Below are 113,659 nucleotides of genomic sequence, written 5' to 3' on the forward strand. Positions count from 1 at the left end.
GCAACGTCCAGCATGATCTCGTGCACCTCGCCCAGATCCTCGCCCGCCGCATTCCGCACTTCGCTCTTCAGCACCTCGGACGCGGGGAATACGCGCGGGGCCATGAACCGCCGCCGTGTTCCGGCTGCCGCTCCAGTCTCCGTTACATCTACCATCTTGGTTCAACTCCTCTGCCGAAAGACGCAATCGTCCCCAGGCAGACGGCTGAATGCCGGGTGAGACTATTTATAGTTTTGGCCCTCCCGAAAAAGTTCGGGGATAGTTCCGCCGTTGACAGGGCTGCATGGGATGCGTTCCCAGAGATGCTATCTCGCCGGATATCCCGAGCCGCAGAACCTGAAACCCTGGACGACTGCATGGAAGTGCACTGCGAAGGATCGAGAGGGACGTTCCCCTTGAGAAGCGGGCTGTCCGGGAGGCTGGAACGAACGGGGGTGGCGATCCGGACCACTGTCCCGCCAGAGCACCTGCACCCGCCGGGAAGGTCCGTCGAATGCACCCGCTTCCCAGGCATCGCCCCATCGCCGCAGGGGGCTTTCGTTGGGAAATGCTGAGAGGATGCTCGCCTTTGCCTTTATACCTGGGAAAATATCGCCGTCCGGGGAAACGGGAGTGAGAGAGGCGAGTCCGATAATAACATTTAACGACCCTTGTTGCCGCATGGTACGGCATGCCACCGAATGAACGCGGGCAGAGCGCCATTTCGCCGATGCGGATGCTCGGCATCGCGCTGGGGGTGTACCTCCTGTGGACCCTGGCCACCTACCTTCTGGAAGGGCGAGTGGACCTCCTGATCAGCGGAGACCCGATCGGCCGCCTGATCTACGCTGTCGTCGCCAACCTCCTGATCGGGACCGTTCTTGTCCTCTTCGTCACCAGCACGTTCAGGATCGGGAGTGAGATCCCACGGAAGTACTTCGGGTTCCAGCCGCCCAACAGGACTCTTGTTTCTATTCTGGCTGCATTCATCCTCGGTCTGATCGTCTTCGTCATATCGGCCCCCCGGACGATGGACCCGATCGTCGTCCTCAACGTCTTTGCGCAGGTCTTCAATACGTCAACGGCGGAGATTCTCGTCGTCTACGTGCTGGTGGGGATCACGGGGGCCTATCTGACCCGATCCCTGGGCAGGACGCCGTCGATGATCGTGGGGATCGTGCTCGCAGCCATCCTCTTCGGGGCCTACCACATCGCCCACAGCCCGCCCTTCAACACGGTCTCCCTGATCCTGCTGCTCACCGTCATCGGTGCCATCACCGCTGTCTATTTCTTTCTGGTGCGGGAGGTCTATTCCACGATCGTCTTTCACAACTTCTTGGCCCTCATCGGGGTGATACAAAACGTCAATATCGCAAACTTTCAGGCGCCCAACCCCGGTCTGCTGGGGATGATGCTCGTCACCCTGGCGGTTCTCGTTGCCCTGGACGCCTACCTCATCCGAAGTCGGCCGTGACCGCATCGCCGGCAGCGGATTGCAGGAAGAGCCCGCTGCCGTGGCAGCCTCTTTTTCGGCGTTCCGTATCCGCAGGAGCGGCCTGCCAACCCCGCAGCTCCCGCATCGCGCCGGATCGGGTGGACGATGTGGTTCTGGTTCTAGCGTAAACCGGAAAAAGGCCGGACAGTCCCGCGAGGCATCCGTGCGGGAGCGCATCCCGCGAACAGAAACGTATTTGAGATCCGCTGCCAGGCAGAGGCCTGCCGGAGGAGGACGGAATGGAACAGCCGGAGGAACCTGGCAGGTTGAAGGATCGGTTCGTGGGGGAGCGGGAGATCGACATGACCCTGCAGCTGCCGGACGGCAGCGCCGTGACGGGGCGGGGCACGGCCAGCGTGCAGGAGGTCTCCCGCGCGGCTGCGGCGTCCAGAGCGATCTGCGCTACACCATCGGGGATGCGCCCTACGAAGAGACGGACCTCTGGAGCTACGATCGGTATGGCAGGGCGATGCACATGTTCGGGGTGGGATCCGACGGGAGCGTGCACGACCTCACCCCGGAGCTGCACTGGAAAGGGGCGCAGGAGGGCGGGGAGACCGAAGAGAAGGTCACGGCGACCTGGGAGTCCCCCGAGACCGTCCGCATCCGCTCCGAGGTGACCGTGGAGGGACGGCCCGGGCCCACCATGGACGCCGTGGGGCGGAAGCGAACGTAGAGGAGCTTTCAAAGGCCATCCGACGAAAAGATTCAGGAGAGGGAAAGAGGAAAGGTGAGACTGTTGACCTCCCCCCTCCTCCCGGTATCCTGACCCGTCGCACCCTGAGGAAGATGCTGGAGAGCCTCCCCGCCGAGGACATTCCGAACACTTCTCCTCTGGTCGCCCGATGAAGCCCTATCGCTACTTTTGGGGAGGGGAGTATCGAAGGGGGAGATCCCTCCTCCGTAGCCGATCCTCGCCTGCGATAGCCCCGGCATGGAATACCCGCACCCGGGAGCAATCCCACGGGACGGTTATGCTTCGGGAGACCACGGGTTCGGCCGTTCGCGATGCCGATCCCGCTCTCACATTCCAGAACGACTGCACTCACGCACCCACCTCCAGGGTGATCGTGCCGACGCCCGACTGGACCGTGATATTCAGCGTCGCCGGGGTCTGGCCATAGGCATCGTTGGTGTAGGTGCTGCCGTTCACGTTCAGCCCGGGCGCGCTGACGGTGCCGAGGATGCCTTCAGCAGTCACCCGCGTGCCCGTGTCGCGGGGAATCCGCACCGTCAGGGTGCCCACGCCCCCGCGGAGGCTGGCATTGAGGTCCCGCTTTCGGTCGCCCGTCAGGTCTACGAGCGCGGTCCCCGCCCCCATCCGGGCGCGAAGGTCCGTCAGGTTCAGGTCTCCCAGGTAGAGCTCCGCGGTGCCGCCCCCCAGCTCCGCGTCCAGCGCCATCGGAACGTCGGGATTCAGCTCCAGGATCCAGGCGTTCTCGCGTCCGCCGTTGAGATTCGGAACCGCTCTCGGTTGCCGGATCGTCAGCTCCCCCGCGCTGTCGTTGCGCCGGTAGTCCACGAGCGGCCGCCAGGCGGGATCGCCGAAGGTGAACGTGGCGTTCAGGAGTGCGGCGGCACCGCTCCGCACGGTCAGTTCGCCCGCCCCTATCTGGATGCGGGTGCGGACCGAATCCGCCCCGACTGGGGGGCGCCGCCCCGGAGGCATCCGCAGATCGCGACCAGGAGGACTGTCGAGAGGGCAAGCGGGATACGCAGACTCTTCCTCATACAGGCGCCCCTGTTTGCCTGTCGTGCTGATAAGGCTTCCCCGTCCGCCCGCGGCAGGAGGAGCGGATTGGCGTGCATGCCGCGACAGGGGCATACCGCTGATCGATGGAGTGAATCGGGGAGTCTGCCGATCGCGCTCTGCTGGCGGCATCCCGCACCGGGGGCTGGTTTCCGGGGCACGGACGTTCCAGGATTCAGGTCATTGCGGGCGCAGGACCGGTAACCTGCCCCCTCTCACCCCTTCCCCTCATCCTTTATCCGAAGGGCGCCCACAAGCCGCGCGATGAGCACCGCGATATAGATCACGCCCGTTACCGCCTCGGAGTATGCAAACGATTGTGTTACGGGAGTAATGGGGGCGATGTCCCCATATCCCAGGGTGGCGAGCGTGACGAAGCTGAAGTAGAGGTAGTCCATCCGGGTGAGGACGCCCTCATGCGGTATATCGGGGTTGAAATAGAACGAGCCCGGGTGCAGCTGGTCGAGGAGCTGGTACGTCAGGGCCCAGACGATCCCGAAGAGCAGGTAGATGCTCAGGGCGCCCGCGATGGTATCCCGCGTGATCCGGTCCGTGAGGACAACGGCCCTCAGCAGGAATACGATGAAAAATGCCAGGAAGAGGATCGGGAAGAGTGCTCCGGCGGCAGGAGCGAGCAGATCCGGGGCGAGGGTCACGTTCCAGCGCGTGATGATCGCCGAAACCCCGAGCAGGACAGCCAGGAGGAGGAGCATTCGCTCGCACTTCATGGCAAAGAGACCGGAGAGGATCACGAAGGAGAAGCAGAGAGCCATCGCCGCATCGTAGGCTGGGACGATCGTCGCCAGGGGCCATGCACCGAGCAGCAGCAGCAGGGAGATGAGGAGAATCAGGAACCGATGCTCGCGCATCCGGTCGAGCCATGCCTGTACTATCTGGAGGCCCCGCTGCATTCGTGTCGGGGAATGGCGTTATGCCGTTATCAGGTTTTGGGCATGGAGCCCCTCCCTGCATGCATGGAGGGCATAAGGGTGTAGACCGGGTGCGCTCCATCTTCCCCCGCTTGGCGAACACCCAGAGCGGCAAACGGACGGACAGGGACCGTTTTTGCAGGCTTTCGCTGCACGGCGGGAGTCGTAATAAGCGATTCAGGATGCTTTTCGAGGCATTTTCAGCAGCGCCGCACGGACGCATCTGCGACAGGTATTAATGGCAGGAGGTTTACGGGAAGGAAGGCAGGCATGACAGAATCCAGTAGCGAGGACCTGCCGATGGCATCCCAGCCGGGCGAGGCTCCGCGCAGCGGAACGCTCACGATGCTGTGGCAGGTCGTATTCGCCGCACTCATCGCCATCGCCTTCACGGCTGCTTTCCTGATCCTGTACTCGATCCTGAACACCCTCGTCTGGGGCGACAGCGACTTCACGGGTGCCGACCGCTGGATGATCCCGGCGGGAGTCCTGGTCTTCTCGCTGCTCGTTGGCCTCAGCCAGAGATACCTGCAGGCCCCCAGCGTCATCCATGGCGGATTCGTGGAATCGATGAAGGGGAAAGGGGAAAAGATCGATTACAGGACGTTCCCGGGCGCACTGCTCTCGGCCCTGTTCTCCCTCCTCTCCGGGGCGAGTGTCGGGCCGGAGGGGGCGATCGCCGTCCTCGTCGGGGATATCTCGTGCTATCTGCGGGAGAAACTGAAAGTTGGAGTCGACTCGGCAGAAGCCGCGCTCGAGTTCGACGTAGCCGCCCTGGCCTCGGCGTTCAACGGGATCGTCGGCAACGTGCTGTTCACCGGGGTGTTTGCCACCGAGTTCCAGGTGGGGGGCAGGAACGCCCTGCGGTTCCTCACCTGGAACCTGCTCGCGGGCGCCGTCGGGTTCCTGTTCTATATACGCCTGGGGCTTCCCTCCTTCGCGCAGAGCATCCCGTTCCCGCCAATCGCCGAACTGCGGCCCGAGTACATCCTGTATGCGATCGCTCTCGGGATTCTCGGGGGGCTGCTGGCGATCTTCACGGGGATCTCCATGCTGGGGGCGGAGCGGCTCATGGAGCGTGCATTCCGGGACAGGGTCGTCCTGCGCATCCTGGTGGCAGGCGGGATCACGGCAGCCGTCGGCTACTTCATCCCGAACCTGCTGTTCTCGGGAGAGGGGCAGATCCACGATATCATCGCCGATCCGGCCCGGATCGGGGCTGCCATGCTGGTGCTGATGGCGGTTCTCAAGATCCTGCTCCTCGCGCTGGCGTTCAAGAGCGGATACCTCGGCGGCCCCCTGTTTCCCATCCTGTTCTCTTCCACCATGCTCGGGCTCGCTCTGAGCCTTGTCTTCCCCGGGGTGCCGATCGCCATCTTCGTGCTGTGCATCGAGGTGGCCGCCGTCGCCCTGGCACTGGGAGCGCCCTTGACCGCCATTCTCCTGGTAGCGGTCGTCGGGACGGCCAACCAGAACATGAGTGTCCTCCTGGTGGTATCGGCCGTCACCGCAATGCTCCTGGCAGCGGAGTTCAAGAGGATGACGAAGGGCTCCGCCGCTGCAGGGCAGGAGAGGTGAACGCGGGTCTCCTTAGGAGGGAGGAGCCCTGCCCTCCGGGGGGACGAGCCGGTAGACCCGCCCGCCGCCTCCGCTCGGACTCCCGCCCTCCGAGGAGAGCAGGTATAGCTCTCGGTCGGCATCCTGCCCGAAGGCAAGGACGTACTCGCCCAGAGCAGCCCTCCCGCCGACCTCCAGCGCATCCATCGTCCATCGGCCCCCCTCCCGCGCCGGCGGAATGCCGACGAAGATCCTGCCGGCCCCGCCCGCACGGGACGCCGTGTAGTCCCCGAAGACGTACAGCCCCCGCAGGAACGGGATCGCGGATCCGCGGTAGACGTATCCGCCGATGACGGCGCTCCCGATCCCGCCTATGCCGTTGGAGAGGTTGGGGTACTCCAGGATCGGGTCGATGAGGCCCTCCCCGGCATCTCCCAGGTAGCAGCGGGCGCCGTCGCGCGGGTTGAAGCAGTGCATCCCCTCCCGGAGGTTCCAGCCGTAGTTGCCGCCCCGCACGATGATATCCACCTCCTCCCAGCGGTTCTGGCCGACGTCGCCGGCGAAGAGCGCGTGGTCCCCGCCGGCGTCGAAGGCGATGTGGTAGGGGTTCCGCAGCCCGTAGGCGAAGATCTCGGGCAGCCCCCCTCCCTGCACGAACGGATTGTCGGGCGGAATGCCGTAGGCTCTCCCGCCCTCCTCGCGGTCGACATCGATGCGGAGGATCTTGCCGAGCGGCGTTCGGGTGTCCTGCCCGTTCCCGATCTCCGGGTTGTGGCCCGCGCCGCGGTCGTTGGCGCCGCCGCCGTCCCCCAGGGGGATGTAGAGATAGCCGTCCGGACCGAAGCAGATGTGCCCGCCGTTGTGGTTCGCCTGGGGCTTGTCGATCGCCATCAGGATCCGTTCGGACGCGGGGTCCGCCCGGTCGGGATCGTCCGAGATCCGGTACTCCGCCAGGCGGCTGGTGCAGTTCCAGCCGGGCGGCGCCCCCGCCCGGAGGGGCGCGGTGTAGAAGACGAAGAAGCGGCCGTTCCGGTCGAACCGCGGGTGGAAGGCGAGCCCCAGCAGACCCCGTTCGTCGTAGCGCGGGTTGAGGCGGACCACGCGATCCGTTATATCCAGGAACAGTTCCCGGTTCTGCGGGCGGTCGGGATCGATCACGAAGACTTTGCCGGTCTGGTCAACGATAAATAGCCGCCCGTCCCCCGGATCTGCCAGGGCTACCGGGCTCACGAACCCCTCCGCCAGCGGCTCGAGAGCGATCGCCCCCCGGGCCAGGGCCCTCGGATTCTGCATGCTCCGAACCTCCCGCGGGTATACCGCCTGCGGAGAAAAAAAGCCATCGGTCAGATGGCCGACGGAGCGCCTTCCACTCGTTCCGCGTGGGTGTAGACGTTCAGCCGCCCGCCCTCCACGAACCCGACGGCGCAGAGCCCCGTCCGCTCCGCCAGGTCGACGGCGAGGCTCGTCGGGGTCCCGCGGGACGCGATGAGGGGAATGTTCGCCACCAGGCACTTCCGCACCATCTCCGAGGAGATGCGGTCGGAGGAGAGGGCGAACGTGCGGGAGAGATCCCGTTTCGCCTGCAGGGCCAGGCCGATCGCCCGGTCGAGGGCGTTGTGGAGCCCGATGTCGGATGCCGCCAGCAGCGGCCCCTCCCTCCCCGCCAGGGCGGCTGTGTGGATGCCGCCGGGCACCGGTTCCGCACGCGAGGCCAGGAGCTGATCCATCGCCTCCACGATCCGCGGGAGCGGCACCGTGAGCGGGGAGGTGAGTTTCGGCAGCCGTTTCGTGTCCAGGTGGGACGTGGTGCCCCCGCAGCCCGAGAGGACGATCTTCTTCCCTCCACCGCCCCGGAACGGGTTCTTCGTGAGCACGCTGACCACGTTCCCGTCCCGCTTGATCGACTCGATCTCGTCCAGCCCCCGCACGATCTCCTCGGTGAAGAGGAACCCGACGACGAACGCCTCGGGGTCGTGCGGGCTCACCGCGGCCGCCAGGATGGTCCGCCCGTTCAGGATGAGGGAGAGGGTCGCCTCCTCGACGAGCGCATGGGAACCCCGCCGCCATGCGCCGCCGTCCGCCTGGAGGCAGGAGTACCGGGCCATGTCAGAGCCCCCGCACGACCGCATCCAGGGTCGCCAGCAGCAGGTCCACGTCCGCCTCGGTGTTGTAGAGGGCGAGGCTCGCCCGCACCGTCCCGCTGGCGAGCCCGAGATGCTGCATCAGCGGCATGTTGCAGTGGTGGCCGGAGCGGACCATGATGTCCGCCTCCTCGTCCAGGATGTGGGCCACCTCGTGCGGCTCGAGCCCCTCGACCGTGAAGGAGACCAGCGGGGTGCGGAGGCGGGGGTCTGTCGGGACGTACACCCGCACGCGGGGCAGGCGGGAGAGACCGGCGATCAGCCGCTCCGTCAGGCGGTCGTCGTGGACGCGGATCCGCTCCATCCCGATCCCCTGCAGGTAGTCGACGGCGGCGCCCAGCGCGATCCCGCCCCCGATGTTCGGCGTTCCCCCTTCGTAGCGCTGGTAGCCCTCCGCCAGTGTGTAGCTCTCCAGGGTGACCGACTCCACGCTCCCCCCGCCGACCATCAGGGGCGCCAGGACCGCCTCCCGCATCCAGAGCACCCCGGTCCCGGTCGGGCCGCACATCTTGTGGCCGGAGAAGCAGAAGAAGTCGCAGCCGATCTCCTGCACGTCGATCGGGCGGTGAGGCACGGTCTGGGCACCGTCCACCAGCAGGAGGGCTCCCCGCTCGCGGCAGATGCGGGCGATCTCCGCGACGGGAGTGAGGGTCCCGAGCACGTTCGAGGCGTGGGAGACCGCGACCAGCCGGGTGCCCTCGGTGATCGCGGCATCGAGGGCGGCGAGATCCAGGGCGTAGTCGGGGGTGATCCCGACGACCTCCAGGTCGACGCCCTGCCGCCGGAGGTCCATCCAGGGGAGGAGGTTGGAGTGGTGCTCCAGGATGGTCGCCACCACGCGGTCCCCGCGCTGCCAGGGGAGGCCCCGGGCCACCGTCTGGATCGCCTCGGTGGTGTTCTTGACAAACACCGTCGTCCCCTTCTCGCCCCGGATGAAGCGGGCCACCTTCTCGTGGGCGTGCCAGTAGCGCTGGGTCGCGATCCGGGCGAGGCGGTGGACGCCCCGCCCCACGTTGGCGCGGTAGCGGTGCTCGTACTCGATCAGCGCCGCCAGCACGGGCTCCGGGGAGAGGCTCGTCGCCGCGCTGTCCAGGTAGACCAGGTCCGCCAGGAGGGGGAAGTCGGATCGGATCGCATCCAGATTCCCCTTCGGTGCCGTCGGCGGCGGTTCCGCGACCGCCGCTGCCTTCTCCCGCGGCCGCTCCGCCAGGTCGATCCCGCGGGCCCGGCAGACCTTCTGCATCTTGGGCGGGAGCTCCTTCCAGCGCCACAGCCCCCAGGTGCGGTACTCCTCCGGGAGCCCCCGCTCCGCCGTCCAGCGCCCCAGGAACTCTTCCCAGCGCGCCGCCACCTCCGGATGCAGGCGTTTCAGCTCCTCGTACTCGCTCTCCAGCATCGCGGGGCAGACGTAGCAGCCGATCCGTTCGAGCCCCCGCTCGTAGAGGGGGTTGATCTCGGCGCCCACCCACCAGAGGTAGAGGTAGACCTCGAGCGCCCGCCAGTTGCGGATGGGGGAGATGTTCACCTGCAGGGGGTTGTTCGGGTTCTGGCTGACGACCTCGAGCGCCGCCCGGTTCCAGGACTCGTACCATCGGTTGCCCTGGATCGTCACGCAGGGGCCCGCGGTCGCCAGGTAGCGCTTCAGGGGGTGCAGCTTGAGGAGCTTGCAGCACCAGCGGTGGTCCTTCCCCGGAGGCCCCGCCTTCTCGACGGCGGTCCAGAAGTCCCCGCCCTTCTCGATGATCGGGACCCCCTGCCGTTTCACGTACTCGACCGTCTCGGGGAACTCGATCCCCGTGTCGATGAAGAACGCCTGCTCGACACCAGCCTTGCGGGCCAGGAGCAGCACCGCGGTGCTGTCCTTGCCGCCCGAGAAGGAGACGTTCGCGCAGGGGCGGTCGTGCATGTGCTGGCGGATGGTGCGGATCGCGCTCCGCTCCAGGTTCTTCAGGTGGTAGGCGTTCGCCCGCACGGCATCCTGCCAGGAGGGGCTCGGGCCCGTCTTCGGCTGGACGGGGCGGACCTCTTTCACGCGGATATGCCCGTCTTTTAACACACCGGTCCCGAACCGCCCGCGGTAGCGCACCACCACCGTCCCCTCCCCCTCGTCCGTCTGCACGGGGATCCGCTTCCCCCCGATCCGCGCCTTCCCCGCAGAGCCCGCCATCGCCCGGTCGAGGTCGACGATGCCACGCGTCGCGCATCCGACCAGGTAGGGGAGGGCGCCGGGCGCGACTGCGAACTCGAAGCGGCGCGTGATCGGGTCGAAGGAGAGCCAGCCGAACCTCTCCCCGTGGACGATCACCAGGTCGTTGCGATCGATGCCGCCGCCCTTGTTCAGGAGCACGATCGCGGGGAGCGGGCTGCACCCGAACCGCTCCTCGAGCAGCTCCCGCAGCAGGGCCATGTCCGCCGCGAGCGCCGGGCGTACGTCGTAGGGCTGCACGAGCGGGATCTCCTTCACGGCCCCGCCGCAGGCGCAGGTCCTCCCGATGAGCGGCAGGTCGCAGCGCTCGCACCAGTAGAGGATCTTCTTGAGAGGCGGCTCTCGCATTCTCGCATGAGTGTGGGACTTTTCGGCTCTTAATAAGTTGGACGGAGGTCGAGGGGCGTACGGGGTTGCGGTGCCGCTGGGCGGTGCTGCCCGGATCCCATCCTTCTCCCCGCCGGGATCTGCGGCGGACGGTTCGGTGCTCTGCCGCCGGGGCGGGGAGGGGGTGAGAGCCCTTCTCCCCCTGCCCCCCCCCCGCAATCGCGGTGGGCCCGGTGATCGGGGAACGGCGGGAGGATAACCGCATGCTGGAGAGCAGGACAGTCCGGGCCCGTTCAGAGCCGCACCTTCTCCTGCGATCGATCGGAACGGTCCGATCTCTCCGCATAGAGCGTGTCTCCCCCGCCCCTGCCGTACGCTGTTGGGAGGGTCTCTGCGGCTCCTTCCCCGTACGCATCCCCGCGATCGCGGGAAGATGCCGGCCCGATCCGAACCAGAATGCCGAACCGATCCCGTGGTTCCGTTCGAGGCCTGTCGCACCGGCGGGGGAGCGTCCCTCCGCCTTCCCGTACGACAGGCTCGTTCATGGGAGACAGCGAGAGGCAGAAGCAGCAGGCTGCGATCGGGACGATCCGCCGGCATTCTCCGGAAGCGGGGGAGAGTCTCCCCCCTTCCATCCCGCATCCGCGGCGGCACGCGGCACGGGGAAGATGCCCGTGCCCGCTACCCCCCGGACAGCCTGGCGGATCTCCCCCATCGAATGCCCCGCCGGGAGCCCCGTGGAGGGCATTCGCCCCCGGAGAGATCATGGGGACTTTGATAAAACGGGATACGGCACCGGTGCCGGATGCCGCGGAAGCACGAGGATCATCCCGTCTCGGCCGGGGCCTGCTCCTCCCGCCGCCGCGTCTCGAACATGCCCGACAGCTGTATCGCCCGCTCCGCGAGCTCGTCGGCGCGTTCCCGTGACTCGGCATTCACGCCCATCAGGTGGAGCATGTTGGCCGTCTTGAGCATGTCGGCGGAGATGCCCCAGGTGTGGCTGCGGATCTCCTCCGGCAGCAGATCGTAGAGCTCGTTCGCCACATCGCTCAGCAGGTGCGAGTAGTAGTCGATGAGGCGGTCCGCCTGGAGCAGCCAGTCCTCGTCTTCCCTCTTTCCTTTCAGCGCCTCCCACTCCCGGCTGAACTGAACCAGGATGGTCTGGAGCAGGCTCACCGCGAGCTGGCGCTGTTCGTCTGCCGATCTCCCGGAGCGGAGCTCCTGGATCTTCTCGTGGACATCCGCACGCATGATCTCGTGTTCCATGCCTCAGGCACCTCGTCGCAGGACGAAAATCCCCGCTGTAGTGGCTTCATGGAGCGGCTCACATATATATATTATGCCGGATCCGGGCGTTTCCCGGGGGGGATACCCTTATAATGCCCCCAATACTATACTATTCAGCACGGAACCGTGCTGGCCGATGTAAGTCCGACGTGCCGTGAGGCGCGGCCCGGAATCCGGGCTTGGGATTACGGGGAGCTGGAAGGCTCTTTTCGCGACTTACGTTTGTCAAGGAGGAACAACAATGGCGAGAATACATGCTCGGCGCAGGGGAGAATCGGGTTCGGTCCGTCCCTACCGTCTGGAGGCTCCGGAGTGGTCCAACCGGGACCAGAAGGAGATCGAGAGGATCATCCTGGACCTGCGGAAGGAGGGCGCATCGAGCGCCCAGATCGGCCTGATACTGCGAGACAAGTACGGGGTGCCGGACGTCAAACTGGTGATGGGAAAGAAGATAGGCCAGATCCTGAAGGAGCACCAGGTGGAGTCTAGGGTGCCGGAGGACCTGCGAAACCTCATCATCAAGGCGCTCGGGATGCGGAAGCACCTGGAAGAGCACGGCAAAGATCTGCACAACAAGCGGCAGCTCCAGCTCACGGAGTCCAAGGTGCGCCGGCTGGTCAGGTACTACGTGCGGTGCGGTGTCCTGCCCGCCGATTGGACCTACAAGCCAGAGACGGCCGAGATCCTGATATCCAGATGATCCATGTCCCTTGAGGATGCCGCGGGCAGCATTGCAGAGCGCCTTCTCGCCGAGGAGTACGTCGAGGTGTTTGCGCACCACGACGCAGACGGCATCGCCGCCGCGTCCATACTCTGCGAGGCGATGCTGCGGGCGGGCAGGCGGTTCCGCCTGCGGATCCGGGCGGAGATCGCGCCGCCGGATATACCGCAGGGCGTTCCGGCGCTGCTCTGCGATCTCGGATCGGCACGGGGCGATCTGCCGGACGGGGTCATGGTCGTGGATCACCACGTGCCCCACTTCGAGGGGAGACTGCACCTCAACCCGCGACTGGAGGGCATCGACGGCGATCGGGAGCTCTCGAGCGCCGGGGCGGCATACCTCGTGGCGGACCGCATGGGAGACAACCGGGATCTGATCGGACTGGTGCTGCTGGGCATCTTGGGGGACGGGCAGGAACTGGCGGGCATGAACCGCGAGCTCGTGAACGAGGGGATCGCGACCGGCTCCATCGCCCCCTCCCGGGGGCTGACGCTGCCGGGGCGGGATCCCGTGGAGCAGCTCGCCTATGCGACCAGCCCGTACCTGGACGGGATCAGCGGGGATGCCGATCGCGCCGCCGCCCTGATCGCCCGCTGCAGCGGGGACGGAGGGGTCGATTGCCTGCTGTCCCTGCTGCTCCTGGCGATCAGCCCCGGGGCATCCCTCCGTGCGATGCAGTCGGTCTACGGCACCGTCTACGAACTCGGGAGAGAGGTCGTGCCCGATGCGCACGCCCTCTGCGCCCTGGTGGACGCCTGCGGAAAGTGCGGCAAGAGCGGGCTGGCGGCATCCCTCTGCCTCCGATCGAATCTGGGGATAAAAGAGGCCTGGGAGGAGACCCTCCACTACCGCTCCCGCGTGATCGGAGGGGTGAAGTCGGCCCGGAAGCTGGAGGTTCCCGGTGCCGTCTACGCCGTGGACGACCCCCTGGCGGCGAGCGGTGTGGCGGACGTGCTCGCCCGGGATCTCGATCAGGAATCGGTCGTGGTCGTGCTGGCAGAGACGGCGGAGGAGATCCGTCTCTCGGCGCGCACCCCGCCCGGCGTCTCCCTGGATCTCGAGGAGCGGGTGCGGGAACTCGCACGGGAGCTCGGCGGCACCGGCGGCGGTCACCGCAGGCGGGCCGGCGCGACCGTCCCGGCGCGGCAGAGAGAGGCGTGCCTGCAGAGGCTCGGGGAGGCGTTCTCCGCATGATGCGCATCCGCGGCGCCATCACGACGAGGCACCGGGCGGCGGACTGCGTGGCGCGCGCCCTGGCGCCGGACAACCTCTCCGCCATGCGGACGGAGGCCCGCGGGGACACCGTGGTGACGGTGGTGCGGAGCGAATCCCTGCGCTCCGTGATCGCCTCGGTGGACGACTACCTGATGAACCTGGATATTGCGGAGGACGTATGTTCGTGCGTTTTGCCCTGAATGCGAAGGTGCAGCTCAGCCGGGAGATCCCGGAGGAAGCGGTGGAGACGATCAAAAAGACGGTGGACGCGGCGAACGCGACCGTGTTCCGCCGCGGCGTCCCGCGGGAGGCCTCGCCGGAAGAGGTGGGCGCGATCACCGCCTGGCAGGCGGACGGGAAGAGTCTCTCCCTGCGGATCGAGAGCGGCCCCTACACCCGCGCCCACGACGCCCTCTTCCGGTTCCGCAAGCAGCTCGGGCCCGCCCTGGGGAAGCACCGTCTGGGGATCCGCGGCATCGCTGTCGAGGAGTTCACCGTCCTGCTGGGCGGGGTGCCGGAGTCGGTGGCGGTTCCGCGCATTCCCTTCATCGCGGGGAGCGAGAGGACCGATGCGGGGCTCTGCCTGCACCTGCAGGTGGATGCCGCGGATCTGGAGAACAGGGTGCCGGACCGCATCGTGCGGCTGATCGAGGAGAAGATCCAGGCGAGCACGTACGGCGGGAAGGGCGAGCACTGGGAGCTGATCTTCGAGAGCGGCCCAAGAGAGAGGATCTACCGCGGCAACCCCACGGAGGAGATGCTGGATCGGGGCTGGATCAAGCACGGTGCGTCCCGGGGCCAGTGGATCTTCGGGCCGCGTGCGGTCCAGCTCTTCCGGGCGTTCGAGAAGATCGTGGAGACCGAGATCCTGCAGCCTCTCGGGTTCTCGGAGATGATCTTCCCGAAGCTCGACACCTGGGAGGTGCTGAAGCGGTCCGGCCACGCCAAGGGCGTGTACCCGGAGATCTACTACGTCTCCGCCCCGAAGACCCGGGACCCGGCCTACTGGGAGGACGTGGCGGACTACTTCAAGGTCACGGGCGAGGTCTGGGTGGAGAAGATCCGTGAACGGGTCGAGGGGCCGATCGGAGCGCTCTGCTACGCCCAGTGCCCCTCCTTCTGGCCCTTCGTCCAGGGGGAGACGCTGGCGACCGAGACGCTGCCGGTCCGCATCTTCGACCGCAGCGGCACCTCCCACCGCTACGAGAGCGGGGGGATCCACGGCATCGAGCGGGTGGACGAATTCCACAGAATCGAGATCGTCTGGCTGGGCACCATCGAGCAGACGATCGGCGTGGCGGAGGAGCTGCACGACGCCTACCGGCACGTCTTCGAGGACCTGCTGGAGCTGGAGTGGCGGTCGGCGCGGGTGACGCCCTGGTTCATGGCCCAGGAGGGGCTGCTCGAAGGCGGCTCCGCCTGCTGCGGCGCGATCGGAACCACGGACTACGAGGCGCACCTGCCGTACAACGACACCTGGCTCGAGTTCCAGAACGTGAGCGTGAATGGGAACAAGTACCCCGAGGGGTTCAACGTCAAGATCCAGAGCGGGGAGGAGTGCTGGTCGGGATGCTCCGGCATCGGCCTGGAACGCTGGACGGCAGCGTTCCTGTCGCAGAAAGGATTCGACGTCTCGAGATGGCCGGAGGCTGTCGCAGCGCTCGTGGGAGAAGAGAAGACCGTATTCAAATTCCTGTGAGGTGAAACCATGGCAAAGAAGAAGCAGATTGGAAGAAAGGTAGAGGGCTGGAAGGCCAAGAGCTGGTACAAAGTCTATGTCCCGGAGATCTTCGGGCGGACCTATATCGGCGACACGATCTCGAGCGACCCGTCCACCGTGATGGGGCGGGTCATGAACACGACGCTCGGGGAGATCATCCAGGATTACGCGAAGCAGCACGTGAAGCTGAAGATCAAGGTCACCAACGTCGCCGGCGACGCCGCGTACACCGACTTCGTCGGCCACGAGATCGCACGGGACTACCTGCGGTCCATGGTGAAGCGGCGGGCGAGTCGGATCGACCTGATCATGCCGGTCACGACGAAAGACGGCAAGACGGTGCAGCTCACCGCCACCTGCTTCACGCTCTCCCGGGCGAACTCGAGCCAGGTCCACTCCATCCGCCAGACGATGTCGCAGCACCTTGCGGCACATGCGGCGGAGCGGGAGCTGAACGTGTTCGTAAAGGAGATCGTCTCCGGCGACCTGGCCAAAGACCTGAACAAGCTGGTCAAGGGGATCTACCCCGTCCGCCGCGTCGAGATCGTGAAGTCCGAAGTGCAGGAACCGAAGGTTGCGGTAGCGGCCTGATGGCGCAGAACGGGACCGCTCAACGGATTTGAGCGTCTCTTCCCACCGCCGTCCCTGCGAAACAACCTCTTTTCGTCTCCGGTACGGACGGAGCAGGGGCGGGGTGCCTGCCGCGAACGGTGCGGGAGGGAGCGCAGGGAGAGGGCGCTGCACACCGAGAAGAGTAATAGGGAGACGGCACCACATTATCATCGATGACCGCTCGCAGGATTGTGCTGCTGGTGCTGGACGGGGTGTCGGACCGCCCATGCGCCGCCCTCGGGGGCCGGACCCCCCTCCAGGCGGCAGACACCCCGGTCCTCGACCGTATTGCCGCCGAGGGGATCTGCGGAATCATGGACACCATCGCGCCGGGAATCCGCCCGGGATCCGACACATCGCACCTCGCCCTCCTGGGCTATCCTCCCGAGAAGTACTACACCGGGCGGGGCCCCCTCGAGGCCGAAGGGACCGGTATCCGCATGGAGAGGGGGATGATCGGATTCCGGGCCAACTACGCGACCCTGAAAGGTGGGATCGTCACGGACCGCCGTGCCGGGCGGATCCACGACACCGCACCGCTCTCCCGCGCCATCCAGGAGGGGGTGGACCTCTCCGACTACGGCGTCGAGATCCAGTTCCGGTCCGGCGCCGGCCACAGGGCGGCGCTGGCGTTCAGAGGCGAGGATCTGGGCCCCTGCATCTCATCGAACGATCCCAAGAAGGAGGGTCTGCCCCCGGCGGAGATCCGCCCCCTGACCGAACGGCTGCAGGATGCCAGAACGGCGCAGGTCGCCGAAGAGTTCATTCGCCAGTCCAGCCGGATCCTGAAAGAGCACCCCCTCAACCGCGAGCGGGAGAGGGGCGGCCTTCCCCGGGCGGACATCGTGCTGATCCGGGGCGGGGGGGAGATGGGGCACTTCGAACCCTTCGCCGAACGCTACCACCTGACGGGAAGCGTCATCTCCGCCGCCACGCTCATCACCGGTATCGGGAAGGTGGTGGGGCTGGAGCATATCCCGGTTCCGGGCGCCACGGGCTCGGCGAACACCAACCTCGCCGCAAAAGTATCGGCGTGCCTCCGCGAACTGGAGAGGAAGGAGTTCGTGCTGCTGAACATCAAGGGGGCGGACGAGGCGGGGCACGACGGCGATGCAGAGGGGAAGCGGGACTTCATCGCGAGGATGGACGCCGCCCTCGAACCCCTGCTCGACCGGCAGGACTGCCTGCTCGTCGTCTGCGCCGACCACAGCACCCCCTGCTCGATCGGGAACCACAGCGCCGATCCGGTCCCGATCGCCATCCGCGGCGAGGGTGTGCGGGTGGATGCCGTTCGGCAGTTCGACGAGATCGCCTGCGCCCAGGGAGGGCTGCACCGCATCACGGGCGGAGCGGTCCTCCCGATCGCCCTTGACCTGATCGACAGGGCGAGGAAGTACGGAGCCTGACGCGCACGCACTTTAATATCTCCGCCGCGCACACCTAACAGGATGATGCAGATCGTCCGCAGGCTCCTGTCCTTGCTGGGAAAGGGCGAACCGGGGGGAGTGCAGGAGTACAGGGAGGGGGATGCCGCCGCCCTGCAGCAGGTGGCGGAGGGAGACGGCGGCGCCGTGGCGTACGACGGCATCCCCGTCATCGACGTCTCCGCCCTGGACGACCTCCCCGAGTTCGAGCTCATCGACCCGCCGGTGCTCCCGCCGGAAGAGGAACGAAGACGGGCCTATCGGGAGGAGGAACTCGCCTCCAAACGGGCCACGATCGCAGCGCGGAGGCGGATCCGGGAAGAGCGGATGGGCGGCAGCGTCAGCCGCACCGTTCAGGCCCACTCCGACGGTCGGGCGGAGTACCGCCGCTGAAAGCCCGTTCGGCAGGCGGGCGCGGCTGGCGGGGCGGGCAGGACCGGAACGCCCGGGGACGCCCGGGTGCAAAGCGCGATTCCCGCGGTTCGGGCGGGCGTACACGCCCGTAGGAACAATATAGGAGCCTATTTATTCATTCGCACAAAGTACTAGGTACTGGCCGTCCCCCCCGCCCACGGTCTCACAACAGCCACGGTTGCACGCACGATGGATCTCGACGTCTCCACCTGGATTTCGCACTGCTATCTTCCGGATCGGACCGAACTGCAGGAGCACACGCTCAAGACCGACCGCGACCTGGTGATCGGGGATCGCTGCAGGATCGACTACGGGCTCCAGGGGGACGACATCGTCATCTGCGAGTTCTGCACGATCAACGGCACCATCCTCGCCGGCGGCGACGTGCGGATCGACAACTGGTGCGAGGTGTTCGGGGACGTGATCGTGGAGGAGGACGCCTACATCGGTGAAGGGGTGAAGATCCACGGAAAACTCGTCGTCCGCGGGGACCTCGACATCGGAGACAACGTCAGCATCGAGAAGGGGTTCGAGGCCAAAGGCTGGATCGTGATCCGGAACCCGATCCCGGTGATCATGTACCTCCTGCTCTACCTGATCACCGTGCTGAACCTGGACCGCGACGACAAGGTGGACGCCGTCCTCCAGGAGCTCTTCGGGGACGAGGAAGCCGAGAAGGAGCCCCCGCTCCGCATCCCCCCCGGATCCGTCCTGAACATGCAGATCTTCTCCGTCCCGCAGGGCATGGCGATCGGCTCGAACTGCCGCCTGCACGGCAACATCCGCGGCGAGTCGATCCAGATCGAGCGGGACACCACGATCTTCGGGAGTCTGCGGGCGATCAAAAGCGTCGCCGTCGGCGCCGGGACGACCGTGCACGGGGACGTATCGGCGGAGGGCAGTATCCAGATCGAGAAAGACGCGCACATCCTGGGGAGCGCGTCCGCCGGCAGTCTCACCCTGCACGAAGATGCGCGGATCGACGGTATTATCAAGGCTCCGAACGGTCTGAAGATACAGAGAACCCCATGAGAGCGGCAGAGATCCTCGACCTGGATACGCTCGTCTTCCTCGAGCCGTCGTTCGCCGACCTGACCGAGCCCATCTTCACCGCGGAAGCCGTCGCGATCCCGGCGACCGAAGCGAGGCTGCTCCTCTCGGAGAACGACCTCCCGCTCGCCGTTGCATTCTCCGACGGCGAAGGCTGGTGGGCGACCTCGTTCCTCTTCCGCGACCCGACGCGGGAGCTGCTGGAGAAGTTCGAGGATCTGGACGGGGACCTCTACCAGGAGAGCCGCGATACCTGGCTCCGGGCCGTGCGGGAGTACTTCGCGCTCCAGATCCGGCAGGAGGTGACGCCGGCTCTCGAGGACCTCCCCCCGTACCGCTCCGATCTGATCCGCGATCTGGTAGCGGACGTCTTCGCGGGTGGCGCCGGGCTGCCCTGCCTGGACTGCTGCTGCGGATCCGGGGTGGGATCGGCGGTCCTGCGGTCGCTCGCCATGCAGCCGCTCTCCTACGACAACGATCCCTCTCTCCTTTCGCTGGGGCTCGCCACGGGGCGTCTCCTCCCCGGGGAGACGATGTGTCTGGACGGGACCCGGGCGAGCCGGTACCTGGACCCGCTCCCGCGGGGCGCCGCATTCATGCTCGGAGCGATCGATGCCTACAGCCGGGAGACCTGGGAGCAGATCGTGGAGGAGCTGCTCGGGCTCACCGACGAGACCCTGATGACCGTCGGCACCGAGGAGGAGGCCGGGATCGTCGAGGAGTGGTGCCGCCGCCAATCCCGCGCGGTGGAGGTCTCCGAGAACGATCGGGACCCCATCTACGATCGCTGGGTCATCCTGGCAAGGAAAGGGTGACTTCCGCAGAACGGGAAAAAAGGTATTGCGCCGATACCGGATCAGCTCTCTTCGGCGATCGCTCCTGCGAGCCGGAGGCGGTTCACGACGAACGCGGGATCGGGGCAGGTGGACTCGAAGTGGCGGATGAAGTTGCGGATGAACCTGTCGCGGTCGATCTCGTGCTCGATGACCTTCTGCCTGTCGATGCTGGATCGGGTCAGCCGGTCGAGGATGTCCTTCAGGCGGGTGTCGGCGACGGCATCGGCATAGAGGATGCAAATCGGTATCATTTTGTATCGAAGTCTTGTCTGTGCTGTTAATTTAAATATTTTCTGAATTTTTACTGGATTTATCGAAATCCATCGGCATAAACCCATTTTTTTAGAATAACAACGCAGGACAATCCTGATTCAGGAAAGAAACATTCAAAAAAGATATATACAATAATAAAACTTTAAAAATACCGCGGATGCCTACCGCCGTTCGCGGCGCTCCCCTGCATCCAGCTCCGCCACGATCCGGATCGGGTCGTCGTGCTCCCGCACCAGCTGCTGCAGCTCCAGCAGCCTCTCCGCACCGAGGAAGTGCCTCGCCATCACCCGGGCCATCTCCGAGAGTTCGATCCGCCCGCTGGACCTCCGCACGAGCCGGTAGTCCAGGAGCGTGCCGAGCACCGGTTCCAGGCTTCCCACCATCGTCTCGCCCATCCCGGCGAGATCCTGCTCCCGCCCCCGGCAGACGACCGCGTTCGCCACAAACTCTTCGGTACTCTGTTCGAGATCGTACGTCGGGGCCACCTCCTCCATCTCGCCCTTCAGCAGTTTGATCGCCACCTCCTCCTCGGTGTACGGGGTGGTGCGGGAGTAGGAGCCGCCGGGTTCGGCCAGGATGACCACCTTGCCCAGGTCATGGAAGAGCGGACGCCCCGACCGCCCGCTCATCTGGTGGAACTCCTGCACCGAGAGCCACTCGATCCCCATCGCGAGCGAGTCGAAGATCACCTGCGAGGCGGGGAAGTCCACGCCGGCGGCGAGGGCGGCGGTCGTCACCACGGCGGCGAGCTTGCCGTTCTCGAACTTCTCCTCCACCTCTTTGCGCTCCTTCGAGGTGAGGCCCGCGTGGTAAGCGGCCGCCCGCTTCCCGAGCGCATCCGCCAGGGTATGGCAGCGGGCGCGGGCGTTGGTGAAGACGATCGTCTGGCCGCGGTATCCCTTGGAGGAGACCTGTGCGTACTCCGCCTCCACCATCTGGCGGATGTACTTGACCTTCTGGGCCCTCTCCACGAAGAGGAGGTGTCGCTCCAGCGGCACCGGACGGTCGGCATAGGTTACCAGGTCGCAGCGGAGCTTGCGGGCGAGGAGGTGCGGGGCTCCGATGGTCGCGGAGAGGTAGAGGAACTGCGCCTGGGGGGCGAGGTACTTCAGCCGTGCGATCAGCCCGTCCAGACGATGGCCCCGCTCCGGGTCCTCGAGCATCTGCACCTCGTCGATCACCACCGTGCCGATATGCCGGATCTCCCGCCCGCACCGCAGCAGGTGGTCGATGCCCTCGTAGGTGGCGACGACGATGGGGGCGCCGATGTCCCGCTCCCCCACCGAGCGGGTCTCGGGGAGGTTGAGCCGGCTCACGCCCGTGTGCAGGGCGACGTTCGCGATCTTCCCGTAGCGCTCGCGGAACCGCTGGTACTTCTGGTTGGCGAGCGCCACCAGGGGCACCAGGAAGAGCATGCGCCCCCTCCCCTCCATGTAGTTCTTCAGCCCGGCCATCTCGCCGATGAACGTCTTCCCGCTCGCCGTCGCCGAGACCACCAGGAGGTGGCGCCCCCGCAGCAGACCCGCGTCGACGGCGAGCTGCTGGACCGGCATCAGCGACTCCACGCCGGATGCCCGGGCAAACGCGGGGGGGAGGGCCAGATCCTGGATCCGGGCCGTCTCCCGCACGACGTGGGCTTCCAGGCGATCGAAGAGTGTGTGGGAGAGATCCAGCTCCTCCGGCTGGATGGCGGCCAGGACGCGGTCGAGATCGCGGTAGGTCTTCAGGAGCTGCTCGATATAGGCGAGGGACTTGGTGCCGAACCGCCCCAGGTAGCCGACCTCGCGGCGGATCTCCCGCCGGGCGCAGTCCAGGCAGATCGGCTCGCGGCAGTAGATGTACCGGGTATCCTCGTCGAGCGGGGTGAACCGCTCCTCAAAGAGGCACATGCGGCAGGCGGTGACGAAACTGCAGGGTATCTGCAGGTCTTTCAAGAAGCGTTCGAATGCGGGATCCGGGGCGGTGAGCTGCACCACACCCTGCCGGAGGGTGTTGATCAGGTCTTTCGTGGGCGTCTGCCTGAACTGCCGTTTTCCGGGCTTCTTCAGCTGGTAGTTCTTCGGGCGGAGCCCCTTCTGGGTTCCGGCGATCTCCACCTGCCCCACCGCCTCCAGCCGCCTCCCGTTCAAAAGAAGGAGCCTGTATTTACCCCTGTGGGGCTGGACGACGATTCTCATGCTGCGGTCAGATCGTAGATGGTGTAGCCGAGGCCGGTCGCCTCAAGACGCTTCAGGAAATCCGTGAACTCCTCGTCCACGATGACGATGGCGCACTCGATCCCGTGAAACGCCGCCTCGATGATGCCTTCCCGCGCCCCGAAGAACATATCCGGCTCCCGCCCGAGAGCGCGGATGGCGACCTGCGCCTCCAGACCGACCGCGCCGACCATGGCGACGCGATCGAGCACCGTGCGGAGCATCCTCCTGTCGACCTTCCTCGAACCTCCGCGCTCCACCCGGGGCACCTTGCAGACCTGGACCGCCCCCTCGCGGTGGTCGATGATCCCCGATAGCTGCGCGATCCCCAGATCCTGGCCTTTTTCGGCGTCCATGGTGGCGATCCCCATGGCAGCGCGGGGCTGCGTGCCGGCGTAGAGCAGCCCGTCCTGCATGTAGACGCCCACCGTATCCCCCTCCCGCAGCGGTTCGGCGGCGATCGCCGTCCAGACGGCGATCTGGTGGATGATGTCCCGCCGGATGTGGCGGGCATAGGTCTCGAGCACCTCGGCGTTGCCGAGAACCCACTCGATCCCCTTCCGGGTGACCTCGTAGCGCCCCCGCCCGTGCGCGCTGACCATCCCCTCCTCCACCAGCTCGCGGATGTACTCGGACACGGCCTGCGGGGTCACCCCGAGCTTCTGGGCGATCTCCTGCTGGCGGACGGCCGGCTGGTTCTCGGCGATCTCCACCAGTATCTGGAAACGGGTCGCTTCGCTTTTGCTGCGCAGAATCACGTACAGAGGATCGTTAACGGGTTCGCTCAAGGAGCACCATTCCCTGCCCTTTCACGTCGAAGTGAGGGATGCGCTTGGCCAGACCCTTCACGAAGATCGGACTCACGCCGAATTTCCGGGAGAGGTCGTTGATTGACGTGTTTCCGTTCCGTATCTCCTGCTCGACCTGCTCGACGACCGTACGCAGGCATTCGTCCGTGGAGATGGCGATGTGGAGCAGGTCGGCGAGATCGTGCATGTTGCACTGGAAGTTCGCCCGGAACCGGCTGTAGATGGTCCTGTACTCCCGGGCCGGCTTCTGGCCGGGCGATGGCATCCTCCACTGCTCTTCGATCAGGTTTCCCTTCTTGAGGATTGCAAGACAGTCCGAGACGGTCGCCGCATCCCACTGCGCGGTCAGCTCCTCCTCGGTCAGCCAGTTCCGGTTCAGGCGCTCGAAAATCTCCTTGTACTTCGTGTTGTTGAAACAGACAAGCAGAGGGATCATCTCCACCGGATCGTTCACTATCCTGATATGGCCCGTCAAGCAAAACCCCAATTATTATAAGGTGTTGAGCCTCAATAAATTTTTTCAGAATTTTCTGATGCGTTCCAGTGGAAAGATCCTCGTCCGTGGCATTGTACAGGGAGTCGGGTTCCGTCCTTTCGTATATGCACAGGCGCTGCAGCTCGGTATCCGCGGCACCGTGAAGAACACGGGGAGCGAAGTCGAGATCGTCGCCTACGGCGATCGGTTCGAGGAGTTCCTCGGCGCCGTCAGCCGGGGCCCGCCCCTCTCCCGTATCGACAGTGTCGAGGTTCACGCGGTGAACGGCGAGGCGCCTCCCGCGTTCGAGATCCTGCCGAGCGGGACGGGAGCGCTCTCGGGATTCATCCCGCCCGATGTCGCCGTCTGCAGGGAGTGCCTGGAGGACATCCTGCAGGAGGGCGGACGGTACGAGAACTACTGGGCGACATCCTGCGTAAACTGCGGACCGCGCTACAGCATCATACGCGGGATACCCTACGACCGCGAACGGACCTCGATGGCGGAGTTCCCCCTGTGCCCCGCGTGCCGGCGCGAGTACTCGGATCCGGCATGCCGCCGGCACCACGCCCAGACCATCGCCTGCGCTGCCTGCGGCCCTCAGCTGGCGCTCCTCGATGCCGGAGGCGGCCCCGTAGAGACCCCGGATCCCATCCGGGAGACCGCCCGACTCCTGGACAGCGGACGGATCGTCGCCGTGCGCGGGATGGGGGGATTCCACATCGCCTGCATCGAGGAGTCCGCGGGCGAGCTGAAGCGAAGGCTGGGGCGAACGGAGCAGCCGTTCGCGATCATGGTGAAGCCGGAGGCGCTCGATGCCCTCGCCATCGTCTCTCCGGAAGAGCGGCAAGCCCTCACAAGCCCCGAGCGCCCGATCGTGGTGCTCAGGAAACGCGATCCCCTCGCCCATTCCTCCATCAGCAACCTGCACACCCTCGGCTGCATGCTCCCCTACACCGGGCTCCACCATCTCCTCTTCACGCGGCTCGAGCACCCGCTGCTGATCATGACCAGCGCGAACATGCCCGGCGACCCGATGATCACCGATACCGGGACGGCGGTCCGCAGACTCGGAAAGGACGTGGACTTCTTCCTGGTGCACAACCGCGCGATCCTCAACCGCTGCGACGACTCCGTGGTGAGGAGCGGCTATATCATCCGCCTCTCCCGCGGCTGCGCTCCGAAGCGCAGGCGGATCGATCTCGGGCGCCGCCAGATCCTGGGGGTGGGCCCCGAACTGAACTCGAACATCTCCCTCTACAAGGACGGGTTCTGCATCACCTCCCCGCACATCGGGCACGTGCGGAACCCGCCGACCCTCGCCTACCTGCAGGAGACCGAGGAGAAGCTCCGGCGTCTGATCGGGGCCCGGTACGACACCATCGCCCACGATCTCCACCCTGCGTTCCTCTCCACGCGCTTCGCCGCATCGCTCGCCGGGGAGTTCGGGGCCGATCTCGTGGCGGTGCAGCACCACCGGGCGCACATTGCGGCCGCGACGATGGAGCCCTGCATCGGCATCGCCATCGACGGGGTCGGCTACGGGGACGACGGGCGGGTCTGGGGAGGCGAGATCTTCGCGGGCGCGGTCCCGCACCTCGAGCGCGTCGCCCACCTGGAGTCGGTGCCGATGCCGGGCGGCGACCTGGCGACGCGCTTCCCGGAGCGGATGCTCTACGGCATCCTCCCCGAAAGCGGGACGCTGGAGCTGCTCGGGGACCGGGGCTGGAGCGACGTGGAGCTGGGGGTGCTGGAGCGGCAGGTGGAGCGGGGCGTCCACGTCGCCTGGACGAGCAGCGCCGGGCGGGTGCTGGACGCCGCCGCCGCCCTGCTCGGGATCTGCCGCGAGCGCACCTACGACGGCGAGCCGGCGATGCGGCTCGAGGCTGCGGCGTTCCGCGGTCGCCCCGAGCCCTGGCCGCTCGCGTACCGGCAGTCCGAGCGCTGCGAGATCCTGGAGACGCGGACCATCCTCGCGGAGGCGTTCCGCCGCTTCCAGCGCACCGCCGGGCTGACTTCCGCGGAAAGAGAGCGGACGGTGGCGGACATCGCCGCCTCGGTCCAGTTCAACCTGGCGAGGGGGATCGCCGCGCTGGCGATCCACGCATCGGAGCAGAGCGGCATCGAGACGATCGTCCTGAGCGGAGGGGTGGCGTACAACGATGCGATCCGGACGACCATCGCGGAAGAGCTCGCCGGCAGGGGGCTGACGCTCGCCGTCCATGCCGAATACCCCCTGGGGGACGGCTGCATCTCCTACGGTCAGTGCATCCACGCCGCCCTCCTGCACCGCGAGGGCTAGAGGCGCGGAGCCCGGGCCGTCCGATCGCCCGTCGAGGGGAACGACAGCACGCATGAACCGTCAGAGAAGGAGCCGGCGCACCAGAACAGGAGAGGTCTCGACGGTTCGGCTTCTGGCGGATGAAGAGCGTGATGGTATGATGGGAGTCCGGTCAACTCCCCTCATAGGCTTCCATGACGTATCCGATGAACTCCTCGCCGTGCATCTCGAACTGATGCTGGACCTCCCGAACGCCCTCCGGGTCCCCGAGCTTCAGCAGCGCAGCCGCCGTCAGCGCACGGCAGGTCTCCGAGGTCTCGTCGCGAAGGCACTGCACGAGAGGCTGCACTGCCCGTGCGTCTCCGATCTCCGATAGGGCCCAGACCGTCGGATTGCGCACCTGGGCATCCTGGACCCGGAGCGTATCGATCAGGGGATCCAGAGCCGGCGCCCCGATCCTGGCCAGCGCCATCGCCGCTCCCCAGCGGATATCGCGGTGGCCGTTCTTCAGAACTTCGAGCAGGGGATCCACGGCCGGTCCACCGATAGAACCGAGCGCATACACGGCTTTCAATCCTTTATACACGTCTCCGGCCGAGAGGACCTGGATAAGGCCTCCGACATCTCCCTTTTCAACCAGTTTCTCGATCTCGGGCATGGCAGACACCCGCCCCACAGGGGCAAACAACGCTACAGCGTGCTTAAAAATAATTTTTTGTCAGCCAGAACTGTTGTGCGCATATGAAATGCAATGGTGGCGCGCAGGTATAGTTCGCACTGCTGCCTTGCACAAGTGGATGCCAATGGGAGCAAGCATCTGTGGCGGACTGCCGGATCCCGATCCCCGTGCCGCCACCCGGGGATCCGTTCGGGAGGCCCGCGCCCGCGATCTCACCCCCTCCTTGCCCCCCGGTGGCCGCACGGCGGGAATGGCTGTCCTCCGCGATCGGGATGGGAGAGGGGGCCGGGCATCTCGCCTCCACCGTCCCTGCCGCAACCGGGGGATGGCTCACGCGATCCCCCGCACTCCCCTCCCTCGCCGGAACGTCAGGAGAGGTGACGTCCCCCATCACCGCATGCACCGGGGAGAGATCCCCGAACTCCCGCGTGAATCCGGGCAGCCGTGGACGCCGGCTGCGTCCGCTGTCGGGACACCCCGAGCCGTCGCCGCAGCCCGGTTATGTCGCGGATGGACTGGATCGCCCCCACGCGGTTGCCGTGCCGGTCATAGAGCGGCGAGGCCCGCCCCTGGAGCAGCCGCCGCCGCCCGTCCCGGGAGAGGGTAAGGTAACCCTCCGCCATGACCGACTCCCCCTCCCTGCGGAATACCCTGTAGAGAGACTCCGCCGCCGGATCCGACCCGCCCACCAGATCGATCAGCAGCGGGCGGGAGCGCCCGTAAAACGGAAGCGCATAGGCGAAATCGCTCTTTCCCAGCATCTCCCCGCGCGCAACGCCGGTCAGATCCTCCATGGCGCGGTTCCAGGCGATCACCCGCCGATCGCTGTCGATCACGAACGTGGCATCGGGGAGGAACTCGATGATATCCTGGAGCCTGCAGTTGGCGTCCAGGAGCGCCTCCTCCGCTCTCCTCTTCTCGGTCATGTCCTCGTAAGTGACGTACTGGTTCCCGTCGGAGAGGGTCACGGGGCGGAAGACGATCGGTTTTACCGTGCCGTTCTTGCACCGCACGTCGAACTCCCGCATGCGGACCTCGCCGACCGATGCACGGGCAAGGTCGGACTTCCAGGTCTCGACCGCCTGTCTCCGATATTCAGGATCGGGAAACGCCCGGGCAAACCAGGCCCGCCCGTCCGGGATGTCCCTCCGGGTATACCCGAACGTCTCCGTGAACTTGCGGTTTATGTAGCAGTATTCCCCGTTGCGGTCGATGATGGCGATCGGGTAGGGGGAGAGATCGGCCACGTCCCGGAATCGCTGTTCGCTATCGTGCAGCGCATCCTCGGCGATCATGCGGCGGAGCGCCATCGACGAGAGGTTGATGAACGAGTCGATCGTGCTCTCGTCGCCGATGTCCGCTCCCCCGGGAAGGAAGACGGTGATGCTGCCGTAGAGCTGGCCTTCCCAGGCGAGGCCGGCGACGTAGATCTCTTCCATGCCGAGGGCACGCGCCAGCGCATCGGACGTCTTCTCGGGCAGACCCCACGCGGTTACGTCGTAGAGATGTCTCACGTCGTGATCGCCGGCCTGCGGGCGGCGGATGGTAGCCGTGCGGGCGAGATCCCAGACGGCGAGGGGATCGGCGGGAATGCCCATGCCGACGATATCCCTGCCCAGGACCTGGCGGAACAGGTCCCGCGCCCGCTCGTCCTGGACGCCGCGGACGCAGAGTGCGCCGGAGATCGGGTTGTAGGCGTTGACGACGGCGATTCCCTGCGGGATCAGGTCGTGCAAGCCCTCCCCGATCAGCCCGTAGATATCCTCTTCGGTGTGGAGGCGGACAAACTGCATGGCAGCCTGTGCCAGAAACTCGATGCTCTCCAGATGCCGGATCTCGCGCTCTTCGAGTTCCTTCTCGCGGGTGATGTCCTCCAGGACGATGGTCAATCCGCGGTTCCCCCCCTCGAACGCGGTCGGGAGCACCTTTCCCTTGAAGTGGAGCGTCAGCGCATCCCGAGCGTGCACCAGGTCCGCGAACTCGATCCCCTCCCGGATGCCGCTCCGGATCGCCGTGCAGATCTCCGAGTCCGTGACGAGGGGGAGCGTGATCTCCGTGATTCTGCGCCCCAGCACGGCGTCCCGCACGCAGCCGATGAAGTCGAGGTAGTGGTCGTCCACCTGGACGAGATGGAGATCCTCGTCCAGCACCAGGATGAATTCCGCGGTAAAGTTCATGAATGCCGAGAGGGGAACCCGCTTTGAGAGGCGGTAGACCTTGGCGTTCCCGATGGCATCCACCTCCACGCGGCCGGACGTCAGCAGGATCTCGAGATACTTGGCAACGGAGTGGCGGTTCAACCGGGCCTTCCGGGAGAGTTCCGAGATTGTCATGCCCTTCTGCTTGAAGCGGAGGAGATTCACAATTTTTGCAGTTGCCTGGTGCTCCTGCTGCATGATACTTCTGGATTCACACGCATGACATATATAGGCTCGGTACGCCCCCCCCGATTCCGACCCGATCCCCGGGTGCGAGACGACAGCCCGCACGCGGGGCAGGCGGAGATGCGGGGAGATCCCCGGCCGGGGAACGTATTTATACTCCCGTACCAGAACCGCCCGGGATGGAGATCTACGTGGGCACGAGCGGGTGGTCGTACGCCTGGAACCGGGGAAGGAGCCTGGCGTGGTACGTCGAGGAGCTCCGCCTGAACGCCGTCGAACTGAACGGCAGCTTCTACCGCTTTCCCCGGCGGGAGCACGTGGAGGGCTGGGCCCGGGACGGATCGTCGCTTCGCTGGGCGGTGAAGGTGCACCGTCTCGTCACGCACCGCCACCAGTTCGGCGACGGGGCCCTGGAGGCATGGGAGCGGTTCCGCTCGATCTTCGAGCCGCTCGACGACCGTGTCGACTTCTACCTCTTTCAGGCTCCGCCGCGCTTCGCGGACACGGAGCGGCTGGCCGAGTTCGCACGGGCGGTAGACCTCGGCGACCGCTGCGCCCTCGAGATCCGGAACCGGGAGGTACTCGGGGACGATGCGAAGATGGAGGCGTTGCAGAGGCATGCTGTAGTGGTCTCGGTGGACTCGCCCCACGTCCATAACCGCATCTTTCCGGGCCCGATCGTCTACCTGCGGATGCACGGGAGAGGAGCCTGGTACGCCTACGACTACCCCGCGGAGGAGCTGCGCGAGACGGCGGAGCGGATCCGCGCAGCCCGCCCCGAGCGGGCGTACGTCTTCTTCAACAACGACCACAGCATGCCGGCGAATGCGCGGGCGATGCTGGAGATCCTGCGGGGAGCGGGATAGAAGAGACGCGCCCGGGGCAATCCCCACCGCCATCCTCCTCGGGAGGGGATCGCTCCTGCAGAGATCTCCGCATCGGAAGCGGGTGCGATCGCACCCCGGCACCTCTTCTCCGTTCCCGTCCGAGATCCGGAGCGGCACGGTTGCCTTGACCGTGGACTGCATCCCTCGACCGGCGGCATCCCGAATCCTTGCCGGCAGGCGGGGCTCTTTCAGGATGGCGAAGAATCATCGTCTCTATCCCGCAGAGGACTCATGGTTCAAGGACCGGATCTCCCTGTCAGACAGACTGCATCCTCTTCTGCAGGACTCATCTCGATGCGGAAGATCCCGGGGGGAGGCACGGTGAAGTATCGCTCCCGATCCTCTACCCTCGATCCTCTACCCTTGGAGGATATCGTAGCAGCGGGGTGGGGGCACGGGGGGAGGGGGTGCGCCCCCCTCCCCCTTCCAATTCCCCTCCCACAGGTGCGATAGGGCTTGACATCGGGGAAGAAAGCGGTTGGAATAGGGTGGCAACCGCTTCCTCGTCGAATACCCCTTCACCAATAGATGAAGAATCCACATCTGCAGGGGTGAGCATACGAATGGGGGATACTCGGGAAGGAGACGCACTCCCGTCCGCAAGTCACGATAGGCCTGTATCCCGTCAGACGGGCAGGAGCGGCGATACTGAAACGCAGGCTCTCCCCATCATCGCCCCGTCGACGAGTATCGCGCGTGCAGGTCCTGGACCGCATCTCCGGGACCCGTGTTGAGCCCGAACCTGCAGCGACTCCCTCTCTGTTCTCTCCGATCGGCACGGCGGCGAGCGGTCTGGCACGTACTCGCGAGCGATTGGGGGGGATGATCTTTGAAAAAGTGAGAGAAAGAGGCGATGAGTTCAGCCGAACAGGGCTCCGAGCCCTGCGATGCCGCTCTCTTCCTCCTCTTCCTTCTTCTCCTCCTTCTTCTCCTCCTTCGGTGCCTCCGCTGCGGGCGCCGCTGCGGCGGCTGCGGGTGCGGCGGCGGCCACCGGCGCTGCGACGGCGGCCTTGCTGATGGCCTCCTCGATGTTCACGCCTTCCAGGGCGGCGACAAGGGCTTTCACGCGGGCATCGTCTGCCGCGACGCCGGCGGCAGAGAGAACGGCCTTCACGTTCTGTTCGTTCACTTCCTTTCCTGCGTGGTGCAGGATCAACGCTGCATAGATATATTCCATCACAATCACCTGAGTCTTCGAATTTATTGTCCTTCCACGATACTCTTCAGGGCCTGCATCTCACGGAATGCCCGCCCGATGATGCTGTCCATCACGCCGGACTCGTAGATGGATGCCTCCACTCCCAGGGAGCGGGCCTCCTGCGCCGCCTTCGCCATCAGCGTGCCGATGGTCGACGGTGTCGGTATGACGGCGTTCACCGAGAGGTTGAATCCCTGCCGTACCGCCTGCACGAACTGGTTGAAGTAGGCCTCCTCGTCGATGACGAGCATCTCCGGGCGATACAGCGTGTGCTCGTAGTAGGTCACCTGCATGCGCAGACCGACGTCCATCGGCTTGACACCCAGTTTCTGGAGCACATCGGCCATCTTCTTGCTGATGACCTCGCCCTTGCGGACAACCGTCTTGGTATCCCGTATCCTGACTTTTCCCCCTTCGATGGCGGCGGGGATGCCTGCCTGCTGGAGCTCGCCCACGATCGGGCCGGGCTTGAAGCTCGTCGGACCCTTCTCCACCACGATATCCTGGGGCGCGATCTCGCCGGGCTTTGCGGCCATCTTCGTCTTGGTCTTCTCCAGCATCTTGTAGAGTCTGAAGGGATTCACATCCGTGAACAGGAGTGCGCTCTGGCCGGAGATGTAACCGCGGACCCCCTCGACGTCCCCGCCGAGTTCGGCGAGGGCGTGATCGATCAGGGTGTTTCGGGTCATCCGGATCTTCGCGACGTCGCGCAGGTCTGCCCGAATCTGCTGCAGCTGCGTGGCCGGAATCCCCTGCATGTCGACGAGAGCCATCGCCCTGTGGGAGCGGATGCCCTCCTTGATCATCTCCACTTCCCTCCGCTTCCAGGCGGGCAGGTGGCGGGTGTACAGAGGCATTCTACACCACCCTCACGGCAGGACCCATCGAGGTCTTGACGTACACCGCCCGGATGTTGTGCGGGCCCTGCTCCAGCACCGACTCGACCCTCTTGAGGATCGCATCGATGTTGTCTGCAATGTGATCCGGCGGCATATCCGTCGTTCCGACCTTGGCATGGAAGACCTTCTTGTCCTTCGTGCGGATCCGCACCGAACCTCGCAGACGCTCCACGATCGGGCGGATATCGGTTCCCGGCGGAATGGGCGTGGGCATCTTCCCCCGGGGCCCCAGACGGGTCCCGAGCCATCGTCCGACCATGGACATCACGGCATTCTCCGCCAGGAAGAAGCGGTATTCGGCGGCAATCTTGCGTGCCTCCCGGGGAGCCCCCCCGAGACGCTCGATGTCCTGGGGGCCCAGGATCAGGTCGACGTTCGCCTCCCGCGCCTGGGTGGTGATATCGCCTCGGCCGAGGACCGCAATCTTTGCCCTGTCGCCGGTTCCGTGGGGAAGAAGAATCGTCTCGTCGATACGGTTCTTCGGCTGCGCCATATCGATATTCCGCAGACTGACCGTGATATCCACGCTTTCACGGAATTTGCGCTCAGGCGCTTGTTCCAACGCTGCCTTTACAGCGTCGACTATTCTGGATCTCTCTACCATCCATTACCTCCATAGTTCGCGACCGCAACCGATCTCCTATGGGTTGTATTCGCATCACGATTCGACAAGCACGCTGTCGAACTCACCCTCGTCGATGGCCTTCAGAATCTCCTTGGGCTTTCGGCCGTTCACCTGGACGCCCAGGCTTACACACGTCCCGACCACCTCTTTGACGGCGGACTTGAGCGTGTACGAGAGCATATCGTCGAGCTTTACGCGGGCGATTCTGACAGCGGCCTCGAGCGGCAGCTCACCCACGAACTGGGTGTTGGGCTGGGCCGAACCCTTCTCGATACCGGCCTCTCTCATGATGAGCGCCGTCGTGGGGGGAATGCCCACGTCAATCGTGAAGTTCTTCTTTTCGTCGACCGTGACCGTCACGGGCACCTGCATGCCGTTGAACTCTGCAGTCTTCCGGTTGATCTCGTCGACGACCGCCTTCACGTTTATACCGAGGGGTCCGAGCGCAGGACCCAGCGGGGGTCCTGCGGTTGCCTTGCCGCCGGCTACCAGTACTTCGACCACTTCTGCCATCGCAGCAATCACCATGCCTGCTCCGCACGGGAACAGAGCTTGGGTTAAATAAGGTGGCACCCGGCAGACTTAAAGGTATCAATTGCATTCTGATCGCAGAACGGACCCGCCGACAGCGGTCTCCCATCCTGGAAGGCACTGCGGCGGCGGTTGCCGATTCGCCCGAGCGTGCGGGGAAAAGGGGAGGGGAAGGGGAATTCAGGCGCTCTCTTCGGCCTTCTCGACCACGCGGACGTGGTCGCCGCGGACCGTGATGGGGATCGGCACGACGCTCTCGTACAATTCCACGGTAATCTCTTCTTTCCCGGTATCGACACGTTTGACGACGGCTTTCTCCCCCTTGAAGGGGCCGGCGATCAGCTCCACGATCGTTCCCTCCTGGATGCCGCTCACCACCGGTTTCGGCACCAGGAAATGCGCCACCTCCTCGAGCCGCGTCTCCCCGCGCACCACGGAGCGCGCATGCGGGACCCGCTCGGCCAGCTGCTCGATGCGGGCGTACTTCTCCGGGGACTCCACGAGCACGTAGCCGCGGAGCTCGTCGGGGACGATGATGGCGGTCACCTTGATGTCGCTGCCGGACTCCACCACCTTCTTGATGCTGTCCGCGACTGCCCGCTCCTGCTTCGCCGTCGTCTTTATGGCAAATATCCTGTTCTCACCATCGGTCATAGGCATCAGTGTGGCAATACCAGCACGAACTCGTAGATCAGGAATCCAACGAGCCCGACGATCAGGATGCCGGCCGCTGCCACGATTGCGATCTTCTGGAACTCCTCCCGCGTGGGAGTCCTGGCGAGTTTGAGGATCCGCCAGTACTTGCTGAACAGTTCCTCTTCGATCTTGAAGCCCTTCGCCTCTACCTGGAACTTCTTGAAATCCATATCCTCACTTCATGAAATCTATCTCGAACTGCCGCACCATTCTCGGAGCGGCCTTCTCGGCGCGGCCGTAGATCTGGGGGGAGTGCACACCGGTCACCACCAGCATCGTGCGCATCTTGTGCTGCATGTCGGGATCGACCTGGGCTCCCCAGATGATCCGGGCGTTGGGATCGATGCGGTTGTATACCTCCTGCACCACGCCCTCCGCCTCGGCGATGGTCATATCGGGGCCGCCGACCACGTTGACCAGGGCAGCGGTGGCACCGGAGATGTCCACGTCCAGGAGCGGAGAACGGAGGGCCTTCTTGACAGAGTCCGCCGCTTTATCCTCGCTGTCGCTCTCTCCCATGCCGATCATCGCCACGCCTCCGCGCTCCATGACGGTCCGCACATCGGCGAAGTCCAGGTTCACCAGACCCGGCATGGTGATCAGTTCGGTGATCCCTTTCACGGCCCGGGTAAGTACTTCATCTGAGACCTTAAAAGCTGCGTAGAGCGGCAGGCGGGGTACGACCTCCAGCAGGCGGTCGTTGGGGACGACGATCACCGTATCCGCCATGTCCCGCAGGCGTTCGAGTCCCGCCTCGGCGTTTTCGCGGCGGATCGTCCCTTCCGCGGTGAACGGCAGGGTGACGACGGCAATGGTGAGAGCCCCCTCCCCCCGCGCCGCCTTCGCCACCACCGGCGCGCACCCCGTTCCCGTGCCTCCCCCGAGACCGGTGGTGATGAAGACCATATCGCAGCCCGAGACCGTCCGCTTGATATCCTCCTCGTTCTCGAGAGCCGCTTCCTCCCCCACCTGGGGGATGGACCCTGCCCCCAGCCCCCGCGTCCGCTGCCGCCCGATCAGGAGCTTGTACTCGGAGCGGGTGCGGAGCAGGTGCTGGGCGTCCGTGTTGATGGCGATGAGCCGGGCGCCATGGATGCCCTCCTCCATCATGCGGGTGATTGTATTGCAGCCGCTGCCACCGCAGCCGACGACGGCGATCTCGGTTCGGAGCGATTGGAGGATCTCTTCCAGTTCCCTGTCCGCCTGCGTCTTCTCGGTGCTGACCGCCTCTTCCTCTGCCTGACCGTTCGCTCGAGCAATTGCCTCTTCCAATATCGATTTCATAGATACCTCGCCAACCCCGGGATGTGAATCTCTGTCACACTGCACGTCTGCACCATGGCGGGCGTGATCGTCCGCCCGTCGACCTCCACAGTCTTCCCTTCGGACAGCATGCCGAAGAGCGGGCCCTTCGGAACCCCGAAATCGCGCGCCTTCCGGGGGTCGAAACGGAGTCTCCGGATAATCAGACGATCACCCTCGACTGCAGTGTCTGCACAACCACTAATGAGTTTTACACATAAAGATATTAAATCATTGATTAATTCCGATTGATAATCCTGATACGTGATGAATTTGGGGAGTATCTGCCCCGATGATGCGGTTAAATGGACTACCGGAAGTCCGTCCAGTTCCGCAAGAAAGCCGCTCCCGTCCGCCCGCACCGCCTCGGCGACGAGTGCAGGAGGGAGGGATACAACCGCGGGATCGCCGTGTTCGGGCAGGTTGTGCGGGTGGCTGCGGGAGCCGGGTGCGATCTCCTCGCCGCACGCCCGGATCCCCAGGTAGGTCTCCCAGGCCAGGTTCCCCAGTTCCCGCAGCTCCCCCTCGCTCGCCTCCGGGACGGCGAGATCCCGCAGGAGGTCCCGGATCCGCGTCTGCTCGGGTGCGGAGAGGGCTTTTCTGTCCAGGTATGCCGCGACGGCGCCGCTCTTCTCCACCATCTGGCGCACGAGCGGCAGATCGAGGCGTCCCGCCTCCCGGCTGTGGGCGATGTGCCCGAACGCACCCCGGGTCGTCAGGGCGATCCCGCTCTCCCGGGCCGCGTAGTGGTTGCCCCCGAACCCGACGAGGGCTACCGTCCGCAGGGGGGACGCGGAGAGCACGCTACGCGCCACGGCACTCCCGGCTGCCGGGTCCACCCATTCGGTTTCGGTGCTGCCGATCTCCACGAAGAACGAGGGGGTCACCAGGTCCGTGGGCCCGTGGTGGGTCGCCTCGTAGGAGACCCGGTAGCCCCCGGGGGCCATCCGGACGAGGTTTCTCAGTACGGCGTGCATCCAGGCGGGGGCTGCCGGGGCCAGCTCGCCCGCCCGACCGCCCAGGGCAGCCGCATGGAAGTTGCCGGTGGCGTGCACGGTGAGGACGGGGCGGGGATGCTCGCTGCGGTGCCGCGAGAGGAAGACGATCAGATCAGCCCCGAGCCCGCGGTCGATCCCGTCCTGCTCGATCAGGCGCCCGTCCACCTCCACGGGGATCCAGCGGGGGGATGATCCGCGATCCTCCCCGGCTCCTGCATCCAGCACCTCCAGGACATGCTCTCGGATGTTCGCCCCGGCCGGATCCTGCCGGGACGAGATCAGTGCTACATCCATGCGTCGCCTCGGCGTGAAGTATAGGTACTTAATGCGTGCCTGATAGTAAACACTATTTCTATTGAGGGTGCACCCTACTTTACCATGGACGAAGACAAGATACGCCGCGCCCTGCAGGAGTCGGGAATCGAGAACCAGATTACCTGCGCTCAGGCCTGGAAGATCGCCGAGGAGTACGGTATACCGAAGGCCGATATCGGGGAGTTCTGCAACCGGTACCGGGTGAAGATCCGCGGCTGCCAGCTGGGCTGCTTCAAATGAGCGTATTCCTGCGGGTCGTCGCGGTGGAGAAGGCAATCGAGGTCGTCCGCTCCCTCGCGCCCCCGCCGAAGCGGGAAGTGGCCCTCCTGCCGGATGCCGCCGGGCGGATCCTGGCAGAGGACGCACGCTCCGATATCGACATCCCGGGCTTCCACCGCTCGATCGTGGACGGTTACGCGGTCGCCGCCCGGGATACGCACGGGGCGAGCGAGGCGATCCCCGCGGTGCTGACACTCGCGGGGGAGGTGGTCATGGGGCGCGCCCCGGAGCAGCCGATCCGCCGCGGGGAGTGCGCCTACATCCCCACCGGGGGGATGCTGCCGCCCGGGGCGGATGCCGTCGCGATGATCGAGCACGCCGAGCGGATCGGGGGCGACGTGCTGGTCAAGCGGGCGGTGGCGGCCGGCGAGAACGTGCTCGGGCGGGGGGAGGACTTCGCCGCGGGCGCGACCGCCATCCCCCGCGGGACCCGGCTCGGTCCGCAGGAGCTGGGCGTGCTTGCCGCCATCGGGTATGCGCACGTCCCGGTGACCGCCGCTCCAGAGATCGGGATCCTCTCCACCGGGAACGAACTCGTGTCCGTCTCCGCGAAGCCCGGGATCGGGCAGGTTCGCGACGCGAACTCCTCCGTCTGCAGCGGGTTCGTGCGGGAGTACGGCTGCATCCCCCGCTGCTACGGCATCGTCCCCGACAGCCGGGAGAGTCTGCGCCGGGCGCTGATCCGGGCCGTCGGCGAGTGCGACGCGGTTCTCGTCTCCGGCGGGAGCTCCAAGGACGAACGGGACATGGTCGCCTCGGTGATCGGGGAGATCGGGGAGGTGCTGGTCCACGGGGTTGCGCTCCAGCCCGGAAAACCCACGATCATCGGGCATGCGGAGGGGAAGCCCGTCATCGGCCTCCCCGGCCATCCCGCCTCCGCCTTCGTCGTGCTCGTCGCCATCGCCTCGCACCTGCTCTCCGCGATGACGGGGTATGCGCGGCGGCCGTGCACCGTCACCGCCCGCCTGCGGGAGAATATCCCCTCCTCCCGGGGAAGGGAGGAGTACGTCCGCGTGCGGGTGGAGAACGGGGAGGCGACTCCCCTGTTCGGGAAGTCCGGTCTCCTGAACACGCTGGTGCGGAGCGACGGCGCCGTCCGCGTTCCGGCGGGGAGCGAGGGGTTCGAGGCGGGAGTGGAGGTGGAGGTGCTGCTGTGGTGAAGAGATACCTGAAACTGGTCACGCTCGAAGAGGCGCTGGAGAGGATGCGCTCTGCCTTTGCGGCGCAGCCCCGGATCGAGCGCGTCCCGGTGGAGGAGTCCAGCGGGCGGATCACGGCCTCGCCCATATTTGCCCGGTTCTCGGTCCCTGCGGCTCACCTCGCCGCCATGGACGGGATCGCGGTGCGGAGCGGGGATACGGCGGGGGCCGGTGAACAGCACCCCGTCACCCTCCCGAATGCCGTGCGGGTCAACACCGGCAACGTCGTCCCGGCGGACTGCGATGCCGTGGTGATGATCGAGGACGTCTGGGAGGACGGCGGGCAGTACCGGATCCGCAAACCGGTCAGCCCATGGCAGCATGTCCGCCCGATCGGCGAGGATATCGGGGAGTCCGAGATGATCCTCCCCTCCGCCCACCGCATCCGCCCCTTCGAGCTCGGGGCCCTCTCCGCCTTCGGGGTCACGGAGGTCGATGTGATCGCGCTCCGCGCCGCCCTGATCCCGACGGGGAGCGAGCTCGTTCCCCGGGGCTCCGCTCCGGCGCCGGGGCAGGTGGTGGAGAGCAATACCCTGATGGCCGCCGCGTGGCTCTCGGACCTGGGCGTCACGCCCTGCTGCTATCCCATCACACCGGACGAGCCCGATCTCATCCGCACACGGATCGAGGCCGCCGTCGAGGAGAACGATCTGGTGATCGTATCGGCCGGGTCCTCGGCGGGGACGCGGGACTTCACCGCCGGAATCGTCGCGGAACTGGGGGAGGTGCTGGTCCACGGCGTGGCCATCAAGCCCGGAAAACCGCTGATCATCGGGAGGGTGCAGGGAAAGCCGCTGATCGGCCTCCCCGGCTATCCCCTCTCCGCGCTGACGGTGCTGCGGGAGATCGTGACCCCTCTTGTCGCGATGTACGGGTTCCCGCCGCCGCAGCGGGAGACGCTGCGGGCACGCCTCTCCGCGACCCTGACCTCCGAGATCGGCACGCTGGACTTCGTCTTCCTCACGGTGGGGCGGATCGGGGATGCATGGGTGGCCGTACCCCGCTCCCGCGGGGCCGGCGTGCAGATGAGCGCCGTGCGCTCCAACGCCTGCCTCCGCATTCCGGAGGATCGCGAGGGCTTCGAGGCGGGGGCAGAGGTCGAGGCGGAGCTGATGGTCCCCCGGGAGAGGGCGGGGCGGGCGCTCCTGGTCGTCGGGAGCCACGATCCCGCCCTGGACCACCTGGCCGACTGCCTCCAGCGCCGGGCAGGCGTGGAGATGCACTCCGTCCACGCCGGCAGCATGGGCGGGCTTCTCGCCCTGAAGCGGCAGGAGTGCCATGCGGCGCCGATGCACCTCCTGGGCCCGGAGGGGGATTACAACGTCCCCTACCTGCGGAAGTACATGCCGGACGCCCGCCTGGCGCTGGTCACGGTCGCGTTGCGGGAGCAGGGGATCCTGTCCCGTTCCGGGATCGGGTTCGAGGAGCTGCCGATGCACACCTTCGTCAACCGTCAGCGGGGCTCGGGGACGCGCATCCTGTTCGACCGCCTCCTGGCGGAGCGGGGGATGGACCCCGGGCAGATCGCCGGCTACGACCGCGAGGTCACCACCCACCTCGCGGTCGCGCTCGCCGTGAAGAGCGGCGAGGCGGATGCCGGGATGGGAGTGTACAGCGCTGCAAGGGCGCTCGGCCTGGAGTTCGTGGCGGTGGCCCGGGAGCGCTACGAGCTCGCGCTGCACCGGGACACCCTCGAGGACGGGCGCGTGCAGGCGATGCTCGCAGCGCTCCGCTCGGAGCCGTTCCGGGAGGTGCTCCGCCGCCTGGGCGGCTACGATACTACCGGGATCGGCGCGCTGCGCGAACTGCCGTGAGTGCGGCCTCTTCGGGGGTGCCGCAGCGGATGACTCCCTCGATCGCCCAGGTGCGGTAGCCGGAGAGCGGCCGCCCGCACTTCAGGGCGATCGCGATCTCGCTCAGCGTGCCGTACCCTCCCCCGATGGCGACCACGGCGTCGGCGGACTGGACGAGAACGGCGTTGCGGGCGTGCCCGAGGCCCGTGCGGATGGCGATGTCCAGGTAGGGGTTCCCCGCACCGGTGTGCGGCAGGATCCCCACGGTGGTGCCGTCCCGCTCCTTCGCCCCCCGGCATGCGGCCTCCATCACCCCGCCGAGCCCCCCGCAGCAGAGCGTCCCGCGGTGGTCGGCGATCAGGCCACCGACGATTCGTGCCGCCGCATACTCCTCCTCCGAGCAGGGCTCCGGGCCAATCACAGCGATCTGCATACCGCAGGGTGGATGGCAGGATAGAAAGAGATGGTGGTCGGCGCCCCGTTCCCCGGGGCCCGGTGCACGGCATTGGGTTTAATATTTCAATTTAATATATTAATATTTCTTTTTATACCTGAATTTTTAATTTAGTTTTTATTGCATATTACTGATGAATTAAGTCATTATGATAACTTATTTACGAATAATAATTATTAGGCTGTAAGGTATCTATAAATACTGGAATTTTCAAAATCCGACATGTGAGGAGCCCCATCCTCGTAGTGCCTTCTGGGGGAGAATGGGAGGGTGGGGACCTCACAGATGTTCCTAGGGGGATGTACCAATGAAGAAGAGACTCTATATGACCGTGGTTCTCTGCATGGTGTTTGCCCTGGCAGCACCGGCCCTTGCATTCGACGTGGGCGAGTTCCGCACCCAGACGCAGGGAGGGTGGGGAACGTCGGCGCAGGAGGGGAACCCCGGCGCGTATCGGGATGCCAATTTCGCATCAGCCTTTCCCGACGGTCTTGTCGTGGGCAGCGGGAACACGCTGACCTTGACATCGGCGGCCGCAGTCGAGGGCTTCATGAAGCAGGGCGGCGCTCCGAGGGCATTGAGCGGGAGCTTCGTTGACCCGGTGAAGCTGAAGAACACCTTCGCCACGCAGGTCGTCGCCCTGGCGCTCAACCTGGGATTCGACGCGTACGATCCCGACTTCGGTTCGAGCGCGACGGCCCTTGCGGACCTGGTGGTGAACGCGGGCGAATACGGGCACTGGGAGTACGACGAGGTCCTGATGGAGGACGTGTTCGTCGTCGATCTGGTCATCGACGAGAAGTTCGACGGCATGTCCGTCCAGGAGGTCATGGATCTCGCCAGCGCGGTTCTTGGCGGAGAGAACACCGACTACACACCCTCCGAGATCGCAGATCTCGTGGCAGCGATCAACGAGAACTTCGCGGATGGGGAGATCGAAGCATTCGAGGGATTCCTGACCGCTCCCTAATTAGCATACGTAGTGCAACGAGCAGCGGGAGCTTCCCGCGCCATACAGCAGAAGTAGCATACCCATCTACCCCTCCTTTCTTTCACGCCTGAAGCCTGCCCCCTCCGATACGACGGCTCCAGCGGGCGCGGTTCCTGCAGGGCAATTCTTTTTGTCCGTATTCGAGAAGTAGAACCCAGAACTCCGCCTGGAATACCCACATACCTTTCCATTACTCCCCCGCCGCCGTACCAGACGAAGGGGGCATCATCGCATGGCAGGCCAGGATTCCATCCGCCTTCCCCAGGGATCCCTGTCGCACGGGTGAGAGGCGGGGAACTGAAGGAGTGTGCACACCCCCCTCAACCCGTCCTCAACCAACCCAACAGGATAAGCCTTTCACGAGGTCGGATGAACGATCCATTCCCGGGATCGTGGAATATGATTTTCCGTTTATCTCTCGGAGAATTGCTTTTCCCTTTCTACGTCTCCACGCTTTCCTGTACAGGCCCTATCGCATGAAGCGGGAGGGGGCCCTTGAGGGGGAGGGGACGCACCCCTCCCCCCATCCCCCACCCCGCTGTTGCGATAGCCTCCAAGGGCGGAAATACGCAATCCAGCCCTATCGCAACTGTGGGAGCGCTCCTCCCCTGAAAATCCATACCTGATCATGAGAGCTCAAAGCATGGGAAGGTGCTCATACTATTGACTGCCCCTCCCCGTCGTCTCCGTAGAGCTTGCATGAAATCGGGGTGCGATCCCGCTCCTTCCCCTATCCCCACGCCCGCTGCTCCCGGGAACGGGCCCATCGCAACAGAAGGGGAGGGGTTATCGCCGCCTCCCCGTGGCGTGCTACGCACCTGCAGGAGCCGGGATTTCACCAGGGCTCCACGTCCAGTCGGTACCAGGCCATCCGGCAGATGCATCAGGCCCGGAGGACGGCGTGCAGCACCCCCAGGACGCCGAGCGGTCCCCGCTGGTGCAGCCACTCGATCTCGAACGCATAGTGCCGGCTGATGTACTCGAGCAGCGCCGGGTTTACGGGGCCGGAGATCGGGGGCACGTGCAGCTCCATCTCGATCCGGCGGATGCCCGCCAGCTCCGCCGGGACGATGGACCATTCTCCGCCCTCGCAGTCGCACTTCAGAAAGTCGCACCCTCCCGCCAGGGAGCGGAGCTCGCGGAGCGGATACGTTCGCGCGGAGACCGTCCTGCCGCCCCACGAGATCTCCCGCACGCCCCCATCCCCCAGAGCGCCCTCCAGCACCGGGACCCGCACGCCGTTCAGGGCGATGTTGGACCGCAGGAGATCGGCGGTCACCGGCTCCACGGCAAAGACGTGCCGCGCCCTTCGCGCCGCCCGGATGCAGAACGCGCCCGCGTTGGCGCCGATGTCCAGGACGACGTCGTCCGGGCGGATGTCGTCTGCGCGGTAATCCTCGATGGTGTACACGGAATCCCCGGGATCACCGCCCCTGACGAACTTCACACCGTCGGGAGCGACCAGCACGGCGTCCCCGCGCTGCCTATCCGGGAAGGCGCGGACCACGCTCTCATCCTCCTCCGCATCCCTGCGCGAGACAGCAGGGCGGAGCACCTGCCGCCGGCGGTGCCGCCATCCCTCCCGCCCGCAGAAGGCATATTTAAAATGCTGCGATATAAAAATACTATGCACAAAATCGCCAGATAAGGTTGTAGAGTAGACTTCTTACGCATGCGTGCATGGGGGCATTTTACTTCCTGAGGCGGGATCAGAACGAGGCATGAGGGATCGGAGTGAAGGAAGTCACCAGCAGTTACGATGCAAACGACGTGGAAGAGTCGGTGCAGAGATTCTGGAGCGAAGAGGCGATCTACAGCAAGGTGAGGGAGCAGAAGAGCGGGGGCGCTCCGTTCTTCTTTGTCGACGGTCCGCCCTACACGACCGGCTACATCCACCTCGGCACGGCCTGGAACAAGATCATAAAAGACAGCATCCTCCGCTACCACCGCATGCAGGGGCGGCACGTCATCGAGCGGGCCGGCTACGACATGCACGGTCTCCCCATCGAGGTGAAGGTGGAGCACGAGCTCGGGTTCACCTCCAAAAAAGATATCGAGGAGTTCGGGATCGGGCCGTTCATCGAGCGTTGCCGTGAGTTCGCGCTCCGCAACAAGGACATCATGAGCGAGCAGTTCCGGCGCCTCGGCGTCTGGCTGGACTTCGAGGACCCCTACATGACCGTCGCCGAAGAGTACATCGAGGCCGCCTGGTGGACCCTCAGGAGGGCGGAGGAGCGGGGCATGCTCGAACGCGGTCACCGCGTGGTGAACTGGTGCCCCCGCTGCGAGACCGCGATCGCGGACTCCGAGGTCGACTACTGGGACGAGACCGATCCCTCCATCTACGTCAAGTTCCCGATAAACGGCCGCGAGAACGAGTACCTGGTGATCTGGACGACCACCCCCTGGACGCTGCCGGCGAACGTCGCCGTCGCCGTCCACGCCGAGGCGGTGTACGCCCGCGTGCGTGCGAGGAAGGGGGATGCCGAGGAGATCCTCTGGATGGCGGACGACCTCGTGGAGGGCGTTCTCCGCAAGGGGAGGTACCAGGACTATGCCGTGCTGGACCGCGTGCCGGGAAGCGCCCTCGCCGGCACGGAGTACTCCTCCCCCCTCGCCCCGGCGGTCCCCTTCCAGGATGCGGTCGCCCACCGCGTGGTGACGGCGGATTTCGTCACCCTGGAGAATACGGGCATGGTCCACATCGCCCCGGGGCACGGCTGGGACGACTACATCCTGGGGATCCGCGAGGGGCTCGCCATCTTCTGCCCGGTGGACGCCGCCGGACGGTTCACGGAAGAGGGCGGAATGTTCTGCGGCATGCCCGTCCGCGAGGCGAACGCGGCCGTGCTCGCGCAGCTCGGCAGCCACCTGCTGGCGCAGGAGGAGGTCGTCCACCGCTACGGCCACTGCTGGCGCTGCAAGGCGCCGATCATCTTCCGCGCCACCGAACAGTGGTTCCTCCGCGCCTCGGAGATCCGCGACCGCATGCTCCAGGAGATCGGAGAGGTCGAGTGGTTCCCGGAGTGGGCGGGAAGCGCCCGCTTCCACGACTGGGTGAAGGAGTCGCGGGACTGGTGCATCTCGCGGCAGCGCTACTGGGGCATCCCGATCCCCATATGGGTCTGCGAACGGTGCCGCCAGTACACGGTGGTCGGGACCATCGCAGAGCTCGAGGAGCGATCGGGGCGGAGGATCGGGGACCCGCACCGCCCCTACGTGGACGGCGTGGAGATCCCCTGCCGGTGCGGAGGGGCCATGCGCCGCGTCCGGGACATCTTCGACGTCTGGTTCGACTCCGCCGTCGCCTCCTGGGCGACGCTGCGGTTCCCGCGCGAAACCGAGGCTTTCGAGAAGCACTGGCCGGCGGACTTCATCACCGAGGGGCAGGACCAGACCCGCGGGTGGTTCTACTCGCAGCTCGGGGCGAGCACCATCGCCTTCAACCGCGCCCCCTACCGCTCCGTGCTGATGCACGGGTTCGCCCTGGACGCCGAGGGGCGCAAGATGAGCAAGAGCCTGGGCAACGTGGTGCAGCCCGAGGAGGTGATGGAGAAGTTCGGCGCCGATGTCCTCCGCCTCTACATGCTCTCGGCGAACGCACCCTGGGACGACCTGAAGTTCAACTGGGAGGGGGTGCGGACCGTCAACCGTGCGATCAACATCCTCTGGAACGTCTACCGCTTCCCGCTCCCCTACATGATCCTGGACGGCTACAAGCCGCCCGTGACCGCCTCCGGCCGCTGGGATGCGGAGTCCCTGGTCCCCCGCTTTGCGCGGATGCCCGAAGAGGACCGCTGCATCCTCTCGCGGGTGAACACGGTCGCCGGCATCGTGGACGCGGCGATGGGCGAGTGCCAGCTCCACCACGCCACCCGGGCCCTGATCGCCCTGGTGCTCGAGGATCTCTCGCGGTGGTACGTGCAGCTGGTCCGCCCCCGCATGTGGCTCGAGGAGGCGGCGGAGGAGAAGGCGTTCGCCTACGACACCATGTACTACGCGCTCCGCCGGATCGTGCAGCTCCTGGCGCCCTTCATCCCCCATCTGGCAGAGAAGATCTACCAGAACCTCCGCACGGAGGGCGATCCCGAGAGCGTCCACATGCTGGAGTGGGCGGCGCCGGACCGGCGCCTCATCGACCGCGACCTCGAGGAGGCGATGGATCTGGTCCGCTCCTTCGACGAGGCGGTGGCGGCGGCGCGCCAGGCGGGAAAGAGGAAGCTCCGCTGGCCGGTGCAGACCTGCGTGGTCGCGACCGGGAGCGGGAAGATCGAGCACGCGATCTCCCGCCTGAACGGCATCTGCCGCTCCCGGGCGAACAGCCGCACGGTCTCGGTGGTGCGGGGGGCGTGGGATCGGATCGGGTTCCGCGCCGAGCCGATCATGAAGGCGATCGGCCCGGCGTTCGGGAAGGAAGCGCCCCGCGTGAAGCGGCTGATCGAGAGCGCCGACGGGCGGTGGATGAAGGACGCCCTGGAGCGGGACGGCAGCGTCGTTCTCATCGAGGGCGATTCCACGTTCGAGATCACCGCCGATCACGTCCGCTTTGTGGAGGAACTCCCCGAGGGCGTCTTCTCCGCCCCCATGCGGGACGGTGTGGTCTACGTGGATGTGAGGCTGACACCGGAGCTGGAGGCGGAAGGGTATGCCCGCGAGGTGATCCGCCGCCTCCAGGAGATGCGCCGCCAGCTCGATCTCCGCGTCGAGGACTACATCGAGGCGGAGGTGATCGTCGCGGACGACCGCATCCGCACGCTCGTCCGCGACGGCTGGAAGGAGCCCATCATGCGCGAGGTGAGGGCGCACACCCTGGCCATCCGCGGCCCGGAGTCCGCGGAGGGCGGGAGGGCGTGGACGCTGGAGAACGCGTGGGACGTGGAAGGCGTGCGCATGGTCACGCACGTCTCACGGGCGGTCGAGGAGTGAGCGGAGGAACTCCCGCCCCTCGGGGGAGCCGAACAGCGGAAGCTCCGTGCAGATCCGCACCTCGCTCCGAATGGCTCGCACCGCCTGCTGCGTCAGGGGATTGTAGCCCTCCCGCTCCACGAGCTCCTTGTAGACCAGCACCCCGCGCCGCTGCCACGCCGGCGTCCTGGCCAGGTTGATCCCGCGGGCGTGCAGCAGTTCGTGAATCTCCGATGCCGGCACTTTTTTCAGCCGTGCGGCCGCCTCGCGGGGGGTCAGCCCCTCCCCGACGAGGGCGTGCTGCCCATAGGCGTTGACGTGGTTCCGCCAGGCCTCCCTCTGGCGCTCGATCAGGTATTCCATGGCGTGCTGTCCGAACGCGGGCAGGATCCGGGCGTCGAATGCCAGCGGCGCTCTGCAGCGGAGGGCGAGCGTCAGGCTGCTCGCTGCATAGGATGCACATACCGAGTCGATCTTCTCGATGCGCCCCTCGAAGGGGAGGTGGCGGAAGAAGAGGCTGATCTCGTCGGAGAAGGTGAACGCAAAGTCGGGGCTCATGCCGCTCTCGCGGATCAGGCTCGCGCAGACGCTCCGCATCGCCTCGCTGAACCGTTCGTCGAACGGCCTCTCGAACTGCAGCACGCGGGAGAGGCGGTGAAAGGCTCGCCCGTCCAGGCGGACAAAAACGGGGGGAAGTATCTTGAGACCGCTGAAAATTTCGCGGTTTTCCATGCGTGGATCCGGAACCCGATCCGGGGCGTCGGGATGTCAGTCCCCGCTCCGGGCGCCCCTGCCGAGATGGCGGATGACGATGATGTCCCCGATGCTCTTGATGATGCGGAACGGTATCCGCACGCCGCGGAAGCCCTTCACATCCACGAACTCCGGATTGAGGTTGCCGAGAGCCAGGGAGTCGATCTTCTTCCCGTCGACGTCGAGCACCACGTCCTCCACATCCCCCACATACACGGCCTTATCGGTATATACGGAGAGCCCGAACAGTTCAGTAACCTGCGTCTGCATACAGATCCTCGTGATCAGTATATTATTATAGAAGTTAAAAAGATACCCCATTGCATCATGAACGGCGGCTCTCTCCAGATAGGGACGATCTACGGCATTCCCCTGAAATTGCACTGGTCCCTCCTCCTCGTGATTCCCCTTTTCGCCTGGATCATCGGCGTCCAGATCGGGCCAACGGCATCCATCCTCGAGGATCTGTTCAACCTCACCATCGACCGGGGGATCATCGCGACGGGTTTCAATCCCTACATCCTCGGCACGGCGGTCTCGATCGGTCTCTTCGTCGGGGTCCTGATCCACGAACTGGCGCACTCCCTCCTGGCGAAGAAGAGGGGCGTGAAGATCAACAGCATCACCCTGCTGATCCTGGGCGGTGTCTCCTCCATCGAGGAGGAGGTCCCGAACCCGCGGATAGAGCTGCCGATGGCACTCGCAGGCCCGCTGACCAGCCTGGCCCTGGGGCTCGTCTCCATCGCCGTGATGTACCTCGGCGACGCCTTCATCCCGGATCCCCCCCTCGCGGGAGTCTGGGTGTTCCTCTGGGGCTACCTCGGGCTCCTGAACGTCGTCCTCTTCGGGTTCAACATCCTTCCCGCCTTCCCGATGGACGGCGGGCGCGTGCTGCGGGCGTGGCTCGCGCAGAGGATGACGCTCCCGCGCGCCACACGGATTGCGGCCAATATCGGAAAGGCCTTCGCCGTTCTGTTCGGCATATTCGGCTTCATCATCTTCAACCCCATCCTCATCATCATTGCCTTCTTCATCTACATCGCCGCCAGCCAGGAGTCGGCGCAGCTGCAGTACAACGTGCTCCTGAAAGACGTGCGGGTGGGGGACGTGATGTCCGGGCCCGTCATGACCGTATCTCCCGAGACGCCGCTCACCGAGCTGGTGAACCGCATGTACAGCACCAAGCACCTGGGATTTCCGGTCATGCAGAACGGTTCGCTCGTCGGCATGGTCACGCTGGACGATGTGCACCGCGTCCCGGTGGATAAGCGGGACCTGACGCAGGTGAAGGATGTCATGACACGGGACGTCCTCACGCTCCCGCCCCAGGCCCCTCTCACCGATGCCCTGCGCCACATGGCCTCCCGCAACATCGGGCGGATCCCCGTGATGCGGGGCAATGACCTGATCGGGATCGTCACCCGCACCGACATCATGCGGGTGATGGAGCTCCGCGACGGCTAGAAGGCGAGGGACTCATCGATCGGGGTTCGCCCGGCGACCGCCCGGAACTCCTCGAGGCTCCTGAACGGCCTCCTCGCGGCGATCAGCCCGGCTCTCTTCCCGATGCCGGGGATCCAGCGGAGGGCGCTGACGGGGAGGCGGTTCACCTCGACGGGGTGCGGGAGCGCGGTGACCGACCGCATGCCGTAGTCCACCACCACGGCGTCCAGGACCGTGCGGCGGGGAAGGGGCAGGGGTATCCCGACCAGGATGGGGTAGGAGCCCATCTGCCGCCCGAACGAGAGGTTTCCCTCCTCCTCGACCACCACCCTGCGGAGCACGGTCCCGGGAGGGAATACGCGCCGCAGCATCGGCGCATCGAACGTTCGGCGGACCCATTCCTTGAACCGGCGGAACTGGCTCTCGTGCCTTCCCAGCGTATTCTGCTCGTACGCGGGCGTGCCGGGGAAGGGCATCACCTGGCGGATGTTCACCCGCCGCACCAGGAGGCCTTCGGCATAAACGCGCTCCAGGAAGCGGCGGTTCATCTCGAACGTGGCGGGCGTCTCCCCGGCGAGCCCGACGACAAAGTTCAGGCCCGGAAGGAGTTCCGGGATCCCCTCGCGGCGCGCCCCGCCCTCCTCGTTCACGACCCGGATCGCATGGAGCACCTCCTCGGCGGATGCCTTGAGGTTGTTGGCCCGGATCACGGCGGGATCGGCGGTCTCCATGCCGAACGCCGCCACGTCGCCGGGAGTGTGGCCCCGCACGATCTCCCGCAGGGCCTCCCGGCTCGCCTCCTCGTGATGCGCGATGGTTCCCGGGTTCACGTTGTCGATGTGGAGGGTGGCGAGATCCGGCGCCGCCCGACGGATGGCGGAGAAGAGGGCGGAGAGCTGTTCGGGACGCGGGCGGGGGAACTCGGCGCCGTCCGCACCGTAGACCAGGAGGTCCGGCTGCCGCCCCAGGCGGAAGTGGCGGGCGCCGTGGCGGTAGAGCGCCGCCACCTCCTCCGCGATGCCCGCGACGGAGCGGTAGCGGGGCAGCCCGTAGAGGCGTTCGGTGCAGAAGGCGCAGCCGCCTGCGATGGTGCGGGGGCACCCCCGCCCGCTCTCGAGCTCGCACATCACGTAGGGGAACGAGGGGTGCTGGACGATGATTCCGGCCCCCTGCACGAACCAGCGGTCCGCCCGATCGTAGTCGACCTCCCCCTTCGCCTCCCCCCCGCCGAGATAGGAGTCCAGCGCCTCGGCGGGCGAGCCGGCGAGCGTCACCTCGAAGCCGGGGATCGGCTGCTGCACCGCCCGCCTTCCTCCCTGCACGGCATACCCGAAGAGGATCGGCCCGCCCAGCACCTTCGCGGGATGCCGCAGCGAGGTGCCGATCTGCCCGATCTCCCGCGCCGTCGCCGGCCTGCCGCCCAGGTAGGCGCCCGGGACCGTGAGGCCCGCGATCATCACCACGAGGTCGGCGCGATCGAGCTCCGGCAGGAGGGCCGGATCCGAGCGCAGCTGGTCGATCGTCAGGTAGCGGACCTCCCGTCCGTGCTCGCGGAGGACGCCGCCCAGCTCGCGGATGTAGGGGGATACGTAGGGCGGAACGCCCAGGCAGGCGGGTTCGTCCACGTACCCGTCGAGCAGGACGGCTCTAGATGTCATGCCCGATCCGCGCCAGCAGCCTCCTGGCCCAGCGGAGCTTGCCCCGCTTCAGCGGGTCGACGTGGGGATCGTCGAGATCGAACCCGACGATCCGCACCTCGCGGGCGCCGAGGGCGTGGGCGGCGTAAACCGCCCGGTCCCCGTCGGTGAACCCGCCGAAGTTGTGGACGTGCGGGAGCGGGCGGCTCTGCGTGGTGGCGACCAGCGGTCCGGGGAACTTCGGCACCCAGTGGCGGAGGAGCGGCATGTTGTCCCCGTGGGCGTGCACCACCATGACGCTACCCTGCCGGTTCAGGGAGAGATACGCGTCCGTCGCCCCGTCCAGGTCGGTGAAGACCGCGTCGGGGAGGATGCCGCGGGCGTCGAGGATCAGGGCGGCGGCATCCGCCGCAAAGACCACTCCCCCGATCCCGTCCAGCTCGTCCGCCAGGGCGGGGGCGTTGCCGCAGACGGTGACCGCTTCGCCCCGCGTCCTCTCTTCGAGCAGGGCAACGTCGTCGCGGCGGATCAGGGAGGCGAGGAGGGCGGCGGCCTCCTCGTCCTTTTCGCGCTCGAAAGAGAAGTAATCCAGGATCTCGGTGTAGACCGGCTCCCACTCTTCAAAGTTCAAAGATATCATGGTTCTCTTCTTTCTCCAGCCCGACGACGCGGAGGAACTTCGAGATGATGGGCTCCTGGACGAGGCTCAGGAGATCCTCTTTCGTCTTGACCAGGCTGAAGTAGGCGAGGGGGATGGTGACGGCGCCCATGTTCGCGTGCCCGCCTGCATCCCCGATGTCCCCGAACGCCTCCTTCAGGACGTTGCCGATGTGCAGGCGGATGTCGCGGTTGCGGGCGGAGATGTAGATCGCCGAATCCCCGATGCCGTAGACGAGGGCGGTGTTCACGCCTTCGAGCCCGATCAGGAGATCCGCCGCCTGGGGTATCGCATCCCGGTTCCGCACGAACCCGACGTTGGAGAAGAGGTAGCCGCTGCGGATCTTCTTGTTGCGGATCGCATGCCCGAGCACGTCGAGCGTCTCCTGGGAGACCGCGGGCGAGATGATCTTGTCCAGAAGATCGGCATCGGTGAGCGGCAGGAGGAAGGCGGCGTAGGTCAGGTCCGAGGGGGTGATGCTCCTCCGGAAATCGCGGGTGTCCGCGCGGATGCCGTAGAAGAGCGCCGTTGCCACCTTCTTGCTCACCGGGATGTCCAGATCCTGGAGGTACTGGGTCATGATGCTCGCCGTCGCGCCCATGCCCGGACGGTTGTCCACGAAGTCCGCGTTCAGGGTCTTCGGATCCCCGTTCCTGTGGTGGTCGATGACGATGTTGATCCGGGCGTCCCGCGGGAGATCGTTGTTCTCGCCCGGCGACGACGAGTCCACGAGCGCGAGGTAGCGGCATTCGGCCAGGACCTGCGGCGTGATCCGCTCCATGCGGATATCGAGCATGTTCACGAAGGCCTTGTTCTCCTGGTGTCCGATGTTCCCGCTGTAGAGGATGCGCGTCTGCAGTTTCCCGTCGCTCGCCTCGGCCGCGATGGCTGCCAGCGCCATCGCGCTCGAGATCGAGTCAGGATCCGGGTTGGTGTGAGTGACGATGCCCAGTGTCCCCTCCCATCCCGCCAGGCGGTCGTAGAGGCTGCGCGCCAGGCGGGAGGCGTGGAACATCTTGATGTGGCGCACCGCCGCCTTGGCGATGAACTCCTGGGGGTAGATGACGAGATCGGACCCGGCGTCCTGCAGCATGCTCGTGCTCACCGGATCCACGGCACGCGCGATCACGTGCGTCGAGGGGTGCCTGCTCTTGATGGAACGGACCGCTGCGAGGTTGGCGTCCTTGTCGTTGCTCAGCACGAACGCCGTCTCGGGCACCGGCAGATCCTCGAGGAGCGCGGGATCCCGCAGGTCCCGCAGGATCGCCTCGTGCTTGTGCATGCGGAGATCCTCCACCCGCTTCTGGTCGTTGTCGATGACGAGGATGCGATCGGTCTCCCGGGAGAGTTCCTCGATCACGTGGTAGCCCGTGCTCCCGCAGCCGAATATGATATAGTCTATTTTCGCCTTCGAGGAGTCTGGTTCTGTGTCAGGCATGCCTATTGAGTGTCAGCTCCGTACCATATTAAGGCGTTCCGAAAGTTATATCTTTATATATCGACCAGTTATTTAGGTCAACTGCATGGGCCTGTAGCTTAGTCAGGCAGAGCGATGGACTCTTAATCCATCGGCCAGGGGTTCAAATCCCTTCAGGCCCGTCCATTTTCCGTATTGTTCCGCCGGTGCCCCGGACCGCGCGACTTCGCCATCCGCTCACGTGCCGATTTTCACGAGCATCTCCTCGAGGCTCGGGTAGCGGGACTCGATCCGCTCGACCGTCCCGCCCATCTCTGCGATCTCTGCCGTGATCCGGTTCATCCCGGCGATATCCGAAGCCTCTGCGCGGTAGAGGCCCCCGTCCCGCACGGCGGGGAATCCGCCCCTCGCCGCCTCGACCGCCGTCCCGTAGAAGAAGATCCGGTAGGTGATGGATCCGAACCGCTCCCGCAGCTCCTGCATGCTCCCGCAGGCCACCGCCTTCCCCCTGCGGAGGATCATCACGGTGTCGCAGATCTCCTCCACCTGGTGAAGGTTGTGGGCGGAGAGAACGATGGTCTTCCCCTCCCGCCGCAGATTCCCGAGATACTCGAGAATATCGCGCGAGGTCATGGGATCGAGCCCCGACGTGGGCTCGTCGTAGACGAGGAGGCGGGGATCGTGCAGGAGGGAGCGGGCGATGGCAACCTTCCTCCGCATGCCCTTGGAGAGCGCCTGAATCTTCCTGCCGTCGGGCTCGAGGGAGAGCGTCCGCAGGAGATCCCGCGATCTTCTCTCGATACCGGCTGCATCCATGCCGTATATCTCGCCGAAGAACCTCAGGTAGGCCGGAACGGTCATGGTCTCGTACAGCCGGGACTCCTCCGGAAGGTAGCCCAGCCGCCGTTTCAGTTCCAGCGGCTGCCGCAGCACGTCGATGCCGTCCACGACGAGCCGGCCGGCAGTAGGGGTGATGAGACCGGAGAGGATCTTCAATAATGTTGTCTTGCCGGCCCCGTTGTGCCCGATGACACCGAAGATCGCCGATTCCCCGATCTCGAAGCTGACGTCGTCGAGGGCGGCAAACCCGTCGTACTCCTTCCTGAGGGAGCCGGCGCGGATCATCGGTCTAGATTATTTTCATATGCATTTAATATAGTTTATTATTACCACAACTGAACAATTTCACCGGATATCAATTTATCATGGGTGCAATCTCCTCCATCCTGACGATCGCCCGCTGGGAGGTCGGCCGATCGCTGGCCGCCATGAGCCGGAACGTGCTGCCGGTATCGGGAGTCCTCCTCCTGGCTCTCGTTCTGGTGAGCGGATTTGCCGCACAGGGCGGAGTGCACCTGCAGGACGGCATCTACCGGGCAGGCGTGGACGATCCGGAGCACTACGCGATCCTCGCCGCCGACGGGCGATTTGACGTGGATCTGGCGGGGGGGGACGTGCTGCTCCGCCAGAGGGAGTCCTACGATCTCGTCGTCGTGGCCGGGGAGGTGCTCTCCAGGGACACGGAGAAGGGCAGGGCTGCACTGCAGGCGCTCGAGCGCGACTATGACCGCTACGCCGCATCCGTCTACATGCAGCAGGAGGATCTCTTCGCCGCCTACCCTCTCTGGGTCGAGAGGGAGTACGTCGAGAGCGAACTGAGCTTCCCGGCAACGGCGGGCGGGCGGATCCCGGGAGCATCCTCCGGCAGAGAGCGGGATCCGGCACCCGAGTGGGCGGTGGTGGAGGTGCCTGCCCCTCCGCCGACCCTGGGCTTCACGGAGGCGGAGCTCCGCAGCGAACTTGCCCGGGGAGCGACAGCGGACGACTCCTTCGAACGCTATACGCAGGTTCTCTCGAGAGATAGGACGCTCGAAGGCTGCACGATTCCCGCACTGGTATCCCCCTCCCTCCCCTTCGACACGATCGTCCTCGTTTTCGTCTTCATCTTCCCCCTGTACTTCGTCTCCCAGTTCTGCATGATGAGCGTCATGAACGAGCGGGTGGAGAGGAAGGGGGAGGTGCTGCTCTCCGCCCCGCTCCGCCCCTCCCAGATCGTCGCGGGCAAGCTGCTCCCCTACCTTCTCGCCATGATCCTGGTCTCCCTGGCCCTCATCCTGGCGCTGGGTGCGCCGCTCTCCGTCCTCCTGCCGCTCCTGCCCGTCATGCTCCTCTTCCTGGCAAGCGCACTCCTGATCGGGATGCTGTCCCGGAGTTTCAAGGAACTCTCGTTTGTCTCCATCTTCTTCTCGACGATTGCCACCGCGTATATCTTTTTCCCCACGGTATTCGCCCACGTCCATGCGATCAGCCTCATCTCCCCGCTGACGCTGGTGGTGCTCGGGCTGCAGGGCGAGGGGTTCGGCCCAGCGGACTACTTCTACGCAACCGCCCTCTTCTATCTCACCGGTGCCGCCCTTCTCTACGTGGGTGTCGCCAACTTCCACGAGGAGCGGCTGTTCGGACAGTCGGGTTTTCTCTCGCGGGCGAGGGAGTTCGTCGATTCGAGCCTCTCGAGAGAGCGGCCGCTGGCATCTCTCCTCCTGCTGAACATTCTCCTGATCCCGTTCGTCTTCATGGTCCAGATGATGGAGCTCGTCCTCTTCTTCAACCTCCCCATGCCGCTGTCCCTGCTGCTCCTGATCCTCTGTGCAGCCTTCACCGAGGAGGTCGCCAAATCGATCGGCCTCTACACCCTCTTCCGCCGGGAGGGATGCGGAACACCGGTTAACACGCTTCTTCTGGCCTGCATCGCGACGGCGCTCGGATTTCTCGCCGGCGAGAAGCTGCTGCTCTTTGCCATGCTCGCCCAGATCACGCACTCGATCTTCGGGAGCATCCTCTTCTCCTCCCTGCAGGTGCTCTGGTGGCCTCTCCTGCTCCACCTCACCGCCACCGGGATCGTTGCCATCGCCCTGAAATTCACGGGAACCCGCGGCTACATCCCGGGCATCCTCCTGGCGACGGCCGTGCACAGCCTCTACAACCTGCGCCTCATCGCGGGGTGGATCGGGTGAACGGAAACCACGTCTGGATCATCGTCCGAAAGGAGCTCCGCGGGCTGTACAGCGAGAAGACGATCATCCTCGCCATCTTCCTCCAGCTCTTCGTCGCCATGTTCTCCGCCTTCCTGATGGTGGGATTGACCGCGATGTACGATCCTGCCGCCATCTCCCGCTTCTCCACGGCCGAGTACGGCGTCGGCTACGCGGGCAGCGACTCCGCGTTGCTGGAATACCTGGAGGAGAGCCCCGACTTCCGCGTGTACCGCATGGATCTGTCGGAGGCGGTCGCGAGTCTGAAAGAGCGGAAGGTGTCTGCCGTGCTGTACGTGCCGGACACCCCGCCGCAGTCGGACGATCCCGTGAAGGTCACCCTGTACCTCATCCAGAACGATCTCCAGACGGCCGTCATCGAGACGAAGTTGCGGGACGTGCTCGTGAAGTTCGAAGACGACCTGCGGGCCGCCCGGGCTGACCGCCTGGACACCCGCCCCGCGGAGCTGCACCTGCCGCCCGCCCGCCCGGGCGGGGGATTCTTCGAGTTCGTCTACGGCCTCCTGGTCCCGCTGCTCGTCTTCCTCCCGGCCATCGTCGCATCCGCTCTGGTGATCGACCTGATCACGGAGGAGTTCCAGTACCGCACGCTGGAGACCCTGGTCTCGACGCCGATCTCGTTCCGCGAGATCGTCGCCGGCAAGATCCTCGCCTGCGAACTCCTCGTTCCCCTCCAGGGCGGGGCCTGGCTCCTGCTTCTCTCTGCAAACGGCATCCCCGTCCTCCACGTCCCGGAGATCCTGCTCCACGCGAGCGCGGCATCCCTGATCCTCATTCTGCTGGCCGCGATCGCCGCGCTCCACTACCGGGAGCGGAGCGATGCCCAGTTCGTCTTCTCGGCCGCGCTCGTGGTGGTGCTGCTGCTCGTCCTCGCCCTTCCGGGCAATCCTCTCGCCATTCTCGCACGTCTGGCGGTGGGGGCGGCGGGGGCGGAGCACTGGCTGTCCCTCGCGGTGCTCCTCCTCTGCAGCGGTGCGCTCGCGGCCATCGTGCACCATCGTACGAGATCGGGGTAGAAGGGAAGGGATGCGGATCTGCATTCCCCATGGCCGGCCGAGCGTCTCGCGGATGGCCCGGCGGCGACGGACGGCCGCAGGGGGATGCAGGGCTACTCTTTTATAGCTGCCGAACCATCCCGTGCCTGCGGGAGAGAGCACCCATGGCAAATGCTGAGGTAACGGATGCATGGATGGGCGGGGCTGCGGACAAGAAACAGAGACTGTCGGGGACCGTCCCAAAGGAGAGTCTGAACAAAGTATTCTACAGCGTCCGGGGAACGCTCCCGGCGAACACCCCTGTCCTGAAACTCGTCGTCGGGGTCCTGGTGGACGGCAAGCTCGTCACGACGGGGACGATCGACATCACGAAGAAGGATTCCGGCAGGGAGAATCCCTACTGGTTCCGGTATCCGGAGGAGAGGAAGACGCCGGGGGCGCATACCGTCCAGTTTGGCATCGGCACAGCGGACGACGTCGACGAGAAGACCCGCGCCGTGAAGGCCTGGTCGCAGGGGATGTCCGCCCCCTATCCGTTCACGATCCAGTGACAGGGGCGGATCCGGCGGGGGGATCGGTGCTGCGGCAGGCAGCCGTAACCCTGCAATGGTTCGGCGCAGCCAGGGAGACGGGGACCGGGCTCGTTCTTATCCTTTTCTGCTGTCTCCCGATCCCTCTGCCAGTGGACCCGGTGGGGATGTCAAAGGGAACTCGACCGCCCCCTTGTCCCGGGGATCAGCACATCCGCACCGGAATGCCGTTAGAACTGCCCGTTGGAACGAGAATGATGCTCCACGCGATCCACCCGGACGACGGGCGATCCAGGCCATCATGTACGGCCGTGACGCGAGGATCGAGATGGACAGGGCAACCTTTGCCTTATTGCCTTGCCGGTATACCGTCGATCGGTGATGAGAACCGGCGGAACCGTTTTATATCCCTTTTTCCCTGTTACATCTCACGGGACAAGGGATGGCCGCACTCATCATCTGCACCTCGGTGCATCACGGGAACACCGCGAAAGTCGCCCGCAGGCTGGCCGACGTGCTGCAGGCAGATGTGGTGAAGACGGCGGATGCGTCGCAAGACCTGCTCGCACGCTACGATCTCGTCGGGTTCGGGTCCGGCATCTACTTCGGCAGACACCATGCGGAGCTGCTGGAATTCGTGGATGCCCTGCCCGACCAGCAGGACAGGCAGGCGTTCATCTTCTCTACCAGCGGCAGAGGAGGGGTGTCGGGGCACCGCACGCTCCGGGAGAGGCTGATGGAGAAGGGCTTCCGCGTCATCGGGCAGTTCGCCTGCAAGGGCTACGACACGTACTCCGTCTTCAAACTCATCGGCGGCATCAACCGGGGAAGGCCGAACGAACGGGATCTGCAGGATGCAGCCCGGTTCGCGGAGAGCCTGATCCGCCAGGCCGGGGGATTCCGGCCGATCTGAACGGCGCCTGCACGCGGTGCGGATCCGGCGGAGCGCGGTCATCCCATCCCGCCAGGAACATCGAGGATGAATCGGGAGAACCATACCATGGCAATGGATTCGTCGGATGCAATCCCGCTGGACTGCCCGCACAGGGAGGCATGCCTGTCCCGGCTGGCCGAGGTCCGGGGGTCGACGCAGGGGATCGACGGCAAGGTGCGGCAGCTGATCAGCATCGGCATCCAGACCGCCGCCGAGAACCCTGCGGGGGTCCGGTACCATGCCGCCCTCGCCCGGGCGGAGGGTGCAACAGCGGAGGAGATCGTGGATGCGGTAATCGTTAACCTCCGCACGCAGGATCTCGCCCCGGTGCTGGGGTGCCTCCAGGTGGCCGTGGACGCGCTGGAAGGCCGCCGTTAAGGGGCAGCCGGTCCTCCCCGTGCGCGGGCGGGGACCCCGCCAGGGACCTTCACCCTGCCGCACCCGGCGTCCAGCCGAGCCGCTCGAACAGCGGGCGGCGGGCGTCCAGCGGGCGGGCTCCCCGGCGCCGCGGCTGGACCACCAGGGTGATGGCGTTCGAGAGAGGCGTAGCCTCGCCCCCGCAGATGAGGTAACGCGGGTTGAACCGGGTCAGGGCCCGTGCAAACGCATCCAGGATGGCATCGCGGCTTTTCAGGTCCTTCCGCGGCAGCGCGATCAGGTGCTCGAAGATGGAGACGTCGAGAAGCGTGCTCGCGATCCAGTCGATCTCGCAGGTGTACGCGAAGATCCAGGAGATGCGGGACCCCTTCACGGTGCTGGCGAAGTCCTCGTAGTTGGCGCCGATGTTGCATGAGCCGATCACGACCCCCTCGATGTTCGAATACTGCGCGACCGACTTCACCTGGGATAGCAGCGTTGATAACTGCATCCCGGTGTTGGACTTGAGCCCCCCTATCATCCGTGCATACCCGTGGGCTGCAACATAAAGGAAGAGCCGGTCCTCCCGGGTATGCGTCAGGTCGTCTTCGAGAGCCCGCCGAAATCCGCTTTTTTCGTAGAAGTTGGAGTAGTAGAGGTTGAAATCCCCCCTGTACTTCTCCAGCCCCTCCAGAAACGGCAGGATCGACGGCCGCTTCGGTTTGTCCTTGGGCGTCCACCACGGCCCTTCCAGGACGAGCAGGGCGGTTCCCCCGGTCGGACTGCTCATAGGCGGAGTGTAACTGATGCTGTGCCCTGTAGAATAACTTTTCGGCCCGGGGTGCCGTCGCACCGTCGATGCATTCGCCACTGCAGATCGACAGCGCTATGGAGGAGTACGGGGAAGATCCAGCGGGGATCCAGGCTTATCGAGGTGCCGTTGATGCCGCGAGCACGTACAGAGCGGGACCTTCCCAGACAAGCCCGGGTGCGGCAGCCGTTTTTCCCCGATCCCGGAGATACAGCGGACCTGGATCCGCTCTGGGCCCGCTCGCCGGCGCACGATTTGGCAGGGGAGAATGCCCCCGCCTCAACGCACAGCGGGCGACGGGTTCATTCCGTCCCCTTCAGGGTCGTGCACCGCCCCGAGGGCATGCTCGAAGGGGAATGTCCTGCGTCTCAGGGATGGCGCACGGACAGATTGTCCACGACCTCGATCACGCCCCGGGCATGTATCGCCGCGTCCAGGGCGGCCCGGTACGCGGTTGCCGTCGGCACCGTCCCGGAGAGCGTCACCACGCGGTCGTTCACCTCCACGTCCACGTCCCCGATGTCCACGTCGGGGCTCCGCTCGATGGCGACCACCACGTCGGTGCGGATCGCCTGATCGGTGATCGCCTCGACGGGGAGCACCGTGACGTAGTTCTGGACATCTGCGATCCCCGCGACGCCTCCGGCGATCTCCCCGGCGCGCTTCCGCTTCCAGAGCGCATCGACGAGCCCGTCCAGCCATGCGACGCCCTCGCGCACGGAGACGCGGATCTCCGAGTCCAGCAGGTCCGGATCGGCGGCGATCCGCTGCTCGATGGACCGTTTTGCCGTTTCGTCGGTCTGAAGGGGAGATGCCGTGCTGTCCGTCGTTTCCATGGGCTGTCCATGCACCGCCGACTGCAAAAGGTTTTCCCGGTCCGCACCGTTATCCGCGACGCTGAAAATGGCGATAGTTGATCGAGCCCGAACTGAGACGGGTTAGGCCAGGGCCGAGATTCGAACCCGGGTCGGGGGATCCACAGTCCCCTAGGATAACCACTACCCTACCCTGGCAGAATGGCCTCATTATTTTTGTACACGCACGTGATTAAAGTATCTCTCTTCCGACCGAACTGACGGGCGGACGCCGGGGGAACGGTCTGGAGAAGCACGTTTCGGTTCACCCCCTGCCGGCAGGGCTCGCGGTACCGGCCCGCAGCACGATCGCCTCCGATGCAGCATGCCGTATCCCCAGCGATCCTTTCCGAAGTTCAGCCCGCACCGGGGGACGAGGCTGCCGACCGCTCCGCTGTGCCGCCGATCCCTGGCGGCGAGGGGGCTCTCCCCCGGCGCTGCCGACGGCATCCGCGAACCGGGGGTGACCGACCCCTGTGCTCGGACCTCTGCGGATGGCGGGCTCCCGGGACCGGCAACCGCGGGAACGATGCAGGGATTCGTCTATCCCCCTGCGGGAGTCTGCCGGGACGCGCAGCGGGATGATCGCGGCGGGTGCGGACCGCCTGCCGGGGACCCATACAATCGCGCAGGAATCTCTTTCCGCAGCAGCTATTCGATCGTAATCGTGCGGGTCGAGGATGCCAGAACGACGCCGTCCCGGGTCAGCGTGGCGTTGATCGCGTACTCGCCGGAGTAGAGCCCGGCGCAGACGGAGCAGACCGGCAGGGTGTAGTCGACGACGAAACTGTTCCGGCCCGCCTGCAGGGTGACGTTCCGCTCCTGGAAGAGACGCAGCCGCCCGTAGTAGTCCTCGATGCCCTCCACCCTTAGCAGGACTCCATCGGCGGGACCGCTGGCGCTGACGTCGACGGTGATATTCATCCTGTCCTTTGAGTGGTACACGTCCTTATCCGTGGCAATGGTGACGGACTCGATGGTGGTTTCGCCGCCCCGGTTCAGGACGCCGGAAAAGACGAGCCCCGAAGCGAGGCCCACGACCGCAAGGATCACGACTGCGGCGATGATGACCGGATCTTTCATGCTCAGGTATGGGCCAACAGGGAATTTATAGACATGTCCATTCGGTTGATAAGCAGGGAACCCCGCCCGGCGTTTATCCGCTCCCCTTCTCGATCCCGTGCCACAGGATCATACTCAGGCATCCTCCGTGGCACATCGCGGCACAGTGCAGTGGCCAGGGACCCACCCGAATATCTTTTTAGGGTGCGACAACCCGGCGTGGATCTTCTTCCTTTCATCCGTTGCGAATATCACCCTTGAACTTCCCGGATCTTGCCGGAACTACCAGTTTGAACAGAGAACAGGGCGCCGTTCCATCGACTCTGCCGAAATCCTCATCGGCGCCGACGGTTTTCAGGTATTCTCGCGGGAGGGGCCTCGCCCCCCCCCACACTTTCGTGCGATAGCCCGGATCTGGAGAGGTTTCTGCTCGGGATTCCCTGTCCGCTACGGGCTATCGCACTTTTCCCCTCCCTTCCGAGAGGGAGGGGGCGGCCCTGAAAGGGCCGCGGGGAGGGGAGGGTTTAAACCCATGTAACCAATAGAATATCCATAGGTGTAAAAATACACCGGGGCGCTTTTCTCATAGGAAAGCCACTCTGGCTTACCCGTGGCAGGAGCGTGGTTTCTTCGGTGTCTGCGAACAGAAGGTTCATGAGCGGCTGCAGTGCGGTTCAACCGAATGTATTAAAAGGGAGATGGTGTGCGGATGCTCACAGCAGTCCCGTGAGCTTCAGCACGATAAAGTTCTTCCCGCCTTTGGGCGCCGGGGTTGTCTTCTCCGGCTTCACGTTCCTGGGAGCGTTGCAGGTAAGCCCGTCGAACGTGCAGGGGTTACTGCTGCTCAGCTCGATCTCGCATTCGGGATCGTCGCTGTTCTGGCAGCACCCGAACTTGTAGTTGTTCAGGCAGTCTGCAACCTCGTATGCCTTGCCGAACTCTCCAGCATCGTAGAGATCCTGGACGTAGCCCCAGAGATCAGTGAGACTGTTCGATTTCGCCTCATCAATCGCATCCTCGAGGGTGTAATAGCACTCCTCAAAGATCGGCTCTCCATAGGAATCGTAATCAATCGGCTCATACCTGTTAATGTCGATGACGAAGCCGAATCCTTCCTCGTAATACAGCGAGGTCAGGAACAACGCGAGCATCTGGGCCTCGGCCTTCTCCCGGGCACTGCGTGCATTGTAGTTGGCGATCCTGTCGTAGATGCAGGTCCAGTTGTCGCAATCGGTTTCTCCACTGCATGTGCAGCCACGCACGGCGGAGCACACATCCGCCGGCTTCACTGTCTCGAAGAACTCGTCGCAGACCTGCCGGCCGTTCTCTCCGTTCAGGTACTTGTAGATGTTGTTCTTCCAGAACCCGATCGTCAGGCCGCACCAGAGATTCTTGGGCGTATTATTTACCTGGAAGTGGACAGTCGTGCCCACGGTCACCGGGATCGTGGTGTCAGGGCCGAAGTCTACACATCGGTTGCCCAGGTCAACCGGTATGGCGTCGTCTGCGTTGGGATTATAGGGGATGACCGTGACAAAACCGTTGCCGGTATCCACTTGCCAGGACGCTTCGAACTCATCGGGAATGTTCATCTCGCAGACCGTATACGTCGTATCGGGCCGTAAGGCCGGCGCCCCGAAGTCGAGCATGCCATCTGCGTCATTAAGGGTTGAGTCGGTTGCGATGGCTGTTGTACCGAACCCGTCAGGACCTTCGTAGAGGGCAAACTGCCAGTCTCTGGTCGGATCGACCACCCCACCGGTCAACTTGAGCAGGTCGACATAGCCGGCCTCGCACGTGTAGGTGGTGGTGGCAGCATCGCTGTCAGTCCAGCCATCGCTGCCAGTCACTGTAGCGACATTGTTCAGAGTATCGCCGTAGGCACCACTTGTGCCGTATGCACCTGCACAATTCGAGCAGGTGTGGCTATCGGAGTAGCTGAATGGACCAAAGGCGTAACTTCCAGCCTGGGCATGACCCGTCAATGCCTCGTTAAGAGGACCTTGTTGATCGACTAGCGTGGCATTTTCGTCTATCTGGCTCGCAGCCCACTCGATAGTATCGGTTGCGGTGAACGGAACACTGCCCATTACCGCGGTAGCGGTGTTCGACGTTGGGGCATCTGCGTCATCGGTGTAGGACAGGTCGAGGACTTCATAGTCACAAACTGCCGTACCACCAGCGGGAACCGTCAGCTGACCGTTGACGAGTGTTCCACCGCTGCATGAACCTATCGTCGCAGATGTACCATCTTTGAGCTCGTCCGTGAGTGAAACGATCAGCGCGTCCTCCGGATTGGGATTGACGACCGTGATGATTCCAGTAACGTCAAAGTTACCTTCAGTGACATTTTCGATCACTGTGACCATCCAGGTCCATTCGAGCGTATCTCCAGGATAACCGGACCGCGACTCGGGTTCGACGGACTTGGTCACATTCCATTCGTGCCGTTCATCGTAGGTGCCGGCAGCCGTCTTGCTGATGGTCGGGACATAACAATTCACGGAAGTCGCTGCAGTCGAAGAATCACTGAATGGTTCGCTCCATACGGTTGCTGTGTTGTCCTCACTGTAAGTATAGGTGTTATCGCCTTCATAGAGCCCTTTGTCAACCGAACAGGTATACGACTCTGCGTACGTCCAGGTTCCACCTTCCGTGATATTCAGGGGGAATGCCGGATTCTGGTCATCGTCGAGTGTGACCGACTCGCGGATCACGTTGGCCGTCCACTCAATGGCATCCGAGGCGCTGAACGAGATGCCATTCAATACAGCCGTGGCCGTGTTGCACGTGGGTGCATCGGCAACACGGCCATAGGCAAGAACTGCCGAATAATCACAGACTGTCGATTCGCCGGCCGCAACGGTCAGGCCGTCGCTCAGATCAGCATCCCCGGTGCAGGCGGTGATGGTTGCTACGGTGGTATCGCTCAGGACATCCGAGAGAGCAACTGTCATCGCGTCCTCGGGATTGTGGTTGACAACCGTGATGGTACCCGATGCAACGAAGTCCTCTTCAAAGACCTCTTCTGTTACAACTACCGTCCACTCATAGCCGACCGTATCCCCAGCAAACGCACTCTGCGACATGGGATCGACCGTCTTCTCGACATCCCACTCGTGCCGTTCGTTATAGGTTCCAGCGGCCGTCTTGCCTATTTCGGGGATGTAGCAGGTGATGGCAGTCGATGTGGTGGAGGAGTCTTGCTCTTCCTCTTCCGAGGTTACTGTGGCGGTGTTCCAGATCGTCTCCGTATACGAGTAATCGCTAGCATACTTGTTCGTATCGACCGAACAGGTGTACGCATCCTCGATCGTCCAGGTACCGCTGCCGCTGATCGTCTCGCTAAGCGGCCCCTGCAGATCCTTAAGCGCTGCATCGCCCCGGATTACGTTCGCGGACCACTCGATGGGATCGGTAGCAATGAACTCAATACCGTTCAGCGTGGCGGTAGCCGTGTTCCCGTTGGGCGCTGCCGCGTCATCGCTGTAGGCAAGATTGTCTGCTGTGTATGAACAGACTGTCGTGGTGCTCGCCGGAATGGTCAGCGATCCCCCCGCATACGTCGCACCGTTTGTACAGGTGCCAATCTCGGCAGTCGTATCGTCGCTGAGAACGTCGGTTAGACCTATCGTCATCGCCATCGGTGCCGGGTTCTGCACGATGATGGTTCCGGCAATGTCGAAGTTCTCCTCGAATACCGATTCCGTGACCTTGATCGTCCACGTGAAGGGAACGGTGTCCCCGACGAATCCGCTCTGTGATACGGGATCGACCGTCTTCTCGACATCCCACTCGTGGCGTTCATCGTAGGTACCGGCTGCCGTCTTGCTCACAACCGGGGCGTAGCACGTCACCGTCACCGACGCGGAATCCGTCAGACCGATGCCGCTGTCGAGGATGGCCGTGTTGTTCTCGGTGTACGTATACACGCCGTTTTCATACAAGGATGCGTCTGCCGGGCAGGTGAACGTCTCGGAGAAGGTCTCTTCGGTTGTGCCGGAGATTTCCGTCGAGTACGCGAACCGAGTATCGCTCAACGTGCCCGAGTCGTAGCCGATCCGGTTCTCCGTCCACTCGACGTCCGCATAGCCGTTATACTGTTCCCCGTTATAGGTCACCGTCGCCGTGTTTTTGGTCGCAGTTTTATCCGATGGCAGGGCAATGTAGGTGCACTCCATACCGCTGCCTGGCTCGATTGTGTAGCTCGGGCAGGTAACCTGCGCACTTGTGCCGTCATTCAGCACATCGGATACAGTCACGGTCACCGGGTACGAAGCCGGGTTGTAGATCGAGATCGCGCCCGTCACCTTGTAGTCATCGGTTACCTCGGTCTTGGTGGCAACGACTGTCCAATTGGACTCAAACTTATCGCCCGCGAAGCCTTCATGGCTGGCGTCGTCCACCGACTTGTCCAGTTCCCAGGTGACCGTGCGGTTGTAGGTGCCCACGGCGGTCTTGTTGATTGCATACCCGCCAACGAACCGGAAGCAGTTGTATATGGTCGTGGCGTCAGCCCTGTCGACGATGCCTTCGCTGTCGGTCACGTTGGCGGGATTGTACTCGCTTCCCATGTAGCTGCCGCCACCCATCAGGGTGTAGTCCGAAGCGAGCAGCGAGCAGGTGTGGCTGCCATTGCCGGTGAACGTCCTTGGGCCTCCTCCAGCCGTGAGCTGTACGTTCAGCCCGATCTGCCCATCGGTCACCGTGGCCGTGCCGCCGATCACGTTCTTGACGAAATTGACCGAGGCGGTTCCGATGAATTCGGCTCCGTTCAGGGTCGCCGTGGCGGTGTTCAGCGTTGCAGTCTTGCCTGTCGGTTCAGCCCTGTAAGTACAGGTACCCGTCTCTTTGGCTGCAACCGTCAGGCTGGTCGACCCAGATCCACAGTCCACCGTCGCCGGAGTGCTGTCGTTCAGGACGTCGGCGACCGTTACAGTCATCTCTTTATCCGCCGGGTTGTAGATCGAGATCGTGCCCCAGACAGCAAAGTTGCTATCCCTCGTGGTTTCACTGACGTTAACCTGCCAGGTCCAGTCCAGCGTGTCGCCCGCAAGACCGCCCTGGGAGAGCGGATCGACTGACTTCTCAATAGACCAGTTGTGGATCTCGTCGTAACTGGCACTGGCGTTCTTGCTCACCACCGGGGCATAGCAGGTGACGGTCACGGTGGCATCGTCGGACTGGCCGGTCTCGCTGATGGTGGCCGTGTTGTTTACGTCGAACTTGTAGACGCCGTTCGTATAGTACGATGCATTGGTCGGGCAGGTGAAGTCGTCGGAGTACTCGAAAGTCTTGTCGCCGCTAGCCGAACCCAGAGCGCCCTGCACGCTGTCTTCAACGTTGACGGTCCCATAACCCTCGAATGTGGTTGGGTCGCCGAAGGTGTAGTCTGCCGTGGCTGTTGCGCCACCAACGTTTGAATTTAAGCTCGTAATCGTTGCAGTATTGGTACCATTTATGGGACCAGTTAGATCAGCGCTGTACGTGCACGTCGTGCTCGCTCCCGGTCCAAGAGTATAGGTCGGGCAATTAACTACCGCTACCGTGCCACCAACAGAATCGGATACTGTAAAGCCTACCGTGAACGGGGAGGGATTGGTAACGACGATGGTACCCCGGACAATCCAGTCCGAATCGGTGACAGTTTGATCGAGGGCTACCTCGTAATTGGAATTGAATGTCTCGCCTGCAAAGCCGGAATGGGAAGCATTATCCACCCTCTTATCGATTGTCCAGGTGTAGGTGCGGGTGTACTCGGCGTTGGCTGTCTTTATCGCGTTCAGTTCGTAATCATAGCATACCTCAATGTGACTTAGACCAGCAGGTTGATTGTTTGGTCCTATGGGACTATGAAGCCCCGTATCCCCATAAGATTCTGCGGGAGGGTCATAGATGTACAAGTTGGCATTCGGCCCACCTTTGGATATGATAGCATCGATACCAACAGTGGAAGTCCAATCGAAGTACGTACCATCGGAAGTGAATGTAAAGGTGCCTCCACGAAAGAATAAGTTCCTGGATTCGGTGGATCAATCTTATAACCAGCAGCGTATCCCCTCTCCTCACATGTCGGATTGCCTTGAACGAGTATTGGTGCGACACTGGCTGCAACGGCAACTCCTGCCGTTGCGATCACACACAGGGCCACGATCAGCCCCAGAATCGCAATTTTCCTCATACCTTCACCTCAACATTTGCTTACTGTTCATTGACACCTCAACCCCGGGTTGTCCAGAGAGATCCAGGAGTATCCCCCTTTCGCTGGAATGCCGGCCTCCGCCATGTCCCCCCCGGGAATATGTGCAGAAACCAGGGATGCCCCCATCATCTCCCCCGGTACAGAAGCGGGCTGCTTTACTTACACCAATTCTTCATTGGTGCAACATATAAAGGTATTTAATGAAGAAATAATTTCAAATTTTTTGTATTTTTAGATGGAGAAATAATAATAAAATTTAATTATAATAAAAATAATTGCATCATCAATGCTGTTTACTATATATAATTTACTACCCCTGTTTTCAAAAGGATTTCCCTTCGACAGGTAAATGGCTATTGTGTTTGCCATATTGGAGGGAGGATCACGTAAAGTTTTGCACATGTGACGACGGCGTCCGACGGCGCGGGCAGGAGAGATTGTTCCCAACGGAGGGCATTGCGGGAGTATAAAAACCCCCGCGGCGCACCCCTTCCAGCCGGAAGGGGGAAGTGCGGTGGAGAGAGATGCCAGCTCGAACAGGGGAGCAGGGGCAGGTGCGGCTCGCGGTGACCGGGGCCCGTGCTCGAGTCCATGCCATATGCAGCCTCCCGGTTTGCCGTGAACTCCATTTGCATCCGAACACCCCGGGAGTCATTTTTAAATGGGTTGCTGCCCACTAAGCTACATCGGACACCCGCGCCGGAAGAACTGTTGTGGTTGGCAACAAGACGGTGCGGTAAACGGGGGAGCACCATGGCGGAGAAGGCGGAAAAGGCAAAGATCCGGACACCCATCGTGGCCGTCCTCGGCCACGTGGATCACGGGAAGACGACGCTCCTGGACAAGATCCGGGGATCCTCCGTGGTCTCCACCGAGGCCGGGGCGATCACCCAGCACATCGGGGCCACCGTGGTGCCGCTGGACACCATCCAGAAGATGAGCGGCGGTTTTGCGTCCGCCGCCATCAACGTGCCCGGGCTCCTCTTCATCGACACCCCGGGCCACCACGCGTTCACCACGCTCCGCGCCCGCGGCGGAGCCCTGGCCGACCTGGCGATCCTGGTGGTGGACATCAACGAGGGCTTCCAGCCGCAGACGATCGAGGCCCTCCAGATCCTCCGCAGCTACAAGACGCCCTTTGTGGTCGCCGCCACCAAGATCGACCGTGTGCACGGCTGGAGGGTCCACCCGGACGAACCGTTCCAGAAGACCTTTGCACAGCAGGGGGAGCGGTCGCGGAGCGTCTTCGAGAACAGGCTCTACGAGGTGGTGGGGAGACTCGCCGAGCTCGGGTTCAATTCCGACCGCTACGACCGCGTGCGGGACTTCCAGCGGACCATCGCCATCGTGCCGGTGAGCGGCGTCACCGGAGAGGGAATCCCGGATCTCCTGATGGTGCTCGTGGGGCTGGCGCAGCGGTTCCTTGCGCAGGATCTCCGCTACAGCGCCGGGGGGCCCGGTGCCGGCACCGTGCTCGAGGTGAAGGAGGAGCGGGGGCTCGGGACCACGCTGGACGTGATCCTGTACGACGGCACCATATCGGTCGGGGACGAGATCGTGATGGCCTCGCGGGACGGGATCGTCACAACCAGGGTCCGGTCCCTCCTGATGCCCTCTCCCCTGAAGGAGATCCGGGTGGAGGACCGCTTCAACCGCGTGAAATCGGTCACCGCCGCCGCGGGCATCAAGGTATCCGCCCCGAACCTGGAAGGAGTGATCGCGGGTTCGCCGCTGCGGGTGGCGGGAAAGGATCGCGACGGCGCGATCGAGACGGTCCGGCGGGAGATGGAGGAGGTCAAAATCCCGCTCTCCGAAGAGGGGATCACGATCAAGGCCGATACCATCGGCGCCCTCGAAGCCCTCTCCAAGGAGCTGCAGGACCGCCAGATCGGGGTGATGAAGGCGGAGGTCGGGCCGGTGAGCCGCCACGACGTGGTCGAGGTCGGCACCCTCAAGGACCCGTTCCACTCCGTGATCCTGAGCTTCAACGCGCCGATCCTCCCCGATGCGGCCGTTCTCCTGAAAGAGGCGGGATACGCACACGTGCGGGTGTTCGAAGGCGGGATCATCTACCGCCTGATCGACGACTACATCCAGTGGCGGGACGAGAAGAAGCGGGAGATCGAAGCCAGGAAGTTCGAGCAGATCGTCCTGCCCGCGAAGATCACGCTCCTCCCCCACTGCGTCTTCCGCACCAACAACCCCGCCGTGGTCGGCGTGCGGGTGCTGGGCGGCCGGCTCGCCACGAACATCACCCTGATCGACCAGAAGGGGAGAGCGGTCGGCCACCTGAAGAGCATGCAGCTGCGGGGCGAGTCCATCCACGAGGCGGATGCCGGCCAGGAGGTGGCCATCTCCATCGAGGGGCCCACCGTCGGGCGGCAGATCAACGTGAACGACATCCTCTATGCCGATATCCCCGAACGGCATGCCAAGGTGCTCGAGCACGAGATGATGTCCAACCTGAACCCGAGCATGCAGGACGTCCTGGAGGAGTTCCTGCGCCTGAAGAGGAGAGCCGATCCGTTCTGGGGGAAGTAAGCATTTAATAAGCCTCTCGTCCAATGTATTAGAGACTTCGGAGATGTGACAATGGCAGAGTTCAAGATCGTTGTATCCGATCCCAGGACGGGGCGGGCGTATAACCTCAACGTGAGCGGAGGACAGGCAGGCATCTTCATCGGCCGCAGGATCGGGGACGAGATCGACATGACCCCTCTCGGGATGCCGGGGTACAGCCTGAAGATCACGGGCGGGACGGACCGCATCGGGACGCCGGCCCGCAGGGATCTGCCGGGGATGGCCCGCAGGAGAGTGCTTCTCGCCGGCGGGGTCGGATACCACCCGCAGAACGAGGGCGTGCGGAGAAGGAAGACCGTCCGGGGGAACGAGATCAACGCGGACTTCGTCCAGATCAACGCCCGGATCGAGAAGTTCGGGGAGAAGGCGCTCGACACCTACTTCGGGAAGGCGGAAGAGGCAAAAGAAGGCACGGCCGCCTGAAATATATATACCGCTATCCGCTCTTTTCTTTGACGACCGCTTCCGTCAGCCGCTCCAGGATATCCGCAAACGGAACCCCGTACTTCTTGGCGAGCAGCACCACCGCGGATTCCGCCCGCAGTTTGCCGTCGAAATCGGTCTCCACGACCCGGTTCATCTCCGCGGCCACGTCCGTCGGCGAGCGGCCCGCGGCCGATGCGATCCGCAGGATCAGCTCCTGGACGGGCTCGTCCTCTTCCAGAACGGCGGACGTGGGCTTGAATCCCAGCGGAATGACCACTTCGGACGGATCGAACAGCGGGCGGAGCACGCCCCCGCTGTAGTCGATCAGGCCGGCCGCCTTCGCCCTCTCGATGAGCCGGTCTGCCTGATCGCGGTTCATCCACTTCTTCTCGATGGCGATGTAAAAGATGAACTCCGCCTTCTGCAGCCTGTCCTTCCGGGTGTGCTTGAACGGGGCCGCCACCGTCGCGATAAGGCTCACGCGCAGGCACCTGCGAGCAGCTTCTTGAGATCCATCGCATCCACCGGGCCGCCTCTGCCGTCCTTTGCCACGGCACACTCCGAGACCGATCCCCGATCGGTCACCCGGAGGAAGAAGTTGCTCTGCGACGCCGGCACCCGCCCGCCCGGTTTCAGGTAGGTGTCCTGCACCGAGAGGCGGTAATCGACCGCCTCGCTCGCGAGATTCTCGAACGGCGGAACCTGGTCCAGCGGCTCGAAACCCGTCTTGCCCGTCGCCACCTGCACCACCACACTCCGCTTGACCAGGTCGGAACCCTGCCGCTCCGTCGTGTGGCAGTTGTGCAGCTCCCGCAGGCGGGCGAGCACCTCCCGGAACGGGCGGTCGATCTCGAACTCCAGATCGATGATATTCGGAAACCGATGGTAGATTCTCCGCATCACTACACTATTGGCGCAGCCGGGAGTAAAAAGATGCGATATTTTATGGGAGCAGGATCGCGTTCACGACCCCGTCCTGGCTGGGGCGGCTGACGATGCGTGCATTCCCGAGCTCGGTCCTGATGATGGCCCCCTTGGTGAGGGTGTTCCTCCGCACGAAGTTGGGATTGGCTCGGTTCTCCACCACGGTCTCGATCCTGGCCCTCTTCGTCTCGCCGGTGGAGGGGTTGGACACGCTGGCGTACTCCGCCCGCAGGGCACGCACCTTGTGGTTGCCCCCCTGGGAACGGATCACCCTCACCCTCCTCTCGCCGATGACCGTCTCGGCGGATGCCCTTCCGATCTCGAATCTCCTCTTTGCCCGGAGAGGTCTGTACCTCCCCCCCGTCGCTTTCCGTATCGATCTGCCTTGCCAGAGCATGAATGCACCTTTCTATTTCGGAGTGGTTCCGGGCGGGATCGCAGGATGAGGACCTGCCCGACCGCGGAAGTATCGATGCCATATAATTTGGGCCGACGTGTTATATAAAACCTCCCGGAACCGACCGCCCCCCCGCATTCGCGCACCCGGCTGCCACTGCGATCGGGGGAGCGGGGGGCGATTTCGATCGCGTCCCCCTCGCCGCCCGGGAGATCCTGACGCACTCGGGAGAATCCCCTGCACCGATGGGACGGAATCGGGAAGCGGAGCGCCCCCATCGCCTGATCCCGCCTCTGCACGGGATACCCCCGCTGGGATGCGGAATCCCCGGGATTCCGGGAAGATACAGGCTCGATCTGCGCGGGATCCACGATCCGAACGCCCGGGCCCCGCACAGCGATCGCGCCCGACTCCGGGATGCTGCGGGGAGCCCGTCCGTAGGAGTCCCGGGAGAACCCCCCGGTCCCCCTCGCGTCTGCAGGCCGTGCGCTGATGCCTCCACCGGATCCCTCCGGGTGCGGCTGGTCAGGACGACGGATCCCCCTTCCCCCGGATACACGGCCCGGATCCGCCCGCGGGGCAACGGGGGATCGGGCGGGATCCGCCCGATCGCCACGGGGATCGACCGGGAAAGAGACTCTGGTGAGGGATCTGGCGGGATCGAGACAGATCCCCGGCCTGCACCCTCCAGGCCGGACACCTGTATCGGAGGGAGCGTGCTCCCTACCGCCGCCCGATGGGCATGACGTACAGCGGATTCTCGCCCTCTTCCATCCGCAGCAGGCGCACGACCTCCCCGTCAAAGAACGCACCGATCGTCACGGTCCCGATACCGAGCGATTCGGCCTGGAGGTAGACGTTCTCCGCCGCATGCCCCGCCTCCATATGCACGTACCGGATGCCCCGCTCGCCGTACTTGACCGTCGTCCGATCGTAGACACCGGAGAGGACGATCGCTGCGGGGGCATCCCGCACCGCCTCCTGACTGACCGACGCCCGGTAGAGCTCCTCCCTCCGATCGCCGTCCGCCACCATCTCCAGGGCGTGCTCCTGCGGGCGGTAGCGGTAGATACCGTCGGGCAGACCCTGCACATCTCCCGCCACCAGGTACGTCTCCAGGGGGTAGAGAGCTCCTGCCGACGGGGCGGTGCGGCGCCCGAGCGCCGGATCCGTGACTCCCTGCGCCGCCCAGAGGAGCTGGGCCACCTCTCCGAGGGTCAGCGGTTCCTCCCGGTACGACCGCACGGATCGCCTCCGGTACAGCGCCTCCTCCACGGATGTTCCGCTATCGCGCACCGGATCGGGAAGGGCGAGGACGCCGGTCCGGAGTGCAGCCGGGGACGGAGGTCCCGCATCGGGCTGCAGGGCGAGGAGAATCCCGACCGCAATCCCGACAGCGGCAAGTGCCGCCGCAACGGTTACGAGGGTATTCCTGTTCATGGGAACCGCCACCCTCTTCCGCTCTCCATCCCTATAAGAGGACCCGTCCCGCAGGTCAGCTCCGCAATGCGCGGCCGCCATCCGCCGCGGAGACCGCGAGGGCCGTTCGCCGCCGCTCCCGGGGGAGAAGGGCCGCCCCCCGGATCCGACCGCAATCCGTCGGGAAAGAAGGGAAAGGATGCCCCGCAGCCCTACGACAGGATGGCGTCCATCAGGGGGATGACGCCCTCCCCGCTCTTCAGGTTGGTGCGGAAGACCTGGATCGCCGGATTGTAGCGGCGCATATCCCCCTCCATCCGATCGAGGCTGGCGCCCACCAGGGGGGCCAGATCGATCTTGTTGATCACCCCGATGGCGCAGTCCCGGAACATCATCGGATGTTTGTTCACCACATCGTCCCCCTCCGTCGAACTGACCACCACGATCCGCTTCTCCGCACCCAGCTTGAAGTCGGTGGGGCAGATCATGTTGCCCACGTTCTCGATGAAGAGGATGTCGATCTCCGGCAGCGGCAGATCCGCGAGGGCATGCTCCACGATATGCGCATCCAGGTGGCACTCCCTGCCGGTGTTCGCATTCACGGCCGGGATGCCGAGCGATCGCAGCCGCTGAAAATCGTCGTCGCCGTAGACGTCGCCGGCAATCGCACCCGCCCGAAGCCCCCGGGCCCGGAGCAGGGGAAAGAGCCTCTCGATGAGCGCGGTCTTCCCGGAGCCGATCGCCCCCAGCAGATCGAACGCCCGCACGCCGTGGCTCTTTAACAGATCGGCGTTCGCCCGGGCGATCCGGTTATTGACCTCGTAGATATCCTTCTCGATCCGCACATCGACGTGGTGCATACTGTACTATTTCGCATGAATCGGTTTATAGGTTCACCGCACCCAGAGTACAGCAATGAAGGAGGATATGCGCGGGGAGCGCATCCTGTATCCCTGCTACTTCGACAGTGCGCTCGCGCGCTCGGAGGGGAGGCGGGTGCCCCGCTCCCTGGGCGTGAAGAGTCCGACGCTCGTGGATCTCGAGAAGGCTGCGAAGAAGTGCCGCCTGCAGTACCGGATCGAGCAGAAACCGCACCCCGCCCACTGGACCCGCCGCGAAGGGCGGCTGGTCGTCGTCTGGAGCGAGGGGAAGGAGGCGCTGATCCGGAGAATCGCCCGCTGCATCGAGGGGAAGCGATGAGCGGCCAGTACGACCTCCATACGCACACCACCCTCTCCGACGGCGAGATGCTCCCGATCGAGCTCGTCCGCCGCGCCTCCGTCCTCGGCCACACGACCCTCGCCATCACCGACCACGTGGACACCTCCAACCTCTCCGCGGTGATCCGGGCGCTGTCCGAGGTGCGTGAGCTCGCGGCCGGATGCGGGGTGCGGCTCCTGACCGGTGTGGAGATCACCCACGTCCCGCCGCCCTTCATCCCGGTCCTGGCGCGGCGCGCCAGAGCCGAGGGTGCCGACCTGGTGGTGGTGCACGGGGAGACCCTGGTGGAGCCCGTGGCCCCGGGAACCAACCGTGCGGCGTGCAGCACGCCGTACGTCGACATTCTGGCGCACCCCGGGCTGATCACGGCGGACGACGCGCTCCTCGCCGCCGAACACCGCGTCGCCCTGGAGATCACGTCCCGCGGGGGGCATAACCGCGCCAACGGACACGTGGTCCGCATGGCCCGCGAGGCGGGCTGCACGCTCGTGGTGAACTCCGATACGCATGCCCCCTCGGATCTCCTGGACGAGCGCGCGCGAAAGGGGGTGGCGATGGGTGCCGGGATGACGGATTCGGAGGTGCGCAGCGCGCTATCTTTAAATATCGATAGGCTCCTCGAAACGCGAGACTAATATTTATAATTTGACGATATATTTTTATACTAGAAAAGTTCATATATAAATATCGTTTCAAACGGCAGACTTCTCGAGAGGTTATGCGGTGAGACTTGTTGGTCGCGTTCTGAGTTCATGTGGAAACCGCACGATACTCGTACGCCTCAGCGCTGCGCAACTGCCCCGCCTTTACAGCGAAGTGATCGACAGACGCATGAAACCCGTGGGAAGGCTGGTGGATGTATTCGGAAACATCTCTGCCCCGTATGCTGCGATAAAGTGCTACAAACCGTGCAGTGTGCCGGTCGGTGAGAAGTTGTTTGCAAAATAGCTGGTGAATACGATGCAAGAAATGGAGAAAGTCAAGATCCTGCAGAGCGAGCGGGAAGCCCTCCGCAAACGCCAGAAGCAGGCAAAAGAGGTTGAGAGAAAGAGCGAGGAGTTCGGCGAGACCGTATGCCCCGAGTGCGGCAGTCGCCAGCTCGTGCAGGACTACGAACGCGCGGAGCTCGTCTGCCAGAACTGCGGTCTCGTGATCGATCAGGACTTCATCGACCGCGGTCCCGAGTGGCGCGCCTTCGATCACGACCAGAGGATCAAGCGATCCCGTGTCGGTGCGCCGATGACCTTCACCATCCACGACAAGGGTCTCTCCACCATGATCGACTGGCGGAACCGGGACTCCTACGGACGGGCGATCAGCAGCAAGAACCGTGCGCAGCTCTACCGCCTGCGGAAGTGGCAGCGGCGGATCCGGGTCTCCAACGCAACGGAGCGGAACCTGGCGTTCGCCCTCTCCGAACTGGACCGGATGGCATCCGCCCTCGGTCTGCCCCGGAACGTCCGCGAGACCGCTGCCGTCATCTACCGGGATGCGGTGGACAAGAACCTGATCCGCGGAAGGAGCATCGAGGGCGTGGCGGCAGCCGCCCTGTACGCCGCCTGCCGGCAGTGCAGCGTGCCCCGCACCCTGGACGAGATCGCCGAGGTCTCGCGGGTGTCGAGAAAGGAGATCGGCCGCACCTACCGCTTCATCTCCCGCGAGCTGGGGCTGAAGCTCCTGCCGACGTCCCCGATCGACTACGTGCCGCGCTTCTGCTCCGGGCTCGGGCTGAAGGGGGAGGTGCAGAGCCGGGCCGTGGAGATCCTGCGCCAGGCCGGCGAGCGCGAGCTGACCAGCGGGCGCGGGCCGACCGGCGTCGCCGCCGCGGCGATCTACATCTCCTCCATCCTGGGCGGGGAGCGGCGCACCCAGCGCGAGGTCGCCGAGGTCGCCGGCGTGACCGAGGTCACGATCCGGAACCGCTACAAGGAGCTCGCAGAGAAGCTCGACATCGAGATCATTCTCTGAAGTTATTCTTTTTAGCGAAATTTTGCATTTCCTGCTGTCTAAGGCCCGCGGATCCTGGAATGCCGCGCTTTTAAGAAGAGAGAAGCCTTTACTGAGTAACCGATGGCAGGGAAGCACAGAGTATTTCCGGCTGCACGCGCCGGCAGGCTTATGGGCCGATTCCGAAGCCTTGTCAACCCTCCGGTGCGCCTGCTCGGTCGTTTCATCCAGAAGGGCGACACCGTTCTGGATCTGGGCTGTGGCCCCGGATATTTCTCCCTCCCGATAGCCCGGTTGGTCGGGGCGGGCGGAATGGTCATCGCTGCCGATGTGCAGGAGGAGATGCTGGAACACCTTCGTAGAGCCGCAGAAGAGGAGGGGCTTTTGTCCCGCATGCGGTTGCACAGGACCAGGAGCGATTCCCTGGATCTGGAGATGCCGCCCATCGTCTCATTCACCCTGGCTTTCCACGTCCTGCACGAGACCGGCGATATCGAGAGGATGCTTTCAGAAATCTTTCGTATCACGCGTCCCGGCGGTCTTCTTCTCATCGCGGAGCCATATTTCCCTGTAGGCGCCAACGAGTTCGACGAGACGGTCAGTGCCGCGATGCGCGCGGGTTTCACGGGCCTTGAATCCCCGCCCATTCTGTTCAGCAGGGCTGCACTCCTGCGAAAATGAGAGACCGTGATTGGCGATCCTTCGTTCAACCGGCTGCTGAGGGGACAGGATGAAGGATCAGTAACAACTATATCTCCTTGGCTGAAACTTAGTATGCTGCATCCGGGCTGTTAGACCCCGGGGCGGACGCGCTCGCCGGGCCGCATCCATCGGGAGCGAGAGGATAAGTTCGCGTGGGCCGATAGTCCAGTGGTAGAACGTTCGGTTCGCATCCGAAAGGCCGCGGGTTCAATTCCCGCTCGGTCCACTTCTTGTTGCACGGTTTCGGATCGGGAGCTTCCGCTGCCGGCAGTGCCCGGGGAGCGGCGGCTCTTGGGGAATCCCCCGGACGATCCGAACAGCCCTCCGCCTCGCCCATGAGCGGACACCAAGCGGTTCGGTCGTGCACCCCGGCGTGCCGCGCTGACCGGGCCGATCTCGCCGCCCGCCCGGCACGCTGCCCGCGCCTCCGCGCACATTCTCCCCCGTGAGCCGGCTTCGGATGCCGCCAGAAGGGGATCGAGATCCGCGCCGTGCGCGATGCGGCATCCCGGGACGGGATCGGGAGGGCTCCGCAATCCACCGATAGCCCGCCCGGGTGCCGTTCACCCCGGGGCGGGCTCGCATTCTCCCGAGATGCGCCGTCGGAAGCGTGGTGACAGGAACCGGCGCCCCTTGAGGAGGGTGCGGGGCGGACCATGCCTGCCGCACCATGGATCCCCCCGTCGAACCTGAAGAGAGCGAACGGATGAGGTTTCCGTCGAATCCGCCATCCCGCATCTGCGGGATCCCGGGCGGGCAGCTGCACGGAATCTCGCCGCCCGGGCATCAGCGGGCGCAGAAAGGTGCAGAAGCAGGGCAGAGGAGCGGCCTTACTTCTTTCTCACCTTGATATAGGCTTTTCTTACCTCTGTGCTGGTGCCGGAGTCCGACTGCGGGTCGCTGCCAGGGCGGGCGGCCAGCACGTCGCTGTTCACGGTCAGCCTCACCGTATAGGACCCCGGTGCGGTGTACGTGTGCACGGGATTCTGCTCCGTCGATGTCCCGCCGTCGCCGAACTCCCAGAACCAGGAGGTGGGCGAGCCTGTCGATTCGTCGATGAACTGAACCGTCAGCGGACCCGCGCCTGTGGATGGGGATGCGCTGAATCCCGCGTCCAGTGCTGCGGGCGTGGGCTCAGGCGTGGGCTGCGGAGTCGGAGCCGGCGTGGGGGTGGGTGTCGGGGTCGGTGCGGGTGTCGGCGTCGGTGCGGGTGTCGGGGTCGGAGAGGGAGTCGGGGTCGGTGCGGGCGTGGGAGTGGGGGTGGGTGTCGGGGTCGGAGAGGGTGTCGGGGTCGGTGCGGGCGTGGGAGTGGGGGTGGGAGTGGGCGCAGGCAGCGGCGCCGCACTGCCATCGGCGGTGAAGGCCTTCAGGCAGACGTTGCTGTTGCTGTAGTAACTGGCGAGATCGCTCCAGGACGCACCGGTGCGGCTCACATAGCTCTCGCCTGCATGGGACGTTGCGCGGCTGGAGTATCCGCTGTAAGGGGATTCGAGGGGTATGGGGTAGTTGTAGCCGGGCGTCTGGAGCCCGACCACAACGGAGAACTTCTGGCCCGCCTTCACCGGGATCGCCTCGGGGAGATCGATGGTGTGGTAGCCCGGGATGGGGATGGTGCCGCCGATGTCCACGGCAGGACCGGTTGCATTGATCGGGCCGGCCGTGGGGCTGACGTGCACGAGGACCCGGTAGGCAGAGTCCACCTGAGGGGTATAGAAACCCACCGCGGCGATCTGCTCGTCGGCAGCAGCCGTGAATACGTTGGCAAAGTATGCCGTATCCGTGCCGTACCCCATGCTGGTGATCCATCCCAGGGGATCGTACTGGTAGACGGTGCCATACGTACCGGTATCCTCCCCGACGAAGACGGCATTGCTCTTCCCGATCCGGGAGTCGTAGTAGGAGACGTAGAAGTAGCCGCCCGAGCCCCAGGCACTCCCCCAGCTGTTCTTCACGATGAAGGCCCCGTTGCCCGGCGCTGCCGGCGTGAAGCGGTTCCTGTCGAAGGTGTCGTCCCATCCCACGATGGCGACGGCATGGTTCGAGCCCGAGGTTCCGCTGTAGTAGTAGGCAGCCGCCGCGGGGTTGTAGTACGTGCTGCTCCAGTACAGAGTGGTGTAGACAGCGCCGTAGTTCTGGAGGGCGAGCTTGATGTTCTCGTTGTCCAGAGGCCCCCCGCGGGCGGGGATGTAGAAGACCTCGCGCACGTGCTTGACGGGGGGGATGCCGCTCGGAGAGGTGGTCGAGGTGGAGTAGGGATCGTCGGCCTCAAGGATGGGTCCGCTCCAGCGTGTCAGGTATGCGGCCGCCATCGCGGAGTTTCCGCCGGAGCAGGGTGCGATATCGAAGCCGTGCATGTTCTTGAGGTTGTTCTCCGAGAAGTCCCAGAGTTCCTGCGGCAGCAGGACGGACTCGAGCGACCCGTAGCTTGCAAACGCCCAGCAGCTCCCGCAGGAGCCCTGGTTCTTGACCGGGGAGACGCGGGAGAGTTCGCGTAGGTCGTAGGATGGCGGCGCCGCATCGACGATGATATAGCTGCTGTCGTCCTGCGTCGCAGCCGAACTCTCGAGGCTCTTCTTCAATCGCCCCGGCGGGATCTTCCTCCCCTCCGTGTGCGAGAGGTCCACGGGAGAGGGGACGTACCCCAGCGTCTGCTCAGCGGGTTGGAAGAGATCGGTTCGGATCAGCCCCCTGTCCTGCATGTACCGTGCGAACTCGGGATGGGGCTGCGCCTTCTGGACCTCTCCCATCTCACGGCCGTCAGCGACGGCGGATGCCGCAGCGCCAGCGGCGACAAAGAATGCCAGCAGCACTGCCATGACGACGGGACGAATCCGGATGATTGCCGAACGGGACGTCATAAATCGTTTGATTCCTCCTGGGAGACGTATGATGGATCGAATCGCCGAACGAACAGGCAGAATCGTTCTAACCTTTCATTTAAAAATTTTGTATATAAAGATTTACTAAATAATAAAAAATTATTATTTAGTCCAAAGAATGCATTAGATGATATTTAGATTATTTTTTTAGAATAAATAGAAATAATAAATTATAATCAAAAAGAAAATCATAAATAATAAAATTGGAAAAAAGACCGGAAGGGGCTCCCGATGACCTCCGGAAGGAATTCCGCCGCACCCGGATGCCGCCGCTACCGCGTCAGGAAAGCATGCGTTCGAGCCTCCGGCATACCCGGAGAGGGGGGCTGTCCCCCCCCCGCTGCAGCGGAGAATGCTATAGCACCAACGATATAATCGCCAGGATGATGAATATGATGACGAGCCACTTCGCGATCGACCAGGACATTCCCGCAACGCCCCGTGCTCCGAGCACCGCGGCTATGATTGCCAGAATGAAGAACAGTATCGCCAGTTCGAGTAAGACCATCCTCCGTACCCCCATCGGTTCGTCCGACCGACAGGTATCCTGATCCCGTGTTGCTATTTATAGCTTATCCCGGTGGCGGACGCTTTCAGCCCGGAAGATCGGCAGAAAGGACCGTGCCGCATCCGTCGGGAACGATCGGCGGCATCCGGGGTTCGGGGCACGCCCGGCGCATGCCCGGGCGTCGGCACTCACGCAGAGTCGGTCCAGCGGTGCTGGTACCCCCTCTTCTCGAGCGTGCGCCCACCGGCGCTCACGCCCGGCTCCGCTGCCACCGTACCGATGCAGTACTGCTCGATGCCGGCGACCGGCATCCGCTCCGGCGGGATCGTGAAGAGCAGGTGGTAGTCACCGCCCCCGTAGAGGGCCAGATCCGTCGCCAGATCCCGAGGCACGCCCTCCGGCAGCGGCAGCCGCTCCAGATCGATCCGGTAGCCGCAGCCGTTCACCTCCATCAGATCGTAGAGAGAGAGCGCGAGACCATCGCTGATGTCCATCATCGACGTGGCGCCCGCCCGTGCGATCGCCCTCCCCTCGGCGACCCGGGGCTGGGGCTCGAAGAGGGCGCGCTCGTGGCGGGTGTATCCCAGCAGCGCCGCTTCCGCCCTGCCGGGAACGCCGCTGATGCAGATCAGGTCCCCAACGCGCGAACCCCGCCGCCGGACCAGGTGGCGGGGCTCCACGATCCCCAGCCCGGCGGTCACGATCGTCAGCTCCGCATGGAAGTCGATGTCGCCGCCGACGATCGCGGCGCCGAACCGCTCGCAGCAGTCCCGCACCCCCTGCATGATCGGGCGTAGCCTCTCGGAGCGGTCCAGGCCGACCGCCGCGAGCAGGTAGCAGGGGCTCGCCCCCATGCTGGCGATGTCGCTGATGGTGACGGCCGCGGCCATCCAGCCCCGCTGCCAGTCCGTCATGCCGGCGGGGAAGTCCGTCGTCTCGTGCACCATGTCCGCGGTGGCGACCATGCAGACATCCCCGCAGGGGAGGACCGCGCAGTCGTCCTCGGTATGCTCGATCCCGACGACATCCCGGATCGACGCCAGCAGCGTGCGGTCATCCACTGCGCCGCGCCTCCTTCTCCCGCTCGCTGCGGTACTCCTTGAAGATGTAGTCGAGCATCGCCGTCTTCTTCTCGCGTTCGCGCCTCTTCTGGTGCTCCTCCCACTCGTGCAGCGCACCCGAGAGCCGCGTTCTGTCGACGATCCCCACCTTTCCCCGGATCTGGGTTTCAAGAGAGCGATCGTTCAGCAGAGGCACCTGGAACTCCTGGAATACGGCGCACAGCTGGGGATCCGTCTGCTGCAGGGAGGCGTCCCCCACGATCAGCGCCTGGATGCCGGCGTCGGACAGCTCCTTCACCGCGCTCCTTCCCCAGCCGTCCGTTCTGGACACGAACAGGACATCGCCGTCCTGGATGCCGAGTTCCGCGGCGAGCTGGCGGATGCCGTCCCGGGTGAGCGAGGGGAGCACCTTCACCGCCACCGAATCGCTGTCCCGCCGGATCTCGGCCACCTCCTTCATCCGTGCGAGACGTTTCCGCAGGCTTCGGTTGTGCTTCTCCTCCTGCCGCAGCCGGGTCTTCAGGCCCTGGACGATCGCGTCCTGCCGTTCGAGCTCCTCGTCCCTTCTCCGCTTCCGGGCGGCCGCGGATCGCTCCCGCCGGATCTGCTTCCGCAGCCGTGCGATCTCCGCATCCTTCTGCTGCAGCTCCTCCTGCAGCTCCTGCACGAACCCCCGCAGGCGCTTCACCATACCGTCGAGGAGGATCAGCCGCTCGTCCGTCTTCTGCTCGGCGACGACGGGCGGCGCCTTCTCCTCCGGCCGAGCTGCAGATTCGCCCATATCCCCGAGCACCTGATCGATGGACTGGCCCCGGATCACGCCGGCCCGCACCTCGTCCAGATCGTAGCCCGGAGGCACCCTCTTCACCACGTTCTGGAACTTGTTCTTGTACTGGCGGTAGGCGTCGACGGCGGCGGCGAGGGCGTCCCGCTCGTGGATGTTGCCGTAGGCGTATCCCGCCGTGAACTCGAGCTTGTCTTCGACGCTCCTGTCCTGCCGCGGCGTGTAGCCCACGGCGTTGAAGGCGCGGCGGATCTTCTCCACGGAGAACGGCATCGGATGCACGTCCGATGCCACCACGAGGGGTTTCCCGATGCGGTAGAGCCGCTCGACGATCTCCGACATCCCCGTCTGCCGCGAGCTGTGCAGGTGAACCAGGTTGCCGTCGAGATCGAGAGCCGCGATCGCCGTGGTGGTGCCGGGATCCATCCCCACGATCAGGTAGCGGGGCTTCCCGTTCATCGCCCGGTACAGGATGCGGTTGAGGCGTTTTCCGCGGATGCGGACCTGCACGTCCGTGCCGCGGCAGGTATGGACCGGAATCGCCTCGCGGGGGGCGTATACCTGGAACGTCACGCGGCTGGAGCCCCCGAAGGCCTTCGCCTCCTTCTTCTCGTACTTGAGGGCGGCAGCGACCAGCTGCGTCTCGACCTCCCGTGCCTTCTGCTGCACCGCCCCGTGGATCTTTCGGACGTAGCGGTTCTGGCTCCAGCCGCCCTTTCCGATGGAGCGGTGGCGGCTCACCGCGATCTCGCTCACGTTCTCGAAGGCGATGACTTCGCAGCCCCCTCCCCGGGAGGCGATCTGCGCGGCGGCCCGGGCCTCCGCATACGGATCGAAGCGGTTGAAGCGGATGTTGTAGCGGGCGGCGACTTTGCCCAGCGACTCCAGCCGCTCTCCGCCGGTCACCTGCACCAGCCGCGTGGGCGGAGGGAGGGTCTCCATGAACGCCACCAGCGCATTCTGGTCCCCGGCGATCTCCTGAATGCTGTCCACCGCGAGAATGTCCGGCTTCTCCGCGGAGAGCATGCGCTGGAGGCGGAAGAGCGTGACCGCCTCTTCGCCCACGATCTCCCCGTCCTCCATGCGCACGAGGGCGTACTGGGGGCGGCGGGAGTGGGACCGCACCGAACCCCGAATCACGTCGATGCCGAATACCTTCACCCGATCACCTGCGCCATTGCATCCTGAAGAGACCACGCGATGCCGTACTTCCTCCCGAAGTATCCGAGGATGGTGCCCACGTCCTTCTCCAGCAGCGCCATCGCATTGGGGTGGGACACCTCCTCCCACTGCGGCCAGTCGATCAGCCAGTAATCCTCGCCGTCGACCATGACGTTGAACTCCGAGAGGTCGGCGTGGATCACGCCGCAGCGGTATGCCTCCCGCACCATGCCGAGGATCGTGGAGAGCGCCCGCTCCGGATCCTCGACGACGGAGCGGTTGAGGTTCGCCCCCCGGATCAGCGACATCGCCACCACGTGGCGGTTGCGGTCGATGGGCGCCGGCACGCGGATGCGGGGGTGAAGCCGCCTCAGGGCTTCGTACTCCCGTTCCGCGGATCGGGCGGAGGCGAAGATCCAGGGGCAGTGGCCCGACTCCGGCATGTAGCCCCGGGTCACCCGTGGGGAGAGAAACGATCGCTGCCCGACGCGGTGGAACTTCAGCACCACCACCCCGAGACCCATCGCCTCGTAGACGACGGACTCCTTCCCCTCCCCGATCTTGGAGCCGAGAGCACGGATCGTGTCGCGGCTCGCCAGGGCGTGCAGGGCGAGCGCATCGTACCCGCCGAAGACCAGGGCGTATCCGCCGTAGCCCACGTCCCCGCTCCGCACCATCCCCCGATCGATCAGCCTCCCGAGGCGATACTGGAGCTCGGACTCGGAGAACCGCGTCACCCTCTTTATGTCGTCGACGGGCACCCACTGGTACTGCTTCATCAGCCGCTCGAGCGCGCGCAGGATACGGAGGTCGTAGGCGTGGAGAGCGCGAACGTCCTCGGCAGAAATTGGCATCCGTTCATAGACTCTTTATGTAGACAGATGATAAACTTGATCGGAACCTATGAAGTGCGACAGGGACTCCCGCGACGCGGTCGTCTTCCAGCCCTACTCCGGCCAGCACCTCTGCGAGATGCACTTCGAAGCCGACTTCGAGAGCAGGGCGAAACGGGAGATCCGCCGCCACCGCTGGATCGCTCCCGGGGATCGGATCGCGGTGGGCCTCTCGGGGGGGAAGGACAGCAGCGCACTCCTCTACTTCCTCAACAAACTTCTCTCGGAGCGCCGCGACGTCAGCCTGTTCGCCGTCACCGTGGACGAGGGCATCTGCTCCTACCGCGATCCCGCGTGTGCACGGCGGATCGCCGAGTCCCTGTCGGTGGAGTGGACGTGCATCTCGTTCCGGGAGGAGTTCGGCACCACGCTCGACGAGATCGTGCGGACGCGGGGAGCGGAGCGGGCCTGCTCCTACTGCGGGGTGCTCCGGCGGCGCAGCCTGAATACGGCGGCGAAGGAGCACGGCGCCACCAAACTGGCGGTCGGATTCAACCTGGACGACGAGGCGCAGACGGTGCTGATGAACGTGCTGCGGGGGGATGCCGGAAGGCTCACGCGGGCGGAGCAGCCGCATCCGGAGTTCGTCCCCCGGATCAAGCCGTTTCGGGCCATACCGGAGAAGGAGGTGGCGCTCTACGCCCTCCTCCACCTGGAAGGATACGACATGCGGCGGTGCCCCTACGCGGAGAGCGGACTCCGCACGGAGATCCGCGAGATGCTGAACGCCTTCACCTACCGCCACCCCTCGACCAAGCACTCGCTCCTGCGGCTGGGCGATGAACTCCGCCGGGGAGAACGGGAGGCGGAGGCGATCCGCATCTGCGAGCGCTGCGGGGAACCCTGCGGGATCGTCTGCAGGGCCTGCCGGATCCTGGACGAGGTGCGTCGGAGTGCCTAGAGGACGGGTCTGGTGGAAGGTGATGCTCACCCTCCGCCAGCGGAGGCTGGCCCTCTACTTCTCCCTTTTCATCGCCCAGATCGTCGTCTACACCATCGTCTTCCATGCCATCTACCCCGTCCTGGAGGGGAAGGCGATCACCCTGCCCCAATCCCTGCTCTTCGTCATGGAGACCATCACGACGGTGGGTTACGGCGATCTGCTCCCCTTCTCGAGCCAGATCACCGTGATCTTCTCCATCCTGGTGATGGTGACGGGCATCCTGAACATTTTCATGTTCATCCCCCTGCTGCTGGAGCCCTACCTCACCGCCATCATCACCCCCACGCCGCCGCAGAGGCTGCCGGTCGCGCTGGAGGGGCACGTGATCCTGGTCGGTTTCGGGGAGCTCGCACGGGAGGTCATCGAGAACCTGCAGATCTCGGATACGGAGATCGTCATCGTGGAAGAGAGCGAAGAGGCTGCACAGGAGGCCGTTCGAGAGTACCGGGATACAGCGCATGTCGTATGGGGTTCGTACGCCGATCCCCGCACCTGGGAGCATGCAGGTGTGCGGAAGGCCGCAATAACCGTGGTGGGCGGGGATGAGAGGGTGTCCGCGAACGTGATCCTGGGCATCCGGGAGAGCGCCCGGGGGAGGATCCTTGCCGTGGTGGACGATCTGGCGTTCGACCGCTACCTGCGGTACGCTGGCGCCGACATCGTCCTCTCCCCGAAGAATTTCACGGGGAAGATACTCGCACGGCACGCGGCGATCGGATCCCGCATGGACGCCGTGTTCGACTCCCTCCATGCCCCCTTCTCGGTCGGAAACGGGCAGACCTCCCTGCTGAAACTGGTGAAGATACCGGTGAGCGCCGACTCGCGGGCGGCAGGAAAGACGATCCGGGAGCTGGCGCTCCTCGAGAGGTATGCCGTTTACATCCTCGCCTACTGGAAGAACGGCAGGTTCGTCGCGGATCCGGGAGTCGATGACCCCATCGACTCCACCACCATGCTCTATGCCCTGGGAAGGATGGATGCCGTGGAGAGCCTGATTCGGGAAGAGTTCGCATCCGAGGTGCAGAAACAGCCGCTCGCGCTCATCGCCGGGTTCGGGGACGTGGGAAGGGCTGCCTATCAGGAACTGGCATCCGCCGGGGTCAGCTGCGTCGTGGTCGACAGGAAGAAGTACACGGTGAACGAGATCATCGGCAACGCCGAAGACGAAGAGATTCTGCGGATGGCGAACATCGAGGACGCACAGATCTGCGTCGTCGCCCTCAACGACGACACGGTCAACATCTTCACCACCCTGATGGCCAGGAACCTGAACCCATCCCTCCGCATCCTGGCGAGGGCCAACCAGCCGGTGTCGGTGGACAAACTCTACCGGGCCGGTGCGGACTACGTGGCGCTTCTCCCGGCGATCGGGGGGAGGTGATCGCCAGCATCGCGCTCTCCGATCGGGTCGCCGTGCTCCTCGATCTCCCCGATCGGCGGAAGGTGATAGGAAAACAGGTCCAGCGTCACCTCCCGGCCTCCCTGGGGGAGGTGGAGCGGAGAAGCGGGGCAGTAGTGCTCGGGATCGAGCGGGAGGGGGAAGCCCTGGTCAGGCCGCCCTCCGACACCCGGATCGAGGCGGGGGACACCGTGATTGTACTGGGAAGGAACGAGACCCTGAAAAGATTCATCAGGATGTACTAGGAGGAGAAACCATGATCTGCGATATGCGTTGCCAGGCGGAGAGGATCGAGCAGATGATCCGCTATACCCTCTGGGATAGCGGCAAGAGGGGCATCGTGGTGGGTCTCTCCGGAGGAGTGGACTCCGCCGTGGCGGCGGCGCTCTCCGCCCGCGCCATCGGGGGCGAGAACGTGCTCGGGCTCCTGATGCCGAGCGCGGTGACCGCAGGAGAGGATCTGCAGGACGCCCGCGACCTCTGCCGGCAGCTCGGAATCGCCGGGAAGGAGATCCCGATCGAACCGATGCTGCAGCCGTTCCGGGCGGTCCCGGGCTTCTCGGATACACCCTACCTGGCGGGGAACCTGATGGCGCGGATCCGCATGGCGCTGCTCTACTACTTCGCGAACCGCGAAGAGCGTCTCGTCTGCGGCACGTCCAACAGGAGCGAGTACATGCTGGGCTACACCACCAAGTACGGGGACAGCGCCGCGGACTTCCAGCCCATCCTGCACCTCTACAAGACAGAGGTCTATGCGCTGGCAGAAGATCTCGGGATACCGGACCGCATCCGCTCCAAGGCCCCGTCGGCCGGCCTCTGGAAGGGGCAGACCGACGAGGGGGAACTGGGCCTCTCCTATGCCGACATCGACGCCGCCCTTGCAGAACTGGAGAGGGACGCCTGGATTCCCCGTTCGGAGGTCCAGGAGAGAGTGCTCCAGCTGGTGAAGAAGAGCACGCACAAACGGCTCTCCCCTCCGAGTCTGCAGCGGCATCCGTGAGGCTCGCCTTCAGGCATGCGCGAAGGGGCTCACAGCCGGTGAACCTTCGGGGCCGACAGCGCTTCGGGAGGAGGCCGAATCCGGTATGGAGCGGATACGTCCTGCCCGATCGATGCACAGGGGGCGAGGGCGCTGTCCCGGCTCCTCCAGTCTCCGCCCCCCCCCCCGATGCGGTTGATCCGGGAGGGGCAGGCTGCAGGGGAGCCGGCGGGAGCAGCCGGAGAGGCCGGGATCGGGAGCTGTCCCCTCAGGGCATCCTGACGGCGGGGGCGCGATCCCACCCCCCGCCCATCCTCTCCCGGTTGCGACAGGGGGAGCGGTTCATCGAGACGGGCGGGCTGCCGGGCAGGACCCGCCCGCGGCGTCGCCGGAGACTGAATACGGCCGCCGCACCGGGATGGTGCACGAAACGCCCGGGCGGATCCCGGCATCCGGAAGGTCTACAGGTCCTGGATGCGCTCCATGCTCTCGATATCCATCAGGCCTTTCAGCGCCCGAGTCACCACGCGACGCCCCCCCTCCTTGATCGCTGCCATGGGGTTGGTACCCCCCACCATCGCGATCCCCATGTACTGGGGGCTGACCGGCACGCCGAGCAGGGGCACGTTGGGGACGCCAAGGTCCAGCACGCCGGTGAAGCCCTGACCGTCCAGCTCGTCCAGGAGCTCGCCGACCAGCATCTCCGCCTCCATGTGGCACTCCCGCATGTTCCCGAGGATCATCCCGCTTCCCCGGCGCATCACGTTCGTGATGGAGGTGGACTCCTGGGAGGCGAGCACCTCCAGGGGATCGATCGTCGTGTTGTTGTAGAGGATGAAGTGTACGAAACGCTTCGGCATTCGGGACTCTATCTCCACGATGCCGCCCCCTATCGCGTTGTAGGGCACTCCCCGCTTCAGCAGCAGCCCGTCCAGGGTGATGGTGCACATGGTGCATACGGCCGTGCATCCTGCGGGGACCGGAAAGCCATCGACGGTCTCCCCCGACGGCACGAGCCGGACCCGGTCGCTGACGGCGAGTCCCGCCCGGTAGGTCTGCCGCAGGACGGAGAGCGCGTAGTCGATGTCCTTGTCCCGGATGAGGGAGAGGTTGTAGATGATCCTGCCGGTATCCTCCGCGGGGTCGTACGTCACCTGCATCGCATACTCCTCGATCACGTTGTTGATGAACCGCAGAGGTTTGCCCGTCCCGCACGGGTCTGCATCGGGTGTCATGTCCTGCATCCGCACGTACACTATTCATCGACGAATTCCATATAGCTATTCCCCTGTCAATTCCGCCCTCCCGGGGATGCTGGATTCCGGAAGATGCCCGCTGTCCGCGTCGCGAGCGGCGCATGCCCGAACATGTCCGCTCGCGACATGGCGGACGGCGTCGCACCCAACCCTCCCGCTCCGCAAAGGCCCCGGGCACCGGGATCGGCCACTCCGACAGGTGCCGTCCGAACACGATGTACACGCCAAAATCCGCCTCTTTATCGCCATGCTCATAGAATAAACCTTGTATACTCCTGCGGGAATATCAATGGTGATGGATACAGGCATGCGGAACTCCGGAAGGGAGGCGCTGAAACGGATTTTCGAAGCAGCCCATTTCACGGTCGAGGAGCTGGCGGACCCTCTGGCGCTCTCGGCTTCCAGCGACCAGATGTGCCTGGTCGCGATGTTCTCGGACGATTTGAAGGAGATGGAGCAGTTCGATCGGACCAACTTCCGCCTGGAGGAGGGAGAGAGAACGCTGGTGTGCAGGAAGCTGCTCTTCTCGCTCGCCGAGGGGGCGAAGGCCGATACCTGCATCCTCTGGGATCGGGACGACTTCGTGCGGTACGCAGGAGCAGCCGCCCTCGCCGCCATCCTGGGCCAGAGGCTGGTTATCGACCTGGAACCCTCCGCGGATCAGCAGCGGACGGAGGAGCGGGGCAGGATCTCCGCTATTCCGGAAGAGGGGGAGAAGGGTCCCGAGGTCCTGCACCTTCCCGTCCGGGTGGACGCGGGGCGGGCGCTGCGCATCGCCGGTATCGAGGGTGAGCCGACCCTCCGCTTCATCCCCCACTGGCGGTACCGCGTGGTGAGCGACGGCGAGAAGCCGTTCAGGGATCGGGTGATCAGCTTCAAGTCGGAGGAACGCGGGGCCGTCAACGCCATCAACGGCATGCGGATAGAGATGCCGCTGGATACGGCGGAGATGTCGGCGATACCGGCGGATGCGGAACTGGTGGGACCCCGGAGCCGGAAAGAGGATGTGGAGGAGAGTATCATCAACGCCCTGACGGAGCGGCTGACCCAGCGGATCCGTATCAAGACGGAGAAGGGCGATGCGATCTTCTACGAGGACAAGGCTTTCAAGCCGGAGAGGAGAGATATCCGGATCGATACGGAGATGGTGTACGTGCCGGTATGGCAGATCCGGGGGAAGAAGATCGTCGAGGTCAACGGATTCAACGGGGAGATCCTCTCCCTGCCCATGGACGAGGGTGTGGAGGTACTCTGACACGGCATGATCCCGATACTCGGGGGCGGACCGGCAGGCAGGCTCGCAGCGATGCGGCTCGCCCATGCGGGCAGGGACGTGGAGCTCATTGAGGAGCGGCGAATCGGCGGTCAGTGCCTGCACCAGGGCTGCATGGTGATCTGCGCTCTCTCGGACGTGGCGCGCCTGATCCGCACGGCGCGCATGCTCGCCGATCTGCAGGTCCTCGATGCGGTCCCGAATGTCTCTTTCTCCCGCCTTCTGCGGGGGATGCAGGAGATCCAGGAGAAGATCGAGGGCGTGCTCGATGCCGAGACCCGGGGCGCCGGCGTGACCATCCGCTACGGCAGCAGGGGCTCCGTGCAGGGCAGGGACGTCTACGTGAATGGGGAGAGGGTGGAGGCGGAGGCGGCGATCATCGCCACCGGTTCCCGCCCGCGGATACCCGACATCCCCGGGATCTCCCTTGCCGGCGTATACAACCCCCACACCCTGGCGACCATGGAGCGGCTCCCCAGCAGTATGGCGATCGTCGGATGCGGGATCATGGGCGTCGAGTTCGCCGGCATCTTCCACGCGTTCGGATCAGAGGTGCACCTGCTCTGCCGGAGCCGGTTTCTGAAGACCCTCGATCCGGCGGTGAGGAGACAGGCGGAGAAGGAGCTGAACGGGGTGCATATCCGCGAGCATGCAAGGATCCGGTCCATCGATGGCGACGGATCGGTGAGTGCGGTGACCGTCGAGGAGAAGGGGACGGTGGAGCGGGTCGAGGTGGACGCGGTCTTCCTGGCTCCCGGGCTCGTGCCCCGCTCGGAGTGCGTCGAGGGGATCGCCAAAGGCCCCCTGGGCGAGATCTGCGTGGACGACCGCATGCGCACCAGCGTGGAGGGCATATACGCCTGCGGGGATGTCACCGGTCCGCCCTACCTGACGCCCGTGGCACGCATGGAGGGGATCGTCGCGGCGGACAACATCCTGGGGAAGGAGCGGAGGATGGACTACAGCCACATTCCGCAGTCCATCAGCCTGGGCACCGATCTCGCCTTCTCTCTCCCGCGGATCGAAGCCGATATCGCGGCATCTGTTCCCGCCCCGGCCGGCCCGGGTTCGTTCTGGTCGGTTCCGAGCGGAGGCACGGGGTTCGCGAAGGTGATGGTGGATGCTGCCAGCGGACGGATCTGCGGTGCCGCATCGGCAGCGCCGGGCGCCGCCATCTCCCTCCACTACCTGGCGCATCTCATGCGGCAGGGGAGCACGGTCTTCGACTTCGAGGAGTTCATCGAGACGCATCCCACAACCGACGGTCTCTTCAGTCTGGCCAAGTATCTGTCGGAACGGCTCAGGGAGCGCGGATCGCGGTGATGCCCCCGGTATGCCGCCAGCGGGTGTGGCACGCCGCCCCCGCCGCGATCCCGGCACGAACGATCGCCCTGCCCGCAACAGCGCTGGTGCGGGGGCCCGGGGATAGGTGATCCGCTCCAGGCCGGGGCGCCAGCACGATCCAGCCCTCCGCTGACCGGGCAGCAGGATCCGTTGCACCGGGGGAGAAGAGGGCTCCCGCCCGCCCTGCCATGGGAGAGCCCGAGCGTATGGCGCGATACCCTCTCCCGGCAGACACCCCCCGATACCTTTCCGCCCCGGTGCATAAAAGGGAGGTTGCGCTCTCCCGGATGAAGCGGGCGGAGCCCGAATTCTGGAGTTTCGACGACGGCCCGATCGTCCCCCATTCCCGCCAGGGGGATGCCCTCTCAGCCCCCCGTCAGTGAGAGGGGCCCGGATGGCGTCCGGGGCAGGCCCGCAACCGCCCCTGAGAGGCGGCGCATCGCCTCCCACCCTCGTTCCCATCTCACGCGGAAGCCGATCCCGGGATCATTTTCGAAAAGGATGGCCGGGACTCCCCCGGGTCGGTCCGCGCGGAGGGGGGGCGGCGCATCCGCTCCCTGCCGGCATTCCGGCGATGCCACGACGGGGCCGCCCTGGATCTCGAATTGACAAAATTCATGAACGAACAGAGGATAAATTCTCTCAGAAGGCGTCATGGCGGAGAGAGCGGTTCATCGGTGGATATTCCTCGCCTGCGGGATCGTCATGGTTCCCCTCTGGTTCATCGCCCTTCCCCTGAAGCCCCCCTTCGCGTGGGAAGACATCCTCATGGAGGCGCTGTTCCTGGTCGGGGTCGGGATCGCCTTCATTCTCATCGCCCGCCTGAAGAACAGGACGATCGAGGTGGGGATCGGAACGTTCGCACTGGGTCTCCTGATCGACCTCCTGGACGAGTTCACCTCGGAACCCGATCTCCTCAGCACGGATCTGGAGGGGATCCTGCAGCTGGCGGGCATCTCCCTCGTCGTCCTGGGGCTGTACACATCCACGCGGAGCCTGGAGGCGAACCTCGCCGTATCCCGGGAGAAGGAGGAGGCGCTCCGCAGGAGCGAGGAGCGCTACCGCAGCCTGATCGAGGACATCAACGACGTGGTCTGCGAGACGGACGAGCACGATCGCCTGGTCTACGTCAGCCCCAGGATCCGCGATCTGCTGGGATACCCGCAGGAGAGCCTGGTCGGCAGAACCCTCTTCGACTTCGTCGCTGCCGAGGACCGGAAAGAGGTCTCCTCGTTCTTTGACGGGGCGGCTTTCGGACGGAAGGCGTTCACCCTCATCGAGCACGCCATGCGCCACGCGGACGGCCACACGGTGATCGTCCAGACCAGCGGCACCCCGATGTTCGGCGGCGGCGGCGCCTTCCAGGGGTACCGCCTGGTGCTGCGCGATACGACTGCCCGCAGGCAGGCGGAAGAGGAGGTGAAGCGCAGGAACCGGCAGCTGCTGGCCATCAACCAGATCATCGGGGCCGCCGCCTCCTCGCTCAGTCTGAACGAGCTGATGCAGACCTCGCTCACGAAGACGCTCGAACTGCTGGGATTCGACGGCGGGATGATCTACCTCGTGGACCGGGATCGGACGCGGGCGGAGCTGGCGGTCTACCAGGGGTTCCCCAGATGGATCGTCCCCGACGGCAAGATCCTGGACATCCACGCCGGACCCTACCGACAGGTGTTCGTCGACGGCGAGCCCCTGTATATCGATAACTACCGGGAGCGGTATCCGGATCGGGAGGAGTTCGGGATACGCGCCTTCGCGAGCATCCCCCTTGTGGCCCACTCCATGGTGGTGGGCGCCATCAACATCGCCAGCCGCAAGAACTGCGCCTTCACCGATGACGAGAGATCAACACTCGAGTCGGTTGGACGGGAGATCGGCAGCGCCGTCTTGAAAGAGATGCTGCAGCAGCAGCTCGACAGCGCCTACACCAAGGAGCACCTCTACCTGGAGCAGCTCGCGGCTGCCAACCGCGAGGCCAACCTCTACCTGGACATCATGGTCCACGACATCAACAACGCTAACATGGTCTCTCTCGGCTATGCCGATCTGATCCGGGAGCGGGCCGGTCCGGAACTGGCCGACTACGCGAAGAAGCTCGAGAAGAGCGTCGAGAAGAGTATCGAGATCATCCGCAGCGTATCCACCATCCGCAGGATCCACCGCGGAGAGGCAACGCTGGGGCCAGTCGATATCGACAGCGTGATCCGGGCGGAGATCCGGCATCACGAAGGCGCCTCCATCTTCTACCAGGGTTCACCGCTGCTCGTGTACGCCGACGACCTGCTTCCCGAGGTCTTCACCAACCTCATCGGAAACGCCCTGAAGTTCGGGGGGCCGTCCGTGCAGGTACGGATCCGGGTCGAGGACCGGGGAGAGGAGGTCGATGTCGCGATCGAGGATACGGGCCCCGGCATCCCCGACGATCTCAAACCCCGCGTATTCGACCGATTCCAGAGGGGCAGCACCTCCGTCCCCGGGACCGGGCTGGGCCTGTCCATCACGCGCATGCTCATGGATCGCTATGGGGGAAGGGCCTGGGTGGAGGATCGGGTCCCCGGCACCCCGGGAGAGGGGACGGTCGTCAGGTTCCGCCTGAAGAAGATCCGGGAACCATCCACCCATCGCTGATATGTTAGAATCCGGTCTGTGGACGCATGGCAATTAAGGCCGCCCGGATGCAGGGATCTTCTGGCCGATCCGCCTCTCCAGCTCGACCTGAATACGGTTTTTCAGTCCGGGCACGGTCTGGAGCAGCTGCCCGAGCGTGAGACCCGCGACGAAAGGGCAGAAGTAGACTTCTTCCGCATCCAGAATCACGAGGGCGTGGGGCTCTGCCTGCCCGAAGCATCCGCCGTTGGCTGACACCATACGCATCTCTATCACGATGATGAGGCTCCTCTCTTCCACATGGACCGTCTCTCCCGCGAGGAGCCTATGCACCCTGTCCATTGTAACTCCCCGCTATCACCATCTTATGAACGAGGTCGAGAACCTTCCGCTCGAGAAATATCCGGAGCACCGCAATATAAATTCGAATCGGCCAGCTGAACCGCACCCGGGTCTTAAGGTGCCACTCGAGGATATTCCTGTCAAAGAGAGGATCTATCTGTATGCTGAGGTTGGGCACGGCATACAGCATCCCCCGGACGGCCATGCCGTACCCATAGAGGAGACCCGCAGTCTCCGGATTCTCAGAGCCCAGTGCCGTCTTCAGGTCAATCCTCTCAATCGAGAAGGACTTCACTACCTCCTGCACAAGCCTCGCGATGCGGTATCGAACCCGGGAGTCCAGCAGCACCTTCAGGGTATCCGGAGAGAGCAGCGCCAGATAGGCTTCGGGATGCGCCAGGGCCTGGTAGGTGCTCGGCCGCAAATAAAGCGTGTAGGAGGACTCGATCTCATCGATGCTCGGGAGAGGCTTCTCCGGCTCGGGTGGTTTCTCTACCTTTTCAGGTACTTCAACCGCTTCTTCTTCCAGAATGGGGGGCAGCCTCGACTCCAAGACGGGGCGGCCCGCTAGCAGGAGCGCCGCTGTCGGGCCCTGCTCTTCCAGGACAATACGAACGCCGACGATGCCCTGTATCACCGACACTGCCAGCGTTACCACAATGCCGTACTTCTCCGACTCCAGCTTGATATCAATCGGAAGCAGGGTGACGTACAGCGAAAGAACCCAGAATAGGAGAATGAGAATGGCAATTACGACCAGGATCCAGAACAGGATGTCCATTCACGTCACGCGAAAAAGTAGGTATCCCGTCCGGCAGGCTCACTAGCAGCTCCGGGTCGGTACGCCCACCCTCACTTCTTCCACTCTTCCCATTCGGTCTCTACTTTCTTCTCCGCCTCGCCCGTCTCGCCGCCCGCGGCGCCTTTCATCTCCTGGGCCGCCTCCCGCGCCGCCTGGGCTGCCTCCGAGGCCGGTCCCCGCATCTCGTGGGCGACGTCCCTGACGGTGCCCCGCATCTGCTCCATGACCTTGGGGATGGTCTCGACGACAATCGGGATCGTCTCGCTCACCGCCTCTGCCAGCGGACTGAGTTTGCGGAGCGAGAGCAGCTGCACGCCCTCCCGTCCGCGGACATCCTTGTGCAGCACGACGATGGCGGTCGGGTTGAGGGCTGCACCGGCACCGGTGCCAGAACCGCCGGAGTTCGCTCCGGACCGGCCGTCTCCGCCGCCGAAACCGAATCCATATCCGGCAATGGGGATGATCACTTTGTTCTCCGCCTCGACCGGTGGCCCCATGATATTGCTGGCGCACAGGAGCGAGCCCAGGATTTCTGTCGTCGTCTTCAGCATCTCTTCGCCTGGCAATGATATCACCGCTACCCACTACGCAAATGTCATATAAATACCTTTCTGGATTGGATGCGTCTCCTTCCCCAAACGAGGGATGATATGAGGCCCGGGAAGGTTTTCCCTCGAGAAAACGGCCCGGGCACATCCGAACGCTCTCCCGCCCGGCCGGGATCGTGCGTCCGGAAAGGGCGAATCCGTGCAGGCAGACGGCGCTGGCGTGCAGGCGCCGGTAGTATTGATTAAAAAAATACCTGATTAGTCACATGAGTTGCATAATGTATATATTAATACACTGCATACAGGAGATCTATGCAGACGAAAATCCTCCTGAGTGAGGACCAGATGCCGCGGCAGTGGTACAATATCCAGGCAGATCTGCCCGCGCCGCTGGATCCGCCCCTGCACCCGCAGACGCAGCAGCCCGTCACGCCCGACGATCTGAAGGCCATCTTCCCGATGGAGCTGATCCTGCAGGAGGTCAGCACCACCCGGCACATCGATATCCCGGAAGAGATCCTGGACGTCTACCGCCTCTGGAGACCGAGCCCTCTCTACCGGGCGAGGCGCCTGGAGCAGCATCTCAAGACTCCCGCGCGGATCTACTACAAGTATGAGGGCGTGAGCCCGGCCGGCAGCCACAAGCCCAATACTGCCATTGCCCAGGCATACTACAACATGAAGGAGGGGAAAGAGCGCCTGGCGACCGAGACCGGAGCCGGCCAGTGGGGATCGGCGCTCGCCCTGGCCACCCAGCTCTTCGGCCTGGAGTGCACGGTGTACATGGTCCGCGCCAGCTACCTCCAGAAACCCTACCGCAAGATGATGATGCAGGCCTGGGGCGCCGAGTGCCTCCCGAGCCCCACGACCCGCACGGCCTCCGGGCGGGCGGTGCTCGAGAAGGATCCGGACACCTCGGGAAGCCTGGGGATCGCCATCTCGGAGGCGGTGGAGGATGCCGCGACCCACGAGAACACCAACTACGCACTCGGCTCCGTGCTCAACCACGTCTGCCTCCACCAGACCGTCATCGGCCTGGAGACCCGCGAGCAGCTGGCGAGTGTGGATGCCTATCCCGACGTCGTCATCGGCTGCGTCGGAGGCGGGTCCAACTTCGCCGGCATGTCGTTCCCCTTCGCGGGAGACAAGGTGAAGGGGAAGCATCCCGACACCGAGATCGTTGCCGTGGAGCCCGCCGCATGCCCCACGCTCACCAAAGGGCTCTACACCTACGATTACGGCGACGTGGCCGGGCTGACCCCGCTCCTGAAGATGTTCACCCTGGGCCACGACTTCGTCCCGCCGCCGATCCACGCGGGCGGTCTGCGCTACCACGGGGATTCGCCGATCGTCTCGCGGCTGGTCCACGACGGGGTCGCCCGCGCCGTCGCCTACCACCAGAACGAGGTCTTCGAGGCGGCGGTCACGTTCGCCCGGACGGAGGGGATCATCGTCGCCCCCGAGGCCGCCCACGCGGTGAAGGCGACGATCGATGCCGCGCTGGAATGCCGTGCGACGGGCGAGGCCAGGACGATCGTCTTCAACAACTCCGGGCACGGGAACTTCGATCTCTCCGCCTACGAGGCATACTTCGGCGGGAAACTTGCGGATTACGAGTATCCCGTGGAGCTGATCCGGCAGGCGCTCGCCCGCATCCCCCGGGTCGCCTGAACCGCCATGCGCACCGTGGGATTCCTCATCAACCCCATCGCCGGCATGGGGGGGGCCGTGGGCCTGAAGGGGACGGACGGGCAGGTCGACGAAGCCCTCTCCCGCGGTGCGGTCCCGCAGGCCGGCAGCCGCGCAGTGCGGGCGCTCCGGGGACTGAAGGGCATCCGCTTTCTCTGCTGCTCCGGGGCGATGGGCGAGGAGGCCCTGCGGGAGGCCGGCATAGCCGATTATGCCGTGGCGTATACGGCGCCCCGCGTCACATCCGCCGAAGACACCCGGGCCGCCTGCCGCGCATTCCTGGCGAGGGGGGCGGACCTGATCCTCTTCTGCGGGGGGGACGGCACCGCCCGGGACGTGTTCGACGTCGTGGACCGGACCGTTCCCATCCTGGGCATCCCGGCCGGCGTGAAGATGTACTCGGCCGTCTTCGCCGTCACGCCGGACGCCGTGCGGGAGATCCTGGACCTGCCCGATCCCCCCCTGCGGGACTCCGAGGTGATGGACGTGGACGAGGAGGCCTACCGTGACGGGGTGCTCGCCACCCGCCTGCACGGGTATGCCCGCACCCCGTATATCCCCAGCGCCGTCCAGGCGGGCAAGGCCGTCTTCGAATCGTCGGACGAGGAGCGGGCAAAAGAGGAGATCGCCCGCTTCATCGCCGAGGTGATGCTGCCGGATACGCTGTATATCCTGGGGGCCGGCACCACGGTGGAGGCGATCGCCCGCCGCCTCGGGATCGGGAAGACCCTGCTTGGCGCGGATGCCGTGCTGAACGGACGGCTCGTCGCCCGGGATCTGGACGAGAAGGCCCTCCGGGAACTCGTGGAGGACGGAAACCGCTCCAAACTCATCGTCAGCCCCATCGGGGCCCAGGGTTTCATCCTCGGACGGGGCACGCAGCCGATCAGCCCCGCCGTGATCCGCCGGATCGGGATCGAGAACATCATCGTCGTCGGCACCCCCCACAAACTGCGGGAGACCCCGGCGCTCTACGTGGACAGCGGGGATCCCCGCCTCGACGCCGCGTTCGGGGACTCCGTGCTGGTCGTCTGCGGCTACCGCATGGCCCAGCGGAAGAGGATCGCCCACCCGCGCCGGGAAACGGCGGCGGCGCCGTGCTGATCCGCCCCGGGGTTCCGGCGGCTGGGACCGCCCCTTGAGGACGAAGATCTCGCCGACGAAGAGGGCGACGGCAGGCACGGTCGTCAGGAGGATGGCAGGCAAACGCAACGCTGCCTGCCCCCCCCCTCGCTCGCGGGCGCCGATTCATCCGGGCAGGCGCTGCTTCTGCCCCCGTGCCGGGGCCGCACGCGCCGTGGCCCTCCGCTGAAGCACGACGAGCCCGGCATACATCGGTACGACCACGACCGGGAAGGTCAGGTCGTAGACGAGGACCATCCCGGCGTTGTTCGGCGCGAGGTTGCCCCTGGCAACGATCTCGTTGACGTGCCCGATCCCGGCGCCGATGTAGAATACGCTCCCGGCAACCACCGCCGCAAGTCAGAACGAGTCGCGGAACCGGTACGCGAGCAGGCCCAGCGAAGCGACGGCGAGGTTCGCGACCGCGACCTCCCGCTGGAAGGGGTTGCCCGCCGGCCAGCCAATCGAGGCGGCGATCTCGTCCGCGGCGAGGGTATGGCCGACGACCCCGGCGATCCCGAACCCGACGGCGAGCGACCGGAGAACCGGGATCTCAAGCACCCGGATCCGCGAGAGCGTCTTTCGCTCGCGGATGAGGTGCACGACGGCGGCAAACGCCGTGAGCATGAGGAGAAAAGCCCAGATGGAGAACAAATTTGCGTTTCATGCCCTCAGGGAAAAATTTTTCGAAAATACCCGAATTCCAGGACGATAGGGCAGATCCCGGGGACCTGTATCCGTCCCGCCCCGACCCATTTGTGCCACGCCCGTCATGGCGTAGCCTGATGATACCCCATGTGCGGACTGCATCTACCCCAACGTCGGCGAAGCAGCCCGACGGGGCGGACCCCGCGAACGCTGGCATCGCCGGTGCCTCGATCGGCATACCATCTCCTATGATCCCGCCCGACCCCGCCGATTGCGAACCGATCACATCCGGTTTTGCATCTCTTCGTACATGCGCATCGGCATCACTTCCGGGACATTTGCGACAATATACCGAATCGTCTTCTCCCGCTCTTCATCGCCGGTGCCCCCATTTCCATACCTTCCTGACGGCAATACGATCGATTTTCTACTGCACTGCCCGTTCGATCAGCCCAATCTCTTCTTCCGATAGCCCGTAGAGTTCGTACACCAGCGCGTCGATCCTCCTGTCAGTCGCCTCGATCTCGCGCCGGATGAACGTTTTATCCTGCTCCGTTCTCGCATCGGCGAGACGCCGGTTCAGGTCGAGCATGGTCTCGACGAGGGCGACCATGCGATTGTGGCGGGCGGCGTCGGCGGGGTCGGAGAAGTCGATGGTGCAGATGGAGAAATCTTTGAAAAATACATAGCTCGGTTCATAAAATCCACCTCGAAGTTTTGGTAGAATGAGCTTAAAAAGAAAATTATTGAGTTTACTATTAAGAATACCCAAGAGATATTTATCATCCATCGAAATTATGAAACATTTTTGATTTGTATAATTTGAAACGGCATCATAAGTGAATTCAGGCTTTTTACAAATATTTGGATAAACAATCTTCCGTTTTTCAAACTCTTTATAATAATCAACCGTATCCTGAATTTCATACCATTGATACGAACCCGGTTTTCTCCCTACCCATTCTCCTTTCCATTCCTTCGGTCTGGGCATCAGCTCCTGTTTAAACTTACTGAGGTATGCCTTAATCACAGGATACTCGTTTATATTGATGCCTCTTCGTGTGAAAATCAGGAATTTGTCAGGTTTCAAAGGCTGATACCGCTTCACATCCCGCCCTAACAGAAACGGCTTGATGATCTCCGCACTTCTTGGATCCCCGGCGATCAGGCGATCCCTCGTCTCCGTATCGATGATAAACGCCCTGTTCAGCCCGGTAAGGACTCCGCGATAGATCTTTCCCTGCACGTACTCGCCCAGCGGAACGCCGCCGCCCCGGATCTTCTTCAGCAGCGCGCTGATCCGCCCGTCCACGAGCGACCAGCCGTTATCATCCAGGTCATCCACCCTCACCGGGCGGCTGGCCTCCCTGACATACTCGCAGAGATCAGGGAAATCCAGCGACGCAACCTGCGTGACCGGGAACGTCTCGTCGGGCGGCCCGGGAGATACCCGCAGGATGCACGGATAGGTCGTCGCCCCGCGGAACACCGGCAGGTCGCCGAAGTCCACGATCTCGCGGATCTTCTTCTGCTTCAGCCACCCCCGGAGCGGCTTTCCATAGTTCGCACGCATCCATTTGTTCGCGACAATGTAGCCGAACTGCCCGCCGGGGCGGAGGAGCGAGACTCCCTTCTCTATGAAGTAGGTGTACAGGTCGGCAACGCCATGATAGACCGCAAACCGCTTCTTCGCGTACTCCTTGAACTCCTGCCCGAGCGTCTCCTGCCGCACATACGGCGGATTGCCGATGACCGCATCGAACCCGCCGCGCCGCATGATCCCGGCGAACTCCCGCTCCCAGTCGAACGCGTTGATCCGCATGCGCTCCTCGATGCCGGGCTGGAAGGCGGGATCGTCGTAGATGTCGGAGGAGACGAGCGAGTTCCCGCACTTGATGTTGTCGTGCAGGCTCGGGAGCGCCCGCTCGGCGAACAGCGTCAGCTGTTTCGATACGGTCTCTTCGCTCTCGTCCTCGAGAACCTTCAGGAGAAGGGAGAGTTTCGTCACCCCGACGGCCTGCCGGTCGATGTCCACGCCGTAGATGTTGTTCAGGAGGATGCGCTTCCGTTCGGCGGTGGTCAGCTTCCAGTCGCTCCGCACCCGCGAGTCGGTCCCGTTCGCCGCCTTGTAGATCGGGAGTTGCTGCGGTGCGGCATCCCGCCTCTTCCCCCGACCGGGCTGTTTCGGCTGTTCCGGGGCAGGCGGCAGGAGTGCCCTGACTTCGGGGGAGGCCGCCCCCTTCTCCTTGATCACCGGGACCAGGTGCTCGATGTACCAGTCCCGGTGCCAGTTCAGCAGGAACTGGTATGCGCCGAGCAGGAACGAACCCGAGCCGCAGGCGGGGTCGAGAATCGTGATGTCCGATACTTCCTTCGGGGTCTTCCCGCGGACGAGCTCGCCCACGGTCTGCTTGACGATGTAGTCGACGACATAGGTCGGGGTGTAGAAGACGCCGCCCGCCTTGCGCACCTCTGGCTTCTCCTCCACCTTCGCCCGGTGGCCTTCCGTCAAGCGGATCACCTTGCCCAGGAACTGCTCGTAGACCTGCCCCAGGATGTCTGCGGGGATTGCCGAGAACTCGTACGGGCTTTCGGGGTAGTAGAGGCGGCGGATGATCGCTTTTATCACATCGTCGTCGATCGATAGAGATAGCGTCAGGGCATCGGGGGATTCGCCCCGCCCCGGCTCCTCCCGGAAGTAGAACAAGCCGGAGTTGTAGCGATCATCGGCGTGGCGGAAGAGCTCGCAGAGGCGGGCATACACCCGGTCCCCCTCCATCAGCCGCTGCAGCGTGCCGTATGGCTCGATCCCCCGGTCTTCGCTGATCCGGAGAAAGATGATGCGGTCGATCGTCAGCTGGACGGCCATATTCAGCTCTTCGACGGTGACGGCAGGATTGCGGAGCGCGATATTTTTGGCGAGGATATCGCGCCATTTCTCGATATCGGCGAGGAACGTCTCGTCGACGCCCATCGTCCCCTTCTTATCGGTCTCCGACTCGGCGAATTTGTCGAACGCGCCCTTCAGGATGCATCTCTGGGAGAAGATTTTTTCTATCCACTCCCACTGCTCGGGGTACTCCCGGTAGGTGAAGTAGCGGATCCGGGCCGTCCCCGCGGTATCCCCCTTCCGGATCGGTTTCGTGCAGTCATAGACGGCGAACTCCTCGAAGTTCGTCAGGATGCTCAGCTTCAGCCCGGCATTCCAGGCATACCGCCGCAGCTGGAGAGCCGATTCCGTATCGTCCCGGAGCCTCACGGAGGGTTTCTTCGCCTCGACGATGAACTTCCTGACACCCCCGATCCGGAATGAGTAGTCAAGGTAGTTCGTCTGCCCGCGTATCCGGATCGGATCCTCGTGGGCGACCTCCTTATACGCCTCGGAGAGCCCCTCCCGGTTGTCGACGTCCCAGCCAAGCGCCCTGAAGAACGGATCGATGAACTCCCGGCGGAGCTGCGTCTCGTTGTACTGCCCGCGCAGGTACGCGGGGCGGTGGTACTCGAACCGTTCAACCAGCAATCTGATAGCATCGGGGCAGGCTTTCGGGTCGGGCATACACGGGCTCCTGTAGTACACTTTCGGAGCGGAGAGCCATAAATGGGTTGCTATTTGCTGATAAAGAGGATAATGTCAGGGTATTTTACCATAGGCAGCGAATATTCTGCTCGAAATTTTTGTATTCATGCCGGATGATTGCAGGTGCTGATAAGGATTGGCAGTTGATTGGGTTCTGTTGAAGCGATGAGAAAAAGGAGGGGTGGGCTGTCATCGCCGGGAGGGTTCCGTCACCAAGGGCCTGTTCTGATCCGTCGCCACATTTGGCAACGACTGCAAGAGTCTGTTGATCGCCCGTATGTCTCGTTAATCACACCTTGGATCCGACAGATGGTGTGAGTTCACCCGTTTCCCCTGCATCTTCGCACTCTTCCCAGGATGTACCATTCAGAGTAACAGTAAGTCCGGCAACATCTGCAGCATCTGCTCTGCCCTGGTTTGTAACAATTATCTGGCTATCGGAAACAATTGCTGTTGCTGCAACATTCTTCGTTGCTGATACGTCTCCGGCCATCCCAAACACGAACGTTGCAATGACTGCAGCGAGGATCCCTGTGATCGCCACCATCACCCCGGTGACCGTCGATACTGCTTATTATCTGTAAATCTCATGCTTTTCCCCCTCTCTATCTGATATCCTGAGATCGCCGGGGCTGCTAAACCGCCGCCGCCATCAGGATAGAAACGAGATTCTGGGTGCCATGCACATTCGAAAGTAAAGCCATTTATCTCCTGACCACCGAGCTCCTTAAAGTTGAGCGCATGGAGATCGTAACGGCTGACAAAATCCTCGAGATCCACCAGGATATCATCAGCAGATTTGGAGGGACAAACGGTGTCCTGAATCTTGGGACTCTCGATTATCTGGTTTACAGGGCTAGCCGGGAAACCGATCCCTATCGGCGAGCGGCGCCAGTTCTCTACCACATCGGGGTTCGACATCCATTCATTGACGGGAATAAGCGGACAGCGTTCATGGTGGCCGATACTATCCTCGGGGAGGCCGGACACCATATTGTCGCCGAATGAAGACGAAGTGGTCTCATTCATGCTGAGTGTCGCCAGATATGAACAGGATATGACGACAATAGAGCAATGGCTAAAAAAGAAGGCGAAAAAATCAGAGCTTGCTTAATCTCTCAAGCGCCCGCTGATTCCGCTGTATAGAGGCCTCGAAAATGCGACGCTCGTTAGCAGTTAAGGCCTTTTTGCGCTCTCTTATTTTTCCCCGGTATGCGTCGATCCGGCCATACTGTCCCCCTGTTCTCCCATGCGAGCATTCCTGTTGAACTATAAAAGTATCGTAGAAATGTAACCAACAATCCTGAAGGAACGATCGGCTTGGAATGCATCGAATACGATGGGAGGATTTGAAACCCTGAACTCCTGCGCCAGCCCGTAGAGGGGATCGGTCCCATCCGGGACGAAGACCGTCCGCGGCTGTACCGGGAGATTGCCGATCACACCCGCCCCATCCTTGAGGAGCGGCAGAACCGTGCATAATCTCAATTCTCCCTTTTTCATCTCTCCATTTCTTCCGATTCGCGGCGATCGGGATACATATCGCAGACTTGTTATTTCAGACCTGTTCGCCGTCGATTCTTCTATCGGGTGACATAGACAGGGGGCTATGATCGTCCCGGAGGCGGTTTTGATGCCCCCGGGGATGCCAGAATCGATGTCTCCCCCACCCCCCCCCACCCCCGCGCGCGGCATGCGCCCGTGGAGACGCAGATACCGTTAGCATCCGTCATGGCATGCGGGAAACTGCTCTACTGTAACCTCCGTTTTCCCAACTACAATACGGAAAGCGATCAGATGGCTGCAGAACAATAACCATTATCTCCCGGAGCCGGAGAGATCATAACGATGCTGTCGCAGTGGAAGGGCTGCCTGCTGGGTGCTGCCATCGGAGACGCGCTGGGAATGGCCGGGGAGAGCAATCCGCCCCGGTACGCCTCCGCCGCTCTGGAGTACCGCCGGGCGTACAGAAGTCATCCCAACGGCAACCTCGCCCCCGGCCAGTACACCGACGACACCCAGATCATGCTGCTGGTGGCTCGTCTCCTGGCGGACGCCACCTACACCGAGGCCCGGCACGCGGAATCGCTGCGGGACCTGCACGCCTCCGGCTCCCTGCGGTTTCCCGACGCATCCGTCGCCGTCGCCTGCGACCGCATGCTGCACCGGGGGCTGAAGGGGAGCGGGGTGAACTCCAACACCGCCGGCTGCATCTGTGTCGCCATCCCCTTCGCGCTGGCCTGCACCGACCTGATCGAGGTGCGGGAGCGGGTGGTGAAGGCCTGCAGCCTGACCCACGTCCATCCGGCGGCGTATGCGGCGAGCGTCGCCGTGGCCCTGCTGCTCTACCACACGCTCCGCGGTGCGCCGAACGCGTTGGCGCTCGCCGGGAAGGGGGCGGCCCTTGAGGATCCGCTGCTCGCCGCGAAGTGCCAGGCCGCCGTGCATCTGGGGGAGGAGGGGATCAGCCTGGATGCGGCGCTGGGCCGCCTCGGAAACGACGTCTCCGTCTACCATACGCTTCCCCTCGCCCTCTACCTGATCAGCCGCAACCGCGACCCGCGGGAAGTGCTCCGCCTGGCGTCCAGCGTCGGCGGCAACACGGACACGATCGGCCTCATCTGCGGGGCGTACGCGGGCGCACGGCACGGCATGGAGGCCTTTCCTGCCGATCTGCTCGAAGGCCTGGAGAACCGTGCGGAGATCGAGACGCTCGCAGAGCGTCTCCACGCCCTGGCCATCCAAAAGCATTAATTTTTGCCGGCCAAACCTGATGTATGGAAATTGCGATTATCGGCGCCTCGGGCTATACGGGCGGCGAATTAATCCGGCTTCTGGGAGCGCATCCGAAGGCGGAGGTGGTGGCCGCCACCTCCCGCAAACTGGCAGGCACACCGCTTGCCCGGATCCACCCCCACCTGAAGGGGTTGACCGGCCTGACGTTCCAGAACCTGGACGCGGATACAATCGATGCTGATTTCGCCTTTCTCGCGGTGCCCCACACGGTGGCGATGCAGTACGTTCCGAAGCTTCTCGAACGGGGCATCCGGACGGTGGATCTCAGTGCCGACTACCGCCTTCCCCGGGAGATCTACGAGAAGACCTACGGAGTGCGGCACACCGCGTACCGGGAAGCCCCCTACGGCCTTCCCGAGCTGCACCGCGAGGAGGTGCGGGGTGCATCCTTCGTATCCAACCCCGGCTGCTTCCCCACCGGCGCCACGCTCGCCGCAGCACCCCTCGCCGAACGGGCGGTTGCCGTCGTCTTCGACTCCAAGACCGGCGTGAGCGGAGCGGGCAACAGTCCGAGCGAGACCACCCACTACTGCAACGTGGGCGACGTCGTGACCCCCTACAAGTGGACCGCCCACCGTCACCTGCCGGAGATGCGGATGGAGCTGGAACGGCTCGGATCCCGTGCGCAGTGCTACTTCACACCGCACCTCGTCCCGGTGAACCGGGGGATCCTCACCACCGCGCACATCCTGCTGGAGCAGCCGATCCCCCAGGCGGAGGTGGAGGACCTCTACCGCCGCTTTTACCAGGGCGAGCACTTCGTCCGCCTTCAGAAACCCTCGCTCGCGGCAGTGCGGGGCAGCAACTTCTGCGACATCGCGGTCGAGAGCAGCGGCAACCGCGTCGTCGCCGTCTCCGCCATCGACAACCTGGTGAAGGGCGCCAGCGGCCAGGCGATCCAGAACATGAACCTGATGTGCGGATACGAGGAGACTGACGGTCTTCGGGCGGGGGGTCTCCTGCCGTAGGGAGGGGAGAACCATGCAGGTCAGGGAGATCATGACGCGGGAGCCCATCACCGTCCAGGCGGATGCAACGGTTCGGGAGGCGGCCGGGCTGCTGCGGAAGAACAGGATCGGCGGCCTCCCCGTTCTGGACGGGGATTGCCTGGTCGGGATCGTCACGGAGACGGACATCGTATCCCTCCTCCAGGTGCCGGAGATCAGCGACGATCTCTGGCTGCCATCGCCGCTGGAGGTGATCGAGCTGCCCATCCGGGAGTATGTCAACTGGACCAAGACCAAACGGGCACTGTCCCACATCGGGGACCGCCGGGTGCGTGACGTGATGAGCATGCCTGCCATCACCGTGGACGCGGACGAGGATATCGAAGAGGCGGCGGCGGTGATGATGCGGGAGGACATCGCCCGCCTGCCGGTGGTGAGCGGCGGAAGGCTGGTGGGCATCGTCACCCGCGCCGACATCGTGCGGGGGGTCGGCATGACGCGGGAGGCGGGGCAGGAGTGACCATGCAGAGCATCTGCGCGGTGGAAGGCGTATCCGCCGGCGGCATCCGGGAGGGGAAGTACGGCCTCGCCCTCATCCGGGCGAGCGGAGCTGCCGCCGCCGTCTTCACCCGGAACCAGGTGCGGGCGGCCCCGGTCGAGCTGATGATGGAGCGGATGCGCCGGGGGAGGCTCGAGGCGATCGTCGCCAACAGCGGCTGCGCCAACTGCTATACCGGACGGCGCGGCTACGCGGACGCCGTGCGCATGTGCGAGATCGCGGGCGGCGTTCTCGGCGTCGACCCGGAGGGCGTGGGGGTGGCGAGCACGGGCGTGATCGGGCGCTACCTGGACATGCCGCTGATCGAACGGCAGGCGAGTGCGGTGGGACCCCGCCTCGCGAGGAGCGGTGCGGCCGAAGAGCTCGCCGCAGCGGCGATCATGACTACCGACACCTGCCAGAAGCACGCGCTGGTACGGAAGGAGGGGTTCTCGGTCGGCGGCATCGCCAAGGGCAGCGGGATGATCGCCCCCAACATGGGCACGCTGCTCGCCTTCGTGTATACCGACGCGGAGATCGAGTACGCAGCCCTCCACGAGGCGCTGCGGACGGCGGCACGGAGGACCTTCAACCGCGTGGTGGTGGACGAGACCAGCACCAACGACGTGCTCTTCTGCACCGCCACCGCCCGATGCGGCCCCGTGGACGAGGCGGAGTTCCAGGACGCGCTGACCGATGTCTGCCGCTCTCTCGCCGTCCAGGTCGCCTCCGATGGCGAGGGGGCGACGAAACTGCTGGAGGTGCGGGTAGGCGGCGCACCGAACGAGGAGGGGGCTGCCGATGTCGCCCGCACCATCGCCGCCTCCCCGCTCGTCAAGAGCGCCATCTACGGGGAGGACCCCAACTGGGGGCGGGTGATCGCGGCGGCCGGGCGGGCCGGCGTCGACTTCGAACCCGACAGCGTCTCCCTCTGGATCGGTGAGGGGGACGGTCGGACGGCGCTGATCCAGAACGGCAAGATAACGGCCGATCTGGCCCGGGCCAAGGCGGCGATGCGGGGGAAGAAGGTGGTCTTCTTCCTGGATCTCGCCGCCGGCGAGGGGGAGGCGACCGCCTGGGGATGCGATCTGACCGAGGGCTACGTGGAGATCAACGGCAGGTACACGACATGAAACGCGAGGACGTGCTGATGGAGGCGCTGCCCTACATCCAGAAGTTCCACGGGAAGACGATCGTGATCAAGCTCGGCGGACACGCGATGGTCGACGAGACCGTCCTGGAGAACACCATCCAGGACGCGGTGCTGCTCCACTACGTGGGGATGCAGGTGGTGCTGGTGCATGGCGGCGGCCCGGAGATCACCCAGAAGATGAAGGCGATGGGAAAAGAGCCCAAGTTCGTCGGAGGGCTGCGCATCACCGACCAGGAGACGCTGGAGATCGCCCAGATGGTCCTCGTCGGGAAGATCAACGACGGTATCGTCTCGCGGATCGCCCGGTCGGGTGCCCGCTCCGTCGGGCTCTCGGGCAACGACGGCAACCTGATCATCGCCCGCAAGATGGATCTGCAGCGGGTGAGGAACGGGGACGAGGTGCAGGAGGTGGATCTCGGCTACGTCGGGGAGATCGAGCACGTCGACCCGTCCGTGCTCCGCACCCTGCTCGACAACCACTACATCCCGGTCGTCGCCCCGATTGCCATCGACCGCGAGGGGCGGAGCCTGAACATCAACGCCGATACCGCGGCGGGGAAGATCGCGGTGGCGGTGGGGGCGTACAAGCTGATCAACCTGACCGACGTGGACGGCGTCATGGACGCCGAGCGCAGGAGAGTGTTCCGCCGCCTCACCGTGCCCGAGATCGATGCCCTCATCGCGAGCGGGGCGATCAGCGGCGGGATGATCCCCAAGATCACCGCCTGCCTGGACGCGGTGCGGCAGGGCGTGGAGAACGCCCACATCCTGAACGGGAACAGGGGGCACAACCTGCTCCTCGAGCTCTTCACCGATGCCGGCGTCGGCACCATGCTCTCCCGCTAGGCGCATCTTTTTCAGGGCAGGTTCCCCTCGCCCATGCACTCCCGCTGCCGCTCCTCGCTCATCCGGATCAGGATCTCGAAGATCTGCTGGACCGGCACCGGATCGATCTTCCGCTCCACGGCGAGGTCGAAGACACGCTCGAGCACCCGGTTCTTCCGCGCCTCGTCACGGATGGGAAGACCTTCTGCCTGCTTGATCAGGGCCAGCTTCGCCGACAGCTGCTGCCGGCGCCCGATCAGACGGATCATCTCGGCATCGATCGCCTCCATCTCTTCCCGGATCGACTGGATGGACATACCATATGGTACGGGCGAACGAAGATAAAAATGTCAGTGCCAGATTCGGAAAGCGCCATAAGGGGGAAGAGCTCAATTCTTACTGAGGAGAGATGAGCATACTCGATCGTATACCCGCCCATGAGTGGCGGGATCTCTTGGTCGCATGGATCGCGATATCCGTTGCGTTCACCCTGATCTTCGTCCGAGGCGGGGTCACCCCGATCACCTTTCTGGTCTTCTTCGTGGTGTCGCTGCTCACGGTGGGCATCGGGTTCGTGCTGCACGAGATGGCTCACAAGTTCACCGCCATGCACTACGGATACTGGGCCGAGTTCCGGAAGGACAACAGCATGCTGCTGATCGCCATCGTCATGGCAGCGCTCGTCGGCATCGTCTTCGCTGCGCCGGGGGCGACGATGATCTACGGCTCCACGTCCCGCCCGCAGAACGGCTGGATCTCGGCGGCCGGCCCCCTCACGAACCTGGCCCTCTGCATCCCGTTTGCGGCCATCGCGATCCTTTCCCCGCCGTCGGGCATTCTGTGGATCCTCGGGCGGGTGGGCCTCCAGGTCAATGCGATGATCGCCACCTTCAACATGCTCCCCGTGAGCATTCTCGACGGAAGAAAGGTGCTGGCGTGGAATCCTCTCGTCTTCGGGATTCTGATCGCTGTTTCGCTCGCGGTCCTGTTCGGATCGCTGGCGTACCTCTAGGCCTCTCTTTTCAGCGGTTCCAGCACCTTCACCACCTTCTGCCCCTTCGTGTAGGCCTCCGACAGCGCCGTGGGATGCCCTTCGATCCCGCCGTACCGGTCCATGTCGTTGGCGATGATGTTGTCGTAGTACTCGAATCCCAGGATGTCGAAAAATGCGGTGATGACGGGGAACGCGGTGTTGAAGACACTCTCCCACCCGAGCCCGGCGGTGGAGAGGAAGATGCCCTTGTGGCGCCGGATATGCTCGTGGCTGTAGTACCGGGTCTTCAGGATGTACTTCTGCGCCCAGAGGGCCTGCGCCCGGTCGATCAGGGCCTTCGTCTCCGCCGTGATCGCCATCGTGTAGATCGGAGAGGCGACGGCAAGAACGTCCACGCCCAGGATCCTCTCGAAGAGGGGTGGGAGATCGTCTCTCACGACGCACTGGCCGCTGCGGTGGCAGAGGTTGCAGCCCCGGCAGGCGGTATAGTCGAGATCCCGGAGGATAACCTTTTCTATACCGGCGCCCGCGTCCTGTGCCCCGGCGAGGAACCGGTCCAGCAGGGTCTCGGTGTTGCCGTGGCGGTGGGGGCTGCCCGATATGCCGAGAACCTTGACTGCCATTATGCTGCCTTCATCTCCCGGAGCCTTCCGATCACGTCTTTTCCCAGCTGACGGGCCTGCTCCCGGGCGGTTGGATGCTGCACTATCTCCCCTTTGCCGTCCACGCCGCTGATCATCAGGTAGCGCACGTCCTGATCCCGCACGGCCGCAAGGTGGAAGAAGCACCGCACGGGGGGCAGGGCTCCATCGAACACGTTCTCCCAGGTCTGCCCGGCGGTGGAGAGGAAGACGCCCATGCGCCTGCCCACCTTCTCCGGGGGGACGAGGGGCAGGCGCAGCACGTACTTGCGCGAGCGGTGGACCTGCATCCGATCGATCAGGGCCTTTGCCTGGGCGTTGATGCTCATGCAGAAGATGGGTGCGGCGAGGACGATGCCGTCCGCTTCCAGGAGGAGGTCGTTGATCCGGTCCATGTCGTCCCTCTGGACGCACCTTCCCGTCACCTCGCAGGCGTTGCAGCCCCGGCAGGGGTTGATGTTCACCTCGGTGAGGGCGATCTTCTGGATCTCGACATCGCTCTCCTCCCCCATGGACTCCAGCACCCAGTCCAGGAGCGTCTCCGAGTTTCCGTGCCTCCTCGGGCTGCCCGCAAAGGCGAGGATCTTCATGCCATTCCGTTGGCTGCGAAGCATAAAAAGAGTTGTTCTGGAATCAGACCTTCTTGAAGCAGAGGTACCAGTCCTTGCACTCGTAGCCTTCCTGCAGACGCTTCTCCATCTCCTTCTGCGTCTTGGGGGCGGGCACCACGACCTTGTCCCCCGGCTGCCAGTTGGCCGGCGTGGCGACGTTGTACTTGTCGGCGGTCTGCAGACCCCGCACGATGCGGAGGATCTCCTGCATGTTCCTCCCGAGCGAGAGGGGGTAGTAGAGCATGGTGCGCAGGATCCCGCGGTCGTCGATGAAGAAGACCGTGCGACAGGTCGCCGTGCTACTCTGGCCGGGGTGGATCATGCCGTAGCGCTTCGCGACGTTCATGCTCAGATCGGCGATGATGGGAAACGTGATATCGACGCCCATCTTCTCTTTCACGTTCTTGACCCAGGCCAGGTGGGAGTGGATGCTGTCGATCGAGAGACCGAGGAGCTGGACGTTCATCTTCCGCAGTTCCTCCTCGATCTCCATGAACGCCATGAACTCCGTCGTGCAGACCGGCGTGAAGTCCGCCGGGTGGGAGAAGAGAATGACCCACTTGCCCCGCAGGTCGGAGAGCTTGAGCGGACCGTGGGTCGTCAGCGCCTCGAACTCGGGAGCCGGTTCGCCCAGGCTCGGGAGTGCATACGCAGATTCCGTGGGTTCCATAGACTGTCCCCTTTACCGCGTTGTTATTTCAGCAGTTCCTCGGCGGCGGTCTTGCCATACACGTACGCGGGCATGCCCGCCAGGAGGAACGTCACGCGGAGCGCCTCGTCCATCTCCTGCATGGTGATCCCGAGGGGTCTGGCGCCGGCCATCTGTGCACGGACAGCGTGCCCGTCCCGGAGGGCGCAGGCGATCGCGATCGCGATCAGTTTCTTGGTCTTCTTGGAGAGAGCGCCATCCGCCCAGACCAGCTGATCCAGCCCCATCACCCTGCCGTAGAGATCGGGATCCAGCTCCTTGAGCTCCCGGAAGATTTTGGGCACCTTCCCGATCTTGTGCTCGAGTCGTTCCATCTCTTCGTCTTTCATGCACGATCACTCCTGCAGCGTCATCGGCTGGCCGCAGCAGACGAGCTCCCCGCCGCCTGCCACCTTGACCTCGACCACGTTGCCGCAGATCTCGCAGAGATACACCTCTCCGGCTCTGGATACGTTCACCATAAAATTCGGCCTCCATCTCCTTTTTAATGGCCTGATGCTGTCTGAAAGAATAAGAAGTTTGCCCCCCGGGGTCACTTCGGGGCGGACTCCTTCCTCTTGGGAGGGTTGAGAACGTCCTCCGGTGTCTTGATGTCCGGGCGGATGTGCGTCATGGGGACGCACTGGTACTCCTCGCAGGCGCAGGCCGGACACTTCCGAAGGTCCTGCTCCGCCGCGGAGAGTTCCACCTCCCGACCGCAGTCGATGCAGACATACTTGCCCGGGCCCACTCTCTCTCCCGCCTTCCTGACTTCAGGTCTCTCGGCAACCATCGTATTCACCTCTACGTTCAGAGGCGTCGCAAGTATTTAATTCTTTTCTCGAATGACTCAAAAATATTCTGAATCGATAGAAAAAGATGGATTTAAGGTGTTTTTCAAGGAAGCCCTTCGAAGCGTGCGGCAGGAGAACTGCCGCTGGACCATCAGGCGGGAGAGGCGTACCTCCCGCGGGGTCCAGCGGAAGGGCGAGGCGGCCAGCACCAGGATGACCGCCGCGAGGAGGAGGATCTCTCCGAACGCGAGAAGGATGATGCCAGGCTCTCCTAACAGCATCGACACCACCCCCAGTGCGGTGGAGAGCATGAACAGCCCGGCCCCGGCCTTGACGGCATGCATACCGAATACCGGAGAGCAGACGGGATAAATTCTTTTATACGCCTCGAACGCATGCGAAAACGATTCGGGGATCGAGAGGCCGTATCGCGGCAAAAGGGCCAGTGCGATTTGCGACCATGCACTCTCGACCCGCCGCTCACCCTATCCGTGCCTATCGCATCATTTGGGGGGAGGGGGGCGCACCCCCCAATTGCCCCCACCCCTGCGCTACGATAGGGTTTGCCAGGGGATCTAGGAGAGATCGGTTTAACGGGTACCCCCGATGCCGGTGAATACCCGCTGGGCAATCGGGACGAACTGAACGGACTATCCGCCAATCTGCGATATGATGCGCTATTGCGCAACCTCAACAAGGTGACGAACAGCTCAAACGAACAGCCCGGAATGAGAACCCAATGAAAGGTCTGGTTCATATCTCGGTGGTGAAGGCACTGGGATGAGGGCTGTCAAAGGGTGGGGAACAAAGGCGCATCGTACGGGATAGGAGATATCTGAATCGAAGGTGGTGGAAGAAACGGAACAACGCTTCTTCGCTTTCAAAGTCAGGTGATATATGGCCATGCAACATTCCTCTGATCATGACAAACCAAATTTTTTTTAAATCCCCCTGTTCAGGTAACAGGCCACCCCCCGCACGATGATCTCCTTCACCGGGTTCCGGTATTTCCTCGACCGCACGTTCTCTCCGAATCCTCGTTTCAGGACGGGGAAGGTGGTCTCCACCAGGGTCCTCCGGAGGGGGATATTCTCATCGAAGGATCGGGCGAGTTCCCGGCGGTACCTTCCCCCGATCCGTCTCCTCTTCCGGTTTCGGACGGGAATGACGGAACGAGCTCCCAGCTAATCCCGGATCTGCCGGTGGAGACTCTCGGCATCGGACCCCCTGTCCAGGACATACGTCTCCGACCTCCGGATACGGTGACATCGCCGCAGGAGGGGCCGGGCATGGACGACATCATGACGAAATTCTGGGAGATCCGGACTCCGGTGATCACCGGTTTTTGGGTATCCCCCGCCCGAGAGGTTTTGAGACAGCTCCGCCAGGTCGGCCCGGTCCTCCAAGTGTACTTTCTAAGAAGGATATCGAGAGATCCTGAACGTATCCTCGGTAGGAATTTCTGCAGGGTTGTGAAGCGAGGCAATTGATCCAGTTCCAGTAGTTCGGTAATCCCGGCCATCATCTCCCGGAGATCGACGATACTCCGGTAGTCCATCCTCAGGACATCTCTGAACAGGATCATGGCCAGATGCTGGTGCTGGGTACAGGTTCTTTTGGAATATGTACAGGAATACAAAGGACTCCGGGAACTCCGGACCTCCGATAGAAGGGTCTCCCGTAATCTGATAAACTTGTTCT

General features: G+C 64.3%; 110 protein-coding genes and 3 tRNA genes. 49 read left to right on the plus strand and 64 right to left on the minus strand.

What is annotated here, in order from left to right; all coding sequences use genetic code 11:
- Positions 1-670 precede the first annotated feature (670 nt).
- Positions 671-1,453 (plus strand): hypothetical protein, encoded by a 783-nt coding sequence (locus QMC96_04855; GenBank protein MDI6876085.1) that lies wholly within the window; start codon positions 671-673, stop codon positions 1,451-1,453.
- Positions 1,454-1,670: 217 nt separating this feature from the next.
- The gene (locus tag QMC96_04860) at positions 1,671-2,150 is read left to right on the plus strand and encodes a hypothetical protein (GenBank protein ID MDI6876086.1); all 480 of its coding nucleotides are present in this window, start codon (positions 1,671-1,673) and stop codon (positions 2,148-2,150) included.
- Between the two features lie 369 nt (positions 2,151-2,519).
- Here QMC96_04860 and QMC96_04865 read toward each other — a convergent pair whose 3' ends face one another.
- Both QMC96_04865 and QMC96_04870 read right to left on the minus strand, forming a co-directional pair.
- Positions 2,520-3,143, minus strand: coding sequence for a toast rack family protein (locus tag QMC96_04865; GenBank protein MDI6876087.1), 624 nt, complete (start codon positions 3,141-3,143; stop codon positions 2,520-2,522).
- 296 nt (positions 3,144-3,439) lie between these two features.
- Positions 3,440-4,135 carry an ion channel gene (locus QMC96_04870; GenBank protein MDI6876088.1) on the minus strand — a complete coding sequence of 232 codons (696 nt, stop codon included), beginning with the start codon at positions 4,133-4,135 and terminating at the stop codon, positions 3,440-3,442.
- A 288-nt stretch (positions 4,136-4,423) separates the two neighbouring features.
- Between QMC96_04870 and QMC96_04875 the strand changes: the two genes are divergently transcribed.
- Positions 4,424-5,731, plus strand: a complete 1,308-nt coding sequence (locus tag QMC96_04875; GenBank protein ID MDI6876089.1) for a chloride channel protein — start codon at positions 4,424-4,426, stop codon at positions 5,729-5,731.
- 12 nt (positions 5,732-5,743) lie between these two features.
- Here QMC96_04875 and QMC96_04880 read toward each other — a convergent pair whose 3' ends face one another.
- The 5 genes from QMC96_04880 to QMC96_04900 all read right to left on the minus strand — a co-directional run bounded on the left by QMC96_04880 (position 5,744) and on the right by QMC96_04900 (position 11,650).
- Entirely contained in the window at positions 5,744-7,003 is a 1,260-nt protein-coding gene (locus tag QMC96_04880) for a PQQ-dependent sugar dehydrogenase (protein MDI6876090.1), read from the minus strand.
- Positions 7,004-7,053: 50 nt separating this feature from the next.
- On the minus strand, positions 7,054-7,815 hold the full coding sequence (gene fdhD, locus QMC96_04885) for a formate dehydrogenase accessory sulfurtransferase FdhD (GenBank protein MDI6876091.1): 762 nt from the start codon (positions 7,813-7,815) through the stop codon (positions 7,054-7,056).
- 1 nt (position 7,816) lies between these two features.
- Positions 7,817-10,405: an aminotransferase class V-fold PLP-dependent enzyme gene (locus QMC96_04890; GenBank protein MDI6876092.1), complete on the minus strand. Its 2,589-nt coding sequence runs from the start codon at positions 10,403-10,405 to the stop codon at positions 7,817-7,819.
- Between the two features lie 272 nt (positions 10,406-10,677).
- The gene (locus tag QMC96_04895) at positions 10,678-11,019 is read right to left on the minus strand and encodes a hypothetical protein (protein MDI6876093.1); all 342 of its coding nucleotides are present in this window, start codon (positions 11,017-11,019) and stop codon (positions 10,678-10,680) included.
- A gap of 190 nt (positions 11,020-11,209) precedes the next feature.
- Positions 11,210-11,650: a hypothetical protein gene (locus QMC96_04900; GenBank protein ID MDI6876094.1), complete on the minus strand. Its 441-nt coding sequence runs from the start codon at positions 11,648-11,650 to the stop codon at positions 11,210-11,212.
- A 262-nt stretch (positions 11,651-11,912) separates the two neighbouring features.
- Here QMC96_04900 and QMC96_04905 point away from each other — a divergent pair, with 262 nt between their 5' ends.
- From QMC96_04905 to QMC96_04945, 9 genes are all read left to right on the plus strand, one after another.
- Positions 11,913-12,371: a 30S ribosomal protein S15 gene (locus tag QMC96_04905; protein MDI6876095.1), complete on the plus strand. Its 459-nt coding sequence runs from the start codon at positions 11,913-11,915 to the stop codon at positions 12,369-12,371.
- A gap of 3 nt (positions 12,372-12,374) precedes the next feature.
- Positions 12,375-13,586, plus strand: coding sequence for a DHHA1 domain-containing protein (locus QMC96_04910; GenBank protein ID MDI6876096.1), 1,212 nt, complete (start codon positions 12,375-12,377; stop codon positions 13,584-13,586).
- Positions 13,583-13,807 (plus strand): KEOPS complex subunit Pcc1, encoded by a 225-nt coding sequence (locus tag QMC96_04915; protein ID MDI6876097.1) that lies wholly within the window; start codon positions 13,583-13,585, stop codon positions 13,805-13,807. Before QMC96_04910 ends, QMC96_04915 begins: the two co-directional genes overlap by 4 nt.
- On the plus strand, positions 13,786-15,306 hold the full coding sequence (locus QMC96_04920; GenBank protein ID MDI6876098.1) for a serine--tRNA ligase: 1,521 nt from the start codon (positions 13,786-13,788) through the stop codon (positions 15,304-15,306). The genes QMC96_04915 and QMC96_04920 overlap by 22 nt, the downstream gene beginning before the upstream one ends.
- 9 nt (positions 15,307-15,315) lie before the next feature.
- Complete coding sequence (locus tag QMC96_04925; GenBank protein MDI6876099.1) at positions 15,316-15,918, plus strand: 30S ribosomal protein S3ae; 603 nt, start codon at positions 15,316-15,318, stop codon at positions 15,916-15,918.
- A gap of 194 nt (positions 15,919-16,112) precedes the next feature.
- Positions 16,113-17,345 carry a 2,3-bisphosphoglycerate-independent phosphoglycerate mutase gene (locus QMC96_04930; protein MDI6876100.1) on the plus strand — a complete coding sequence of 411 codons (1,233 nt, stop codon included), beginning with the start codon at positions 16,113-16,115 and terminating at the stop codon, positions 17,343-17,345.
- 42 nt (positions 17,346-17,387) lie between these two features.
- Positions 17,388-17,756, plus strand: a complete 369-nt coding sequence (locus QMC96_04935; GenBank protein MDI6876101.1) for a hypothetical protein — start codon at positions 17,388-17,390, stop codon at positions 17,754-17,756.
- Between the two features lie 210 nt (positions 17,757-17,966).
- The gene (locus QMC96_04940; GenBank protein ID MDI6876102.1) at positions 17,967-18,809 is read left to right on the plus strand and encodes a polymer-forming cytoskeletal protein; all 843 of its coding nucleotides are present in this window, start codon (positions 17,967-17,969) and stop codon (positions 18,807-18,809) included.
- Positions 18,806-19,642, plus strand: a complete 837-nt coding sequence (locus QMC96_04945) for a hypothetical protein (protein ID MDI6876103.1) — start codon at positions 18,806-18,808, stop codon at positions 19,640-19,642. The genes QMC96_04940 and QMC96_04945 overlap by 4 nt, the downstream gene beginning before the upstream one ends.
- Positions 19,643-19,683: 41 nt before the next feature.
- Here the strand turns inward: QMC96_04945 and QMC96_04950 are convergent, their stop codons facing one another.
- From QMC96_04950 to QMC96_04965, 4 genes are all read right to left on the minus strand, one after another.
- Complete coding sequence (locus QMC96_04950; protein MDI6876104.1) at positions 19,684-19,914, minus strand: hypothetical protein; 231 nt, start codon at positions 19,912-19,914, stop codon at positions 19,684-19,686.
- A 183-nt stretch (positions 19,915-20,097) separates the two neighbouring features.
- Positions 20,098-22,113 carry a DEAD/DEAH box helicase gene (locus QMC96_04955; protein MDI6876105.1) on the minus strand — a complete coding sequence of 672 codons (2,016 nt, stop codon included), beginning with the start codon at positions 22,111-22,113 and terminating at the stop codon, positions 20,098-20,100.
- Positions 22,110-22,919: a winged helix-turn-helix transcriptional regulator gene (locus tag QMC96_04960; protein ID MDI6876106.1), complete on the minus strand. Its 810-nt coding sequence runs from the start codon at positions 22,917-22,919 to the stop codon at positions 22,110-22,112. The genes QMC96_04955 and QMC96_04960 overlap by 4 nt, the downstream gene beginning before the upstream one ends.
- Positions 22,903-23,415 carry an ArsR family transcriptional regulator gene (locus QMC96_04965; GenBank protein MDI6876107.1) on the minus strand — a complete coding sequence of 171 codons (513 nt, stop codon included), beginning with the start codon at positions 23,413-23,415 and terminating at the stop codon, positions 22,903-22,905. The genes QMC96_04960 and QMC96_04965 overlap by 17 nt, the downstream gene beginning before the upstream one ends.
- A gap of 58 nt (positions 23,416-23,473) precedes the next feature.
- Here QMC96_04965 and hypF point away from each other — a divergent pair, with 58 nt between their 5' ends.
- Entirely contained in the window at positions 23,474-25,717 is a 2,244-nt protein-coding gene (hypF, locus tag QMC96_04970; protein MDI6876108.1) for a carbamoyltransferase HypF, read from the plus strand.
- 151 nt (positions 25,718-25,868) lie between these two features.
- On the opposite strand, the gene QMC96_04975 is transcribed toward hypF, so the two are convergent.
- Together QMC96_04975 and QMC96_04980 are read right to left on the minus strand one after the other, a co-directional pair.
- On the minus strand, positions 25,869-26,354 hold the full coding sequence (locus QMC96_04975) for a HEAT repeat domain-containing protein (GenBank protein ID MDI6876109.1): 486 nt from the start codon (positions 26,352-26,354) through the stop codon (positions 25,869-25,871).
- Positions 26,355-26,743: 389 nt separating this feature from the next.
- Entirely contained in the window at positions 26,744-28,771 is a 2,028-nt protein-coding gene (locus QMC96_04980; GenBank protein ID MDI6876110.1) for a PAS domain S-box protein, read from the minus strand.
- Between the two features lie 167 nt (positions 28,772-28,938).
- Here QMC96_04980 and QMC96_04985 point away from each other — a divergent pair, with 167 nt between their 5' ends.
- The gene (locus QMC96_04985) at positions 28,939-29,625 is read left to right on the plus strand and encodes a DUF72 domain-containing protein (GenBank protein MDI6876111.1); all 687 of its coding nucleotides are present in this window, start codon (positions 28,939-28,941) and stop codon (positions 29,623-29,625) included.
- A gap of 880 nt (positions 29,626-30,505) precedes the next feature.
- On the opposite strand, the gene rpl12p is transcribed toward QMC96_04985, so the two are convergent.
- The 8 genes from rpl12p to QMC96_05025 all read right to left on the minus strand — a co-directional run bounded on the left by rpl12p (position 30,506) and on the right by QMC96_05025 (position 36,189).
- The gene (gene rpl12p, locus QMC96_04990; protein MDI6876112.1) at positions 30,506-30,823 is read right to left on the minus strand and encodes a 50S ribosomal protein P1; all 318 of its coding nucleotides are present in this window, start codon (positions 30,821-30,823) and stop codon (positions 30,506-30,508) included.
- A 23-nt stretch (positions 30,824-30,846) separates the two neighbouring features.
- On the minus strand, positions 30,847-31,701 hold the full coding sequence (locus tag QMC96_04995; GenBank protein MDI6876113.1) for a 50S ribosomal protein L10: 855 nt from the start codon (positions 31,699-31,701) through the stop codon (positions 30,847-30,849).
- A gap of 1 nt (position 31,702) precedes the next feature.
- Positions 31,703-32,347: a 50S ribosomal protein L1 gene (locus QMC96_05000; protein ID MDI6876114.1), complete on the minus strand. Its 645-nt coding sequence runs from the start codon at positions 32,345-32,347 to the stop codon at positions 31,703-31,705.
- A gap of 54 nt (positions 32,348-32,401) precedes the next feature.
- Positions 32,402-32,881: a 50S ribosomal protein L11 gene (locus QMC96_05005; GenBank protein MDI6876115.1), complete on the minus strand. Its 480-nt coding sequence runs from the start codon at positions 32,879-32,881 to the stop codon at positions 32,402-32,404.
- A 198-nt stretch (positions 32,882-33,079) separates the two neighbouring features.
- Complete coding sequence (locus QMC96_05010) at positions 33,080-33,553, minus strand: transcription elongation factor Spt5 (protein MDI6876116.1); 474 nt, start codon at positions 33,551-33,553, stop codon at positions 33,080-33,082.
- 5 nt (positions 33,554-33,558) lie between these two features.
- Positions 33,559-33,765, minus strand: coding sequence for a protein translocase SEC61 complex subunit gamma (locus QMC96_05015; GenBank protein ID MDI6876117.1), 207 nt, complete (start codon positions 33,763-33,765; stop codon positions 33,559-33,561).
- Between the two features lie 4 nt (positions 33,766-33,769).
- On the minus strand, positions 33,770-34,879 hold the full coding sequence (gene ftsZ / locus QMC96_05020; protein ID MDI6876118.1) for a cell division protein FtsZ: 1,110 nt from the start codon (positions 34,877-34,879) through the stop codon (positions 33,770-33,772).
- Positions 34,876-36,189: a D-aminoacyl-tRNA deacylase gene (locus tag QMC96_05025; protein MDI6876119.1), complete on the minus strand. Its 1,314-nt coding sequence runs from the start codon at positions 36,187-36,189 to the stop codon at positions 34,876-34,878. Before QMC96_05025 ends, ftsZ begins: the two co-directional genes overlap by 4 nt.
- Positions 36,190-36,273: 84 nt before the next feature.
- Between QMC96_05025 and QMC96_05030 the strand changes: the two genes are divergently transcribed.
- Genes QMC96_05030 through QMC96_05040 form a run of 3 tightly spaced genes read left to right on the plus strand, consistent with a single transcriptional unit; the run spans position 36,274 to position 39,502 of the window.
- Positions 36,274-36,450, plus strand: coding sequence for a hypothetical protein (locus QMC96_05030; GenBank protein MDI6876120.1), 177 nt, complete (start codon positions 36,274-36,276; stop codon positions 36,448-36,450).
- Positions 36,447-37,649: a molybdopterin molybdotransferase MoeA gene (locus QMC96_05035; GenBank protein ID MDI6876121.1), complete on the plus strand. Its 1,203-nt coding sequence runs from the start codon at positions 36,447-36,449 to the stop codon at positions 37,647-37,649. Before QMC96_05030 ends, QMC96_05035 begins: the two co-directional genes overlap by 4 nt.
- Positions 37,643-39,502, plus strand: a complete 1,860-nt coding sequence (locus QMC96_05040) for a molybdopterin biosynthesis protein (GenBank protein ID MDI6876122.1) — start codon at positions 37,643-37,645, stop codon at positions 39,500-39,502. Before QMC96_05035 ends, QMC96_05040 begins: the two co-directional genes overlap by 7 nt.
- Here the strand turns inward: QMC96_05040 and QMC96_05045 are convergent.
- On the minus strand, positions 39,468-39,914 hold the full coding sequence (locus QMC96_05045) for a TIGR00725 family protein (GenBank protein MDI6876123.1): 447 nt from the start codon (positions 39,912-39,914) through the stop codon (positions 39,468-39,470). The two genes, QMC96_05040 and QMC96_05045, sit on opposite strands and share 35 nt — an antisense overlap.
- A gap of 328 nt (positions 39,915-40,242) precedes the next feature.
- On the opposite strand from QMC96_05045, the gene QMC96_05050 reads away from it, so the two are divergent.
- Positions 40,243-40,905, plus strand: coding sequence for a hypothetical protein (locus QMC96_05050; protein MDI6876124.1), 663 nt, complete (start codon positions 40,243-40,245; stop codon positions 40,903-40,905).
- A gap of 904 nt (positions 40,906-41,809) precedes the next feature.
- On the opposite strand, the gene QMC96_05055 is transcribed toward QMC96_05050, so the two are convergent.
- A complete protein-coding gene (locus QMC96_05055; protein ID MDI6876125.1) occupies positions 41,810-42,433 on the minus strand; it encodes an FkbM family methyltransferase in 624 nt (207 codons plus the stop codon).
- A 227-nt stretch (positions 42,434-42,660) separates the two neighbouring features.
- On the opposite strand from QMC96_05055, the gene ileS reads away from it, so the two are divergent.
- Entirely contained in the window at positions 42,661-45,852 is a 3,192-nt protein-coding gene (ileS, locus tag QMC96_05060) for an isoleucine--tRNA ligase (protein ID MDI6876126.1), read from the plus strand.
- Here the strand turns inward: ileS and QMC96_05065 are convergent.
- Both QMC96_05065 and QMC96_05070 read right to left on the minus strand, forming a co-directional pair.
- Entirely contained in the window at positions 45,832-46,563 is a 732-nt protein-coding gene (locus tag QMC96_05065; protein ID MDI6876127.1) for a tRNA(His) guanylyltransferase Thg1 family protein, read from the minus strand. The two genes, ileS and QMC96_05065, sit on opposite strands and share 21 nt — an antisense overlap.
- A gap of 36 nt (positions 46,564-46,599) precedes the next feature.
- Positions 46,600-46,854: a PRC-barrel domain-containing protein gene (locus QMC96_05070; GenBank protein MDI6876128.1), complete on the minus strand. Its 255-nt coding sequence runs from the start codon at positions 46,852-46,854 to the stop codon at positions 46,600-46,602.
- Between the two features lie 57 nt (positions 46,855-46,911).
- On the opposite strand from QMC96_05070, the gene QMC96_05075 reads away from it, so the two are divergent.
- Positions 46,912-48,048, plus strand: coding sequence for a CBS domain-containing protein (locus QMC96_05075; GenBank protein MDI6876129.1), 1,137 nt, complete (start codon positions 46,912-46,914; stop codon positions 48,046-48,048).
- Here QMC96_05075 and QMC96_05080 read toward each other — a convergent pair.
- From QMC96_05080 to QMC96_05090, 3 genes are read right to left on the minus strand one after another with little or no spacing between them, the layout of a single operon-like run.
- Positions 48,045-49,685, minus strand: coding sequence for a radical SAM protein (locus QMC96_05080; protein ID MDI6876130.1), 1,641 nt, complete (start codon positions 49,683-49,685; stop codon positions 48,045-48,047). The two genes, QMC96_05075 and QMC96_05080, sit on opposite strands and share 4 nt — an antisense overlap.
- Complete coding sequence (locus QMC96_05085; GenBank protein ID MDI6876131.1) at positions 49,675-50,295, minus strand: DUF115 domain-containing protein; 621 nt, start codon at positions 50,293-50,295, stop codon at positions 49,675-49,677. The genes QMC96_05080 and QMC96_05085 overlap by 11 nt, the downstream gene beginning before the upstream one ends.
- Positions 50,285-51,760: a DHH family phosphoesterase gene (locus tag QMC96_05090; protein ID MDI6876132.1), complete on the minus strand. Its 1,476-nt coding sequence runs from the start codon at positions 51,758-51,760 to the stop codon at positions 50,285-50,287. Before QMC96_05090 ends, QMC96_05085 begins: the two co-directional genes overlap by 11 nt.
- Before the next feature lie 87 nt (positions 51,761-51,847).
- Between QMC96_05090 and QMC96_05095 the strand changes: the two genes are divergently transcribed.
- Positions 51,848-51,921 (plus strand) — tRNA-Lys (locus QMC96_05095).
- 55 nt (positions 51,922-51,976) lie between these two features.
- Here the strand turns inward: QMC96_05095 and QMC96_05100 are convergent.
- A complete protein-coding gene (locus tag QMC96_05100) occupies positions 51,977-52,864 on the minus strand; it encodes an ABC transporter ATP-binding protein (protein ID MDI6876133.1) in 888 nt (295 codons plus the stop codon).
- Between the two features lie 80 nt (positions 52,865-52,944).
- Here QMC96_05100 and QMC96_05105 point away from each other — a divergent pair, with 80 nt between their 5' ends.
- From QMC96_05105 to QMC96_05125, 5 genes are all read left to right on the plus strand, one after another.
- The gene (locus tag QMC96_05105; GenBank protein ID MDI6876134.1) at positions 52,945-54,753 is read left to right on the plus strand and encodes an ABC transporter permease; all 1,809 of its coding nucleotides are present in this window, start codon (positions 52,945-52,947) and stop codon (positions 54,751-54,753) included.
- On the plus strand, positions 54,750-55,808 hold the full coding sequence (locus QMC96_05110) for an ABC transporter permease (GenBank protein ID MDI6876135.1): 1,059 nt from the start codon (positions 54,750-54,752) through the stop codon (positions 55,806-55,808). The genes QMC96_05105 and QMC96_05110 overlap by 4 nt, the downstream gene beginning before the upstream one ends.
- Before the next feature lie 143 nt (positions 55,809-55,951).
- On the plus strand, positions 55,952-56,338 hold the full coding sequence (locus QMC96_05115; GenBank protein ID MDI6876136.1) for a hypothetical protein: 387 nt from the start codon (positions 55,952-55,954) through the stop codon (positions 56,336-56,338).
- Positions 56,339-56,759: 421 nt separating this feature from the next.
- Positions 56,760-57,230 (plus strand): flavodoxin family protein, encoded by a 471-nt coding sequence (locus QMC96_05120; protein MDI6876137.1) that lies wholly within the window; start codon positions 56,760-56,762, stop codon positions 57,228-57,230.
- 87 nt (positions 57,231-57,317) lie between these two features.
- Positions 57,318-57,629: a carboxymuconolactone decarboxylase family protein gene (locus QMC96_05125; protein MDI6876138.1), complete on the plus strand. Its 312-nt coding sequence runs from the start codon at positions 57,318-57,320 to the stop codon at positions 57,627-57,629.
- 49 nt (positions 57,630-57,678) lie between these two features.
- Here QMC96_05125 and QMC96_05130 read toward each other — a convergent pair whose 3' ends face one another.
- From QMC96_05130 to QMC96_05150, 5 genes are all read right to left on the minus strand, one after another.
- Positions 57,679-58,398: a hypothetical protein gene (locus QMC96_05130; GenBank protein ID MDI6876139.1), complete on the minus strand. Its 720-nt coding sequence runs from the start codon at positions 58,396-58,398 to the stop codon at positions 57,679-57,681.
- A 389-nt stretch (positions 58,399-58,787) separates the two neighbouring features.
- On the minus strand, positions 58,788-59,255 hold the full coding sequence (locus tag QMC96_05135; protein MDI6876140.1) for a BON domain-containing protein: 468 nt from the start codon (positions 59,253-59,255) through the stop codon (positions 58,788-58,790).
- Positions 59,256-59,360: 105 nt separating this feature from the next.
- Positions 59,361-59,432, minus strand: a tRNA-His gene (locus QMC96_05140).
- A gap of 492 nt (positions 59,433-59,924) precedes the next feature.
- Entirely contained in the window at positions 59,925-60,356 is a 432-nt protein-coding gene (locus QMC96_05145; protein ID MDI6876141.1) for a hypothetical protein, read from the minus strand.
- A 692-nt stretch (positions 60,357-61,048) separates the two neighbouring features.
- Positions 61,049-66,238 carry a hypothetical protein gene (locus QMC96_05150; GenBank protein MDI6876142.1) on the minus strand — a complete coding sequence of 1,730 codons (5,190 nt, stop codon included), beginning with the start codon at positions 66,236-66,238 and terminating at the stop codon, positions 61,049-61,051.
- Positions 66,239-67,290: 1,052 nt separating this feature from the next.
- On the opposite strand from QMC96_05150, the gene infB reads away from it, so the two are divergent.
- A complete protein-coding gene (gene infB / locus QMC96_05155; protein MDI6876143.1) occupies positions 67,291-69,078 on the plus strand; it encodes a translation initiation factor IF-2 in 1,788 nt (595 codons plus the stop codon).
- Between the two features lie 51 nt (positions 69,079-69,129).
- Positions 69,130-69,540: a 30S ribosomal protein S6e gene (locus tag QMC96_05160; GenBank protein ID MDI6876144.1), complete on the plus strand. Its 411-nt coding sequence runs from the start codon at positions 69,130-69,132 to the stop codon at positions 69,538-69,540.
- Positions 69,541-69,553: 13 nt separating this feature from the next.
- On the opposite strand, the gene QMC96_05165 is transcribed toward QMC96_05160, so the two are convergent.
- From QMC96_05165 to hypB, 5 genes are all read right to left on the minus strand, one after another.
- Entirely contained in the window at positions 69,554-70,024 is a 471-nt protein-coding gene (locus QMC96_05165) for a DUF2240 family protein (protein ID MDI6876145.1), read from the minus strand.
- Positions 70,021-70,443 (minus strand): hypothetical protein, encoded by a 423-nt coding sequence (locus QMC96_05170; GenBank protein MDI6876146.1) that lies wholly within the window; start codon positions 70,441-70,443, stop codon positions 70,021-70,023. The genes QMC96_05165 and QMC96_05170 overlap by 4 nt, the downstream gene beginning before the upstream one ends.
- Positions 70,444-70,486: 43 nt before the next feature.
- A complete protein-coding gene (locus QMC96_05175; GenBank protein ID MDI6876147.1) occupies positions 70,487-70,864 on the minus strand; it encodes a 30S ribosomal protein S8e in 378 nt (125 codons plus the stop codon).
- Between the two features lie 723 nt (positions 70,865-71,587).
- On the minus strand, positions 71,588-72,304 hold the full coding sequence (locus QMC96_05180; GenBank protein ID MDI6876148.1) for a SagB/ThcOx family dehydrogenase: 717 nt from the start codon (positions 72,302-72,304) through the stop codon (positions 71,588-71,590).
- Positions 72,305-72,495: 191 nt separating this feature from the next.
- Positions 72,496-73,143 (minus strand): hydrogenase nickel incorporation protein HypB, encoded by a 648-nt coding sequence (hypB, locus tag QMC96_05185; GenBank protein ID MDI6876149.1) that lies wholly within the window; start codon positions 73,141-73,143, stop codon positions 72,496-72,498.
- Positions 73,144-73,198: 55 nt separating this feature from the next.
- Between hypB and QMC96_05190 the strand changes: the two genes are divergently transcribed.
- From QMC96_05190 to QMC96_05210, 5 genes are all read left to right on the plus strand, one after another.
- Positions 73,199-73,483: a signal recognition particle subunit SRP19/SEC65 family protein gene (locus QMC96_05190; protein ID MDI6876150.1), complete on the plus strand. Its 285-nt coding sequence runs from the start codon at positions 73,199-73,201 to the stop codon at positions 73,481-73,483.
- Positions 73,480-74,139: a histidinol phosphate phosphatase domain-containing protein gene (locus QMC96_05195; GenBank protein ID MDI6876151.1), complete on the plus strand. Its 660-nt coding sequence runs from the start codon at positions 73,480-73,482 to the stop codon at positions 74,137-74,139. Before QMC96_05190 ends, QMC96_05195 begins: the two co-directional genes overlap by 4 nt.
- A 325-nt stretch (positions 74,140-74,464) precedes the next feature.
- Positions 74,465-75,472: a transcription initiation factor IIB gene (locus tag QMC96_05200; protein MDI6876152.1), complete on the plus strand. Its 1,008-nt coding sequence runs from the start codon at positions 74,465-74,467 to the stop codon at positions 75,470-75,472.
- Between the two features lie 150 nt (positions 75,473-75,622).
- On the plus strand, positions 75,623-76,132 hold the full coding sequence (locus QMC96_05205; protein ID MDI6876153.1) for a class I SAM-dependent methyltransferase: 510 nt from the start codon (positions 75,623-75,625) through the stop codon (positions 76,130-76,132).
- Between the two features lie 175 nt (positions 76,133-76,307).
- Positions 76,308-76,379: transfer RNA gene (locus QMC96_05210), tRNA-Ala, on the plus strand.
- Between the two features lie 604 nt (positions 76,380-76,983).
- On the opposite strand, the gene QMC96_05215 is transcribed toward QMC96_05210, so the two are convergent.
- From QMC96_05215 to QMC96_05235, 5 genes are all read right to left on the minus strand, one after another.
- Complete coding sequence (locus tag QMC96_05215; protein ID MDI6876154.1) at positions 76,984-79,011, minus strand: lectin like domain-containing protein; 2,028 nt, start codon at positions 79,009-79,011, stop codon at positions 76,984-76,986.
- A gap of 376 nt (positions 79,012-79,387) precedes the next feature.
- Entirely contained in the window at positions 79,388-79,540 is a 153-nt protein-coding gene (locus tag QMC96_05220) for a DUF1328 domain-containing protein (protein MDI6876155.1), read from the minus strand.
- 188 nt (positions 79,541-79,728) lie between these two features.
- Positions 79,729-80,601, minus strand: a complete 873-nt coding sequence (thiL, locus tag QMC96_05225; protein ID MDI6876156.1) for a thiamine-phosphate kinase — start codon at positions 80,599-80,601, stop codon at positions 79,729-79,731.
- Complete coding sequence (locus tag QMC96_05230) at positions 80,594-82,546, minus strand: DUF460 domain-containing protein (protein MDI6876157.1); 1,953 nt, start codon at positions 82,544-82,546, stop codon at positions 80,594-80,596. The genes thiL and QMC96_05230 overlap by 8 nt, the downstream gene beginning before the upstream one ends.
- Positions 82,543-83,400 carry an RIO1 family regulatory kinase/ATPase gene (locus QMC96_05235; protein MDI6876158.1) on the minus strand — a complete coding sequence of 286 codons (858 nt, stop codon included), beginning with the start codon at positions 83,398-83,400 and terminating at the stop codon, positions 82,543-82,545. The genes QMC96_05230 and QMC96_05235 overlap by 4 nt, the downstream gene beginning before the upstream one ends.
- A gap of 49 nt (positions 83,401-83,449) precedes the next feature.
- Between QMC96_05235 and QMC96_05240 the strand changes: the two genes are divergently transcribed.
- From QMC96_05240 to QMC96_05255, 4 genes are read left to right on the plus strand one after another with little or no spacing between them, the layout of a single operon-like run.
- Positions 83,450-84,340 carry a TIGR00269 family protein gene (locus QMC96_05240; GenBank protein MDI6876159.1) on the plus strand — a complete coding sequence of 297 codons (891 nt, stop codon included), beginning with the start codon at positions 83,450-83,452 and terminating at the stop codon, positions 84,338-84,340.
- Positions 84,333-85,763, plus strand: coding sequence for an NAD-binding protein (locus QMC96_05245; GenBank protein MDI6876160.1), 1,431 nt, complete (start codon positions 84,333-84,335; stop codon positions 85,761-85,763). Before QMC96_05240 ends, QMC96_05245 begins: the two co-directional genes overlap by 8 nt.
- A complete protein-coding gene (locus tag QMC96_05250) occupies positions 85,760-86,026 on the plus strand; it encodes a TrkA C-terminal domain-containing protein (protein MDI6876161.1) in 267 nt (88 codons plus the stop codon). The genes QMC96_05245 and QMC96_05250 overlap by 4 nt, the downstream gene beginning before the upstream one ends.
- A gap of 11 nt (positions 86,027-86,037) precedes the next feature.
- Positions 86,038-86,784, plus strand: coding sequence for an NAD+ synthase (locus tag QMC96_05255; GenBank protein MDI6876162.1), 747 nt, complete (start codon positions 86,038-86,040; stop codon positions 86,782-86,784).
- Positions 86,785-87,224: 440 nt separating this feature from the next.
- On the opposite strand, the gene QMC96_05260 is transcribed toward QMC96_05255, so the two are convergent.
- Positions 87,225-88,007, minus strand: coding sequence for a DUF128 domain-containing protein (locus tag QMC96_05260; protein MDI6876163.1), 783 nt, complete (start codon positions 88,005-88,007; stop codon positions 87,225-87,227).
- 307 nt (positions 88,008-88,314) lie between these two features.
- Between QMC96_05260 and QMC96_05265 the strand changes: the two genes are divergently transcribed.
- Both QMC96_05265 and QMC96_05270 read left to right on the plus strand, forming a co-directional pair.
- Entirely contained in the window at positions 88,315-89,274 is a 960-nt protein-coding gene (locus QMC96_05265; GenBank protein MDI6876164.1) for a hypothetical protein, read from the plus strand.
- Between the two features lie 6 nt (positions 89,275-89,280).
- Positions 89,281-90,615, plus strand: a complete 1,335-nt coding sequence (locus QMC96_05270) for an NAD(P)/FAD-dependent oxidoreductase (GenBank protein ID MDI6876165.1) — start codon at positions 89,281-89,283, stop codon at positions 90,613-90,615.
- Here QMC96_05270 and QMC96_05275 read toward each other — a convergent pair.
- Entirely contained in the window at positions 90,593-90,826 is a 234-nt protein-coding gene (locus QMC96_05275) for a hypothetical protein (GenBank protein ID MDI6876166.1), read from the minus strand. The genes QMC96_05270 and QMC96_05275 overlap by 23 nt on opposite strands.
- 464 nt (positions 90,827-91,290) lie before the next feature.
- Between QMC96_05275 and QMC96_05280 the strand changes: the two genes are divergently transcribed.
- Entirely contained in the window at positions 91,291-93,264 is a 1,974-nt protein-coding gene (locus tag QMC96_05280) for a PAS domain S-box protein (protein ID MDI6876167.1), read from the plus strand.
- Positions 93,265-93,297: 33 nt separating this feature from the next.
- On the opposite strand, the gene QMC96_05285 is transcribed toward QMC96_05280, so the two are convergent.
- The 3 genes from QMC96_05285 to QMC96_05295 form a co-directional block, all read right to left on the minus strand.
- A complete protein-coding gene (locus tag QMC96_05285) occupies positions 93,298-93,585 on the minus strand; it encodes a hypothetical protein (GenBank protein MDI6876168.1) in 288 nt (95 codons plus the stop codon).
- Complete coding sequence (locus tag QMC96_05290) at positions 93,569-94,366, minus strand: DUF2953 domain-containing protein (protein ID MDI6876169.1); 798 nt, start codon at positions 94,364-94,366, stop codon at positions 93,569-93,571. The genes QMC96_05285 and QMC96_05290 overlap by 17 nt, the downstream gene beginning before the upstream one ends.
- Positions 94,367-94,437: 71 nt before the next feature.
- On the minus strand, positions 94,438-94,962 hold the full coding sequence (locus tag QMC96_05295) for a spore germination protein GerW family protein (protein MDI6876170.1): 525 nt from the start codon (positions 94,960-94,962) through the stop codon (positions 94,438-94,440).
- Positions 94,963-95,247: 285 nt separating this feature from the next.
- Here QMC96_05295 and QMC96_05300 point away from each other — a divergent pair, with 285 nt between their 5' ends.
- Complete coding sequence (locus QMC96_05300; protein MDI6876171.1) at positions 95,248-96,606, plus strand: TrpB-like pyridoxal phosphate-dependent enzyme; 1,359 nt, start codon at positions 95,248-95,250, stop codon at positions 96,604-96,606.
- Positions 96,607-96,612: 6 nt separating this feature from the next.
- On the plus strand, positions 96,613-97,728 hold the full coding sequence (locus QMC96_05305) for an ATP-NAD kinase family protein (protein MDI6876172.1): 1,116 nt from the start codon (positions 96,613-96,615) through the stop codon (positions 97,726-97,728).
- 144 nt (positions 97,729-97,872) lie between these two features.
- Here QMC96_05305 and QMC96_05310 read toward each other — a convergent pair whose 3' ends face one another.
- The 6 genes from QMC96_05310 to QMC96_05335 all read right to left on the minus strand — a co-directional run bounded on the left by QMC96_05310 (position 97,873) and on the right by QMC96_05335 (position 103,474).
- Positions 97,873-98,097 carry a hypothetical protein gene (locus QMC96_05310; GenBank protein MDI6876173.1) on the minus strand — a complete coding sequence of 75 codons (225 nt, stop codon included), beginning with the start codon at positions 98,095-98,097 and terminating at the stop codon, positions 97,873-97,875.
- Between the two features lie 9 nt (positions 98,098-98,106).
- Positions 98,107-98,400, minus strand: coding sequence for a hypothetical protein (locus tag QMC96_05315; GenBank protein ID MDI6876174.1), 294 nt, complete (start codon positions 98,398-98,400; stop codon positions 98,107-98,109).
- Positions 98,401-98,821: 421 nt separating this feature from the next.
- On the minus strand, positions 98,822-101,950 hold the full coding sequence (locus QMC96_05320; GenBank protein ID MDI6876175.1) for a TaqI-like C-terminal specificity domain-containing protein: 3,129 nt from the start codon (positions 101,948-101,950) through the stop codon (positions 98,822-98,824).
- A 310-nt stretch (positions 101,951-102,260) separates the two neighbouring features.
- Positions 102,261-102,518, minus strand: a complete 258-nt coding sequence (locus QMC96_05325) for a type IV pilin N-terminal domain-containing protein (protein ID MDI6876176.1) — start codon at positions 102,516-102,518, stop codon at positions 102,261-102,263.
- On the minus strand, positions 102,518-103,000 hold the full coding sequence (locus QMC96_05330) for a hypothetical protein (protein MDI6876177.1): 483 nt from the start codon (positions 102,998-103,000) through the stop codon (positions 102,518-102,520). Before QMC96_05330 ends, QMC96_05325 begins: the two co-directional genes overlap by 1 nt.
- 240 nt (positions 103,001-103,240) lie before the next feature.
- Entirely contained in the window at positions 103,241-103,474 is a 234-nt protein-coding gene (locus QMC96_05335) for a hypothetical protein (protein ID MDI6876178.1), read from the minus strand.
- Positions 103,475-103,819: 345 nt separating this feature from the next.
- Here QMC96_05335 and QMC96_05340 point away from each other — a divergent pair, with 345 nt between their 5' ends.
- The 5 genes from QMC96_05340 to argB are packed head-to-tail and all read left to right on the plus strand — an operon-like array spanning position 103,820 to position 108,251.
- Positions 103,820-104,725 (plus strand): ADP-ribosylglycohydrolase family protein, encoded by a 906-nt coding sequence (locus QMC96_05340; protein MDI6876179.1) that lies wholly within the window; start codon positions 103,820-103,822, stop codon positions 104,723-104,725.
- 23 nt (positions 104,726-104,748) lie between these two features.
- Positions 104,749-105,735, plus strand: coding sequence for an N-acetyl-gamma-glutamyl-phosphate reductase (argC, locus tag QMC96_05345; GenBank protein ID MDI6876180.1), 987 nt, complete (start codon positions 104,749-104,751; stop codon positions 105,733-105,735).
- 13 nt (positions 105,736-105,748) lie between these two features.
- Positions 105,749-106,234 carry a CBS domain-containing protein gene (locus QMC96_05350; protein MDI6876181.1) on the plus strand — a complete coding sequence of 162 codons (486 nt, stop codon included), beginning with the start codon at positions 105,749-105,751 and terminating at the stop codon, positions 106,232-106,234.
- A 2-nt stretch (positions 106,235-106,236) separates the two neighbouring features.
- Entirely contained in the window at positions 106,237-107,385 is a 1,149-nt protein-coding gene (argJ, locus tag QMC96_05355; protein MDI6876182.1) for a bifunctional ornithine acetyltransferase/N-acetylglutamate synthase, read from the plus strand.
- Positions 107,382-108,251: an acetylglutamate kinase gene (gene argB / locus QMC96_05360; GenBank protein MDI6876183.1), complete on the plus strand. Its 870-nt coding sequence runs from the start codon at positions 107,382-107,384 to the stop codon at positions 108,249-108,251. The genes argJ and argB overlap by 4 nt, the downstream gene beginning before the upstream one ends.
- An 11-nt stretch (positions 108,252-108,262) precedes the next feature.
- On the opposite strand, the gene QMC96_05365 is transcribed toward argB, so the two are convergent.
- Positions 108,263-108,547, minus strand: coding sequence for a chorismate mutase (locus QMC96_05365; GenBank protein ID MDI6876184.1), 285 nt, complete (start codon positions 108,545-108,547; stop codon positions 108,263-108,265).
- A 92-nt stretch (positions 108,548-108,639) separates the two neighbouring features.
- On the opposite strand from QMC96_05365, the gene QMC96_05370 reads away from it, so the two are divergent.
- A complete protein-coding gene (locus tag QMC96_05370; protein ID MDI6876185.1) occupies positions 108,640-109,242 on the plus strand; it encodes a peptidase M50 in 603 nt (200 codons plus the stop codon).
- Here the strand turns inward: QMC96_05370 and QMC96_05375 are convergent.
- From QMC96_05375 to QMC96_05410, 8 genes are all read right to left on the minus strand, one after another.
- Positions 109,239-109,847, minus strand: a complete 609-nt coding sequence (locus QMC96_05375; GenBank protein ID MDI6876186.1) for a flavodoxin family protein — start codon at positions 109,845-109,847, stop codon at positions 109,239-109,241. The genes QMC96_05370 and QMC96_05375 overlap by 4 nt on opposite strands.
- Positions 109,847-110,455, minus strand: coding sequence for a flavodoxin family protein (locus QMC96_05380; protein MDI6876187.1), 609 nt, complete (start codon positions 110,453-110,455; stop codon positions 109,847-109,849). Before QMC96_05380 ends, QMC96_05375 begins: the two co-directional genes overlap by 1 nt.
- A 43-nt stretch (positions 110,456-110,498) precedes the next feature.
- Complete coding sequence (locus QMC96_05385; GenBank protein MDI6876188.1) at positions 110,499-111,146, minus strand: peroxiredoxin; 648 nt, start codon at positions 111,144-111,146, stop codon at positions 110,499-110,501.
- Positions 111,147-111,169: 23 nt separating this feature from the next.
- Entirely contained in the window at positions 111,170-111,514 is a 345-nt protein-coding gene (locus tag QMC96_05390) for a carboxymuconolactone decarboxylase family protein (GenBank protein MDI6876189.1), read from the minus strand.
- 6 nt (positions 111,515-111,520) lie between these two features.
- On the minus strand, positions 111,521-111,646 hold the full coding sequence (locus QMC96_05395; protein ID MDI6876190.1) for a desulfoferrodoxin FeS4 iron-binding domain-containing protein: 126 nt from the start codon (positions 111,644-111,646) through the stop codon (positions 111,521-111,523).
- Positions 111,647-111,717: 71 nt separating this feature from the next.
- The gene (locus QMC96_05400; GenBank protein MDI6876191.1) at positions 111,718-111,957 is read right to left on the minus strand and encodes a hypothetical protein; all 240 of its coding nucleotides are present in this window, start codon (positions 111,955-111,957) and stop codon (positions 111,718-111,720) included.
- A gap of 57 nt (positions 111,958-112,014) precedes the next feature.
- On the minus strand, positions 112,015-112,302 hold the full coding sequence (locus QMC96_05405; protein ID MDI6876192.1) for a hypothetical protein: 288 nt from the start codon (positions 112,300-112,302) through the stop codon (positions 112,015-112,017).
- Positions 112,303-112,899: 597 nt separating this feature from the next.
- Positions 112,900-113,025, minus strand: coding sequence for a hypothetical protein (locus QMC96_05410; GenBank protein ID MDI6876193.1), 126 nt, complete (start codon positions 113,023-113,025; stop codon positions 112,900-112,902).
- A 222-nt stretch (positions 113,026-113,247) separates the two neighbouring features.
- On the opposite strand from QMC96_05410, the gene QMC96_05415 reads away from it, so the two are divergent.
- Positions 113,248-113,448 carry a hypothetical protein gene (locus tag QMC96_05415; protein MDI6876194.1) on the plus strand — a complete coding sequence of 67 codons (201 nt, stop codon included), beginning with the start codon at positions 113,248-113,250 and terminating at the stop codon, positions 113,446-113,448.
- Positions 113,449-113,659: the final 211 nt, after the last annotated feature.

It is taken from the genome of Methanomicrobiales archaeon (assembly GCA_030019205.1).
GTDB lineage: Archaea > Halobacteriota > Methanomicrobia > Methanomicrobiales > JACTUA01 > JASEFH01.

Bases quoted from the DNA above. Each gene is read 5' to 3' on its own strand.
- QMC96_04980 (MDI6876110.1), bottom strand. From the start codon at position 28,771: ATGCAGCAGGAGCACCAGGCAACTGCAAAAATTGTGAATCTCCTCCGC.
- QMC96_05120 (MDI6876137.1), top strand. From the start codon at position 56,760: ATGGCCGCACTCATCATCTGCACCTCGGTGCATCACGGGAACACCGCG.
- QMC96_05350 (MDI6876181.1), top strand. From the start codon at position 105,749: ATGCAGGTCAGGGAGATCATGACGCGGGAGCCCATCACCGTCCAGGCG.
- QMC96_04870 (MDI6876088.1), bottom strand. From the start codon at position 4,135: ATGCAGCGGGGCCTCCAGATAGTACAGGCATGGCTCGACCGGATGCGC.
- QMC96_05045 (MDI6876123.1), bottom strand. From the start codon at position 39,914: ATGCAGATCGCTGTGATTGGCCCGGAGCCCTGCTCGGAGGAGGAGTAT.
- QMC96_05255 (MDI6876162.1), top strand. From the start codon at position 86,038: ATGATCTGCGATATGCGTTGCCAGGCGGAGAGGATCGAGCAGATGATC.
- QMC96_05320 (MDI6876175.1), bottom strand. From the start codon at position 101,950: ATGCCCGACCCGAAAGCCTGCCCCGATGCTATCAGATTGCTGGTTGAA.
- hypB (MDI6876149.1), bottom strand. From the start codon at position 73,143: ATGCACCACGTCGATGTGCGGATCGAGAAGGATATCTACGAGGTCAAT.
- QMC96_05215 (MDI6876154.1), bottom strand. From the start codon at position 79,011: ATGACGTCCCGTTCGGCAATCATCCGGATTCGTCCCGTCGTCATGGCA.
- QMC96_05130 (MDI6876139.1), bottom strand. From the start codon at position 58,398: ATGAGCAGTCCGACCGGGGGAACCGCCCTGCTCGTCCTGGAAGGGCCG.
- QMC96_04905 (MDI6876095.1), top strand. From the start codon at position 11,913: ATGGCGAGAATACATGCTCGGCGCAGGGGAGAATCGGGTTCGGTCCGT.
- QMC96_05270 (MDI6876165.1), top strand. From the start codon at position 89,281: ATGATCCCGATACTCGGGGGCGGACCGGCAGGCAGGCTCGCAGCGATG.
- QMC96_05330 (MDI6876177.1), bottom strand. From the start codon at position 103,000: ATGAATGAGACCACTTCGTCTTCATTCGGCGACAATATGGTGTCCGGC.
- argC (MDI6876180.1), top strand. From the start codon at position 104,749: ATGGAAATTGCGATTATCGGCGCCTCGGGCTATACGGGCGGCGAATTA.
- ftsZ (MDI6876118.1), bottom strand. From the start codon at position 34,879: ATGAAATCGATATTGGAAGAGGCAATTGCTCGAGCGAACGGTCAGGCA.
- QMC96_05240 (MDI6876159.1), top strand. From the start codon at position 83,450: ATGAAGTGCGACAGGGACTCCCGCGACGCGGTCGTCTTCCAGCCCTAC.
- QMC96_04895 (MDI6876093.1), bottom strand. From the start codon at position 11,019: ATGGAAGGGGGGAGACTCTCCCCCGCTTCCGGAGAATGCCGGCGGATC.
- QMC96_04875 (MDI6876089.1), top strand. From the start codon at position 4,424: ATGACAGAATCCAGTAGCGAGGACCTGCCGATGGCATCCCAGCCGGGC.
- QMC96_04985 (MDI6876111.1), top strand. From the start codon at position 28,939: ATGGAGATCTACGTGGGCACGAGCGGGTGGTCGTACGCCTGGAACCGG.
- QMC96_04890 (MDI6876092.1), bottom strand. From the start codon at position 10,405: ATGCGAGAGCCGCCTCTCAAGAAGATCCTCTACTGGTGCGAGCGCTGC.
- QMC96_04900 (MDI6876094.1), bottom strand. From the start codon at position 11,650: ATGGAACACGAGATCATGCGTGCGGATGTCCACGAGAAGATCCAGGAG.
- QMC96_05160 (MDI6876144.1), top strand. From the start codon at position 69,130: ATGGCAGAGTTCAAGATCGTTGTATCCGATCCCAGGACGGGGCGGGCG.
- QMC96_05005 (MDI6876115.1), bottom strand. From the start codon at position 32,881: ATGGCAGAAGTGGTCGAAGTACTGGTAGCCGGCGGCAAGGCAACCGCA.
- QMC96_04935 (MDI6876101.1), top strand. From the start codon at position 17,388: ATGATGCAGATCGTCCGCAGGCTCCTGTCCTTGCTGGGAAAGGGCGAA.
- QMC96_05375 (MDI6876186.1), bottom strand. From the start codon at position 109,847: ATGGCAGTCAAGGTTCTCGGCATATCGGGCAGCCCCCACCGCCACGGC.
- QMC96_05075 (MDI6876129.1), top strand. From the start codon at position 46,912: ATGAACGGCGGCTCTCTCCAGATAGGGACGATCTACGGCATTCCCCTG.
- QMC96_04855 (MDI6876085.1), top strand. From the start codon at position 671: ATGCCACCGAATGAACGCGGGCAGAGCGCCATTTCGCCGATGCGGATG.
- QMC96_04910 (MDI6876096.1), top strand. From the start codon at position 12,375: ATGTCCCTTGAGGATGCCGCGGGCAGCATTGCAGAGCGCCTTCTCGCC.
- QMC96_05380 (MDI6876187.1), bottom strand. From the start codon at position 110,455: ATGAAGATCCTCGCCTTTGCGGGCAGCCCGAGGAGGCACGGAAACTCG.
- QMC96_05275 (MDI6876166.1), bottom strand. From the start codon at position 90,826: ATGGCAGGGCGGGCGGGAGCCCTCTTCTCCCCCGGTGCAACGGATCCT.
- QMC96_05265 (MDI6876164.1), top strand. From the start codon at position 88,315: ATGGATACAGGCATGCGGAACTCCGGAAGGGAGGCGCTGAAACGGATT.
- QMC96_05400 (MDI6876191.1), bottom strand. From the start codon at position 111,957: ATGGTTGCCGAGAGACCTGAAGTCAGGAAGGCGGGAGAGAGAGTGGGC.
- QMC96_05145 (MDI6876141.1), bottom strand. From the start codon at position 60,356: ATGAAAGATCCGGTCATCATCGCCGCAGTCGTGATCCTTGCGGTCGTG.
- QMC96_05365 (MDI6876184.1), bottom strand. From the start codon at position 108,547: ATGTCCATCCAGTCGATCCGGGAAGAGATGGAGGCGATCGATGCCGAG.
- QMC96_04915 (MDI6876097.1), top strand. From the start codon at position 13,583: ATGATGCGCATCCGCGGCGCCATCACGACGAGGCACCGGGCGGCGGAC.
- QMC96_05175 (MDI6876147.1), bottom strand. From the start codon at position 70,864: ATGCTCTGGCAAGGCAGATCGATACGGAAAGCGACGGGGGGGAGGTAC.
- QMC96_05125 (MDI6876138.1), top strand. From the start codon at position 57,318: ATGGCAATGGATTCGTCGGATGCAATCCCGCTGGACTGCCCGCACAGG.
- QMC96_04975 (MDI6876109.1), bottom strand. From the start codon at position 26,354: ATGCCCGAGATCGAGAAACTGGTTGAAAAGGGAGATGTCGGAGGCCTT.
- QMC96_05010 (MDI6876116.1), bottom strand. From the start codon at position 33,553: ATGACCGATGGTGAGAACAGGATATTTGCCATAAAGACGACGGCGAAG.
- QMC96_04920 (MDI6876098.1), top strand. From the start codon at position 13,786: ATGTTCGTGCGTTTTGCCCTGAATGCGAAGGTGCAGCTCAGCCGGGAG.
- fdhD (MDI6876091.1), bottom strand. From the start codon at position 7,815: ATGGCCCGGTACTCCTGCCTCCAGGCGGACGGCGGCGCATGGCGGCGG.
- QMC96_05260 (MDI6876163.1), bottom strand. From the start codon at position 88,007: ATGCAGGACATGACACCCGATGCAGACCCGTGCGGGACGGGCAAACCT.
- QMC96_05235 (MDI6876158.1), bottom strand. From the start codon at position 83,400: ATGCCAATTTCTGCCGAGGACGTTCGCGCTCTCCACGCCTACGACCTC.
- QMC96_05415 (MDI6876194.1), top strand. From the start codon at position 113,248: ATGGACGACATCATGACGAAATTCTGGGAGATCCGGACTCCGGTGATC.
- infB (MDI6876143.1), top strand. From the start codon at position 67,291: ATGGCGGAGAAGGCGGAAAAGGCAAAGATCCGGACACCCATCGTGGCC.
- QMC96_05395 (MDI6876190.1), bottom strand. From the start codon at position 111,646: ATGGTGAACGTATCCAGAGCCGGAGAGGTGTATCTCTGCGAGATCTGC.
- QMC96_05090 (MDI6876132.1), bottom strand. From the start codon at position 51,760: ATGCCTGACACAGAACCAGACTCCTCGAAGGCGAAAATAGACTATATC.
- QMC96_05285 (MDI6876168.1), bottom strand. From the start codon at position 93,585: ATGGACAGGGTGCATAGGCTCCTCGCGGGAGAGACGGTCCATGTGGAA.
- QMC96_05035 (MDI6876121.1), top strand. From the start codon at position 36,447: ATGAGCGTATTCCTGCGGGTCGTCGCGGTGGAGAAGGCAATCGAGGTC.
- QMC96_04950 (MDI6876104.1), bottom strand. From the start codon at position 19,914: ATGATACCGATTTGCATCCTCTATGCCGATGCCGTCGCCGACACCCGC.
- QMC96_05070 (MDI6876128.1), bottom strand. From the start codon at position 46,854: ATGCAGACGCAGGTTACTGAACTGTTCGGGCTCTCCGTATATACCGAT.
- QMC96_05220 (MDI6876155.1), bottom strand. From the start codon at position 79,540: ATGGTCTTACTCGAACTGGCGATACTGTTCTTCATTCTGGCAATCATA.
- QMC96_05170 (MDI6876146.1), bottom strand. From the start codon at position 70,443: ATGCGGAGAATCTACCATCGGTTTCCGAATATCATCGATCTGGAGTTC.
- QMC96_05385 (MDI6876188.1), bottom strand. From the start codon at position 111,146: ATGGAACCCACGGAATCTGCGTATGCACTCCCGAGCCTGGGCGAACCG.
- QMC96_05200 (MDI6876152.1), top strand. From the start codon at position 74,465: ATGCAAGAAATGGAGAAAGTCAAGATCCTGCAGAGCGAGCGGGAAGCC.
- QMC96_05205 (MDI6876153.1), top strand. From the start codon at position 75,623: ATGGGCCGATTCCGAAGCCTTGTCAACCCTCCGGTGCGCCTGCTCGGT.
- QMC96_05025 (MDI6876119.1), bottom strand. From the start codon at position 36,189: ATGGATGTAGCACTGATCTCGTCCCGGCAGGATCCGGCCGGGGCGAAC.
- QMC96_05300 (MDI6876171.1), top strand. From the start codon at position 95,248: ATGCAGACGAAAATCCTCCTGAGTGAGGACCAGATGCCGCGGCAGTGG.
- QMC96_05015 (MDI6876117.1), bottom strand. From the start codon at position 33,765: ATGGATTTCAAGAAGTTCCAGGTAGAGGCGAAGGGCTTCAAGATCGAA.
- QMC96_05325 (MDI6876176.1), bottom strand. From the start codon at position 102,518: ATGGTGGCGATCACAGGGATCCTCGCTGCAGTCATTGCAACGTTCGTG.
- QMC96_05135 (MDI6876140.1), bottom strand. From the start codon at position 59,255: ATGGAAACGACGGACAGCACGGCATCTCCCCTTCAGACCGACGAAACG.
- QMC96_04995 (MDI6876113.1), bottom strand. From the start codon at position 31,701: ATGCCTCTGTACACCCGCCACCTGCCCGCCTGGAAGCGGAGGGAAGTG.
- QMC96_05340 (MDI6876179.1), top strand. From the start codon at position 103,820: ATGCTGTCGCAGTGGAAGGGCTGCCTGCTGGGTGCTGCCATCGGAGAC.
- rpl12p (MDI6876112.1), bottom strand. From the start codon at position 30,823: ATGGAATATATCTATGCAGCGTTGATCCTGCACCACGCAGGAAAGGAA.
- QMC96_05030 (MDI6876120.1), top strand. From the start codon at position 36,274: ATGGACGAAGACAAGATACGCCGCGCCCTGCAGGAGTCGGGAATCGAG.
- QMC96_04955 (MDI6876105.1), bottom strand. From the start codon at position 22,113: ATGAGAATCGTCGTCCAGCCCCACAGGGGTAAATACAGGCTCCTTCTT.
- QMC96_05050 (MDI6876124.1), top strand. From the start codon at position 40,243: ATGAAGAAGAGACTCTATATGACCGTGGTTCTCTGCATGGTGTTTGCC.
- argJ (MDI6876182.1), top strand. From the start codon at position 106,237: ATGCAGAGCATCTGCGCGGTGGAAGGCGTATCCGCCGGCGGCATCCGG.
- QMC96_05115 (MDI6876136.1), top strand. From the start codon at position 55,952: ATGGCAAATGCTGAGGTAACGGATGCATGGATGGGCGGGGCTGCGGAC.
- QMC96_04880 (MDI6876090.1), bottom strand. From the start codon at position 7,003: ATGCAGAATCCGAGGGCCCTGGCCCGGGGGGCGATCGCTCTCGAGCCG.
- QMC96_04930 (MDI6876100.1), top strand. From the start codon at position 16,113: ATGACCGCTCGCAGGATTGTGCTGCTGGTGCTGGACGGGGTGTCGGAC.
- QMC96_05405 (MDI6876192.1), bottom strand. From the start codon at position 112,302: ATGCATGCCGTCAAGGCCGGGGCCGGGCTGTTCATGCTCTCCACCGCA.
- QMC96_05390 (MDI6876189.1), bottom strand. From the start codon at position 111,514: ATGAAAGACGAAGAGATGGAACGACTCGAGCACAAGATCGGGAAGGTG.
- QMC96_04925 (MDI6876099.1), top strand. From the start codon at position 15,316: ATGGCAAAGAAGAAGCAGATTGGAAGAAAGGTAGAGGGCTGGAAGGCC.
- QMC96_05190 (MDI6876150.1), top strand. From the start codon at position 73,199: ATGAAGGAGGATATGCGCGGGGAGCGCATCCTGTATCCCTGCTACTTC.
- QMC96_04945 (MDI6876103.1), top strand. From the start codon at position 18,806: ATGAGAGCGGCAGAGATCCTCGACCTGGATACGCTCGTCTTCCTCGAG.
- QMC96_05370 (MDI6876185.1), top strand. From the start codon at position 108,640: ATGAGCATACTCGATCGTATACCCGCCCATGAGTGGCGGGATCTCTTG.
- QMC96_04865 (MDI6876087.1), bottom strand. From the start codon at position 3,143: ATGCCTCCGGGGCGGCGCCCCCCAGTCGGGGCGGATTCGGTCCGCACC.
- QMC96_05105 (MDI6876134.1), top strand. From the start codon at position 52,945: ATGGGTGCAATCTCCTCCATCCTGACGATCGCCCGCTGGGAGGTCGGC.
- hypF (MDI6876108.1), top strand. From the start codon at position 23,474: ATGCGTTCCAGTGGAAAGATCCTCGTCCGTGGCATTGTACAGGGAGTC.
- QMC96_05290 (MDI6876169.1), bottom strand. From the start codon at position 94,366: ATGGACATCCTGTTCTGGATCCTGGTCGTAATTGCCATTCTCATTCTC.
- QMC96_05100 (MDI6876133.1), bottom strand. From the start codon at position 52,864: ATGATCCGCGCCGGCTCCCTCAGGAAGGAGTACGACGGGTTTGCCGCC.
- QMC96_05305 (MDI6876172.1), top strand. From the start codon at position 96,613: ATGCGCACCGTGGGATTCCTCATCAACCCCATCGCCGGCATGGGGGGG.
- QMC96_05000 (MDI6876114.1), bottom strand. From the start codon at position 32,347: ATGGTAGAGAGATCCAGAATAGTCGACGCTGTAAAGGCAGCGTTGGAA.
- QMC96_05195 (MDI6876151.1), top strand. From the start codon at position 73,480: ATGAGCGGCCAGTACGACCTCCATACGCACACCACCCTCTCCGACGGC.
- QMC96_05080 (MDI6876130.1), bottom strand. From the start codon at position 49,685: ATGACATCTAGAGCCGTCCTGCTCGACGGGTACGTGGACGAACCCGCC.
- QMC96_05065 (MDI6876127.1), bottom strand. From the start codon at position 46,563: ATGGAAAACCGCGAAATTTTCAGCGGTCTCAAGATACTTCCCCCCGTT.
- QMC96_04940 (MDI6876102.1), top strand. From the start codon at position 17,967: ATGGATCTCGACGTCTCCACCTGGATTTCGCACTGCTATCTTCCGGAT.
- QMC96_05280 (MDI6876167.1), top strand. From the start codon at position 91,291: ATGGCGGAGAGAGCGGTTCATCGGTGGATATTCCTCGCCTGCGGGATC.
- argB (MDI6876183.1), top strand. From the start codon at position 107,382: ATGAAACGCGAGGACGTGCTGATGGAGGCGCTGCCCTACATCCAGAAG.
- QMC96_05180 (MDI6876148.1), bottom strand. From the start codon at position 72,304: ATGAACAGGAATACCCTCGTAACCGTTGCGGCGGCACTTGCCGCTGTC.
- QMC96_05335 (MDI6876178.1), bottom strand. From the start codon at position 103,474: ATGAAAAAGGGAGAATTGAGATTATGCACGGTTCTGCCGCTCCTCAAG.